The following is a 115,343-nucleotide window of genomic DNA, read 5'->3' on the forward strand; positions in this document are numbered from 1 at the left end:
CAGCTTCTTCACGCTTGCTTTTAATGTAATCAGCGGCCCATGCATCAGCATCAGAAACATGATATTTTTCGCATATTTCCGACGCACTTCCAAGATTTTCAATTATCTCTGTGCTCCTTTTCCCGTTCCTTCTTACATCTTGTATCACATGGTAAGTGGGATTTGAGGATTTCCCCTTCATTATGCGCATCTATGGTACCTCCACAACACTTAGTATTATACTAATATTTTACCACTATATACGCATATACGCAATACACACGATTTAAATTTGCGTAAAAAATAAAGCCATGACTGGCTTCTGAGGATTTTAGGTGTCAAACTTCCGGGTTTTAGGTTGAAATGTTAAGCGGTATATGTAAAAATACCATTCAGGTGTCAAATTTTAAGATATACATATTGTGGTTTATGTATTACAATATACTATATAGTGGTTAGACAAATTTGACATACATAATCTACTTAATGTTGCACTAGTAACTTTACATAGATTCTGAGGGTGGTATCGTTTTTTTCGCTAGAGAGGAGAAGATATTATGAGAGAACAGTGGAGAGGATTTAAAGGAAATAAGTGGACTGATGAAGTTAACTTAAGAGACTTTATCCAGAACAATTATACTATGTACGAGGGAGATGAGAGCTTCCTTGCAGACGCAACAGATGCCACAGACAAGCTTTGGGGCAGATTACAGGAGCTTCAGAAGGAAGAGCGTGCTAACGGCGGCGTACTTGAGTGTGAGACAGAGGTGGTTTCAGGTCTTACAGCTTACGGCCCCGGTTACATAGATGAGTCAATGAAGGACCTTGAGACAGTTGTTGGTCTTCAGACAGATAAGCCTCTTAAGAGAGCATTCATGCCTTACGGCGGAATCAAGATGGCTGAGCAGGCTGCAGAGACATATGGCTTTAAGGTAAATGAGAAGTATCACAAGATTTTTACAGAGTATCATAAGACACACAACCAGGCTGTTTTTGATGCGTATACACCTGAGATGATGGCAGCTCGTCACAGCCACATCGTTACAGGACTTCCGGATACATACGGACGCGGACGTATCGTTGGTGACTACAGAAGAGTAGCTCTTTACGGTATAGATTTCCTTATTGAGCAGAAGAAGGAAGATTTCTCACTTTGCGGATGCGGCGTTATGACTGATGAAGTTATCCGTCAGCGCGAGGAGATCGCAGAGCAGATCCGTGCACTTCGCGGAATGAAGGAGATGGCTTCTGTTTACGGATTTGATATTTCACAGCCTGCAACAAATGCAAGAGAAGCTGTTCAGTGGTTATACTTTGGATATCTTGCAGCTATCAAGACACAGAACGGTGCTGCTATGTCTGTTGGACGTGTTTCCACATTCCTTGATATTTATATTGAGAGAGATCTTAAGGAGGGTACACTTACTGAGTCTGAGGCACAGGAGCTTATCGATCATCTCGTTATGAAGTGCCGTATGGTTAAGTTTGCACGTATCCCCAGCTACAACCAGCTCTTCTCAGGTGATCCGGTATGGGCAACACTTGAGGTTGGCGGACTTGGAATGGATGGTCGTCACATGGTTACAAAGAACGACTACAGATTCCTTCATACACTTGAGAACATGGGACCTTCACCTGAGCCTAACCTTACAGTACTGTATTCTTCAAGACTTCCTCAGAACTTCAAGAAGTATGCAGCTAAGATTTCTGTTACAACATCTTCAATCCAGTATGAGAATGATGATGTTATGAGACCTGTATGGGGTGACGATTACAGCATCTGCTGCTGTGTATCAGCTACACAGACAGGTAAGGAGATGCAGTTCTTCGGAGCAAGAGCAAACCTTGCTAAGTGTCTTCTTTACGCTATCAACGGCGGTAAAGATGAGAAGTTCCTTGATAAGCAGGGCAACCACATGCAGGTAGGTCCTGAGTACGCTCCTATTACTTCTGAATATCTTGATTATGATGAAGTAATGGCTAAGTACGACAAGATGATGGATTGGCTTGCAAGCCTTTATGTAAATATCCTTAACCTCATCCAGTACATGCACGATAAGTACTACTATGAGGCAGCTGAGATGGCTCTTATCGATACAGATGTACGTCGTACATTCGCTACAGGTATCGCAGGCTTCTCACATGTTGTAGATTCACTTTGCGCTATCAAGTATGCAAAGGTTAAGACTGTTCGTGATGAGTCAGGTCTTGTAGTTGATTACAAGATCGAGGGAGACTTCCCTAAGTACGGTAACGATGATGAGAGAGCTGATGAGATCGCAGTATGGCTCCTTAAGACCTTCCTTAAAAAGGTTAAGAAGAACCACACTTACAGAAATTCAGAGCCCACAACATCTATCCTTACTATCACTTCCAACGTGGTTTACGGTAAGGCTACAGGTGCTCTTCCGGACGGAAGACCTGCATTTGCTCCTTTTGCACCCGGTGCAAACCCGGCTTACGGCGCTGAGCAGAATGGACTTCTTGCTTCACTTAACTCAGTAGCTAAGCTTCCTTACGAGTATGCTCTTGATGGTATCTCCAATACACAGACCATCAATCCCGGAGCACTCGGACATGATGATGAAGAGAGAGCAGACAGACTTGTAAACGTAATGGACGGATACTTTGATCAGGGAGCTCACCACCTTAACGTTAACGTATTTGGTGTTGAGAAGCTCAAGGACGCTATGGAGCATCCTGAGAAGCCCGAGTATGCTAACTTTACAATCCGTGTATCAGGTTATGCTGTTAAGTTCATCGATCTTACAAGAGAGCAGCAGCTTGATGTTATTAACAGAACTTGCCACGAGACAATGTAATTTACATATTAGTGTAAAAAGGAAACGGAAGCGAAAATCGCTTCCGTTTTTTATTATAGCCTTCTCCCGTTAGGGGCGCACGACATCCGGGGGATGTCGGTTTTGCGCCGACCGAAGCGGAGCGGAGACAAGGTGGCACGAAGTGCCAGATGAGGGTGTCGCCGAAGGCGACCGATGAGTGTTACTAAAACGAAAAAGGATTTTTATGACAGATAAGAAAGAACTAACACAGTATTCTCAAAAACTAAGGAAAGAGATGACTAAAGAGGAACGGCACCTTTGGTATGATTTCTTAAAAGGCTTGGATATATCGATTAGAAGACAGAAAGTAGTTGGGAATTATATCTTGGACTTTTATTACCCAAAGAAAAAAGTAGCTATTGAATTAGACGGATCACAGCACTTTGAAAAAGAAGGCAGGGATAAAGACATCATAAGGGATAATTTCTTAAAAGAACGAGGAATTACTGTGCTAAGATACTCAAATTATGATATTAACATGAATTTTGAGGCTGTTTGTGAAGATATAGCCAGGAAGTTGGGGGGTGTTGAGTAGAGTGGAGCTTTATAGAGAACCCTCATCCGTCGCCTACGGCGACACCTTCCCCCTAAAAGGGGGAAGGCTTTGTCCAGGTGATCAGTTTTAACTAGCTATCCTTTGGAAGGGGGAAGGTTTTACTTTGGTGATCAGTTTTAACTAGCTATCCTTTGGAAGGGGGAAGGCTTTACTTTGGTGATCATTTTTATACTGCTAAATGCAGCAGCTGAGTTGCAATTGTAAAGTATGCAAGAAGTGAAACCGCATCAACGATGGTGGTGATCATAGGTGATGCCATTACTGCAGGGTCAAAGCCCAGCTTATCAGCACACATAGGCAGCAGGCAACCGATACTCTTTGCAATTATTACTACAAGGAAAAGAGTAAGGCATACAACAGCTGCAACCGGTAGTGCCAGTTTATCGATCACAAGCAGCTTTACAAAATTGGCAAGGGAAAGTGTAAGGCCGCAAAGAACGGCAACCCTTACTTCCTTCCACCAAACCTTGAATATCTCTGAAAACTCGATTTCTCCAAGGGACAGGCTTCGGATAATTGAAACGCTGGCCTGGGATCCTGCATTACCGCCTGTGTCCATCAGCATGGGAATGTAAGCTGTAAGAACCACATAGGCTGACAGGGCATCGGAGAATTTCGTGATAATGGCACCGGTAAAGGTGGCACTTATCATCAAGAACAAAAGCCATGGCATTCTGTTTTTATAGACATCCAGGATTCCGATACGTGAGTAGGGCTTATCGGAAGGAATGATAGCTGCCATCTTCTCGATATCCTCGGTAGCCTCTTCTTCGATGATATCTACAACGTCATCGATGGTGATGATACCGATCATACGGTTCTCGTTATCAACAACAGGCATGGCCGTGAAGTCGTACTTCTGGAACATGTGGGCTGTTTCTTCCTGATCCGTCATGGTATTGATACTGATGACATTGGTATTCATAATGTCACCGATCTTTTCATCGGCATCACGGATAAGCAGGTATCTCAGTGCGACAGTTCCGACCAGTATTCTTTGGTTTGTAACTACATAGCAGATATTGACTGTCTCGGAATCAAGTCCTATCTTCTTTATTCTCTCAATGGCCTGAGCAACTGTCATGTACTCCTTCAGGTCCACATACTCCACTGTCATCAAGGATCCGGCAGAGTCCTCAGGGTACCTTAGAAGATGATTGATGTCGGCTCTGGTATCGGGTCTTGCGTTGGCAAGAATTTTCTTTACGATACTTGCGGGCATCTCTTCCAAAAGGTCAGTTGCATCATCGGCCATCAGGTTATCGATGATATTACCGGCTTCCTTATCGGACAGTGACTGAATAATGTACTGCTGATCATCTATCTCCAGATTGGCAAAAACATCAGCTGCAATATCTTTTGGGAGAATTCGGAACATTTTAAGAGAATCCTCATTCTCCATGTCATCCATGATCGCAGCCACGTCGGCAGTATTCATGTCCTGAAGAGTCTGACGCAGCTTGGTGTACTGCTTGTTTTCCAATAATTCTTTTATAAGATCAAAAATGGTGTTGTCTTCCATAGAGCGCTCCAATATAAGAAAGTATTGATAACTAGAAGTTTAGCATACTTTTGAAAAAATATTTCAAATTTTTATAATTTCTTAATCTTTTTCATAGTAATGTTCGTTGAGGGCGAAAATGGCTGATGGTAGAATAAAAATAGGATAATGCATTATTTTTAGACGTAATTACGTTTAGAGGCTTCTTATGGAGAAAGTCAGGAAATGGCAAAACTGGCTGCTTGTAGCAGTCTGTATTGTTATTAATCTCATAGGAAGAAATATAGCGGCTTTTTTTGGCATGCCTTTTTGGCTTGATACCATTGGGACGCTGATTTCAGCTATAGTGCTAGGCCCGATCGGAGGTTCGATCTGCGGGCTTTTGACTAATGCAATCGTTACGGTTCTTGATTATGAACCCTTTGCTTATGCCATAGTCTCTGTGGGTATAGGTGCATTCGTGGGTTATTTTTTCCCTAAAGCAAAAAAATATACCATGTTTGAGGTGGTGGCATCTTCAATTGCTGCAGGACTGACTGCGGTTATTTTATCTACTCCTCTTAACATGATTTACTATGATGGCCGCACAGGAAACATCTGGGGTGATGCTCTTATAGACATGCTCTCCCAGGATGTTAATGTGCCTGTTATCTGTACGGTTCTTGGGGAAGCCTTTGTTGATATACCTGACAAGGCCTTAAGTGTATTTATAGGTGTATTTCTCATTAAGGTATTTAAGAAATTAGCAGACAGAAGGAAGAATGATAGAAGAGCAGGGCTTTTATTGATGGCACTGGCTTTATTAATGATACCCTGCAAGGCAAAGGCAGCTGATTTTGCATCGGAATATGCGCCGTACATTTATACGACAGATGATGGTCTTGATACGGTTGAAATAAATGCTGTCGCCCAGACAGAAGACGGCTTTTTGTGGGTTGGGACCTATGCCGGTCTTTACAGATTCAACGGTGCAAGATTTGAAGAAATCATTCTGGATGACCAGATCAGTAATGTCATGCAGCTGGAGGTAGATAGCGAGGGCAGACTTTGGATAGGAACCAATGATAAAGGAATAGCATGCTATGATCCTGATACCAATAAAGTAGTATTTTATTCAAAAAATGAGGGGCTGTCTAACAATTCCGTACGCGCAATCTGCGAAGATAAAGAAGGCAATATCTATGTGGGTACGGCAGTTGATCTTTGCAGAATATCCAAGGACGGCAAAGTATATTGCTTAGATCATGCCAAGCTCAACGGTGTAAGAAGCCTTAGCTGTAATGACGATGGCATTATTGCAGGCGTAACCACAGGCGGTGCCCTGTTTTTTATAAGGGATGGAAAAATAGTATACAGAACGATTTATCCCGGCTTTGATGTTTACTATACTGAGGTTGCTGCAGGAAGGGGAAACACCTTTCTTATAGGAACCAGTGATAATTATGTTGCTCTTGCCACATTTAAGGATGATGATGCGGAGTTCGGAAAAAAATTCACGATCAGTAACGGAACGTATTTCAATAAACTGAAGTATTCGGAAAAGGATGGCGGATATTTTTACTGCTGCGAGAACGGTATTGGATTTATCACGAACGAAGGAAGAGAGACAGACCTTTCTTTGAACGAATTCTCCAGCTCAGCATCGGATGTGATCATAGACTATCAGGGTAATATCTGGTTTGTTTCTGCCAAGCAGGGCATCGTCAGATATGCCTGGAATCCTTTTCAGGATATGTTTATAAAGGCCAAGGTTCCGTCAGAAGTTGTTAACTGCGTGCACATTAAAAACGGACTGCTGTATGTCGGTACCAATGAAGGCCTCATCACAATAGATCTGAAGACCTACTATGCCGTTCCCATCGATCATCCGGAGCTTTTTGAGAATGTCAGGATCAGAGATATCCTTGAGGATAAAAATGGAAATTTGTGGATCAGCACTTATGGAAAAAGCGGTCTTATCGAGCTTCGTGATGATGGCACATTCAGGTTTTTTAATGAGAGCACAGAAAACACCGAGGGCGGAAGATTTAGAACAGCTTTGGAATTGTCTGATGGAACAATAGTGGCAGCCACCAGTACAGGACTTAACTATATCAGAAATAACAGGGTTGAAAAGACCATGGGAGAGGCACAGGGAATTCAGGCGCAGATTCTCTGTATGATTGAGATTGCAAACAAGGATATTCTGGCAGGAACCGACGGTGATGGAATATATATCATAAGGGATGGCGAGATAATAAATCATTACAAAGAGGAATCCGGACTTGATTCCCTTGTTGTAATGAAGATTATTCCCTGCGGAGAAGGCGAATATATCTACGTTACAAGTAATTCCCTTTATTATTACAAGGACAATAAAGTAAAAAAGCTAAGCAAATTCCCATACAGAAATAATTACGACGTGTATTTTACAAATGACGGAGATGCCTGGGTCACATCCAGCGCCGGTATTTTCGTGGCAAATAAAGATGACCTTTTGGAAAACGGAGAATACAACTATACACTGCTAAATAAGAGCAAAGGTCTGTATTCATCTCTTGTAGCCAATTCCAGGAATGCTGTCTATGGCGATTTTATGTATCTATGTTGCTCAGACGGAGTTCGCAGAATACCTGCAAAATTGGATCATCTTTTTGATGATAAGTACAATATCAGGGTTGGAAAGGTACTGGCAGGAAGCGAAGAGATAAAGGCGAATGCAAAGGGAGAATATATAATTCCTGCCATCTCCGGAAGGATTCAATTTGATGTTGCGGTTCTTAACTATACGCTTTCAAATCCACTGCTTCACATTTATCTTGACGGAATACAGGATGATGGAATCACCTGCTCGCAAAAGGATATACAGTCACTAAGCTATATGAACCTTCCTTACGGAAATTATGGTCTTCATGTTGAAGTCCTTGATACCACAGGAAGCGAGGTAATACGTGAGGAAGTTTTCAAAGTCAGAAAGGAGTCGCAGCTTTTTGAAAGAGTATATTTCAAGATATACCTGTTTTCTGTCTGCGTGCTGTTCGTCATTTTCATTGTCTGGCTTGCGGGAAATATACGCGTGGGAATAAACAGCATAGAGAGATGGCAGAAGGAAGCCAAGATCGATCCAATGACGGGCTTCTTTAACAAGGGATATTCACAGCAGGAGCTTGAAAAAATAGTTGCTAAAAAGCGCGGAATTCTGATGATGATCGACCTTGATAATTTCAAACTTATAAACGATCTCCATGGACATACTATGGGCGATAAGGTTTTGACCAGGTTTGCAGAGCTTGTACGCTCATGCATACGAGAAGATGATTTTACCGGAAGAATCGGCGGCGATGAGTTTGTGGTTTTCATTCATGGTGCATCGGATGAGGGTGCTGTTGCCGAGAAGGCCAGGTACTTAAACGAAGAAATTGTTGTTTCGTGCAGGGAGCTTATGGGCGAAGATTTTGATATTCCTATAAGCGTTTCAATAGGTGCCGTGCTCATTCCCGATGAGGGTACCGAGTATACAGAGCTTTTCAGAAAAGCAGATAAGGCTCTTTACAGCGTAAAACAAAATGGAAAACATGGATACATGCTTTATAAGAAGGCCGGAGTAAGTGCTATGGAAGGCGAAGAGATAACAGCTGCAGGTCTTGCGGGATTAAGAATGATCCTGGGCGAAAGAGGCGATCAAAAAGGAGCATATCTTGTAGATTTTGAAAAGCTTCAGATGATCTACAGACTGTTTGTGCGCATGTCCAAGAGAACCTTTGTAAATGTGTGGATAGTACAGTTCGCTATTTTCAGAAAGGACGAAGGCTTTGTGGAAGATTCCATAATGGAGAAATTCATAGAGGTATTGTCCCTCAACCTTAGAAGTAATGATGTAGTTGCTGCAAATGGCAAAAATAAAGTCATTATCATAATGACTGATACAAGTTCAAGAGATGGCATGACGCCTGTTGAGCGTATAGTTAACAAGTGGGATCAGATTAAGGGACACGAGGACTATGTGCTAAGTTATGAAACAGAGGATATGTAAATACGCAAAAATTCCTTCCTATGTTTTATAAAAACTTGTATGACAAAATGAAAAGGTATAAAATATTTCAGTGATTTTATTTAGAAGGAGTTTTTGAGATTATGCAGTCACGTACAAATACATGTGGTGAACTAAGACTGTCAGATGTCGGCAAGCACGTAAAGCTTGTGGGCTGGATGGAGAACCTTCGCGAAGTAGGCGCAGAGCTTGGTTTCATCGTTTTAAGAGATTTTTACGGCACAACTCAGATCGTCATCGAGAGCGAAGACATGATGAAGATCGCTAAGGGTATCAACAAGGAATCCACTATTTCTGTAGAGGGAGAGGTAAGGGAGAGAAGCTCCAAGAATCCCAAGCAGGCTACAGGTGAGATAGAGGTTGTTCCCGAGAAAATCGAGGTCCTTGGTCGTTGCCGTTACAACGAGCTTCCTTTTGAGATCAACAGAAGCCGTGAAGCTGACGAGTCAGCAAGACTTAAATATCGTTATCTTGACCTTAGAAATCCTGAGGTCAAAAAGAATATCATTCTTCGTAGCAACGTTATCGCTGCTCTTAGAAGCTCAATGATCGAGCATGATTTCATGGAGATAACTACACCTATCCTTACGGTATCTTCTCCCGAAGGCGCAAGAGATTACCTTGTACCTGCAAGAAAGCACCCCGGTAAGTTCTATGCACTTCCCCAGGCGCCTCAGCAGTTCAAGCAGCTCCTTATGACTTCAGGAATAGATCGTTATTTCCAGATCGCACCCTGCTTCCGTGATGAGGATGCCAGAGGAGACAGATGTCCCGGTGAGTTCTATCAGCTTGATATGGAGATGGCATTTGCAACTCAGGAGGATGTATTCGAGATCTGTGAGGACGTTCTTCCTCCTATTTTTGCAAAATACGGTACCTATGACAGAGCGTCAGGAGCTCCTTTTGCACGTATTCCTTACCGTGAAGCAATGGAGAAATACGGCTCAGATAAGCCGGATCTTCGTATCGACCTGACTGTTCAGGACGCTACAGAGGTTCTTAAGGATTGCGGATTTGGTCCTTTTGCAAGCACTGTTTCTGCTGAGGCAGCAGAGGCAAGTGAAGGTGCACTTAAGGCAGGAGATGCTACAGATGTAAGAATCAAGGCTGTTGTAATCTCTGACTTTAAGGAGAGCCGCAAATTTATCGATAAGACAATCGGTGAAGTAGAGGTTCAGGCAGGCGTTAAGCCTTACTGGTTCAGAATAGATGAGAACGGCGAAGTTGTTGGTGGTATCGCCAAGTTCGTTCAGGAGAATAAGGATGCTGTTATTTCAGCTCTTGGCCTTAAGGCAGGAGATCTTGTAGTTCTCAGCTCAGGCAAGCTCCTTCAGGCTCAGAAGACAGCAGGTGTTGTTGTTAAGACCTTTGGCGCAGCTGTTCCCGGACATATGGACAAAGAGCAGTATTCATTCTGCTGGATAGTAGACTTCCCTATGTACGAGATCGGTGAGGAGTCAGGCGAGCTTGAGTTCTGCCACAATCCTTTCTCAATGCCTACAGGCGGAATGGAGACACTTCTTAAGGCAGAGCGTGGCGAGATCGATCCTCTTGAGATCATGGCTGATCAGTATGACCTTGTATGTAACGGTATCGAGCTTTCTTCAGGTGCTGTCAGAAACCATGATCCTGAGATTATGATCAAGGCATTTGAGCTTGTTCGTCTCGGCGAAGAGGATGTTAAGGCTAAATTCCCTGCTATGTACAATGCATTCTGCTACGGCGCACCGCCGCACGCAGGAATTGCTCCCGGTGTAGACCGTATGATAATGCTTCTTTCAGGCGAGCCTACCATCAGAGAGGTAATACCTTTCCCTATGAACAAGAACGCTCAGGACGTAATGATGGGTGCTCCCGGAGAGGTTACAGAGAAGCAGCTTGAAGAGCTTCATATTAAGACAGTTGTCGAAGAATAATATATAATTCAGACTACTCTATAGGTCCACAACCTGTGGACCTATTTTTGCGGCCTTTTTTAAAAGTAAAATGTTTGTAAAATCGACCATAAAGAATTGTTTTTTCTGACTAATACTTGTATTATTGAAATATATGTTGCGGTATTTCGCACTTTTATTAAAAATGTATTGCACTTTTGGGAAAACTCCCAAATTGTCTATAAGAAAAGGTTCCAATGATTAAGAAAACAACCGATTTATCCAAACTTTTCACACAGTTCGCCATGGTGGGTCAGCTGGGATTGTCACTTGTGACACCGCTTCTCATCTGTATTTTTGCGTGCTACATGCTGACAACCAAGGTAGGAGCACCCGGGTGGATTTATATTATCGGCTTCTTTTTCGGGCTTGGGGGATCTATGACGACGGCATATAAGGTCTATCTTGATATCACCAAAAAAAACGAACCCAAGAAACGTCCGGAGAATGAAGTGTCATTCAATAAACATGTATAAGAAAGAGAGAAAAAAGTTTTGTTATGGTAGTTCAGGACGCAGTTAAGAAGGAGACTACTTTTATTGCTGTGGGGACAGTGGTAGTGAGCCTGCTTGTTATTGTAGTATTTTTTATTTTGCATCAATTGGTGCCGGGTTACGCACCTTTTGACTATACGGTCTTCTTAGGGGCGATCGGTGGCACGATCGTGGCTGTTGGCAACTTCTTCTGGATGGGGCTTACAGTGCAGAAGATCACGGGGATGAGCGAAGAGGAAACAGACAGGGCACGCAGCACAATGGCGGTCAGCCTGCGTTATCGCACGATGCTGCAGCTTTTGTGGGTGGTATTGTCTATCTTCGTACCGGCCATCAATCTGGTTACCGGTGTGGCACCTCTTTTCGTTCCCAGTATTTTAATAAAAATTCGCGGGATTCTATCTGCGAGGAAAGGAAGGTGAAAATAAAGTATGAACTTTGAAGTAGCCGGCAGTAAGATCTTTTACACCATTCACACCGGCATACCGGTTCTCGGCGATTTTACCATCAATGAGACGCTGGTTGTAAGCTGGATTGTAATGGCAATCATAACGCTGCTGTGTATCTTCCTGACGAGAAACCTTCAGGTCGAGAATATTTCAAAGCGCCAGGCGATTGCAGAGATGATTGTTGAAGCAGCGCACAATCTGGTTCGGAGCAATACGGGCGGCACCAAGTTTGACTGGCTGATTCCGTTAGTATCCACGATATTTGCCACAAGTATCGTATCGAACCTCATTTGCCTTGTGGGTCTTCGAAGCCCCACAGCCGATCTTTCCACAGAAGCGGCATGGGCCATTGTCGTGTTTATTATCATCACTGCATGCAAGATCAAAGCGGGAGGATTCCTTGGTTATTTGAAGGGATTCACAACGCCGATTGCTGTAATGACACCGTTCAATATTTTGTCAGAGTTGGCAACACCTGTAAGTATGGCTTGCCGTCACTTTGGTAATATCCTTTCAGGTATAGTTATTGACGGACTTATCTATGCAGCTCTGGCAATTGCTTCATCCGCATTATTCGGACTTATACCCGGTGTAGTGGGTGATGTACTTTCAAATATTCCGATTCTGAGCGTCGGTCTCCCGGCAATCCTGGGCGTATATTTTGACTGGTTTACAGGATGTATGCAGGCGTTTATTTTCTCAATGCTGACGATAATGTATATCGCCAATGCAGCAGAGGGATAATTAAAAAATCAAATAAAATAAATGGCCCCAAGCCTTCTCCCTGGGGAGAAGGTGGCAAGAAGTGCCGGATGAGGGGTATATAAAAAACTAGGAGGATTTAAACATGAGTGATTTTCAGATTTTAGCAAAAGGTATTGCACTTGCAGGATGCGGTATTGGTGCAGGATGTGCACTGATCGCCGGTATCGGACCTGGTATTGGTGAAGGAAATGCCGTTTCTAAGGCTCTTGAAGCTATCGGTCGCCAGCCTGAGTGTAAGGGTGACGTAACAAGTACCATGCTTCTTGGTTGTGCTATCGCAGAGACAACCGGTATCTATGGTTTCGTTACAGGCCTTCTGCTTATCTTCGTAGCACCGGGCACATTCATGAACTATCTGAACTAATTACGGATCAGTAGTTACAGCCCCGAAGTAGAAAGTATGGAGGAACACGAATGGGCACACAGGACTTAGTTACAATCGTTCCGTGGAATTTCATAGCTCAGATCTGCAACCTCTTCATTCAGATGTGGCTTATCAAAAAATTCCTTTTCAAGCCTATAAATGAGGTTCTTGAAAAGAGAAGACAGCTCACAGAGAACGAGCTCAAGCAGGCAAGAGAAGCCAAAGAGAAGGCTGACACAATGAAGAAGGAATATGAGACCAGCTTATCCTCAGCTCAGGCAGAAGCAGCAGAGATAGTTGCCAATGCTACAAAAGAAGCTCAGGGCAAGGCTGACAGCATCGTAAAAGAAGCTGAGCAGCAGGCTAAGGGTATCATGGAAAGAGCAGAAGCTGATATCGAACAGGAAAAGAAGAAAGCCATCAATGAGGCTAAGGACACCATCGGCGGACTTGCAATGGATATTGCAGGCAAAGTCGTGGAGAAGGAAATCAACGAGAACGATCATAAGAAACTTATTGATGAATTCATTAACAATGTAGGGGAGGCGTCATGACCAAGGCTGGAGATTTATACGGACAGAGTCTGTATGATCTGGCGCTTTCGGAAAACCTTACGGATGATATCTTAAGTCAGATGGAATCGGTCAAAGAGATTTTCAAGGAGAATCCGGACTATGTAACTCTTTTATCAGAGCCTTCAGTTCCGAGAAAAGAGAGAATAAAGCTTGTAGATGAAGCTTTTGATGGACAGCTCCAGCCGTATCTGCTGAACTTTATAAAGATCCTTATTGAAAAAGGTCTTTTGAGACAGTTTTCGGCTTGTGTAAAGAGATTCAGAAGCAGCTATAACAAGGATCACGGAATCGCTGAGGCGACAGTGATCAGCGCTATCAAGCTTGACGACAGTCAGGTAAGCGCACTTAAGGCAAAGCTTGAATCCATAAGCGGCAAGAAAATTCTTTTAACCCAGAAAACCGATGAAGCTGTTCTTGGAGGAATCCGGGTGGAGATCGAAGGAAAGCTCTATGACGGAACCGTTCAGGGCCGACTTGATGAACTCCGCAGAAAGGTCGACGAGACAGTCCTATAAGTAAGAATAAAACCCACGGAGGCTTTTATAATGGAATTAAAACCAGAAAAAATATCCGAGGTGATTCGAAGCCAGATCAAAAACTATCAAAATGCGATCATTCAGAATGAGACCGGAACAGTTCTTACCGTTGGTGACGGTATTTCAAGAGTATCAGGACTCCTGAACTGTATGTCGGGAGAACTTCTTGAGTTCGAGAACGGCACATTCGGAATGGCTCAGAACCTCGAAGAGACAGTAGTATCTGCGGTTCTGTTCGGCGAAGATGTTGGTATCAGCGAAGGACAGACCGTTAAGCGTACCGGACGCGTTGTTTCCGTACCGGTAGGCGATGCAATGGTAGGACGTGTTGTAAATGCTATCGGACAGCCTATCGATGGCGCAGGCCCTATCGAATCAGATGATTACAGACCTGTTGAAATTAAGGCACCGGGCATCATCGAGAGACAGCCCGTTAAGGAGCCTTTGCAGACCGGTATCAAGGCTATCGACTCCATGATTCCTATTGGACGTGGACAGCGTGAGCTGATCATCGGTGACCGTCAGACAGGTAAGACCACTATCGCTATAGATACGATCATCAACCAGAAGGGTAAGGATGTTATCTGTATCTACGTAGCTATCGGTCAGAAGAGATCAACAGTTACAGGCCTTGTTGCAGAGTTGCAGAAAGCCGGCGCTATGGAGTATTCCATCGTCGTTGCTGCTACAGCATCAGAGCCCAGCCCGCTGCAGTACATCGCTCCTTACACAGGATGTACAATGGGCGAATACTTTATGAACAAAGGTAAGCATGTACTGGTTATCTATGATGACCTTTCCAAGCACGCAGTAGCATATCGTGCACTGTCACTGCTTATCCGCAGACCTCCGGGACGTGAGGCATATCCCGGTGACGTATTCTATCTGCACTCAAGACTTCTTGAGAGAGCAGCTAAGCTTTCCGATGAAAACGGCGGCGGTTCACTTACAGCCCTTCCTATCATCGAGACACAGGCAGGAGACGTATCTGCTTACATTCCTACAAACGTTATCTCCATCACGGATGGTCAGATATTCCTTGAGACCGAGCTTTTCCACTCAGGTATCATGCCGGCAGTTAACCCCGGTATCTCAGTATCCCGAGTAGGTGGTAACGCTCAGATCAAGGCCATGAAGAAGGTTGCAGGAACCCTGAAGCTTATCTACTCACAGTACAGAGAACTGCAGAGCTTTGCTCAGTTCGGTTCTGACCTTGACGAAGATACCAAGTCACGTCTTGCACAGGGTGAAAGAATCGTTGAAGTATTGAAGCAGGATAAGAGTTCACCTGTTGCCGTAGAGAAGCAGGTAGCCATTCTGTACGCGGTTATCAACAACGTTCTTACAGAAGTTGCTGTTACTGATATAGCTGAGTACGAAGCAGGCCTCTTCGATTTCCTTGATTCAAATCCTGACGGAAGCGATGTTATGAAGACAATCCGCGAGACAGGAAAACTTGAATCAGATACCGAAGAAAAGCTTAAGAACGTACTTAAGGCTTATACCGATAATTTCCTTAGCAGGAAATAACAATCACGGAGGAATGATACATGGCTGCTAATATGAAGGCTGTGAAGCTCCGGATAAAAAGCGTACAGAGCACCATGCAGATCACAAAGGCGATGCAGCTGGTTGCAGCAAGTAAGCTGAGAAAAGCTAAGGAGAAGGCAGATAATTCCAAGCCCTACCTTGGAACCTTGCTGGACACCTTAAGAGACATCGCTGACGGTAACCATGATTTCCAGTCACCTTATACCAAGGTGGGAACCAATGATAAATGGTTATACGTTGTAATCGCAGGTGACAGAGGACTTGCAGGAGGATACAACTCCAACCTGTTTAAGTTCATGGAAAGCGAGATAAAGGGACGCGACATCGAGGTATTTCCCATTGGTAAAAAATCAGTGGAATACTTCAAACACAGAAATGTTCCGATCTTCACTGAGGAATTTTCAGAGGTTGCCAAGGTAACCATTTCTGACTGCTTCTCAGTGGCAAATCTTTTATGTAAAGCATATAAAGAAGAAAAATTCGGACATATTTTCCTGTGCTATACGGATTTCATATCCATGATGTCACAGGTACCAAAGGCCAGTCCGATACTGCCGCTTTCAGACCTTAAGATTGAGGGTGATGAACCTAAAAAGTCGAAATCCCTGATTCTGTACGAACCGGATAGTGAGACTGTTTTCAATACAGTTGTTCCGGAGTATTTGGCGGGAGTGCTTTATTCGAGTATCAATATCTCTGTTGCGAGTGAACTTGCAGCGAGAAGAACTGCGATGGAAGCAGCTACCGACAACGCAGAAGAAATGATAGAAACACTTAGTTTGTACTATAACAGAGCACGACAGGCAAGCATCACGCAGGAAATCACGGAGATCGTTGCCGGTGCCGAAGAGCCGTAAAGGAGAAAACTCACAATGAGTGAAAAACATGTTGGAAAGGTAATACAGGTAACAGGACCTGTCCTTGACATTCGTTTTGGCGAGGGTGAGCTGCCGGATCTGCATAGTGCTATTGAAATTCAGAATGGAGATACAACTCTTGTTGCTGAGGTAGCACAGCAGATAGGTGATGATGTAGTTCGTTGTATTGCAATGAGCTCCACGGACGGACTTGTTCGTGGAACCGACGCTGTTGATACAGCGAATCCTATATCTGTTCCGGTAGGTGATGAATGCCTCGGACGAATTTTCAATCTTCTCGGTGAGCCGGTTGATAATCAACCTGCACCGCAGACTCAGGAGAGATGGCCTATTCACAGACCAGCTCCCTCCTTTGAGGATCAGGTTCCTGCAACTGAGATTTTTGAGACAGGTATCAAAGTAGTAGATTTAATCTGCCCTTATGCTAAGGGTGGTAAGATTGGTCTGTTCGGTGGTGCGGGAGTTGGAAAAACTGTCCTCATCATGGAACTTATCAATAACGTAGCGAAGGCACACGGTGGTATTTCAGTATTCACCGGTGTTGGAGAGCGTACACGTGAAGGTAATGACCTTTACGGAGAAATGAAGGAAAGTGGAGTTATCAACAAGACTGCACTGGTTTACGGACAAATGAACGAGCCTCCGGGAGCACGTATGAGAGTTGCTCTTTCCGGACTGACAATGGCTGAGTATTATCGTGATGTAAAGAATCAGGACGTGCTTCTTTTCATCGATAATATCTTCCGTTTCACACAGGCCGGTTCAGAGGTTTCAGCGCTGCTTGGACGTATGCCTTCAGCCGTTGGTTATCAGCCCACACTGGCAACAGAAATGGGTGCTTTGCAGGAGCGTATCACTTCTACAAAGAAGGGTTCCATCACATCAGTTCAGGCCGTATACGTGCCTGCCGATGACCTTACGGACCCTGCACCTGCAACCACTTTCACACACTTGGACGCTACAACCGTTTTGTCCCGTGATATTGCTTCTAAGGGTATTTACCCTGCAGTTGATCCGCTTGATTCAACCAGCCGTATCCTTTCTCCCGACATAGTTGGAAAAGAACACTATGAGGTAGCAAAGGGTGTGCAGCAGGTTCTTCAGAGATACCGCGAGCTGCAGGATATTATCGCGATCATGGGTATGGATGAGTTGTCTGATGAGGATAAGCAGACAGTATTCAGAGCACGTAAGGTTCAGAACTTCCTGTCACAGAGCTTCTCAGTTGCTGAGCAGTTCACAGGACTTCCGGGCAAATACGTTCCGCTTAAGGAGACTATCCGCGGATTCAAGATGATCCTTGACGGTGAATGTGACGATCTTCCTGAGTCAGCATTCCTGCTTGTTGGAACAATTGACGAAGTGTTCGAAAAAGCTAAGAAGAATTCATAAAATATAGCCTTCTCCATTTAATGGAGAAGATATCTGCAAAGCAGAAGGATACTAATATTCTAGCCTTCTCCTTTTAAGGAGAAGGTGTCTGCGAAGCAGACGGATGAGGTAAAATATGGCTACTTATCATTTACAGGTCGTATCCCTGGATGGAATGGAATATGAGGGCGAGGTTGAGAAGATCATGCTCCGTACTGTAGATGGCGATGTTGAGATTCTTGCAAGACATACCAACTACTGCACAGGAATAGGCATGGGAACAGCTCATGTAACCTTAGCCGATGGCAAAGAACGCAGAGCTGCCTGCATTGGTGGAATGCTTTCTGTCATGGACGGCATGGTCCGCGTACTTCCAACTACATGGGAGTGGAGCGACGAGATAGATGTGGAACGTGCGCGTTCAGCAAAAGCAAGAGCCGAAGAGAGGCTTAAGGATGCGCAGCTCACCAAGGAAGCCAGAGTCCGCGCTGAAGCCAAGCTTTATCGTGCACTTGTGCGCCTTGGTTCCGCACAGTGATGAAATGACGGTCCTGTGATTTTGTTGGTGAAACACCTGACATATCAGTTATGACCGCAACTTTAGACATTATGAGGCGCTGTGGTTTGCCTATACGGCTTGCTGCAGCGCTTTTGTTGTATCAGGCATGAATTAAGAACTAAAGAGAATAAATTAATGATTAAAATAATAAAGGCCAGGAAAGGCTTCTATCACGAGTTATTCGTACTCGTGATTCCGATAGTAATACAGAATCTGATAGCATCTGCTGTAATCATGGCAGATGTAGTTATGCTGGGAAGAGTTGATCAGACCTCAATTTCAGCGTCAAGTCTTGCGGGACAGGTAATGTTCCTTCTAAATGTAGTATTCTTTGGGCTGAATTCTGCGCTGACAATTCTTGCAGCCCAGTATTGGGGAAAAAGAGATACAAAGACTATATCCAAAATCCTTGGAATAGGGCTCATAATCTCGCTTGTGATAACGGTATCACTGGCACTTGCAGCATTTTTCTTCCCTCATTACGTTATAAGGGTTTGGACAAATGTGCCGGAGCTTATAGATGCAGGTGCGGTCTATCTAAGATATGTTGCGCCGTCATATATATTCCTTGGAATAGCGCAGCCTTATCTTACTATTCTGAAAAGCTGCGAGAGAGTAATGTTTTCAACCACACTCTCTGCGTCGACTCTTGTGCTGAATGTTATCCTCAATGCACTTTTGATATTCGGTCTTGGACCGTTTCCTGAGATGGGCATTGCAGGCGCAGCTCTTGCAACGACCATTTGCTGGGCTTACGGAGTAGCCGTATGTATTATTGATTTTTGCAGACAAAAGATACTTCCAAAGAATATCATCGATATGTTCAGGATACCAAGGGAACTGGTTTCCGATTTTGCAAAGTACTCACTTCCTGCATTTATAAATGATGCTATGTGGGGACTTGCCTTTAACATGAATTCAATCATCATGGGACATCTGGGCTCTGACATAGTTGCAGCTAACTCAGTTGTGTCGGTAGCCAGAGATCTGGTGACTGTTGTGGGTTTTGGAATTTCCGCAGCAGCATCCATCATGCTTGGAAAAGAGATTGGAGAAAACAGGCTGGAGGATGCCGTAAAAGATGCTTCATCAATAATGAAAGTAGCAGTCCTGTCAGGAATAATATCAGGATTTGCCTTATTTGCTATTAGCCCCGTTGTTCCGGGACTTGTGAAAATATCCGCAACTGCAGCGCATTATCTTAGAATAATGTTATACATAAATGTCTTTTATCAGATGGGACAGATCGTAAATACTGTGCTTATCGCATCCCTGTTCAGATGCGGCGGCGATTCAAAATATGGAATGGTACTTGATATAGCGTGTATGTGGGGCTTTGCAGTACCTCTTGGACTTATAAGTGCATTTGTACTTAAGCTGCCTCCTATAATAGTTTATGCTCTGATGTGTACAGACGAATTTGCTAAGATGCCCTTTGCTATCCGGCATTATATGAGCAAGAAATGGATCAGAAATATTACAAGAGAAATTAATTAAATCGTATTTCAAGTTGACGATATGGCATTAAGATTTTATGATTAAATAGTCTATGTTGTAGACAAGAAAAGTTTAAGGGGAAACAAATGAAAAAGGGGAAAAGTCTAGTTATTTCTATCACAGCAATGCTGTGTCTGTTTTTTGTGGTTTTTGGCATGAAAACCACTGCTCATGCAAAAACCGGTGATCTGTATGAAGGAAACAAATTCAATGATACTATCAAAGAGTTTAATAACGAGAAAGTTGACTGGTTAACTGAAGATAAAGTCATTACAAAGATAGTATTTGCCAAAACTTCTGCTGTATCAACAAAAAACCTTGCGAGCAAAGTAGTAGGAGACGGCGTAACAGCATATTATAATGCAACCACAAAAACCTTATATATCTGCTCTGACGAGAAAATAAGATTCAACTTTTCTTGTTCTGATATGTTTTTTAATATGCAGGCACTAGAATCTATTGATTTCGGAAAAGACATCATAGATACGTCTAATATGGTAATTGCATATCAGATGTTCAGAGATTGTGTGAGCCTTAAAAAGCTTGACCTAAGAGAATTCAGGACACCAAAGCTCAAAGACATGAGTACGATGTTTCACTGTTGCATAAGCCTTGAAGAATTAAATCTCAGCAGCTTTGACACTTCAAAGGTTACCAATATGCACAGTACTTTCATGACGCTTTCCAGTATAAGGAGATTAGATCTTGGCAATTTTGATACATCAAATGTAACATCGATGACTCAGCTGTTTACATATGACTCTAATCTGGAAAGCCTTGACCTTTCAGGATTTGATACATCCAATGTAGATAATATGTACAGGATGTTCTGTTTATGCAGCAGCTTGAAATCAATAAATTTTGGTGAAAAGTTTAATACCGCAAAAGTCAAAAATTTCAATGAAATGTTCAACGCATGCATGGACTTGGAATACCTGAATCTCAGCACCTTTGATTTTTCATCGGTTGATTATAAGGATGCAAAAGGCTTCATAGTCGGTTGCAGCTCACTTGAGTGTATAGATGCTCCCCATGTATTACCTGCTGATTTTAACTATCGCTCAGAATACTTTTGGGGGTCGCTTTCGGATCTTGGAGAAGTTGCACTTGATAACAATAAGGACGGCGTTCCCGATGACAATAGAAGGTTCAACTGTTTCCTTGCAGCCAATGAAAGTAACAGATATCTTTTTGTAAAGCAGTTAGGAAAGCCCAAAAAGGAAGAGAAAAATACTCCTGAAGAAGATGACAGCAATATGGGCGATGAAAAGCAGCTTCAGGTAAAAAATAAAACTTCGGCAAGCACAGGCAGTAAAAACTCTGCCAAGCTGCCCATGAAAATAACCATCGACAAAATAACCTATAGGATAGGAGTAGATGGTAAGGCAGAAGTAATCAAGATCGGAGCTACGAAAAAAGCAAGGATCAATTTCATTCAAGTGGACGGAGTGGCTTATCCTGTTGTTAAAATTGCAAATAATGCCTGCAAGTCCAATAAAGTCATAAAGGAAGTTTCTCTTGGTAAATGCATAAAGCTTATCGGCAAAAATGCATTTTGGAAATGTAAAAACCTTAAGAAGGTTAACATCTATGCAAATAAGGACCTGAAGGTTCAGAAGAATGCATTCAAGAACCTGCCGAAAAAAGCAAGGATCAAGGTTAAGGGAGTTAAAGGCAAAACCAGAGATAAGATAAAAAAGGCAATTAAAAAGCAGACAAATGCAAATGTAATGTAAATAAATATACGGCAGCACATAGCCCTCGCAACTTTGCGGGGGCTATTGTTATCTTTGTATAAAAAATGCCCCATGATATTTGTAGAATAATGATAATTGAAGAAATGTGGTATTTAACCTATAATGTGTGTACGTTCACGGAAAAGCGAAATGCGCTGTTTTCATGGTGCATTGGCTTTAACATCAGTAACAATCAACATTTCACAAATAAAAAAGTAAAGCGGGGTAGGAAAGATGGTAATTAAAAGCGTTACAGACAAAGAATTCAAAGAATACGGCAGAGTAGTGGAAGGATACAGTGTAGCTGAGATCCTTAAGGCACTTGAGAACGACACACCCTGCCCGGATGACGTTGTTTACGTAGCAGAAGAGCCTAAGCTGATGGCAACTGCTGATACTAAGGATCTTGGCACAAGCCTTTTTGGCGGCATGCCTTTCCAGTTCGGATACTGCAACGGTCACAACACAAAGATGAACTGCATGGAGTATCACAGAGACAGCGAGTTTAACCTTGGTACAGAGGATTTCATCCTTCTTCTTGCAAAGCTCAGCGACATCGAAGACGGCAAGCTTGATTCTTCCAAGGTAGTAGCATTCAAGTGCCCTAAGGGCGTACTCGTTGAGGTTTATGCTTCAACTCTTCACTATGCTCCCTGCCATGCAGATGCTTCTAAGGGCTTCAAGGTACTTATCGCACTTCCTAAGGGAACAAACGTAGGAACCACACAGACAGCAGGCAAGAACCTTGATGACAGAACACTTTTCGCTACAAACAAGTGGCTTCTTGCACACAAGGACGCATCAGAGATCGCAGACGGCGCATACGAAGGCATCACAGGCGAGAACATTGATATTGCAGGTCTTATCTGATCACTGAAAAAATAAAAGCTTCCCGGGTGGGAGGTGTCACGAAGTGACAGATGAGAGGTAATGATGGCAACTATAACAGAAATTGCTGAACTTGCCGGTGTATCAATAGGTACTGTTGACAGGGTTTTGCACAACAGAGGCTACGTGAAGGCTGAGACCAGAGAGCGTGTCGAGAAAGCCTGTGAAGAATTGCAATATGAACCCAACAGGGTGGCACAGGGTCTGGCGGTCAGGAAAAAGAAGCTTAAGTTTCTTTTCATGATTCCCAAGACCCAGTACAGCCCATTTTTTATACCGGTCAGAGAAAGCGCAGAGAAAAAAGCTAAATCTCTTGAGGCATACGCTGCAACCACGGATATCATCGAATATCCCGACAGCACAGCTGAGGAAGCAGAGCTTATAAAGACTCTGAAAAAGAGTATAGGCGAATATGACGGAGTATGCATTACAGGAACGGTTTCGCCAATAAACGATCTTATCATCGCAGAGCAGAAAAAGCGTAATATTCCGCTTGTTTTCTACAACAGCAGACTGGACGGCGTTGAGCATCTTGCTTATGTGGGATGCGACTATATAGCTTCCGGAAGACTGGCAGCAGGACTTACTGCCATGGCTGGAGGCGATGATGCGAAGATCTGCTTTTTCACAGAGTATGACAGCATAAAAGAGAGTGCTACAGAGCGTATCAGAGGCTTCTCAAACGAGATGAGCTCCAGATATCCTGACATGGAGCTTCTTGGAAGATGGAGCATATCCCTGGACAGAGAAGAGAATAAGCGCTCGGTAAAAGAGATGTTTGTTAAGTATCCTGAGACCAATGTGGTCTATGTCATAAATCCCAGAGATTATGACATCTGCAGACTCATAGCCGCAGAGGATACAGATCATAAGATAAGGATAATCACCAATGACCTTGTAGCGGTGCAGTATGAAATGTTCCATAAGGGACTTATAACCGCGACAATCTGCCAGGAACCGGAGAAACAGGGAAAGCTTTCCCTTGAGATACTCTTTAATTATCTGGCGTACGGCACAGTGCCCAAGAAGGTGAATTATACTGAGCTCAGCATACATATAGAACAGAATTTATAGAACCTCATCCGGGGCTTCGCACCACCTTCCCCTAAAAGGGGAAGGCATAAAGCCTTTTTCTATTTTGGGAAAGGCATAAAGGCTTCTTCCCTGTATGGAAAGTCATAAAGCCTTCTCCCCTTTGGGGAGAAGGTGTCAGCGAAGCTGACGGATGAGGGGACATAGTTACCATATTTTGTCTCTTAAATATGTGAAATATGTCGTGTTGACAAAGCAGGCTCCAAAACTTATGATTTAGTAGATGTGTGAACGTACACACATTTTTTGAAAAAGTTACTTTTTCGCAGTTTTTATAAAACTGCAGAGCAATAAAACAATTCAAAAAAGGGTAGGAGGATAAAAGAATGAATAACATGCCCCAGGCTAAAATTGGTATCGTTGCAGTCAGCCGTGACTGTTTCCCGGCATCACTTGCAATCAATCGTAGAAAGGCACTTGTAGAGAGCTACACAAAGCTCTATAACAAGGATGATATTTATGAGTGCCCTGTTTGTATCATCGAGAGCGAGACTCAGACACTTGAGGCTATTGAGGATGTAAAGAAGGCTGGATGTAACGCACTTTGCGTATATCTTGGTAACTTCGGTCCTGAGATTTCAGAGACACTTCTCGCTGAGAAGTTTGGTGGTCCTGTAATGTTCTGCGCAGCTGCAGAGGAGTCACAGAATGACCTTATCGATGGTAGAGGAGATGCTTACTGCGGAATGCTTAACGCAAGCTACAACCTTCACCTTCGTAACGTAAAGGCATATATTCCTGAGTATCCTGTAGGAACAGCTGATGAGTGCGCTAAGATGATCAACGAGTTCGTTCCGATCGCAAGAGCACTTTATGGTCTTTCAGAGCTCAAGGTTATCAGCTTCGGTCCTCGTCCGATGAACTTCCTTGCTTGTAACGCTCCTATTCAGCAGATCTACAACATGGGTGCTGAAATTGAAGAGAACTCAGAGCTTGATCTTTTCGAGAGCTTCAACAAGCATGCCGGTGACGCTAGAATCGCTGACGTTGTTGCAGACATGGAGAAGGATCTTGGCGCAGGCAACAAGAAGCCTGAAATCCTTTCTAAGCTTGCTCAGTATGAGCTTACACTTCTTGACTGGATCGAGGAGCACAGAGGCGGTAAGAAGTATGTATGTATCGCTGGTAAGTGCTGGCCTGCATTCCAGACACAGTTTGGTTTCGTTCCCTGCTATGTAAACAGCCGTCTTACAGGCCGTGGAATTCCGGTATCATGTGAGGTTGATATCTATGGTGCAATCTCAGAGTTCATCGGAACATGCATCTCCGGCGACGCTGTTACACTTCTTGATATCAACAACTCTGTACCTGCTGATATGTACGAAGAGTCCATCAAGGGCAAGTTCGACTACAAGCACACAGATACATTCATGGGCTTCCACTGCGGAAACACATGCACAAGCAAGCTTTCAAGCTGCGAGATGAAGTTCCAGAGAATCATGGCTAGAAACCTTCCTGAGGAAGTTACACAGGGAACACTTGAAGGCGACATCATGCCTGGTGATATCACATTCTACAGACTGCAGAGCACATCTGATAACCACCTTAAGGCATACGTTGCACAGGGTGAGGTTCTTAACGTACCTACAAGATCATTCGGTGGTATCGGTGTATTCGCTATTCCTGAGATGGGAAGATTCTACAGACACATCCTTATCCAGCACAACTTCCCTCATCACGGAGCAGTTGCTTTCGGTCACTTCGGAAAGGCACTCTTCGAGGTATTCAAGTATGTTGGAGCAGAAGTAATCGGCTACAACCAGCCTGCATCACTTCCTTATCCTACAGAGAATCCTTTCGCTTAATTGCAGGGTAAGAATAATCTTTCTATAAAGCTTAATGAAGCACCTCTCGAAACGGTATATCCTTTCGGGAGGTGTTTTTTCTTATGTATAACTTTATAAGTTGTATACAATATAGTTTGCGTTGTGGTAGAATCGAAGGAACATGAAACAGCGGTAGTGTCAAATGATTTATGGAAGGTCGGTCAATCATTAGCTGCTTTTTAGTTTTTTACAGTTGCTGTTTTGAATTACGTGGGTATCGTGAAAAACAATATTTATCCACGTAAGAAAATCAGGAAATGGTGAAGTGGATTACGGGGATGAATGGGAAAATGTGATTTATCCACGTAAGATTGGCGGAAAAACGGCTCAGGATTACGGGGGTGCTTAGAGAAATGAGATTCATCCACGTAAGAATGGCGGAAAAATGGCTAAAAATTACGGGGATGAAAAAAGAAAAACAATATTCTCCCCGTAATAAAACAGTGAGAGGAGCAGATTATGAAAATAGTAGCGGCAGAAATAGACAGCGTCGGAAATGACATTGATTACAGCGAACTGGAAGGCCTTGGGGATGTGACCTTTTATAAGGATAAGATAACACCGGAGAATGCGGCGGAGCGCCTTACTGGGATAGAAATCCTTTGCATCAATAAGTCTAAGATAACCCCTGAGATATTAGATAAAGCGCCGGACTTAAAGCTTATATGCGAGTTTGCTACAGGCTTTGACAATGTGGATATAAAGGCTTGTTCAGAAAGAGGAATAAAGGTTGCTAACGTTGCAGGCTACTCTACAATGTCAGTTGCACAGCATACCTTTGCGCTCCTTTTATATATCATGGAATCCTTGAAAGAATATGATGAGTTTGTAAAAAGCGGAGAGTTTGCAGCTCAGGAACATTTCTGCAAACTGGATGTTCCTTTTCATGAAATCGATGGTCTCACCTGGGGCATCATCGGTATGGGTAACATCGGAAGTAAGGTGGCCCAGATAGCTACTGCATTTGGAGCAAAGGTAATTTTCTATTCCGCATCCGGAAGATGTGAGCACACAGAGAAAGACGCTCAGTATGAGATGGTCAGCTTTGATGAACTGCTTAAGAGAAGCGATATACTTTCTCTTCACTGTCCTCTTACAGACAATACCAGAAATATCATCGACAAGGCTGCCCTTCAAAAAATGAAAAAGTCAGCCATTCTCATAAATGTTGCTAGAGGCCCGGTCGTTAATGAAGAGGATCTTACTGAAGCGCTTCTTACAGGCGAAATCGCTGCTGCAGGTCTTGATGTTCTTACCGTGGAACCCATGAGAAAAGACAGTTCTTTCCTTCAGATTCAGGACAGCAAAAAGCTTTTCATTACTCCTCACATGGCATGGGCCAGCGTAGAAGCCAGAAGCAGATGCGTCAATGAAGTTGCAAAAAATATTGTGGCTTTTAGAAACGGCGAAGAGAGAAATATTGTTAATTAAAATCTTTTGCTTACAGTAAACAAGTATAAAAAAATCTCCTGTAGAGGTCATTTAATATGACATTCTACAGGAGTTTTTCAATGCAAATTTTTATTTAGGGTTATTTGGTTGCCATTTTGGAAGTAATCAGTGCATCAGCTTCTCCCTCTGAATAATCATAATTCTCCATGAGCTCCTCTTTTATGGAATCAGGTGAATCATTATGTTTGACAGCATAGGAAACGAACTTTTCTGCATCTTCTTTTAATACCTTGGCTCTGACTTCTGCCTGCCATTCTCTTTTCATGACAATCTCTCTATCCCAGGCTTTCATATAGTGTGAACTCACCTCCGATCTGCTTTTGACTTCAGATACTATGTTATCAAGTGAAATTACTCTCTCGTTATGATCTGATGGTAGTGTTCCATCTACTATGTATTTTAGCATTTCCTCTAAGGCTTTTCCATAAGTCTGATCCTTGGTTATGACATTGTTGTTACCGTAAGCATAGAGAAAAATGTTAAGTCGTCCATCCTCATATTCTTTGTGGGGATGTGTCTTCAAATGCATTTTGGCAGCATAGTACATATCACCTGCAAGGAATGGATCATAGGACAAAATGGTCACAGAAACATAATCAGGAAGTTCTCTGTAGTCTGTACTTGAAGGAAGAGTGCGTTCATCCGACAAGGCAGAGTAATATCGCTGTCTTCTCGGAAGCGATAATCTATCGCTCTCTCGATCCTCAATTTCGAGATCATAAATTGTGACACTAAGATCGGATGATTCAGGTACAGGTTTTATCTGAGCATCAAATCGTATGCCGTGCAATCCCCAATCAATTCCAAGAAAAGTTTTTTGAGGTGTAACTTCGATGTCGGAAATCTCTTGGCCAAGTACCGTTGACAGTATGATTCCGGCAACGGTTTTAGCTCGTTCATTGTCCTCCATTACACTGTCAAAGAGGAAACCGTTAATGAGATTCATAGATCGAACAGCCTTCTGGGCCTCTTCAAGAGTGATGCGACGCAAGAGCGCCGTTTTGTTGTTTTTCATAGAATTCCTTTCTATACATGCTTCTCCGGGCTTGTAAAAAGGAAAGTGAAATCATATGGAGGATAATTTAGCAGATTAAGAAGGTGCAGTCAATAAAAAAGCGTTTTTACAGGAATGGGATAATCATTCGTGTAAAAACGCATCAATCACAGTGTTGACAGCCTTCTTTTGGGAATCTGTCAGTACAAGATATTTAGAATTTAAGTCGGCCAGTTCTTCAGTAATCTGACCCTTTTCTAGCTGTTCTGAATCGCTGAAAAACTCAGCAAGGGTAATGCCAAAAACATCACACATGAGCTCAATTTTATCAAGACCGGGATATCTGTTATAGGAATACCAGGTAACAAAAGTGGTTTGAGGAATGCCGGTCAATTTGGCGAGTTTGTATACACTCATACCACGTGCTTCTCGAAGTTCCAAAATTCTGCCAAGGGCATCGAACATAGAAAAACCTCCCAATAGGTTTGTTTGCAAATATATTGTGCGATATTAAATATAACAATATCATTTCGCTTTTGCGATAGCATTTTGTATTGTTTACGGGAATTATCACGAATTTAAAAGTTGTGATATTAGAATTTTAATACGCAAATGAGATATGAATAATTCGCAATGAAGTAGATGTACATTTCAGATACGAATCAATCATAAGGATTAGAATTGCTGCAAAATCACTTTACGGAAGGGGCGGACAGATTTGTCCGTCCTTTCTATTTACAAAAGTATATAAAAATATATAATAGTATTCAATAAGTATATAATAATATATAAAAGTATTGCATGATATGGGCGGAGTTGCAGGAACTCAATGCAATACGGGAGGTTTAAATGTCAGCAGTTTGCCGCAGAACAGTCATTGATTATTATGCATTGCCGGGTGAGATCAGGACAGAACTTATCGACGGTGATTTTTATGAGGTTCCAAGGAGAGGAACACTGCATCAGGATATTGCATCATATCTTCATATCATAATAGGAAGATATATTTTCGAGCAGGGACTTGATATGAAATTATACGAGGGATCGGTAAGCGTCATGGTGGCATGTGATGACTACAATATGGTAGAGCCGGACCTGATGATAGTATCCGATAAGAGCATGATAGGCGGCTTGGAGATATATGGTGCACCGGATTTTATAGCAGAGATTGTATCTGATGCTACCAGAAACAGGGATCTTATTTCCAAGGTAAAGTTATATAGGGATTCCGGTGTAAAGGAGTATTGGGCAATAGATCCGGCAGCAGGGAATTTATATAAATATATATTTATGGAAGGGACTGATAAGCCGAGGGTTTGTGACTTTTATAGTTTTATGCCGGTAAGTATATTTGATGACAGGTTTATGGTGGATCTTTCAAAAATAAGGGATATCATTGAAGAACATAACAGGATTCCTGTTTAATGATAGCTTTTATCGGCATCTTTATTATAAAACATGGTGATTAGGGCAAAAATACATATTTTTAAAGACTTTTTTAATTATTCATTTGTTTTTACTTATTCTGTGAGATATCATATAATAGGTTTTCAAATAGAAATAACACTCTACAGATATACTTATATAGATAGGGCATAACCTTAGCCTGTAGACTGTAATAAGTAAAAGGAGAAAAAATATGACTTTAGAAGAAGCAAAAAAGAAGCTGGAAGCGAACGGACAGATGCATGTCCTTAAGTACTATGACGAGCTTTCAGGCTCAGAGCAGGAAGCTCTGCTCCAGCAGATCGATGAGACAGATTTCGAGGTCCTTAAGAATGCCAAGAATCTTGGTAAGGGCTCAGTGAGAGGTAAATTCGAGCCTCTTGCATGCATGCAGCTCTCAGAGATCGAGAAGAGAAAAGATGAGTTTAACGCTATCGGTACAGAGGCTATCAAACAGGGTAAAGTTGCAGCATGCCTTCTTGCCGGCGGTATGGGAACAAGACTTGGTTCTGATGACCCCAAGGGAATGTACAACATCGGACTTACCAAGGAAGTATTCATTTTCCAGCGTATCATCGAGAATCTTAAGGATGTTGTTGATGCAACAGGTACATGGATTCATCTTTTCATCATGACAAGTGAGAAGAACCACGAGAAGACAGTTAAGTTCCTCACTGAGAAGAACTTCTTTGGATATAATGCAGAAAAGGTTACCTTCTTCAAGCAGGATATGGCTCCTGCATCAGATTATGAAGGTAAGGTATATATGGAAGAGAAGGGACGTATCTCCACATCTCCTAACGGAAATGCAGGATGGTTTTCTTCTATGATAAAGGCTGGTCTTGATAAGACTCTTCATGCTGAGGGCATTGAGTGGGTTAATATCTTCGCAGTTGATAACGTACTTCAGAGAATATGCGATCCCTGCTTCGTTGGTGCTACAATCGCACAGAAGGCAGAGGTTGGTGCTAAGGTTGTTAAGAAGAACGCTCCCGATGAGGGTGTTGGTGTTATGTGTCTTGAGGATGGCAGACCTTCCATCGTTGAGTACTATGAGCTTACTCAGGAGATGATGGATGCTAAGGACGAGGCAGGAGAGCCTGCTTACAACTATGGTGTTATCCTTAACTACCTCTTCAACGTACCTGCACTTGAGCGTATTGCCAAGAACGAGCTTCCTCTTCACGTAGTTGAGAAGAAGATTCCTTATATAAATGAGAACGGAGAGCTTATTAAGCCCGAGACTCCTAACGGATGCAAGTTTGAGCAGCTGGTTCTTGATATGATCCACGAGCTTGCAAGCTGTGTTCCTTACGAGGTTGTTCGTGAGTATGAGTTCGCGCCTATCAAGAACAAGACTGGTAAGGATTCAGTTGAGTCTGCAAGAGAGCTCTGCAAGAAGAACGGAATTGAACTTTAATTGAGGGTATTTTGGGAGGACAAAGAATGGCTATTTTAGTAACAGGTGGTGCCGGATACATTGGCAGCCACACAGTAGTAGAACTTCAGAATGCTGGATATGATGTAGTAGTAATGGATAACCTCGCTAACGCAAGTGAGAAGGTTCTTGGCCGTGTTGAGGCTATCACAGGCAAGAAGGTTCCTTTCTACAAGGCAGATATCCGCGACAGAGAAGGCCTTGAGGAGATCTTTACAAAGGAAAAGATTGACAGCGTTATTCATTTTGCAGGCCTTAAGGCTGTTGGTGAGTCAGTTCAGAAGCCTTGGGAGTACTATGATAACAACATCACAGGAACACTTACTCTTGTTGATGTAATGAGAAAGCATGGATGCAAGAATATCATTTTCTCATCATCTGCAACAGTATATGGTAATCCTGCATTTATTCCGATCACTGAGGAGTGCCCTAAGGGACAGTGCACCAATCCTTATGGTTGGACCAAGTCAATGCTTGAGCAGGTTCTTACAGATATTCAGTTTGCTGATAAGGAGTGGAATGTAGTTCTTCTTAGATACTTCAATCCTATCGGAGCTCACAAGAGCGGTACTATAGGTGAGAACCCCAATGGTATCCCCAACAACCTTATGCCTTACATCACACAGGTTGCTGTCGGAAGACTTCCTAAGCTCAACGTATTTGGTAATGACTACGATACACCCGATGGAACAGGTGTCCGCGATTACATTCACGTAGTAGACCTTGCTGTTGGTCACGTTAAGGCTCTTAAGAAGCTTGAGCCCGGGAGCGGACTTAACATCTATAACCTTGGAACAGGCGTAGGCTACAGCGTTCTTGATATCGTTAAGAATTTCGAGGAAGCTAACGGCGTTAAGATTCCTTACGAGATTCAGCCCAGACGTGCAGGAGATATCGCTACATGCTACTCAAATGCAGATAAGGCTGAAAAAGAGCTCGGCTGGAAGGCAGAGAACGGAATCCGTGAGATGTGTGAAGATTCCTGGAGATGGCAGAGCCAGAATCCCAACGGATATGAGGAATAATTGTAACCTATGTTTAGATTATGGATCAGACTGATTAACGACAATCACCTTATAAAGGATATGACTGTCGAAGATAACACCATGGATACACGGACCCATAAAGTGAAAAATGCTTTGGAGAAAGCCTGCTATGAGTTTGACCTTAGTAAGCCCATATGGCTTAAGTCAACTGTGCATGATTTTCAGCTGCACAGCAAATGCAGATTTACAAAGGATGCATTTATTGAAGAAGTACCCTTTGATTACATGGAGATTCAGGTAATAGAGGAAGATGACTTCTATTATTGATATCGCAGAATAACGCATAAATACTGACAAAACACACAAATATTTCCCAGAACTGAGATTGAACATTATGTTTAAATTTAGTTTTGGGAAATATTTTTTTGATACTTTTATCACAATTTAGTCACAATCTCTGCCTATACTGATAACATACAAGAAAAAGAAAGGCAAAACGGATCACATAAAAACAATAATTTATCAAAGAAAAGAGGTAATGAACCATGTTTGATAATGAAAATACTAACGATCAGCAGATGGGCACAAATTCATCTGAGCCTGCAAACAACACAAGTTACGGCCAGAGCAATAATGGCAGTTTCTCAGGAAGTTCCTATAACGGAGCACCTTCCGGAAACTATAATTCAGGAAGCTATAACTCCGGCAACTATAATTCAGGCAGCTACAGCCAAGGAACCATGAACGGAAATTACGGTTCAGCTAATCCCGGAACACCGAATTATACAACAGGCGGTCAGGGAAGCTATAACGGCGGATCCTATGGCACATACCAGTATGGCAGCTATCAGCCCGTAGGCGGAGCACAGCCTCCAAGAAAAGGCGGAAAGGGTAAGAAAGCAGCCATCGTAATCGCAGCAACACTTATTCTTGCACTTGGACTTGGTGCCGGATATTACAGCATGACAAGGATCAGCGATAAGCTCATTGAAGCTAAGGGCGATGAAGATGATGATGAGATCGCTTCAGCAGATGAGACAAACGAAGATGTTATTGAAGATGCTGATGAGGATGCAGCAGATGCTTCTGAGGAAGATGCTGATGTTATAGGTGATTCCGGAGACACAGGAATCGCTTCAACCGGTGTAGTATCAGATTCTGCGATCATTACAACAGATGTTACTCAGGTGGTTGCAAAGGCAATGCCTGCAATGGTATCCATCAATAACAACTACACTCAGTCAATGTCTTATTTTGGACAGAAGTACAGCCAGGAGCTTACAGCATCAGGATCAGGCTTCATAGTTGGTACAAATGATACAGAGCTTCTCATAGCAACAAACTATCATGTAATTGAAGGTGCAGACACACTTGAGGTTCAGTTTGTAAATGAGAAAACTGCAAATGCTGAGGTTAAAGGTACTGATGCAAATATGGATCTTGCTGTAATAGCAGTAAGACTTGAGGATCTTGAAAGTGATACAAAATCTGCTATAGCAATTGCTGAGCTTGGCGATTCAGATTCTCTGGTACTCGGCGAACCCGCTATCGCTATAGGTAATGCACTTGGCTATGGTCAGTCTGTAACTACAGGTGTTATAAGTGCAATTAACCGTGTTATCCAGTTGGATGATTCTAAAGAAGGCACATTTATCCAGACCAATGCCGAGATCAATCCCGGTAACTCAGGCGGAGCACTTCTCAATATCAAAGGTGAGGTAGTAGGAATTAACTCAAACAAGATCGGCGGCGATACTGTAGAGGGTATGGGATATGCTATTCCGATTTCTACAGCAAAGCCTATCATTGAGCAGCTTATGACAGAGAAGACCCGTGCAAAGGTTGATGAGGATTCAAGAGGATACATCGGAATTTCAGGTGTCAGTGTTACATCAGAGGTTTCACAGATGTACGGACTTCCTTTAGGAGTTTATGTTGCAGCAGTTTCTGAGGATGGTGGTGCTAAGGCAGCAGGCATTGCAGAGGGCGATATCATTACCAAGTTTGATGGAAAAGAGATTTCATCAATGGCGGATCTTCAGAACAGACTTGCATATTATGAAGCAGGAGAGGTTGTAACAGTTACAATAGAAAGACAGTCATCCGGCGGATATCAGGAGCAGGAGGTTCAGGTAACTCTCGGAACAAAGCAGACTGTAGAGGATGCTAATCAGAATGGAACTGAGGGTAAGACCTATGACGGAGAGCCCAAAGAGGATGCAATACCTGAGGATGGCCAGAATAATGAAGGTGGCCAGAACGGTGAAGGCGGTCAGAACGGTGAAGATGGCATGAACGGCGGAGATTTCGATATGTTTGAAAATCCCTTCGGCTTCCAGTTTAACTTTGGTAACTAATTGATAATTGAATCCCCAAAATAAGAAAATATCAGAATGCCCCACTACAGTGCATGTAGCGGGGCATTTGACTTAATTAAAATTTAATACACATTGAAGCGCATTTGATGTACACTTAAATTGAATTAATGCGATTAAATCGAAGCGGGAAGTAATTTTGAGATGATAGAAAGTTACGAATACAATAAAGAGCACAACACGATGAATCCGAGAGTTGCTTTTGCAACAGCTGCATTTATCATTAGTTTGATATCGGCAGCACTTTTACTCAGTGTATATTTTGCTATAATTCTGGGCGGAATCGCTATCGTGATGGCACTTCTATCAAGAGACTCTTCCGGAAAGCTCCTTCCTCAGGCCAGAAGGGCGATAATTTTTGGCTCGGTAGGGCTTATAGGCGGGTATTTTTTACTGGTTCAGGCAGTTATTTCCATGTTTGTGGATCCTGAAGTAAGGGCCCTGGTTAACCAGTATTCACTTGCTATCAGTGGCGAGAGTTTCGATGATACTATTCAGGATTTGGAGAATAGTTTAGGAATTAAATTTGATTAAGTTTTGACGGAGATTGGCAGAGTGGGGGACTGCATAGGTACAGCTTTCTAGAGCCGCAGGATATATAGCGGAGGAAGGAGTGCTTATGAGTGGAATAGGTGCAATAGGATTTGGCGGCGGATACGTGCCGGGCTTTGGCTATCCCATGGGAATAGGCGGAGGAACCGGAGCTTCATCAGTGGGGGCTGAATCCAAGATTACTCTAAATCCCGGTGAAAGTGTTGAGAAGAGACCGGGGCTTAGATCTTCACCGGCAGAATGTGAGACCTGTAAAAACCGTAAATATCAGGACGGTTCTGATGAGATGGTCTCATTTAAATCGGCTGCCCATATTTCTCCTGAGGCTGCGCCTTCAAGGGTAAGAGCCCATGAGCAGGAGCATGTTTCCAATGCTTTTAAGAAGGCATCAGAGGGTGACGGTAAAGTCATCCAGGCTTCTGTAAAGCTTACTACTGCTGTGTGTCCTGAGTGTGGCAGGACATACGTTTCAGGCGGTTTGACCACAACACAGATTATGTATAAGAATGAGGACAATCCTTACCAGAAAAATAGGAAAGGTGCAGATGCGGCAGGTCTCGTAGGTGCCAATTTTGATGCAGGTGTTTAAAGCATTGGGATTGTCTGTGGAAAGGAATATATGAGACAACCCAAGAATGCAGACATGGTGAAGGCGACAGCAAGGGAACGTCTTTACGGACAATATGGCACTACGATCGGTGCTGCTATTCTTTTTGCGGCGATTCAGCTGATAATTTCAAACATTGTAGTAGTAATGGTCAGCCCCAGTAATATTCTGACATATATCATTTATTTATTGTCCCTGTTTTTGGTGGACATCTTTTTGGGTGTCTTCTATTCGGGAATGGCATATCTTTACATGAACGTCATTTATGCTCAGCCGGTTTCTGCCAAGGATTTCTGGCACGGCTTTGCAAGTCATCCTGATAAGGCGCTTGTTTTGCAGATACCTTTTTCTGTGGCATATATGCTTCAGTCAGTACCGCTGTCTGTATGGCTTAATTTCTACAGAGAATCCGGAAATGTGATGATGAGAAATATCCTTATCGCCATAGCAGCGGTGGGATTAGTGCTGATGATAGCCTTCAATCTGGTATTTTCACAGGTATTTTACCTGCTTCAGGATTTCCCTGATAAATCCCCTGAGGATATTTTCAGAATCAGTGCAGACCTTATGAATGGCAACAAATTCAGACTCTTTAAGCTTTATTTGAGCTTTATTCCGATGATTATTCTTGGAATATTGACGTTCTTTATCCCGCTTTTGTGGGTTAATGCCTACATGGAGGCTTCACAGGCCGCGTTTTACCAGGACCTTATCGCGGTTTCTTCACAGAACAGCATGGAATAAAAATACGGAGATTGTATTAAAATATGGACTTAATTGATGCTATTAAAGCTATAGATAAAACCCATGAGGATGACGTTTTAAAAAGACTCACAACTGTTTGGGGAGATTCCTTAAAAGAAGACGAGGTTTTGCAGGAATACCCAAGACCCCAGTTTAAAAGAGAAAGCTACATCAACCTCAATGGAATTTGGGAGTATGCTTTTTCAAACAAAGAGATCATGCCTGCTGCAATGGAAGGGAAAATTCTTGTTCCATTTTCACCGGAGGCAATTCTTTCAGGCGTTGAGAGACAGTTACAGCCGGATGAGACTCTCTTATATAAAAAGGAACTTAAAGGAATCCGCATTCCTGATGCAGACTCCAGAGTTCTTCTTCATTTTGGTGCAGTTGATCAAAAAGCCATTGTTTTTGTAAACAACGTACCTGTCGGCGCGCATCTGGGCGGCTATTTACCATTTACAATCGATATCACGGATTCACTTGAGAAATCGGAGGATGATCCCCTTTCTCTTTTTGGCGTGCTTACCGTTTTTGTAACTGATGACAGTGATACTTCATATCACAGCAGAGGTAAGCAGACCTTAAAGCGCGGCGGTATGTATTATACAGCTCAGAGCGGAATCTGGCAGACTGTGTGGATTGAGGTTGTTCCAAAGCTTCATATCACAGCCTACAGAATTATTCCGGACAGGGATCTTGCCCATGTGAATATTAAGATTTTCACAAATGGAGAGACTAAGGTTAAGCTTAGCGTAAAAGCAGCTGACAATGAGACTTTGATAGCTGAAGTTCAGGGGGATACCGTACCTGTAAGAGATGAGGGCAAACGTCATTCTCCTCACGAGCTTGGCAGATATTCACCGGATCTTGAGGATGGACACAGATCATCCCATGTTTACAGCTGCAGGATAAGCATTCCAAAGCCTCATCTGTGGAGCCCCGAGGATCCTTATCTTTATAACCTTGAAATAGAGGCAGAAAGCGATAAGGCAGAGTCATATTTTGCGATGCGCTCCTTTACAAGGCAGTTTGACGAGCAGGGTAATCCCAGATTTTTCCTGAATAATAAGCCTTACTTCTTAAACGGAGTTCTGGATCAGGGCTACTGGCCTGACGGACTTTATACGGCACCTTCTGATGAAGCACTGATTTTTGATATTGTAGAGATGAAGAAGCTTGGTTTTAACATGCTTCGTAAACATATAAAAATTGAGGCTGCCAGATGGTACTACCACTGCGACAGACTTGGCATGGTGGTGTGGCAGGATATGGTCAGCGGAGGCTCATCTTACGCAAAGCCTGTTGTCAGCTACCTTCCGACGCTGTTTCCTGATGTGTTTGGCAGAATGCCGGATGGCCCCGTAAACTACAGGATGTTTTCAAGAGGCTCTGCGGATGGCAGAAAAGAGTGGACCCACGAAATGGAAGAGACCATCAAGACTCTTATAAATGTGCCGAGTATAGCTGTATGGGTGCTTTTTAATGAAGGCTGGGGACAGTTCAATGCATCTGCAGCGACTATAAATGCAAGGCAGTTCGAGGACGGAAGGCTTATAGATCAGGCCAGCGGATGGTTTGATGAAAATGGCGGGGATTTCAGAAGTGTTCACAACTACTTCAGACCCCTTGAGGTTATTAAAGATAAGCATAGACGAGCCTTTGTGATTTCCGAGTATGGCGGATATACCTGCTATATTAAGGGACACAGCAGTGTGGACAGGATTTACGGCTACAAGAAATACGATTCTCCAGGCAGCTTTGCCAGGGCTTACAGAGACCTTATGAAGCTTGTTACAGAGAATCTGAAGGCAAAAGGCCTTGCCGGTGCTGTTTATACCCAGCTTTCCGATGTGGAGGAAGAGGTAAACGGAATTCTGACTTACGACAGAAGGCACAATAAATTAAAGCTTGCCGGAAACCACAAAGCCACAAAGAGATAATATCTATGCTATAATTGACCTATTAAAAAACGCGGAGGAATAAACAGAGTATGGAAAACAAGAAGGCGGTTGTTTCACTTGGACATGAGGCACTTGGATATACCACTAACGAGCAGAAGGAAGCCGTTGGTGTTACAGCTAAAGCCCTTGCAGATCTTGCTCAGGCAGGATATCAGCTTAATATTACACACAGTAACGGACCTCAGGTCAGCATGATTCACAAGGCTATGACAGAGCTTCGTAGAATTTACATCGATTACACACCTGCTCCCATGAGTGTCTGCAGTGCAATGAGCCAGGGCTATGTTGGCTACGACCTTCAGAATTCCCTTAAGAGCGAGTTGACAAGTCGCGGAATATCAACCCCAGTGAGCACAATCCTCACACAGGTTACGGTAGATCCCTATGATGAGGCATTTTATGCACCCACCAAGGTTATCGGAAGATATATGTCCAGAGAGGATGCGGATAACGAGATAAAGAAGGGCAACTTCGTACAGGAGGTTCCGGGAAAAGGCTTCCTTAGAATCGTAGCAGCACCAAAGCCCATAGACATTGTGGAAATTGATACAATCAGAACTTTGTCAGATGCAGGACAGATAGTTATCGCCTGCGGCGGTGGCGGAATTCCTGTAATTCAGCAGGGACATGTGCTTAAGGGTGCATCTGCTGTAATCGAGAAGGATGCAATTGCAGGAAAGCTTGCTACAGACCTTAAGGCGGATAAGCTCTTTATCTTTACTTCAGTTCCATGCGTTTATAAGGATTTTGAAAAGGATACTCAGACTCCTATAGAGAAAATGACCGTAAGCGATGCAGAGAAATACATCAGTGAAGGACAGTTTGGGGAAACAAATATGCTACCCAAGATAGAGGCTGCCATAGAGTTCCTTAAGAGTAATCCGGAAGGAACTGTTCTGATAACATCTCTGTCTGAGGTAGCAAATGCATTAAAGGGTAAGGCAGGAACATGCATTACTGCATGACATCGTGCCTGATCTCGATCTGAGGAACGCCTTTACCTCGGATATAATCTCCGGTAATGGTTACGTGTCCGATGTTTTCATCCTTTGGTATCTCATACATTATATCGAGCATGAATTCTTCAATTATGGCCCGGAGCGCACGCGCTCCGGTGTCTTTTTCTAAAGCCTTTTCGGCAATAGCTTCAAGAGCATCGTCATTAAAATCAAGTTTTACTTCATCCAGGGCAAGGAGCTTTTGATACTGCTTCAATATAGCATTCTTGGGCTCTTTCAGTATCTGGATAAGCATATCCTTGGACAGACCTTTAAGAGTACAGATGATGGGCAGACGGCCAAGGAACTCGGGGATCATTCCGAATTTCTTAAGATCATCGACAGTAACCTTGGTGATAAGGTCAGGGTCTTTATCCCACTTATCCTTAAGATCTGCATCAAAACCTATAGAAGTCTGTTTGTTCAGACGCTGTTTTATGATCTCGTCAAGATCCGGGAAAGCTCCGCCGCAGATAAAGAGGATATTTCTTGTATTAACTGTAGCCATTGGAACCATTGCGTTTTTGCTGCTGGCGCCTACAGGCACTTCTACATCAGCACCTTCAAGAAGTTTAAGCATTCCCTGCTGAACAGATTCACCGCTTACATCTCTTGAAGTGGTGTTCTTTTTCTTGGCAATCTTATCTATCTCATCTATGAAGATGATGCCCTGCTGAGCCTTGTCTATATCGTTGCCCGCAGCAGCAAGGAGCTTACTCACAACGGATTCGATATCATCACCGATGTAGCCTGCCTCTGTAAGGGATGTGGCATCTGTTATTGCCAGTGGCACATCCAGAAGTCTTGCAAGGGTTTTTACAAGATATGTCTTACCACTTCCTGTGGGACCGATCATGAGGATATTGGATTTCTCGATCTCTATGTCGTCCATGGTGCCTGTTGTAACTCTCTTGTAGTGGTTATATACCGCTACAGATATTATCTTCTTTGCCTGTTCCTGCCCGATAACATAATCATCAAGCTTTGCCTTTATTTTGTGAGGAGCAGGGATGTTTTCAATGCTAAGCTCCGGCTTTACTTCCGGCTCTTCTTTTTTCTTCTTGATCTTCTGGGAGTTGGGAATTCCTCCTGTTCCCTGGAAGTTAGAAAAGTCCATGAAATTCAGCCCCGGCATGCCGGTGTGTTTATTAAGTTCGTTCATGAGAGTAGGATTATTCAAAAGATTCTGATAATCGAACTGGCTGACCGTATCCATGGTCTTGTGCATGCAATCATCGCATACGCAGATTCCGTTAGGAAGATGGAACATCTTGCCGGCCTTACTCTCGGGGCGTCTGCACATGAAGCAGACATCTTCGTATTCGGGCTCTTTCTTATCGTTATTTTCTGTATTTGCGTTTCCGTTAATCTCGTCGATGTTGTTATTATTCTGATCGCTCATAGCTATTCTCCGTTTCTGTTTATACCAACTTAGATTATATGCGCAGCTTTCGGTATCTACAAGTGAAGAAAATATAAACTCATGGGTTTAGCTTTTAACATTGAATTGTGCTAAACTTAAACAGAGAAGAAAGAAGGTATTTAGAAATGGCAAAAACTACAACTAAAGACATGACGGAGGGGTCAATCATCAGGCAGATAATAATGTTTTCTCTGCCTCTTATGTTTGGAAACATATTCCAAATGCTCTACAACACGGTGGATTCCATCGTAGTAGGAAATTTCGTAGGAAAGGAAGCACTGGCGGCGGTTGGATCAACCACAATGATCGTGAACATGCTGGTGTTTTTCTTTAACGGCTTTTCAATCGGCGCAGGTGTCGTAATCTCCAGATATTTTGGAGCAAAAGAACATGACAGGCTCCATAAAGCTATTGAGACCACCATGGCGACAACATTTATATTCTGTGTTCTTTTCACAATAATAGGAACTCTCGGAGTCGTACCGATGCTGAAGTTCATGGCTACGCCGGATGACGTAATGAACGATGCTACAATTTACTTAAAGACTTATTTCCTTGGATTTGCGGGACTTCTTATCTATAACATGGGAAGCGGAATTCTACGCGCAGTGGGCGATACTACAAGGCCGCTGATGTTTCTCATTCTGACAAGTATCATGAACATTATCCTGGATCTGTTTTTTGTAATAGGGTTAAAGGCGGGAATAGCAGGCGTTGCCTACGCTACTATAATCTCACAGGCGATATCGGCTATTCTTATTCTTGTTTTGCTGACAAGTGCAAATGATGTGTACAAGTTCGTGTGGAAGGACATTACGCTGGATCCTGCAATACTAAAGATGATCTTTATGGTAGGACTTCCTGCGGGAATTCAGTCTGTCATCACAGCCTTCTCCAATGTTTTCGTGCAGTCCTATGTCAATCATTTCGGCTCAAGCTGCATGGCGGGATGGAGCAGCTACAACAAGCTTGATACATTTATCATGCTTCCAATGAGCAGCATGGCTATGGCGGCTACAACCTTTGTCAGCCAGAATATGGGTGCAGGGAAAAAAGAGAGAGCAGCAAGAGGCACAAGGACGACCGTTCTTCTGGCATCAGTGATAACCGCCATAATAGCACTGTTTTTGTATGTTTTTGCAGAACCTGCCATCAGGCTCTTTTCACAGGACATGTCCGTTGTGGAATACGGCGCGCTTTTCATTCATGCCAATGTATTTTTCCTTATTGCAAACTGTGTAAACCACACCCTTGCAGGAGCACTGAGGGGCAGAGGCGATTCCAAGGGACCTATGGTCATAATGATCCTGTGTTTTGTGGTGATCAGACAGATTTATCTTTTCGTGGTCACAAGATATGTGGCAAATACTGCGCTGCTTGTGGGACTTGGATACCCTGTTGGATGGGTTAGCTGCTGCATAGTTGAGGTATTGTACTACAGAATAAAGTGGGCGAGAAAAATAGAAATGGCAGCCGCTTAAATTTAACCGGAATTTATAGTATAGTAATACAATAGATTACTGTTTTTCTTCAGAAAAACGGGAATGCATTTCAATCTAGATCAAGGAGTACTACATAAATGGATATTTTACAGAAGATCACTGAGGAGCTTGACGTAAAAAAATGGCAGGTTGAGGCAGCCGTTGGACTTATCGACGAGGGCAACACCATACCGTTTATTTCAAGATACCGTAAGGAGGTCACAGGCTCACTGAATGACGAGCAGCTCAGAACTCTCGGTGAGCGCCTTTCATATTTGAGAGGACTTGAGGAGAAAAAGGAGCAGGTACTTGCCAGCATTGAAGAGCAGGGAAAGCTGACAGATGAGCTTAAGGAAAAGATCGTAGCTGCCGAGACAATGGTAGCTGTTGAGGACTTGTACAGACCTTACAGACCAAAGAGAAAGACCCGTGCTTCTGTTGCAAAAGAGAAGGGACTTGACGGACTGGCAGATATTATCCGTGCCCAGGAGACCACTAAGACTATAGTTGAAGAGGCAACTCACTACGTAAATCCCGAGAAAGAGGTTAAGAACATCCAGGAAGCAATCCAGGGTGCTATGGATATCATCGCTGAAGAAATTTCCGATGATGCCGATTATCGTAAATACATTCGTGAAGAAACCTGGAATCAGGGCTTTGTTACATCAACTGCCAAGGATGAGAAGGCAGAGAGTGTATATGAGATGTACTATAGCTTTGAGGAGCCTGTAAATAAGATTCTTGGACACAGAGTACTTGCTCTTAACAGAGGTGAAGCTGAGAAATTCCTTACTGTTAAGATAACAGCTCCCGAGGAGCAGATTTTAAGATACCTCGAGACAAAGACCATAACAAAGGATAATGCCGAGACAACACCTTTACTTAAGGCTGTTTGCAAGGATTCCTATGACAGACTTATCGCTCCCGCAATTGAGAGAGATATCAGAAACGAGCTTACGGAGAAGGCTGAGGACAGCGCCATCACAGTATTTGGCAAGAATCTTGAGCAGCTTCTCATGCAGCCTCCCATCGCAGGAAAAACAGTTCTAGGTTGGGACCCTGCTTTCAGAACAGGCTGTAAGCTTGCAATCGTTGATGCTACGGGAAAGGTTCTTGATACAAAGGTTATCTATCCCACAGCACCTCAGAATAAGGTAGAAGAGGCCAAGGCAGAGCTTAAGAAGCTCATCAAAAAATATGACGTGGATCTTATTTCGGTTGGTAACGGTACTGCTTCAAGAGAATCAGAGCAGGTAATTGTTGAGCTTATAAAGGAACTGGATAAGCCTGTTCAGTACGTTATCGTTAATGAGGCAGGCGCTTCAGTATATTCTGCAAGTAAGCTTGCAACAGAGGAGTTCCCTCAGTTTGATGTGGGACAGAGAAGTGCTGCGTCCATCGCAAGAAGACTTCAGGATCCTCTTGCAGAGCTTGTTAAGATCGATCCTCAGAGCATAGGTGTCGGTCAGTATCAGCATGATATGAACCAGAAAAAGCTTGGCGAAGCCCTTTCAGGTGTGGTAGAGGACTGCGTTAACAAGGTAGGTGTTGATCTTAATACTGCATCAGCACCGCTACTTACATATATTTCCGGAATCAGCAAGGTAATCGCTAAAAATATCGTAGATTACAGAGAAGCTAACGGTAAGTTTGAGAGCAGAGATCAGCTCCTTAAGGTTCCGAAGCTGGGCCCCAAGGCCTATGAGCAGTGCGCAGGATTTTTAAGGATCCATGACGGGAAAAATGCTCTTGATGACACAAGCGTACATCCCGAGTCTTACGAAGCAGCGGAAAAGCTCATGGACAAGCTTGGACTTACCATGGAAGATGTCCGTGAAGCTCAGAAGAAGACCGCTAAGGATATAAATGCTGCAAAGAAAAACGATGGAAAGGCTGACCAGAAGCCTGCTAAGAAGCAGAAAAAAGAGCAGAAGGTTTTCATAAAAAATACAAGCACAGCAATGGGTGCAGCCCTTGCAGCAGCTCTAAACGGAACAAGCCTTGGCTCTGACTCAGCTCAGACATCAAATGAGAAGAGTCAGAATAATGGTGCTGCAAAGGATAATAAGGCAGCAGTTGGCGGAAGCCTCCTTAAGAAGGTTGGAGATAAGAAGAAGCTCGCAGAGGAGCTTGGCGTAGGTGAAATCACACTTACAGATATTCTCTCAGAGCTTGAGAAGCCTTCAAGAGATCCAAGAGAGAGTATGCCTGCGCCTATCCTTAGAAGCGATGTTATGGATATGAAGGACTTAAAGCCCGGAATGATCCTTAAGGGAACTGTGAGAAACATCGTGGACTTTGGCGCCTTTGTTGATATAGGTGTTCATCAGGACGGTCTTGTACACATTTCTCAGATTACAGACCGCTTTATAAAGCATCCTCTTGATGCTGTAAGTGTCGGAGATATAGTAGATGTGCAGGTTATCGAGGTTGATCTCAAGAAACAGAGAATCGGTCTTACTATGAAAATTAACAAAAAGTAAGAAACTTTCTTTATGCCTGATGGATTTATGAATGAGTTTTTCAGAAAAGAGAAATTTATTCAATAACCCTATTGCAAGAATGAGATTTATATAGTATTGTATCTCAAAGATATGAAAATTCCATATTGTAATTTTCTCTTATTCAGAGTGGTGGAGATACATAGGATCTGTGAAGCCACGGCAACCCCGGACATCCGGAAGGTGCCAACCTGAGCGTAGTGAGTAAGTGACCCTGTACCGCATTGCTTTATATTAGCGGTAGGATCTGCGAGCAATAAGAGGATTTGATTATCTGTTATCAGGTCCGCTTGGCTTCGCGCAAAGCGGACTTTACTAATTAATTTTTTCAGAGCGCAAAATGCGCAGAAAGGATTTTCAAATGAGCGAAAAGTTTATTTTCACTTCCGAGTCAGTTACTGAGGGACATCCCGATAAAATCTGTGATAACATCTCTGATGCTATCCTTGATGCATGCCTTGCACAGGATCCCATGAGCCGTGTTGCTTGTGAGACTACAGCCTGCACAGGTTTTGCGCTTATTACAGGTGAGATCACAACAAAGGCTGTTGTTGATTATGCAAAGATCGCAAGAGAGACAATCGTTGAGATCGGTTATGACAGCTCAGAGAAGGGCTTTGATGGTAACACATGCGCAGTTATGGTTGCTCTTGACCAGCAGTCAGCTGATATCGCAATGGGTGTTGATAAGGCTATCGAGGCTAGAGAGAACAAGATGACTGACGAGGAGATCGAGGCAATCGGTGCCGGCGATCAGGGTATGATGTTCGGTTATGCTACAAACGAGACAGAGGAGCTTATGCCTTACGCTATCTCACTTGCTCACAAGCTTACAAGAAAGCTTACAGAGGTTCGTAAGAACGGAACTCTTCCTTATCTTAGAGCAGATGGTAAGAGCCAGGTTTCTGTTGAGTATGATGAGAACGGCAAGCCCGTTAGACTTGAGGCTATCGTTGTTTCTACTCAGCACGATGAGAAGGTTTCTCAGGAGCAGATCCATGAGGATATCAGAAAGTATGTTATCGACGCAGTTGTAGACAGCGCTATGGTTGATGACAATACAAAGATCTATATCAATCCCACAGGCCGTTTTGTAATCGGTGGACCTCAAGGTGATGCAGGTCTCACAGGACGTAAGATCATCGTTGATACTTACGGCGGAGCTGCTCGTCACGGCGGCGGTGCTTTCTCAGGTAAGGACTGCACAAAGGTTGACCGTTCAGGTGCTTACGCAGCTCGTTATGTTGCAAAGAACATCGTTGCAGCAGGTCTTGCTGATAAGTGTGAGGTTCAGCTTTCATACGCTATCGGTGTTGCACAGCCTACATCAGTTCTTGTTGATACATTCGGAACAGGTAAGGTTTCAAACGAGGCTCTTGTAAACGCAGTTCGTGATACATTCGACCTTCGTCCTGCAGGAATCATCAAGATGCTCGACCTTCGTCGTCCTATCTACAAGCAGACAGCTGCATACGGACATTTTGGCCGTAACGACCTTAACCTTCCTTGGGAGAAGACAGATAAGGTTGACGAGCTTAAGAGTAAGGTTAACGCATAAGTCTTTTTGAAAAGGCTTCTATAATATAGTAGTAAGTTGATTTTATGACACCCACTACGCTGAGATATCAGTGCAGTGGGTGTTTTTGTATTGTTTGAAAATCCATAGAAAAATTTTTTGAAAAAATTTTGTAATCCTGAAGATTTTTTGAATCTGCCCTCGTTATATAATATGAGAGATGAAAAAAGCAGAAGGGAGGTGGAAAAAATAGACGCACAGGAAAAGTTAATACTTTGGATGCAGCAGTACAAAAATCTTATTTTTTCCATCTGCCTTAGAATGACCGGAGATTATTTTACTGCTGAAGACATAGCGCAGGAAACCTTCCTATCGGCCTATACCCATATGGATAAGTTCGATGGAACAAATGAGAAGGCCTGGCTATCGAGAATCGCTGCCAATAAATGTACGGACTACTTACGAAGCGCAGCAAACAGGGCAGTTCCCACGGCCGAGGAAGAGATGCCTGAACCCAAAGCAGGAGCCGGAATTACAAGCTCATCTGTCAGCAATAATCCTTCTGATATTTATGAAGCAGAGGATGTGATAAACAGCTTTACAAGATACTGTGAAGACCTTCCGGAGGGCTACAGTGACATTGCAAAGGAGCATTTCATAGGTGGGAGAACAGCAAAAGAGATTGCGGAGGAAAAGGGTTCGAATCTAAAAACAGTACAGACAAGGATTTACAGAGCTCGTGAGATGCTAAAGAAAAACTGTGGAAAGGAGTGGCTTGAAGCATGAATGAAGATTTTAATTATTTAAGTGATGAAGAATTGGAAAAGCTCATATCTTCAACGGAAGAATCAAGCATGGTGCAGGCTCCTCCGGATTTCGAGGAATCGGTGCTGAAGGTTATCTCCTTTCAGGCAAGGAAAAGAGAGTACGCAAGGTTCAGATTTCAGGTATGTATGGCTATGGCTGCTGCGATTCTTTTTATGTTTTTAATACCTGCCATATCAAATAGCAGTGGGGTAGCCACTATCAGAGAAAGGTCGTCACAGGCGGCTGAAGAAAATGATAGTAATACAAAGACAGGCTATGTATCGGAGTTGCTTGGTAAGCATTCGTTTAGCGATGCAGTTTCTTCTTTTGAAATAGGGAATAATTGACATAGGATGGAGGAATAAATATGAGACCAGTACAAAAGAGAGGTTTTTTCAATTTTATATGTGCGTTTTTGCCGGGTGCATCTGAGATGTACATGGGATTTACCAAAATGGGATTTAGCATGATGAGTGTTTTTATGATCAGCTTTGGGCTTATCGCCTTTTTTGATCTTAGTGATCTGTTTCTTGTAGTGCCGCTTCTTATGTGGTTTTACGGATTTTTCCATGCAAGAAATCTGACTTCCTGCAGACCGGAGCTGTTTATAAATATTGAGGATGACTATTTTTGGAACGAGCTTGTGGATGGAAAAGGACTTAAGATAAGCTCCGGAACCGCCCGTACAATAGGTGCATGGGTATTGATACTTGGTGGCATGGCTGTAATTTGGGATCTTGTATGGAATCCTATAAGTGAATACCTGGAGGAAGCACTTTCCATGGCAAATAGTCGCGGTGCTGCGTACATTCTGCATCTTTTATATTCATTCCCTAAGCTGGTTGTCGCAGTTGTCATCGTAATTGTGGGAATAAAGCTGATAATTGGAAAAAAGAAGACCTTATATCTTACAGATAACTCTATGCAGATAAGTCAGCCGATACCACAGGAAGGAGAGAGAAAGGATGCCTGAGAACAGTTATAATGTAAGGGTTCACCGTGTAGGAACTATCACAACAGGGCTGTGCTTTGTGGGCTTTGGTATTCTCTTCATTTTACATACGGCCTTTAATCTTTTCACCTATGAATGGATTCTTACTATGTGGCCCTTAATACTGATTGCTTTAGGAATAGAAATTCTTTTATCAAATAAGTATTATCAAAATTTCGTTTATGATAAAGCCGGGGCTTTTATGATAATCATTATGGGATTATTCTCAATGATGATGGCCTTTGCGGATATGTGCATGAAGGCAGGCTGGGGACAGTTTCATTCAGGCTGAGAGCTGCAAAATGAGAGACAGAGAGATTTTTGAATAAATTGCAGATAAATATTTAGAGAAAACCTTCTGATTTAGGACTGAGGATAAAACGAATTTCAGCCCTTAACGGAAGGTTTCTTATTTTATAAAAGACGTAACAGTTAGTTGGAAAAACATGGTATATTTGATAGGTGACAGTGATTTTTTACAAAATTAAATTTGCTGCGAAGAAGCAGTATCAAACATGGTTTTGACTTGAAAAAGAGGTAATTAACAGCATGGATTTACTTAAAAAATTTGTACCATATTATAAACCCTATATTGGCGTATTTTTGCTTGATCTTGTGGCGGCATCTATTTTGTCCCTTATAGATTTGGTTTTTCCTCAGCTCCTAAGGGTGCTTAGAGAGACGCTTTTCCTTGATACACCGGAGAAAATAGTAGCAGGAGTAATAAAGCTGGCGATCGGACTTCTTATTATGTATACAGTAAGGTCACTTTGTAAGCATTATGTAACCTATCAGGGACACATGATGGGAGCAAGGATGGAGTCCGGCATGAGAAGGGATCTCTTTGATCAGTTTGAGAGATTTTCTTTTTCCTACTACGACAAAAATAATACCGGCGAGATGATGAGTAAGCTGGTGTCTGACCTTTTTGATATCTCGGAGCTGGCACACCACGGCCCTGAAAATATTTTTATATCGGTAGTAAAACTGGCAGGTTCCTTCATTATTTTGATGACAATGAATGTGCAGATGACCCTTATACTTGCGGTTATCGTGGCATGCATGGCGGTCTTTTCCTTTAGACAAAACGGAATCATGAGAAGGACCTTCTTTGATAACAGAAAAAAGATAGCAGGTATCAACTCTTCACTTCAGGATACCCTTGGCGGAATCCGCGTGGTTAAGTCCTTTACGGGAGAGGATATCGAGAAGGCAAAATTCGATGAGAGCAACGAGGCATTCCTTGAGTCAAAGAAAGCTAACTACCTGACAATGGCTCTTTTTCAGTCAGGAAATAATTTCTTTGAAGGACTGATGTATATTGCAGTTATTGTTTTTGGAGGTCTTTTCATTGCAAAGGGAACTCTGTCTGTGGAGGACCTGGCGGTTTATGCTCTTTATATTAATGTATTTATAGCTCCTGTTAATGTGCTCATTGAATTCACCGAGCAGCTTCAGAAGGGGGCAGCAGGCTTCCAGAGATTCAGGGAAGTTATGGATGTTGTGCCTGAGATTCAGGATAAGCCTGATGCAAAGGAAATCACTGAGTGCGACGGAACAGTAGACTATGAGGATGTTTCTTTTTCCTATGATGAGGGCGAGGAGAGAGTTCTCAGTCATATAAATCTTCATGTGGATGCAGGAAAAAAGGTGGCGATTGTGGGCCCTTCAGGCGGCGGAAAGTCCACACTTTGCTCGCTTCTTCCAAGATTTTATGATGTAGATAAGGGAGCTGTAAAAATCGATGGCAATGACGTAAGGGATCTTACACAGAAATCTCTTCGAGGTGTCATTGGTATTGTACAGCAGGACGTGTATCTTTTTAATGGAACAATAAGAGAGAATATCGCCTATGGCAGACAGGGCGCAAGCTTTGAGGAAATAAAAGAAGCTGCAAAGAAGGCCGATCTTGACGAGTTTATCTCATCTCTTCCAAATGGCTATGACACCAGAGTCGGAGAGAGAGGTACAAGGCTTTCCGGCGGTCAGAAGCAGAGAATATCAATTGCCAGAGTTTTCCTTAAGAACCCGCCTATTCTGATACTGGATGAAGCCACAAGTGCGCTGGACAACGAGTCAGAGAAATATATTCAGCAGTCACTTGATAAGCTCTCAGCCGGAAGGACCACAATTACCATAGCTCACAGACTTTCTACTATTAGAAATGCCGACGAGATAATAGTTCTTGATTCTGACGGAATACAGGAAAAAGGCGATCACAAGACTCTTCTTGAAAAGAACGGAATCTATGCAAAGTATTACAGGATGCAGGTAGGAGAGGCGTAACACATGTCATTTGCACATTTGCATGTCCATACAGAGTATTCACTTCTGGATGGATCTAACAAAATTAAGGAATATGTAAAACGAATAAAGGAGCTAGGCATGACGGCCGGAGCCATCACGGACCACGGTGTCATGTACGGCGTTATCGATTTTTATAAAGCTGCGCTGGATGCGGGGATAAAGCCCATCATCGGATGCGAGGTCTATGTGGCTCCCGGTTCACGTTTTGAGAAGGAGACAGGGGTAAGTGAGAACAGATACTACCATCTGGTACTTCTTGCGGAGAACAACAAGGGATATGAGAATCTTTCCCATATTGTCAGCAGAGGCTTTACGGAAGGATATTATTATAAGCCACGCGTGGATCTTGAGGTTTTGCAGGAGTTTCATGAAGGCATTATTTGTCTCTCCGCCTGCCTTGCAGGTGAGATTCCCAAGGCTATATCAAGAGGCGATATAGAGGAGGCGAGGGCAGCAGCCAGAAGGTATGACGAGATTTTTGGTCACGGTAACTTTTTCCTTGAGCTTCAGGACCATGGAATTTCTGAGCAGCAGAGGGTGAACCCTGTCCTTATGGCTCTTAGTAAAGAGTTGGATATCCCCCTTGTTGCAACCAACGACTGCCACTATACCTATGCTGATGATGCAGAGGCACATGATCTTCTTTTGTGTATTCAGACAGGCAAAAAGGTAAGCGATGAGGACAGAATGCGTTACGAAGGCGGTCAGTACTACGTCAAGAGCGAAGACGAGATGCGGCTTCTTTTCCAGTATGCGCAGGATGCGATAGATAATACGCAGAAAATCGCCGACAGATGTAACGTGGAAATTGAGTTTGGCGTAACTAAGCTGCCTCACTATGATGTTCCTGAAGGCTATGATTCCTGGACATATTTAAACAAGCTTTGTATCGACGGATTAAATGAGAGATATCCCGAGGATGACGGTACCATCAGAAAACAGCTCGACTATGAGCTTTCCGTAATTCAGAAGATGGGATATGTGGATTATTTCCTTATTGTATGGGATTATATCAACTACTGCAGAGAGAATGACATAGCAGTTGGTCCGGGTCGTGGATCGGCAGCAGGCTCTGTTGTTTCATACTGCATGCATATTACAAACATTGACCCTGTTAAGTATGATCTTCTATTTGAGAGATTCCTTAACCCTGAGCGTGTGTCCATGCCCGATATAGACGTGGACTTTGAGTACGAGCGCAGACAGGAAGTAATAGATTACGTTACTGAGAAATACGGTGCAGACAAGGTTATTCAGATCATCACCTTCGGTACACTGCAGCCCAAGGGTGTTATCAGGGATGTGGCAAGAGTTCTGGATCTTCCTTATAGTACAGGAGATAATCTTGCAAAGATGGTTCCTGCTGAGCTTGGAATGAATCTTGAAAAGGCACTTTCCATGAATGCTGAGCTTAGAGGGCTTTATGACACAGATCCCCAGGTTCATCATCTGATAGATATGTGTAAGAAGCTTGAAGGACTTCCCAGACATACATCAATCCATGCAGCGGGCGTTGTTATCTGTTCTGCTCCTGCAGAGGATCTGGTGCCTCTTTCAAGATCTGCTGAAGGAAATATCACAACCCAGTTTACAATGACCACTATTGAAGAGCTGGGCCTTCTTAAGATGGACTTCCTTGGACTTAGGACCCTTACTGTAATTAAGGATGCAGCCAGATTTGCCAATGAGACCAACGGTGCAAAGAAGGGTGATCCCAATTACATCGATATAGACAGTCTTGATTATAATGATGCTCAGGTTTTTGATGCCATAGGAAGCGGACACTGTGAAGGTGTGTTCCAGCTTGAAAGTGCGGGAATGACCTCTTTCATGAAGGAGCTTAAGCCCCAGAACTTTGAAGATATTGTAGCGGGAATTTCTTTGTATCGTCCCGGCCCTATGGACTTTATCCCCAAATATATAGCGGGAAAACAAGATGCAAAGAATATTACATATTCAACAGACCTGCTTGAGCCAATTCTTTCTCCTACCTACGGCTGTATCGTATATCAGGAGCAGGTTATGCAGATAGTGCAGAAGCTTGGCGGATATACACTTGGAAGAGCGGACCTTGTTCGAAGAGCCATGAGTAAGAAAAAGCAGCATGTCATGGAGGTAGAGAGGGAAAACTTCGTAAACGGTAATGCCGAGGAAGGCGTTCCCGGTTGCGTTTCCAAGGGAATTGATTCAGCTGTCGCAAACCAGATTTATGATTCCATGATGGATTTTGCAAAGTACGCATTTAACAAGTCTCATGCAGCCTGCTATGCAGTTGTTGCCATGCAGACAGCCTGGCTTAAATACTACTATCCTGTAGAATTTATGGCAGCCCTTATGACCTCTGTCATAGATAACCAGGCAAAGGTATCCTATTACATTATGACCTGCAGAAGTATGGGAATAGATATCCTGCCTCCTGATGTAAACGAGGGCTTTTCCGGATTCTCCGTTGCAAGATATTCAGATGACGATGAGAGCAAGGATGAGCGATACAGGGGCAAGGCCATTAGATACGCTCTCACATCTATAAAGGGTGTCGGAAGACCTATAATTGAAAGCATAGTCAGAGAGCGCGAAGTGGGCGGAAAATTCAGAAATCTGGACGATTTCCTTAAGCGTATGACCGAGTCAGGAGATGTAAATAAGCGTGCTGTTGAGAATTTCATAAAGGCAGGTGCGTTAGACAGCCTTGGAGGAACCAGAAAGCAGTTCATGCATGTATATGCAAGAATGATGGATCAGCTCCACGACCGCAATAAGAACAGCTTTGCAGGACAGATGTCGCTCTTTGATCTGGCGCCGAAGGAGGTTAAGGAGCAGTTTGAGATAAAGCTTCCGGATGTTGGCGAGTATCCAAAGGATATGATACTGGAATTTGAAAAAGAGGTTCTTGGCATCTATGTATCCGGCCATCCACTCGAAGAATACGAGGCTATGTGGAAAAAGCACATTACAGCCACAACCACGGATTTTTATATCGACGAAGATACCGGTATGCCGTCCATTAAGGATGGTCAGACAGTAACCATCGGCGGTTTAATAGCAGATAAAACAACGAAATATACCAAGAATGATCAGCTTATGGCCTTTATTACTCTGGAGGATCTTGTAGGAAGTGTGGAAGTAATCGTATTTCCCAAGACCTATGAGGGTAATGCAGGCAGACTTAGTCAGGACGCCAAGGTTTTCATACAGGGAAGAGTATCGGCAGAGGAGGATAAAGAGGCTAAGCTCATAGCTTCAAAAATCACTATGTTCGATGAAATTCCAAGAACTGTATGGATCCAGTTTGCGGATATGAGTGACTATGAAGCCAAGAAAGGTGCTCTTGACGGGCTTCTTGATGCAAAGAAAAAGGTTCCCGGTGCAAGGGACAGTGTTGCCATATATCTTAAGGATACCAAACAGATTAAAAAGCTGCCTTCTTCGAGCAATATCAAGGCCGATGATGAGACGATTGAGAGCCTAAACGGAATATTTGGTGAAGCAAACGTAAAGATTGTCTAAATTCTTAGGTTTAGAGCCTCACAGATATTGCAGTTGAAAAAAAATTGCGATAATATAATAAACGTAAAAAGAGAATATTTTTTAGGCAAAGAGGTAATACCGATTATGGCAAAAGAGATAAAAACAATTGGAGTTCTTACCAGTGGTGGTGATGCTCCGGGAATGAACGCAGCAATTCGTGCAGTTGTAAGAAAGGCCCTTGCAAACGGTCTTAAGGTAAAGGGTATTAAGAAGGGCTATCAGGGACTTCTTAATGAAGAGATCTATGACATGGACCGCAGAAGCGTAGCTGATATTATTCAGCGAGGCGGTACAATCCTTGGAACTGCTAGATGTATGGAGTTCACAACCGAGGCTGGTCAGAAGAAAGGTGCCGAGATCTGCAGAAAGCATGGTATCGATGGCATGGTAGTTATCGGTGGTGACGGTTCCTACAGAGGTGCTCAGAAGCTTTCAGCGCAGGGAATCAACACAATTGGTATTCCCGGTACTATCGACCTTGATATAGCTTGTACAGATTATACTATCGGTTTTGATACCGCTATAAATACAGCGATGGACGCTATTGATAAGATCAGAGATACATCTTCTTCACACGAGCGTGTAAGTATCGTTGAGGTTATGGGACGTCACGCTGGTTACATCGCACTTTGGTGCGCGATCGCTAACGGTGCTGATGATATCCTTCTTCCTGAGAAGTACGACTTCAATGAGCAGAGAATCATCGACAACATCATTGATAACCGTAAGAAGGGTAAGACACATCACATTATCCTTAACGCAGAGGGTATCGGACACTCAGCTTCCATGGCACGTCGTATCGAGGCTGCTACAGGACTTGAGACCAGAGCTTCTATCCTTGGTTACATGCAGCGTGGTGGTAGCCCGACCTGTAAAGACCGTGTATATGCTTCCATGATGGGATGCTATGCAGCTGATATTCTTACAGCAGGCAAGACAAACCGCGTAGTTGCTTACAGAAACGGTCAGTTTGTTGACTACGATATCGATGAGGCTCTTGCAATGAAGAAGTCTATCAACGAATATCAGTATGAGATCAGTAAGATTCTCTAATCTACATTTGCTTATTGCTCCCTTCGGAATTTTCCGGAGGGAGTTTTCTATATCATAGGTTACACAATTAAGGCAGAAGTAATCCAAGTGCAAAGGGGGAAAGCTAATGGATGAAAAAAGGAGTACGTTAAACGGCAGACTAAGAGCAATTGAAAGTAACGATGATTCTAACATTCTAAAGCTTTACAGAAAAAATTTTCCAAAGGAATTCCAATGGTTCTCTGATGAGAGAATACTTGATAATACAGTGAGAGATGCGGATTATTGCAGCGAAGCTTCTTTTATATATGAAGTAGAAGAAGCCGGTGTAGTTCGTGCTGCGGGAATTATCATAACGAAGCTCTCACAGGATTATGAGAAGGAAGTATTATCTGATACCATGTGGATCACCATGCTGGCAGTTCGCGAAGAATACAGGGGCTGCGGTGTCGGCTCGGTGCTCCTTGATGCTTCTGTTAAAAAGGCGAAGGAGCTTGGCATAAAGGAAGTTGTTCTTGGCATGGAGTTTCGGAATCTGTTTTCAGGAATCCCTGCACCGGATGATGCAAAGAAGGAGTTCTTTAAAAAGGCAGGCTTTATACTTGGGGAAAAGGATCACTATGATATGTCTGCAAATATGCAGGAGAACTTTGTTCCCGATGAATTTGATGCTTCAAAATGCGTTGGCTATCACGTAAAGAGGATGGAGCCTCAGGATGCCGATAAGGTTCTTGGCTTTTTGCTTAGGGAGTTTCCTGACAGATGGCATTTTGAGATCGATCAGTATATTAAAACAGGCGGAGACCTAAAGCAGGTATTTCTTTTGATACAGGAAAGCGACGGTGATGTGGTGGGCTTTTCAATGACCCATGACTATGGGGATGCTGACAGAAGCGGCGGACTTGGGCCAATAGGAATCGGAAGCTCTGTCAGAGGAAAGAAGCTTGGCGGGCTCATCCTCACAAAGGCCCTTATCGGATTAAGAGAGCAGGGCGTCAGAGAAACCTGCATTGATTGGACAGGACTTGTGGATTTTTACGGAAAATATGGTTTTCATAAGGAAAGAGCATTCAGAGCAGGTAGCCTAAGCCTTAAGTAAACAGGGCAGGTTACTGGCGCTGTTGTATGTGCTGCAATGATAGAGGAGTTTAGACGTATGAAAATTGAAGGCGGACTTGTTTTTGACGAAAATTACAGCTTTACGAAAAAGGATATTTTTACGGAGGGTGAGCTTTTCTCTGAAAAATCATCTGACGAAGAGGTAATAGATGCAAGCGGCTGCTATGTGATTCCGGGACTTGTGGATATTCACGTGCATGGCTGCATGGGCAGTGATTTCTGCGATGCTACTGCGGAGTCTATAGAGGATTTCCTTAAATTTGAGGCATCCTGCGGTGTAACGGCTATCTGTCCCACCACCATGACAGTGCCAAAGGAAAAGCTTTTGAGGGTTGCAGATGCCACAAAGCAGTATATGGATATAAGGAAAGCTGCGGCAAAGGATGCAGGACATTTTATCGGAATAAACATGGAGGGCCCCTTTATTTCTCCCGAAAAGAAAGGTTCACAGGAGCTTTCCGATATCTGCGATCCTGATGCGGATTTTGTAAGGCAGATGAATGACAGAAGCGGAGGTATGATAAAGCTTGTGGACATCGCGCCGGAAAGGCCGGGAGCTTTTGAATTTATAAAAGAGCTTAAGGATGAATTCATAATTTCCGTAGCCCACACAGACTGTGACTACGATACCGCACTTGAAGCCATGAGGCTTGGTGCCCATCATGTGACACACCTTTATAATGCCATGAGACCGTATCTGCACAGGGCTCCGGGACCTGTCGGAGCAGCAATCGATGATAAGGAGTGCATGTCAGAGCTTATAACTGACGGAGTGCATCACCATGGCAGCATTGACAGGAACACCTTTACCCTGCTTGGGGCGGAAAGAGTAGTTCTTATAAGCGACAGCATGAGAGCCACAGGACTCCCGGATGGAACCTATGAGCTTGGCGGTCACGAGGTTTTTGTTAAGGGAAAGAAGGCTCTTTTATCTGATGGAACAATAGCAGCCAGTGTTACCAACCTCTTTGACTGCATGATGACTGCGGCAGACGAGATTGGAATTCCTTTTGAGATAGCAGTCAGGTGTGCTACTATTAATCCGGCAAAATCAGTTAAGGCTGATGATATGATAGGAAGCATTGAAACCGGAAAATATGCAGATTTTCTCCTGATCGATAAGAATAGCCATGAGCTTAAGCAAGTTGTCTTAAGGGGCAGGAGATTATAATGGTAGGGATATGATAACAAGTACAAATAATCCAAGAGTTAAGAAAATAGCAGAATACTGCAAGAAATCCAAGGCAAGGAGAGAAGACGGCGTCTTCGTAGTAGAAGGCATCCGCATGGTCAGAGAGGTGCCGGTAGACCTTCTAAGAGAGCTGTATGTCACTCCGGAGTTTATGAAAAATATCTCTGATGAAGACAGATATATTATAGAAGAAATAGGCTCATCTGACAGTGCTGTCATGGAAGAGGTATCACAGGATGTCATGGAAAAAATGGCAGATACCAAGACTCCTCAGGGCGTACTTGCTGTTGTAAAGCAGACCCGTTGGGAATTGACAGATATGCTTGGGGATAATCCCATGCTCCTGATACTTGAAAATATTCAGGATCCCGGGAACCTTGGCACCATGTTCAGAACAGGTGAAGGTGCGGGAGTAACAGGAATAATAATGAGCTCTGATATGGCAGATGTGTATAATCCCAAGGTTGTCAGATCCACAATGGGAGCTATTTTCAGAATGCCCTTTATTTATGCGGATTCTATTCCGGATACAGTTAAAACCCTTGAAAAAGAGCATGGAGTAACCACATATGCAGCTCATCTCAAGGGGACAAAGAATTATGATGAGATAGATTACCATGGCCCATGTGCTTTTATGATAGGTAATGAAGGGAATGGTCTGACAAAAGAGGCAGCAGATGCAGCCTCAGAATACGTGATTATTCCCATGCTTGGCAGAGTTGAATCGATGAATGCTGCTGTATCAGCGGCGGTGCTTACTTTTGAAGCAGCAAGACAAAGGAGGAATTAAGGTATGACAATCGGAGTAATAGGACTTGGAAACATGGCAAAGGCCCTTATTGGCGGAATCATTTCAAAGGGCATCTTTGATCCTCAGGATATCATCGGGGCTGATCCCTTAGAAGCAGCAAGAGAAAAGGCTGAGAAGAAGTTTCAGATTCAGGTTAAGGACAACAATGCTGATGTAGCAAGGGAAGCAGATGTAATTCTACTTGCGGTAAAGCCTCAGTTTCTTAAGGTTGCCATCGCTGACATCATGGATGATATCAATGAGAATAAGCTTATAATCAGTATCGCTGCCGGTAAAACACTGGAGTGGATATCCAAAGAGTTTGAAAAGGATGTAAAGATTATCAGAGTCATGCCAAACACACCTGCACTCGTAGGTGAGGGGTGTGCTGCAATCTGCCCTAACAGTCTTTGTAACGACGCTGATCTAAACCTTGCGCTGGATATTTTCAGAAGCTGCGGCACAGCCAATGTGGTTCCTGAAAACATGATGGATGTTGTTACAGGTGTCAGCGGTTCTTCACCTGCCTATGTATTCCTTTTCATAGAGGCAATGGCAGATGCTGCTGTCCTTGGGGGAATGCCCAGAAAGCAGGCCTATGAGTTCGCTGCTCAGGCAGTACTTGGCAGTGCCAAGATGGTCCTTGAGACAGGCAAGCATCCCGGCGAGCTTAAGGACATGGTATGCTCCCCTGCAGGAACAACCATCGAAGCGGTGAAAGTAATGGAAGAATCTGGCTTTAGAGGCATTGTTATGGACGCTGTGGAGGCAGCAATACTGAGGAGTAAAGAGCTCTAAATTTGACAATATTGCTTCGGCTTGTTACAATATGAAAAGTTTTGCAGTAACAATTGCGTAACAAACTTAAAAAGGAAGCAAAAAATATGAAGAAGTTGGACGCGTTAATGCAGGGAATTTCCGCATTTACACTGGCAATCCTATTATTCGGAACTTCCACCGGCATTACGGCAGAGGCTAGAACATTAAATGCCTTGAATAACAACGATGTGGGTATCGGTAACATATTGAACCCCACCGATGTTACAGAAATCTCGGAAGAGGATGTTGCAAAAGCGCAGGATGTTGCATCCGCAATCAACAGTCAGCCTGAAGAAGCTGATGAAGAGGAAGAGTACGAAGAGGAGGACGACTCCAGACTCGTAATGGCAAACGTATCACAGGTAATGAACATCAGAGTATCGCCTGAAGATGATGCAGAGAAGCTCGGAGTTCTTTACAAGGACTGTGGTGGTAAGATTATAGAACAAAAGGACGGTTGGACCAAGCTTGAATCAGGAGATCTGGTTGGCTGGGCCAAGGACGATTATCTCCTCTTTGGTGAAGAGGCAGAAGAGCTTGCACAGGATGTTGGTGTGCAGCTTGTATCCAGTAAAGAAGATGCTCTCAGAATCCGTAAGGAAGCTGACGAGGATGCAGAGGTTCTGGGTGTTATTACAAATCATGGATTTGTAGAGATGATAGAGGATCTTGGAAACGGTTGGATCAGCGTAGATTATAACGATGAAACTGGTTATGTTCAGGCTGAATATGTAGAGACCGATTTCAGAATCGACGAAGGCGAGACCATGGCTGCGATCAAGGCTCGCGAGGAAGCAGAAGCTAAGCGCAAGGCTGAAGAAGCAGCTAAGAAGGCTAAGCTTACAAAGAATACAGGTGCTGTTGCAGCAGGCGCTGATGAGGCAAGACTTCTTGCAGCACTTATTTACTGCGAAGCAGGTAACCAGCCCTATGAAGGAAAGGTTGCTGTAGGTGCGGTTGTTATGAACCGTGTTAAGAGTGGTGCTTATGCAAACACCATCTCAGGTGTAATTTATGCATCAGGTCAGTTTACTCCTGCACTTAATGGTTCAGTTGACAGAGTTTATGCAGGTAATGTTCCTGATAGTTGTATCCAGGCAGCCAATGCAGCTCTTGCGGGTGAGACCAATGTAGGCGGATGCACACACTTCAGACGTGCCGGCGGACATGACGGAATTGTTATCGGAGCTCATGTATTCTGGTAAGTTTGAAAATAACAAAATAAATTGATACAATAAAGCCTGACCGTGGCAGATTTGCTGCGATCGGGCTTAATCTATTTAATGACATAATGTTTTTTGGCTTGTATACCGAGGGAGGTACATAATGGCAATCAATTTACAGGGAAGAGATTTTTTGAAACTGTTGGATTTTTCACCGGAAGAGATTGAGTACATGCTGGATCTTGCAGCTGAGCTTAAGGAGAAAAAACAAAAGGGGATTCTTCATGATGAGCTCAGAGGCAGAAATGTTGCTCTGATATTTGAGAAAACAAGTACTCGTACCCGCTGTGCATTTGAAGTTGCCGCACATGACCTTGGTATGGGAACCACCTATCTTGATCCTACGGGCTCACAGATTGGTAAGAAGGAGAGCATCGCAGACACAGCCCGCGTGCTTTCAAGCATGTACGACGGAATAGAATACAGAGGCTTTGGACAGGAGATAGTTGACGAGCTTGCGAAGTATTCCAAGGTTCCTGTATGGAACGGACTTACCAACGAGTTCCATCCCACACAGATGCTTGCAGATCTCCTTACTATCAGGGAGCATTTTGGACATCTTAAGGGTATAAAAATGGTATACATGGGTGATGCCAGATATAACACAGGTAATTCACTTATGGTTGCCTGCGCAAAGATGGGAATGCACTTTGTTTCATGTGCTCCAAGGAAATACTGGCAGAGCAGAGAGCTTATCGATACCTGTAAGGATATAGCAAAAGAGACGGGTGCTGTCATTGAGAATACTGAGGATGTTATGGCTGCTACAAAAGGCGCAGATGTAATAGCAACCGATGTATGGGTGTCAATGGGCGAGCCTGCAGATATCTGGAAAGAGAGAATAACTGATCTTAAGCCCTATGCTGTAACCTCAGAGGTTATGGAAAATGCCGGAGATAAGGCAGTATTTATGCATTGTCTTCCTGCATTCCATGATCTTGGTACAGGAATCGGAAGAGAGATAAAGGAACAATTCGGACTTGATGAGATGGAGGTTACAAACGAAGTTTTTGAGTCCGAGCAGTCAATAGTTTTTCAAGAGGCAGAAAATCGTATGCATACCATAAAGGCAGTAATGTATGCAACGGTCGTTAGAAAATGATGGATAAAAGAACAATAGAAGCTGCGCTTAATACGGATTATGTGGGAAGAGACCTGGAGTTTTATCCTGTGATCGATTCCACCAACAATATAGCCAAGGCAGCAGGTGATGAAGGAAGAGCCTCCGGTTTTCTTGCTGTAGCAGACAGGCAGGATGCTGGCAGAGGCAGCAGAGGCAGGAGCTGGATAAGTCCTGCAGGTCACAATATTTTCATGAGCCTAATGGTTAGGCCCAAGATCCCTATGGATAAGGTATCAGGTCTTACGCTTGTTATGGCGCTGTCTGTATCCGAAGCTTTAGATAAAGCTATGACGGCTGCAGGTGTAAGTGATGATGTAAGAACAGGCATCAAATGGCCAAACGACATCGTCTTAAACAAAAGGAAGATCTGCGGTATACTTACAGAGCTTCACATGATGCCGGGTAGCGAAGAGTACTTCGTGGTGATAGGCTGCGGCATAAACGTAAATCAGCCATCTGACCTTTTTGCAGAAGAGATCAGGGATATGGCCGGCTCTGTTTTTTCAGAAACAGGAAAAGAGCTGGACAGATCAAAGCTCATAGCTCTTTGTATGAAATATTTTGAAGAGAATTATGCAAGATATGTAGAGCGATGTGACTTATCACTCCTTAAGGATGAATACGAGAAAAGACTTCTTAACAGAGATAGTAAAGTCAAAATCCTTGATCCAAAGGGAGAATATGAAGCTGTTGCCCTTGGAATAAATAAAGAGGGAGCTCTTTTAATAAAAAATGAAAATGGCGATAGTGAAGAGATAATCGCAGGAGAAGTAAGCGTAAGAGGTCTTTACGGATATGTATAGGAGCTTTTACCAATAGTTTCAGATACGAATAAATTGCAGATGGGAGATAGCTATGTTACTGGCAGTTGATGTTGGAAATACTAATATAGCATTTGGTGTTTTAAAGGGACAAAAGATAGTTGCTTCTTTTCGTATGATGTCACAGACGGCTCATACATCAGATGAGTATGGCAATAACCTTATCGCGATGCTTCGAAATAACGGCATAGACAGGGCGGAGATACAGGGAATAATCGTATCAAGCGTAGTTCCCAATGTGATGCACGCTCTTGTTAACGCCATGGTAAAGTACCTTGGAAAGCAGCCATATATTGTGGGCCCCGGCATCAAAACAGGAATCAAGATTGTGACAAAGAATCCTGCAGAGGTCGGTCCTGACCTTGTGGTGGGTGCTGTTGCTGCTTATGAGATGTATGGCGGACCTGTGATTGTTATAGATTTTGGAACAGCTACTACATACGTTTATATCGATGAAAAGGCTGAGTTTTCAGTAGGTGTAGTAAGTCCCGGAATCAGAATCTCAGCAAAGGCGCTGTGGCAGGATACAGCAAAGCTCCCTGAGATAGAGATCAAAAAGCCTGACAGTATCCTTGCTCAGGAGACCATAAGCTCCATGCAGGCAGGACTTGTGTATGGTCAGATCGGTCAGACCAAGTACATAATTTCCGAAATGAAAAGAGAGCTTGGCAGGGACGATATAAAGGTTGTCGCAACAGGCGGCCTTGGAAGACTGATATCAGAAGAAGTTGAGGAGATAGATATCTATGAACCTAACCTTCTTATACACGGGCTTCGTATTATTTATGAAAAGAACAAGCGCAACAAGCCGCATAATGAAGGGTTTACAGAGGCAGAAGAGTAATGAGTAATAAAAATTTTGAAGAAAAAGAAACAAGAGAAGTTTACAGTGATTCAGAGAGCGTAGGTGATGAGAATAAACCTCATTCAGAGACACTTGACGGTAAAAAGCCTGAGGGCAGAAGACTTATCATAAATAAAGAAACAGGTAAGATCACCAATGCAGAAACAGGCGAAGAGGTATCAGATATCCAGGTGGTGACTGAAGACGGCTCTCTTGGCAGCGTATCAGCAGGAGGAAGGATCATCCTCTGCGGAGCAAATGCGTATGAGATGAAGTATTATTTTAATCCTCTTTTCAAGAAGATTCCTGAAAGTATCCAGAAGGAGCTGCACATTATATCTGTGCTTTTTACTCAGGAAGCAGGTGGTGTTTTCACAATCGAGTTTGAGGATGACGGAACCATTACAATGGAGACCACAAGAGATGAAGATGATATCACCTATGATGAGATAAGCGCAGGACTTCTTATTGGTGAAGTCAGAAGACAGAGACAGGATCTCTTTGAGGCACTTCAGATGTACTACAGAGCCATGATCCTTCATGAGGATGTCAGCGCTATCTTAAGTGAGGATGATGAGTAATGCAAAGACACTTTAATGCTTTTCGGGATAAAAGTGTAAAATATAATGATTATCTTCATCCGCTTTTGATAGGTGATGTGGAACTGAAAAACAATATTATCTTAGGTCCCATGGCAGGAGTATCGGACCTGCCATTCAGGCTTTTGTGCAATGAGATGGGAGCAGGACTTGTCTGCATGGAGATGGTAAGCGGCAAGGCCATAACCTACAATAATAAAAACACCGGTATGATGATGGAGATACATCCGTCAGAGCATCCGGTATCGCTGCAGCTTTTTGGAAGTGAACCTGAGATAATGGCAGAGGCCACAAGAATAATTTCTAACAGACCCTACGACATCCTTGATATAAACATGGGATGTCCCGTGCCAAAGGTTGTATCCAACGGTGAAGGTTCCGCTCTCATGAAAAAACCTGAGCTTATAGAGAAAATTGTAGCGGCAATGGTAAACGAAACAGACAGACCTGTGACCGTTAAAATAAGAAAAGGTTTTACGGAATCAAGCGTCAACGCAGTTGAATGTGCGCTGGCAGCAGAAGAGGGCGGTGCATCCGCAGTGGCTGTCCATGGAAGAACCAGAGAGCAGTATTACAGCGGGAAGGCTGACTGGAACATAATCCGCAGAGTAAAGGAAGCTGTAAGGGTTCCCGTAATCGGTAACGGAGATGTTGCAGACGGACCAAGCGCAAAGGCAATGATAGAAGAAACCGGGTGCGACGGCGTAATGATTGCAAGGGCTGCTGAAGGTAATCCCTGGATTTTCAGAGAGGTCATTTCATATCTGGAGACAGGGGAGGCAGTGCCAAGACCTTCTCTTAAGGAAATGTATGAAACTGTTATCAGGCATGCGGATCTGCAACTTAAGTATAAGGGCGAGTACATAGGAATTCGTGAAATGAGAAAGCATGTAGCCTGGTATACCACAGGGCTTCCGGGGTCAGCAAAGTTCCGCGCAGCAATCAATCAGATGGACGACATGGATTCTCTCAAGAAAGCCTGTGCGGAGATATTTAAAATAGAATCATGAAAATAACTATTGGATCGCACTGCTTAATGTGGTGCGATTCTCATAATTTTAAATAATTTTGACTTTTTATGCATATACATATATAATACTTTGGACTATAAACTCGTATATCACGGACGCAGATGGCGGTCCGATTTTAAGAAGGGAAGTTATAAAAATGGAAGAGAAGAAAAACATTCTTACTTACGAAGGTCTTAAAGCTTATGAAGACGAGCTTCATGAACTCAAGGTAGTAAGACGTTCAGAAGTAGCTGAGAAAATCAAAGAAGCTCGTGAGCAGGGTGACCTTTCCGAGAATGCTGAGTACGATGCAGCTAAAGATGAGCAGCGCGACATCGAGGCTCGTATCGAGGAGCTTGAGAAGATACTCAAGAACGCAGAAGTTGTTATCGATGAAGATGTTGATATCAACAAGGTTAACGTAGGTTGTAAGGTTAGACTTCTTGATATGGAAGTTAACGAAGAGATTGAATACAGCATCGTTGGTTCATCAGAGGCTAACAGCCTTAAGGGCAAGATCAGTAACGAGTCACCTGTTGGTAAGGCTCTTATCGGAGCAAAGGTTGGCGACATCGTTGATGCAGAGACACTTATGGGAGTTTTCCAGTACAAGGTATTAGGAATTGTTCGTAAGTAATCTGAGATGGTATTAGTGTATTGGGGACGATGTAATTTGTCCCCAATACTTTTGTAACTATAGTTTTTTGTTTAGAAGAAGGAAAAAGAAGTGGCAGAGAATCAGCAGAATAATCAAAAGAACCAGAAGACAGAAGATATTAACCAGCTTAAGAAAGTACGTCGTGAGAAGCTTGCTGACCTTCAGGCAGCAGGTAACGATCCTTTCCAGATCGTAAAATATGATCAGACACATCACGCACAGGAGATCAGAGATAACTTCGATAAGCTTGAAGTTGTACCCAAGACAGACGCAGAGGGTAAGCAGATCACTCCTGAGCTTTCAGAGATTCCTGAGGAGAAAATCGTTTCTCTTGCAGGTCGTATGATGAGCAAACGTGTTATGGGTAAGGCATCTTTTGCAAACCTTCAGGATAAGTCAGGCCGTATGCAGCTCTACGTTTCAAGAAACGATCTTGGCGACGATTCCTACGCTGCATTTAAGAAGATGGATATCGGCGATATCATCGGCGTTAAGGGCTTTGCTTTCAGAACTAAGACAGGTGAGATTTCTGTTCATGTTAAGGAGCTGACTCTTTTATCCAAGTCACTGCAGCCCCTTCCGGAGAAATTCCACGGACTTACAGATACAGAGATTCGTTTCAGACAGCGTTATGTTGACCTCATCATGAATGAAGAGGTTAAGGAAACTTTCATCAAGAGATCACAGATCATTCAGGAGATCCGTAACTTCCTTGCTGCAAGAGACTTCATGGAAGTTGAGACACCTATGCTGGTTGAGAATGCCGGCGGTGCAGCTGCAAGACCTTTCCTCACACATTACAATGCACTTGATGAGGAGAGAAAGCTTCGTATCTCACTTGAGCTCTATCTTAAGAGACTTATCGTAGGCGGACTTGAGAGAGTATTCGAGATCGGACGTGTATTCAGAAACGAAGGTACAGATACAAGACACAATCCTGAGTTCACACTTATGGAGCTTTATCAGGCATATACAGATTATGAAGGAATGATGGAGCTCACAGAGAGCATGTTCCGTTACCTTGCTGAGAAGGTTTGCGGCACAACACAGGTTCCTTACGGTGATCATATCATCGACCTGGGTAAGCCCTTCGAGCGCCTTACAATGAACGAAGCCATCAAGAAGTACGCAGGTGTTGACTTCGATGCAGTTAAGACAGACGAAGAAGCTAAGGCTATTGCTAAAGAGCATCACGTTGAATTTGAGGATCGTCACACCAAGGGTGATATCATCAATCTCTTCTTTGAGGAGTTCTGCGAGGAGAAGCTGATCCAGCCTACATTTATCATGGATCATCCTATCGCTATTTCACCTCTTACCAAGAAAAAGCCCTCAGATCCTGAGAAGGTTGAACGTTTCGAGCTCTTCATCAACACATGGGAGATGTGCAATGCATACTCAGAGCTTAACGATCCCATCGACCAGCGTGAGCGTTTCGCAGCACAGGATGCCAATGCGGCAGCAGGCGATGACGAAGCAGAGCACACAGACGAAGACTTCCTAAACGCCCTTGAGATCGGCATGCCCCCCACCGGCGGCATCGGTTATGGTATCGACAGACTTTGTATGCTGTTAACGAATAGCGCTAATATAAGGGAAGTTCTGCTCTTCCCGACACTTAAGTCCATGAAGTGATAAGCCCAGTATTCATGAGGGTTTTTGAGATAAGGAATGGCATTTTGACAAACTCCTGACAAACGGGAGATGAATTTAGAGGTTTGTAGATGCGCTCAGAGGCGCACCGTTAAAAACAGAAAACTTTTTTTCGATAACTTTACAAAAGGTTATAAGAGTTACTTTTTAGAAAACAAAATTCTAAGAAGTAGCTCTTTTTTGTTGGCTAATTCATGGATGGTTCTTCAGCACATAAAAAATAAGGAGGACATCATACATGAAAAGAAAAAAAGAAGACAGACCGTATTTTGATGATAACCGTGATTACGTTGGCGAACTTGAAAATGAGAATGAGAAAAACAGTCCATTTAACCGGGAAGTTATAGTCCAGGAAAAAGTAGTGATGCGTACCTTGAGGAAAAAGTGGCTCAGATATAGGGATGCAGAAATTGTTTACAGCCTTGAGCACAAGAAAATTCTTGAGATGGCAGACCAGGCGGGAGCGATTTACAGGAGAGAAGGAACCGTTCTGATCAACAGAGACATCTTTGATGAGTATCTTGAGAGATTCCACCAGCCTGCAGGAATGTATCAAACAAATGGTAATCGGGAGAAAAAAGTTTTGGAAGAAAGAGAGGGCTGAATATGTTCGGAACAATATGGATGTTCTCTGATCAGATTGATGATGAAGATATTCTGTTTGCCCAGAGAAGTTTTATCACCTACAACATGGCCATTGATTACTACAAGATGAGCTACAGGGCAGTTACTCGTGTGGCAGACAGGTCCGGTGCCTTTTACAAACTTCATAAAAAAGTTCTCATAAACAGGGCAATCTTTGAGGACTACTTAAGAAAAAATGGAAAAGATGGGAGGAAAAAAGTATGTGCAAAGTAATCGCAATCGCTAATCAGAAAGGTGGGGTAGCTAAAACCACAACTGCAATGAATCTTGGAATAGGACTTGCTAACAAGGGGCATAAGGTACTTTTAATTGATAACGATCCACAAGGGAGTCTTTCTATCTGCATGGGATATAAGGATCCGGACAGCCTTGAACTCACTATCGTTGATGTTATCGAGAAGATTGTTAATGAGGAAGATATTCCGGAATGTTTCGCTATCATGCACCACAGCGAGAACGTAGATCTTCTTCCTTCAAATATCGGATTATCCGCTGCAGAGGTATCACTTGTAAACGTAATGAGTAGAGAACTGGTACTTAGGGATTATGTGGAAAAGATAAAGGACCAGTATTCATACATCATCATTGATTGCATGCCATCTCTGGGTGTTATGACCGTAAATGCACTTGCTTGCGCTGACACTTGCCTCATACCCTGTGCCGCAGCATTTCTTCCTGTAAAGGGTCTTCAGGCACTGCTTAAGACCATCTATACAGTAAAGCGCAGACTTAATTCAAAGCTTGAGATTGAAGGAATTCTATTAACTATGGTTGATAAGAGAACCAACTATGCTAAGGAAATTATTGCAGAGGTTAATGAAGTATATGGCAAAAGCCTTCGAGTCCTTCCTACAGAGATTCCGCTATCAATCAGAGCAAGTGAAACATCTGCTATGAGTAAAAGCATATATGAATATGATCCAAAAGGCAAGGTGGCAAGTGCCTATAGTGAACTTACAGATTTTGTCGCAGATAATTCATGAAGGGGGTAATCAGATATGGCTGCTAAAAGAGAAAAGATACATTTTGAATCAGTAGATGAGCTTCTTGGAGCACCGGAATTTAAAGAAGGTACCGAAGAAATACAGATTAAAAAGGTACATCCATTTAAAGATCATCCTTTTAAAGTAGTTGATGATGATAAGATGGCGGAACTTGTAGAGAGTATTAAGGTAAATGGGATTTTGTCTCCAGTACTTGTAAGACCGGACAAACAGGGCGGCTATGAGATGGTTTCAGGACATAGAAGAATGCATGCCGCTAAATTGGCAGGACTTGAGGTTATGCCGGCGATTGTAAAAGAAATGTCCGATGATGAAGCAGTAATAATCATGGTGGATTCAAATGTCCAACGAGAAGAGATTTTACCTAGCGAGAGAGCTTATTCTCTGAAAATGAAGATGGATATTGTCAGAAAGCAGGGAAAGAGAAATGACCTCAATGGAACTTCTGGCACTGAGTGCCAGAAGTTGACCGGCGACAGTGTAGGAGAAGAATTTGGACTAAGAGATAGGCAGGTCAGAAAATATGTAAAGCTCACAGATCTGATTCCTGAACTTATGCAGATGGTTGATGAAAAAGTTATTTCAATAGGAATGGGCTATGATATTTCTTTCTTTGATAAGGAAGTCCAGCAATGGATTTATGAATACCGAAAAGAAAATGGCATTCTCAGACCAGAACAGATAGAAGCACTTAAGGCGCAGAAGAATCTTGAAAATATGCAACAGTACCCAGTTATACAGGTTTTGAACAGTGCGTTGCCTGAGCCTAAAACAAACGGAAAGGTCTCATTGTCAGAAAGAAAATTAAATAAGTATTTCCCTTCCCATATGCCTTCAAGGGAGCGTGAAAAGATTATCCTTGAGCTCCTTGCAAAGTGGAAGGAAGAACAGGAGGAAATGGCAGATGAAACTTGATTATCATTACGGACGACAGGCATTCCAGTATGCCATGGTAGAAATTCCACTGCTTATGTTTATTGATGATGCGTTTGAACCACTGTCTATAGAAGCAAAGGTTGTATATGGAATCCTGCTACAAAGGATAAGGCTGGCAAATAGAAATGGCTGGCGGGATGAAGAAGGTAGGCTTTACGTGGTATATCCACTTGAACAGATGCATAAAGATATAGGACTTTCAACAAGAACAATCAGCACAGCACTGAAGCAATTGGAAGATATCGGGATTATTGATATCTGTATAAGAGGTCAGGGAAAACCTAATCTGTACTACGTGAAGAACTTTATATACAAGGATGAGGAAAACTGTTCCAGAGATGCAAAAATTGCATCTCTGGAATAAGGAAGGGGGAGAAGAAATAAAATGAAATTTGAGTATTTTAATGGGAGGGAACCGATATCAAACAGTTATATGGCACTTCCCAAATGTTTTCACAGTGATCCTGTGCTGAACAAGGTATCGGTCAATGCAAGATATCTGTATGCGTTACTGTTGGACAGAATGAAACTTTCTGCCATCAATAACATGGTTGATAAGGAAGGAAAAACCTATGTTTTCTACGATTGGGAAGATGTTCATGAGGCAACGGGCTTAAGTAAGAATACCGTATATAAGCTTTTTGACGAACTGGATTCTGAAAAAGGGATTGGTTTGATAGAGCGTGTGAAGATGGGGCAGGGCAAACCATCACGAATATATGTCATGAGGATTGTTGAGGCAGAACAAAATGTGGATACAAATGCACCTGAAAACCAAAATTCGGAAAAAGTGCAGAAACTCACAATTTGTGATTCAAGCAAAAAAGAGGATATTTCTGAATACCAAAAACTAAACCAGCAAGGTCAAAATTGGGACTCAGAAGTCACAGATATGGGGGCTCCAGAATACCAAGAATTGGGACGTAATAAGAATAATATTAATAAAAATAATTATAATAATAATCTTATCCGTATCTATCCCAGTAATAATATAGCTCTCAAGATGGATGGGATGAGATCAGATGCTGAAGAAACTGCTACAAGGGCTTATGTCAGAGAGGAGATTGGTACGGATGTACTGTGCGAGAGGTTTCCGGAGGATGAGGGGATTATACGGGGAATAGAGGACCTTTTGGTTGATGTCCTTACTTCTAACCGCCCAAAGATATGGATCGGCAGCGAGGAAAGGGAAATAAACTCGGTAAAGGGGAGATTCATGAAGCTTGACAACATGCTCATCGAGGATGTTGTAGCAAGCTGGAAAAACCTTACTGAGGTGCCAAAGAATCCGAGAGCATATTTGCTGACGATGCTGTATAACGTGTCTACAACACACGTTGCACAGATAACTGCTGAAGTCAATCATGGTATGAGATATGGCTTCGGCGTAACTGAAAATCAAGAATTGATGGAGGGTTGATTATGTTTATCTTAAAGCTTTTACTGAAAATTGCATTGTTTCCGGTATTTTTGATCATGTGCTTTATCAAGAGTTGGGTAGGTGTTCTGTCCAAGATCGGCTGTTTGATTCTTGGTCTGTTTTACTTGCTGATGCTGGGAATAATCGTGATGTACATTAGTATGAAAATGTGGGATGCAGTGTTTATGGGAGTTGCATTCTCTTTTGCGGCATTCCTTGTGACTTTTGGCGCGGTTGCAGTGGGTGTTGCGATTGAGGATATTACAGACAAACTCAGCAATATACTGGCGTCTTGAAGAAGAGGGGGAGATAGCGATGAATTTATGGGATGTTAAGGGAGTACCGCACAAAGGATGGGAGTGTGAAGGAGTAATTGATGTTGGGGATGGAACTTCGTCCAGCGATGAAATCGAATATGAGCAGTGTGAAATGTGCGGAAATGAGAAAATACGCTACGTGCATATCATGAAGCACGCGAACTATTTCAGGGAACTGAGAGTAGGCTGTGTATGCGCAGAGAGGATGTCCGGGGATTATGAGAATCCAAGAAAGGCTGAGAATGCTTTGAAAAACAAGCTTCTTCGAAAGAAGAATTTTCTGAAGAAGCCCTGGAAGTATAATCCGTTAAAGGGCTCATATAGCAAGAAATATAAGGGAACATACATTACTCTTGTGAAAGGGAGATATGATAGTTGGGGGATATATTGTGATAAATACAGGTTATGGCAGGTCAGAGGCCAAAAGATAAAGGACTTCAAAGCTGCAGAAGCTCTGGCATTTGAACTATATGAACTTTGCTATAGGCGACAGGAGACAATGGCTGCATAAAATATGCTCTAAATAAAAAGATTACAATGATAAAGCTATTGGTTGTTTTAGACGTATAAAAGGGTATAAAAAGCGGTCAGCTATGACTGCTTTTTATTTTTTTTGCTTTTTTACTGAAGGACAAAACGTGTCCTTGGTATTTGTTAGCATATAAACATAAACAGAATAGATGGCTCAAATAGTGGGGGATGAACTGATTGTTTTAGTTGTGAAAGGTAGGTAAACACTATGAAGAGACTTATATTTTGGATTAAGAATTGCATTATTAAGGATAATCGCGGCTGCAGATCTTTCTGTGTGAATTGTCCATATTATGAACAGTGTAGTTCTGACGAGAGCGGTGTTTGAACATAGTTTTTTCGTGGAGGTAATTGATCGATGAGCGTTGTAGCAGCAAGAGTTTATGAAGACAGGATAGAAGTCGCTGCGGATACAATCTGTATTCGTGGAGGAGATAAGCTCAAAGATGCAGAAAAATCGCATAAAGAATTTGAGAGTTGCAGAGCAGGAAAATGTTGTAGTTGTCTATAGGTCTGCAACTAAATTGGATGCGGATTATGAATTTGAAAGATATGAAAGGAATGATGATTGATATGAACAGATATGGTGATTATACAGATTTCATATTGGTATTTCCATGCAGTAATAAAGTGAAGATTGCAACTCAGGTAGGCGCATTTCTAATAGGAACCATAGGAGGAAGCTTAATGGCAATTGGAGTAGATAAACTAGCACATAAGTGTTCTTCTAAGAAGATTAGAAAATGAGTATTGTATTCAGGGGAGGAATACGATTATGGATATGATGATTCAGAATTTTGAGCTGATAATGTTTATAATCGCCATGATAATTGCAGCAGAGCTAATTTTGCTTGCTTTTGTCATCTTTCATAAAAAGAAAGGCAGGAAGAAAAAGCATAAAATATATGATAACTACAATGTAAATGAAACAGAAAGGGCATCCAAGAACGAGGATGAATATGGATTTGTTTTTATTGATCTCGATGAAGATGATGATTTACACTTCGATTTTATGTAAGGAACGGAGGTATTAGGATGGGATTGTTTGCAAATGTGTTAGGACAAATGAGTTCTTCGAGCAAGAAGACATTTACCAAAAGCTATAAAACAGCAGTAATTGGTTTTAAATCTATAGAAAAGTCTTATCGAAGGGATTCTGGCAGAAATCCTTTTAAGAATCACGAGCATTTCAGGAGCTGGTATATTCAGAAATATGGCGCGGTTGATTTGGATAAATTATAAAAAATGAAAAAAGTTTATCAAATGGACTTTATATGTCCAGTTGATGTGATATACTGCTAAATGTAACAAAGATATTCAAGTTGCTCGCTATGAGCAGAAAGGAGGACGATCATGAAACACATGACGACTTTTGCAACTATTAACTTAACAAATGACAGAGGCATGATTGTCCGCCGTCTATTTTCCTGATTGTTCAATCAGACTATTCATGGATTATTGATATGGTAGGACAGATGTAAGCCTCTGAGTATTTAGGAGGTGTTTTTTGTGTGCTCAAAAATACGAAGAACACTTCTGCGGAGGTTTTATTTTGTTACCAGTAAAAGGAATTTATACAGAAGCACATATTATGTGCAATCAGGAGCTGGAAGGCTCTAGTGTGGATCAGTATGCCCTTGCACAGGTGCAGATGATCTGTGACAACAAGGCTTCAGAAGACTCAGTAATAAGGGTTATGCCTGACGTTCATCCGGGAAAAGTGGGGCCGATTGGACTTACCATGACAGTGGGAGAGAGGATTCTTCCTTCACTTGTGGGCATCGATATTGGCTGCGGAATGCTTGCAGTGAAGCTTGGAAAGATCCGTGGTGACTTTCAGAAGCTGGACACAGTTATAAGAGATAACGTGCCGGTGGGATTTAAGATAAGAAGCACTGTGCACAGAGCTGCTGATTTTGACTTGGAGTGGCTGCGCTGCTATAAGCACATCCGTAGTGATAAGGCTCTTTTAAGCATAGGTACACTTGGCGGAGGTAATCATTTTATAGAGCTTGACCAGGATGAAAACAAGGAAGTCTATATGATCATCCACTCCGGTAGTAGGCACTTAGGAAAAGAAGTAGCTGAATACTACATTTCTGCAGGTCAGAAGAGTCTTAAAAAGCAGGGAATAACAGATGTTCCCCATGAGATGACATATCTCACAGGAGATTTAATGGAAGACTATCTTCATGATCTAGAGGTAGTTCAGGAATATGCTGGCCTAAACCGCAGAGTTATTGCTTCAGAAATCATAAAAAGTATGAAATGGAAGGAAAAGGATGTGATTTCCTGCATACATAACTATGTTGATTTTTCGGAGGGAGTACCTGTACTCAGAAAAGGGGCTATATCAGCCAAAGAAAACGAGGATGTAATTATACCCATCAACATGAAAGATGGAGTAATCCTAGGAAAAGGTAAGGGTAACGCAGAGTGGAATAATTCAGCGCCACATGGATCAGGAAGAATTGCATCCAGAGAGGTAACTAACAACACGCACACAGTATCTGAGTTTAAGGCGTCAATGAAAGGAGTTTATTCCACATGCATAAGCAAGGATACTTTGGACGAAGCCCCTTTTGCATACAGGGGAGTCGATTACATAAAAGAGACCGTTGAGGATACTGTAGCTATCAGTAAGATCCTTAAGCCTATTTATAACTACAAGGGAGGAAATGCATAAATGATATTACAGATAAGCTCAGGCATGGGACCTGTTGAATGCAGGGCTGCTGTTGGAGGAATATATAAAGCTCTGGAAAAGGAATTTCAGGATATAGAGATGATAACCGCAGTAGAAGGTGAGGTGTATGGAGCTTTTTCATCGATTATCTTTTCTACAGAGCGGGATCTTTCAGAACTTGAAGGAACAATGCAATGGATTTGCAAGAGCAAGTATAGACCGGGGCATAAGCGAAAAAACTGGTTTGTAGATGTAAGTATTATTCCGGAATCAGAAGAAATCAGTGAAACACTGACAGCAGATACATTAAGAATTGAAAAATTTCATAGTGGTGGTCCTGGAGGGCAGAATGTTAACAAGGTTGAAACCGGAGTAAGAATCATTCATCTGCCTACAGGAATCACAGTATCGTCAACAAGGGAACGCTCACAGTTTGCAAACAAGCAGGATGCCATGAAAAAGTTGTCCGCTGTTTTAAGAGAAATGAATGCGACAAGTAGGGACAGACAGAAGAATGATGCTTGGAGTAAACATGCGCAAATTGTGCGCGGAAACCCTATACGTGTATATGAAGGTGAGAACTTTAGACTTACCTACGTTAATGAAGAAGAGGAGAACGATAGTTTATGAATTTACCTATAACAGTAAACCAGGAAGACTTGCTGGAAATACTACTTAACATAGCACCGGCGCGTCCTGTATTTATTTGGGGAGCGCCTGGTATTGGAAAGTCAGCACTTGTGGAAGAGTTTGCAATTGAGGTTGGGCTTGAGTGTGTATCACTTCTCGGAAGCCAGCTGGCTCCTGAGGATATCATCGGAATCCCACAGATAAGAGGAGAGACATCAGAGTTTTTGCCTCCAAAGATGATTGCAAGAAAAGAGCCATATGTGCTTTTCCTTGATGAGCTTAATGCCTGCTCACAGGAGGTACAGAAAGCATTTTACAGCCTTATCTATGAAAGAAGGATTGGAGAATATCATCTTCCGGAGGGAAGTATTGTAATCGGTGCTGGAAACAGAACACAGGATGCGGCTATTGTAAAGACTATGTCCAGCGCACTTATTAACAGAATGTTTCATGTTCAGTTAAAGCCTGATGTTAAGAATTGGCTTACATGGGCCTATGGAAATGGAATCCACACTTGGGTTACTGATTACATCAGCCAGCGCCCTGATCACCTTTTTGCAGAGCCTCCAAAGACAGAGGAACCATTTTCTACACCAAGATCATGGCATATGCTGAGTGATGCACTTAAGGAATTTGGAGCCGGGGAGAAGGACATCCCAATAGAGACAATAAGGATGCTTGCATATGGCAGCATTTCAGCAAGCCATGCAGGAATGTTTGCGGCATTTGTAAAGCAGCTCGATAACAAGTACCTTCTTGAGGATATCATCAAGGGCGAAGCAAGATGGCCTGATAAGCCTGAGGACAGGGATGTTCTTTACTTCCTTGCACAGTCTTTCAGAGCGAGGATCCTTCATGATCTTCCTCAGCAGAAATCTGAGATTGATAAGAAGACACAGTATTTTGCTCACAGGGCAAAGTCTCTTTTGAAAGAACTTGCACAGATCAATTATGAGCTTGCACAGATGGTGGTATCTGACGATGACGGAAAGATCCTTCCCGAGTGGTTCATGATCGAGATTGTAAGGGATCTCCCAAGGCTCGTTGCACAGGAGAAGAACAAGGATGGGAAGACAGCATAAAGAAAGAGAAGATTTTAATTTAGTTCAATTAAACAAGGGGATAGAAATTGTGGAAGGGAATGATGTGTTCCGCCACTTTGTACTTTACAATCTTAGGATTGTAGGAAAGAACGAGCTTGGCAGGAAAACACCGGCCTGTTCAAAGGCTGATGGTACGGTTTTGGTCAATAAAAGCGTTTCCCTCCCACCAAAACACTGGGCTTATGCCATTGCACATTGCATACTTCACAACTGTTTCGGACATTATGATCTCGATAAAGTACCTGGATATATAGAGGAAGATGCTTCAGGAAACAAGGTAAAAAAGGCCAGATTCAATAAAAAGTTGTGGAATGTTGCCTGTGATATATATGTAGACCGGTTCCTTCATGACATCAAGCTTGGAGAAACACTTAACCAGTCTCCTGTTGGAACCATTCCTTTCAGTATTATGGAAGATGAAAATAAGATCTATGAGTATCTTCTGAGAGAACACTGGGATGAGGACAATCATATTTATGGTGTCGGAGCAATGGACTCGATGGACATGGTGGGGCTTGATGTTCCTATCGAATATGGCATAAACAGATGGGGAGAGCAGGAGAAAAACGAGTTTGCAGCAGATTTTGCTTATTATCTTGCAAAGTCAGTTTCGGGAGTTATCAACTATGTAGCAGATCATGAGAATGATGATTCTTTCGGAAGACAGATAGCGGGATGGTTTATCAATGCTTTCCCGTTGTTGGGGGCTATAGCAGCGTCTTTCAAGATTGTTGATGATATCGAAGAATGCAGGAAGTATGACATCAGCATAGCTGCAGTGGATGCTTATGAAGGAATCATCTATATAAACACTTCAAAGAATCTTTCTGAGAATGAATGGAGATTTATCATGGCTCATGAGTTTCTTCACGCTGCACTTCTCCATCATACTCGTTCTGCAGGAAGGGATCCGTATCTCTGGAATATAGCCACTGACTACGTGATAAATGGATGGCTTTTCGAGATGCAGATAGGAGTGATGCCTGAAGGTGTCTTATATGATTCTGCACTTAAGAACAAGTCTGCTGAAGAGATCTATGATGAGATAATCCGCGATATGAGAAAGTACCAGAAGCTGAATACGTTTAGAGGAAATGGTCGTGGGGACATCATGGGAAGAGGTAAGCCCGGAGGTTTTGGAAAGGCAGGGGGCGGTGTTTCACTTGATGAGTTCTATAGAAATGCTCTTTCTCAGGGACTTGAATATGAAACAGCAAGAAGAGGAAGAGGCTTTATCCCTGCAGGGCTTGTAGAAGAAATAAGGGCACTGGCTGTCCCACCTATTCCGTGGGATGTAAAACTCTCTGAATGGTTCAATGCTCATATCAGACCGCTTGAAAAGCACAGAAGCTATGCACATCCAAGCAGAAGACAGAGCTGCACTCCGGATATTCCGAGGGCAAGATATGTGGTTACAGAATCTGCAGATGCATCAAGGACTTTTGGTGTAATCATAGATACTTCCGGTTCTATGGAGCCTTCAGAAATAGGAAAAGCACTTGGAGCAGTAGCAAGCTATGCTGCTTCAAGGGACGTTCCTGCTGCAAGAGTCATCTTCTGCGATGCGAATGCATATGACGCAGGTTACATGACACCAGATGACATAGCTGGAAGAGTAAAAGTGGTCGGAAGAGGCGGAACTAAACTTCAACCGGCAGTTGACCTTCTGCAGAGTGCACAGGATTTTCCAAAAGATGGACCGGTACTCATTATCACTGATGGATGGATTGAAGAACATCTTGATGTTAAGAGGGAACACGCATACATTCTTCCTGCAGGATGCAGATTGCCATTTAAACCGAGAGGAGATGTGTTTTACATGTAGTGGGCACATATGGACAGATGGTGGCCATGTCATATCTTATAATTAATATATAGGGATGGTTGAGCCAACTGCTTTTGCAGAGAAGGGATGACATGTGAGAAAAGAAGAAAGCAATTACCAATATGGATTTAGTTTATCTTCTGCAGATGAAAAGAGAATCGAAACAAAGCTGAATTGGAATCGAACGATTATCCCTGGCAATACATTTACGATTACCAGGGGCTTCGGATCAAGTTTATTTATGATGACATGGGATGAATGGGAACTATTTGAGAATATGCTTGATTCTTTGCCAATGGACGCTTCTGAAAAAAGAATTTTGGTGAGATATTTTATTGCCAGTGCAACGGATACATTTGTTGATAATCAATGGGTAATGATGTTGCCAATGGATTTAATAAGGTTTGCTGAAATAAAAAAAGGGGCAGTCATCAGAGGAAAGGCGGGATTTGCTCAGATCATCAGTTCAGAAAACGCGGAAAGCATTGACTGTATAAGTGGTGTTGAGGAATTAAGGGCAAGACTCATGTATCAGGCTGCATTGATTGATGTTGGAAAGCTAAAGAAGCTATGATGGAGGTGCTATGCAGATAATAACAGGAAAATATAATACAGCGAAGGTTTTCATAGATAATTGCGAAGATACATGTATTGAGCAAATAAGAAGCTTGCTTGATCAGGAGCCTTTTCGCGATGCTAAGGTCAGAATAATGCCTGATTGTCATGCTGGAAAGAGTTGCGTTATAGGGTTCACGGCAGATTTGGGAGATAAGATTATTCCAAATATCGTCGGTGTAGATATTGGCTGTGGAATGCTGACTGTTGAGCTGGGAAAAGTGGATATAGATTTTGTCAGGCTTGATGAAGTAATCAGGACTTATGTGCCTTCCGGTAGAGAAGTCAATGAAGGCAGACTCATGAGATTTCCAAAGATCCAGGAAATGAGATGCTTCAGAGAACTTGAAGATACAAGAAAGATGGAGCGAGCTATAGGGTCCCTTGGCGGAGGGAATCATTTCATAGAGATAGATACTGATGAGGAAGGCAATAAGTACCTTGTAATTCATACTGGGAGCAGGCAGCTTGGTATTCAGGTATGTGATATTTATCAGAAACAGGCTATTGGTATACATACTGGCAAAGAAGCGCTTTGGGACGAAGAAGAGCGAATCAAGAAAGAATATAAGGCTGCTGGTAGGAGAGCAGAAATCCATGATGTTATTATGGAACTTCATAGAAATTTCAGGCAGACATCTCCGGATGTTCCGGTGGACTTATGTTTCCTTACTGGCAAGTATAGTCAGAACTATCTTTATGATATGAAGATATGTCAGGAATTTGCTGATGAGAACAGGCACATGATTGCAAAACAGATAATTGAACATTATGGTTTTAATCCTGTCAGTGAATTCACAACAGTTCATAACTATATTGACCATGAATCCAATATCATACGTAAGGGTGCGGTTTCAGCTAAGGTTGGAGAAAAACTGCTTATTCCAATCAACATGAGGGATGGTTCGTTGATATGTATAGGTAAAGGCAATGATGATTGGAACTGCTCAGCTCCTCACGGCGCAGGAAGACTTTATTCCAGAACAGAAGCTTTCAATAGATTTACTGTTGAAGAGTTTGAGAAAACCATGAAAGACGCAGGTATTTATACTACTTGTGTTAACCATTCCACTCTTGATGAGAGCCCATTTGCATACAAGGGTATGGATGATATTGTTGAAAACATTGAACCTACTGCAGATATTGTAAAGGTAATTAAACCAATTTACAATTTCAAGGCTAACAGTACAACCATTAAAAAGACAGAAAGACAAATACAAAAGGAAGCGCTAGCTGAGGAAGAATAGATATCTGCACGTAGGAGAAAAGGACGAATGTATAGTGAGGAAATTACATGTTAGTTGAAAATATAGTACAAACTATTACTGAGTATCTTGATAAGGAAGAACTGCATTATGAGTATATTGAGGACATCCATCGTTTTGACCTTTGTTTTAAGTTGGACGATTCTGTGACCTGCAAAACTGATATAAGGCTGTTGGTTGATGAAGAGGGTTCTGATTGCTTAATAGTAGGTAGTCCTAATCTTGGAGCTATTTCAAAGAATAAAACAGAATTGATAATGCTGCTGTTTGCAATTAATAGCCAAGCCAGTAGAGGAATTTGGCAAATAGATGAAGATAATGAAGTCCGGTATATACGTACATTGCCGTTGGAAGGTGATGCAGTTTTAACAGATGAAATGCTCGAGACCTTTATTTATAGTGTTCCACAAATAGTGGATAGATATGCTGATTCTATAGCGGCAGTATCGATGGGCCTTTCAACATCAGAAAAAGAATTAGAATCTTTATACAACGAAAGTGAAGATGTTGCAGAGACTTCTTATAATGAATCTTCTGACACTCGGGAATCTGATGCTATGGAAGGGATACTTCTATGGATCAATGATCAGAGAAAGGCTTATACTAACCGAGTCACAGCCGAGACAATTATAAAAAAGGTATGTGATAAGTATGGGATTAGTGAAGAAAAAATCAGATCAAATAATAGAAACTCTGAAACACTTCTTCCCAGACGGCTAATTATGTACTTTTGCAGTGAACTGGCTGATATGTCTTTGGAAGAAATATCGTGCGTTTTAGGAAAAAGAAATCATACTACTGTAATGAATGGAATAAACAGAATAAAAGAACAAAAGAAATCAGATAGCGAATTAAGTAATTCAATTGAAGAAATTGAAAGAGAAATACGCCAAAATTATTAAAAACGCTTGAGATGGACCTATTATGGCCATCTCATTATTTATCATTATCTCTAATAAGGTTCTCTAACAACAACTTAGAACAAATAATATTGAAAGGAACATTGGTAGTGTCTGATAGTTGTTGATTCTAATGGTCGGAATAGGATATCAAAATACCTTATTTAATAGTATCATTGTAACTTTTTTGGCTATTATACCAATAATAAATGGAATTATATAGCACAAGACATAATACCATAAACCAAGTGTATCTTTGACAACGTTATTGGCTATCCCTTCAATTATTCCCCTAAAGAAAACATCTCCAATTGCACCCAGAATGCCATGCTTTGATAGCTCTTTATCGATTCTCCTATCGCGTTCTTTGTTTATAAGACTAATTATTGTGTGTCTAAAAAATACTTATTCCAACAATAATGCTTATTATTTGGATTATCATATTTTTAAAACCTCCAAGTGATTGGTTCTCTATATGTTATAATTTTTATATCAAGATTACGTTATTTATATGATTATAAATAACTACTGTCAATAGCAAATAGCAAAGAGGGTATTAGTTTATTAAGTATGACAGATATTTGATTCTAACTTTTTACGAGGTAAGTGCATATGAATAATAATGTAAACATCAGGAAATATGAGATTACAGATAAGGGTGCTGTAGAAAAACTTATGCAGCAGGATCAGCAATACCACATTAATGGTGATCCCGATTTTTTCGTTCCAGTTCAAAACTACTATGAAGATGATTTTTATGAGGATTTATGTGATGAAAATCCGTGCTTTGCATATGTTGCAGAAGCGGATGAAAATGTTGTGGGCTGCATTATTTGTTTTTATGATGATGTAAATTCTCATGATCAGATATTCCAGAATAATATTATGATAGCTGAGATTTTTGTCGGTGATGATTATAAGCGCCGGGGAATAGCAACAAAATTGTTCGAAGTGGTTAAGGCTAAAGCAGAGGATGAAGGGATGGACTTCATAACATTAGATGTTTATGATTTCAATACGGCTGCAAAAGCGTTTTATGAATCTGTTGGGCTGACTACAAATAGAGAATATATGAAGCTGTCTATAACACCAAAAAAGGATGCAAGAATACTGGATAAACAGCGCTATCATATTGAACATGAATTTTTACGAGATTATTTTTTTGAAGAAGGGCAGAGTTTTATTGCAAACCTAAGTAAGGAATACCTTTATTACACATATTGTCATCATTTTGGAAGACATTATAGTAGCAGTGATTTTAACTGCGAAGAAAAAAGATATGACGGATATAAGCTTTCTATAATAACACTTCCAAAAGAAAAAATTCATATGCTTTGCCGGAGAATTGTCTATTACTACACGGATGACTTCTCGGACTATGCTATGTATACAGTTGAATATGACAATGAACTTAGAGGATATTTCTTGTGTGAGTGGCAAGAATATGAAGGTGGGTTCAATCATATTAATCACGGCGAAATTGCGGACTCTGAAAATGATCAGCTGGCAAAAATTAGAAAACTGATTGGAGCGCGAACCAATGGGAATGCCAGTATGGGCATGGTAAGTACTTCCGTCTCTAAGGATAATGATGAAATATTTTTTGATGTTGCGATAGAAAGTGCTATTGAGGAAGCTTTTGAAGGTCTTGAAATTAGTTATAACAAGGAAAATGATGAGGGAGATACAATATATAAATTCTTTTTCGACTTCGATGGGCAGAATATTCCTTTTATGATAGCTCGATTTGCAGATAGCATTAAGGCACTAGCATATATTGAATGTGACAGTGGAGTGAATAATAATCTGGAGATGCTCAAGTTTTTGAACTATATGAATGGTGCAATAAAATATGTAAAATTTGAAAGCGATGAAGATGGAGTGAGCATTTCTTATGATTATATGGTAGGGAGAAGAGCTGTATCACAAGGAGAGGCAGAAGAAATCATTCAATGTCTAATTACAATATGTAACCTATATCAGGTTTTGATAAGATATGTTGCTGAGGGTAGTATTACTGCTGATGAGGCTATTAAAAAAGTAGAAAATGATAATTATCGGAAGGATGGGCAGCATGTGTCCATCCTTTTTTTATAATTAATATATAGAGTACTTTCAAGACAGGTTATTGGGAAGGAGACTAGCATATGCGAAGAAAATATATTGATATCTACAACCCCATTGATTTAACTGACGGTGTAAGAATGACAACGTTAAAGAATGTCCCACCGCTGATAGTAAAGAGAATTGGGCATATGTTATCGGACCCATTATTGGTTATGATCAAAAGAAATATGGAAAAGGTAACGTCAGACATTATATATCAAGACATAAGAAAAACAAATGTTGAGGGGCAGAAAAACAACTGATAAAGCATGACAATGCGGCACAAAAGCATTAGAAATAACTAAATATGCTAACACCAAAATGAGAGGAGAATGCATATGATAGGAGCTATAATTGGCGATATGGTTGGAAGCCTGTATGAATTTGACAATATAAAGGATAAAAGGTTCTTTTTCCTAACAAAGTACAGCTTACCGACAGATGATAGCATTATGACAATTGCTATTTCTAAAGCATTATATGATTTTGTGGAAATCCCTATTGATAGCGAGGAAAAGGAAAAAGCGCTATATGATGCATGTGAGAAGTATATGGTCTCGTATGGAAAAATGTATCCTGATGTTGGATACGGAGGAAGATTTAGAAAATGGCTAAAGAATCCTAATAGAAAACCTTATGAAAGTTATGGGAATGGCTCCGCTATGAGAGTATCACCGGTTGGATGGTTCTGTGACTCTCTGGAGGAAACTCTTAAGATAGCGAGAATTACTGCCTTACCTTCACATAATCATCCGGAAGGAATAAAAGGTGCGCAGGCTATTGCTGCAGGTATTTATCTTTTGAGAAGTGGAAAAACAAAAGATGATGTAAAACAGTATATATCATCAACCTTTGGATATGATCTTGATAGAACTATTGATGAAATTCGCCCTACATACACATTTCATGTTTCATGCCAGAGATCTGTCCCGGAAGCAATTATCGCATTTCTTGAAGGTACATCCTATGAGGATGTTGTAAGAAATGCTGTATCAATCGGCGGTGATAGTGACACCATAGCATGTATGGCAGGGGCTCTGGCAGAAGTAATATATCCTATTCCAGAGGAGATAAGAAATAGTGCTGCTGAGAACATTGCTAGATATCACATGATAACAAGTGAAGACCTTGTCTATTATAATTCGGTTGTTATGCCCATGAAAAACAAAATTTTTGGAGAACAGGTATTTTCGATTTGAAATTATTGAGAAATAGTCAGCGTAAAAATGATATAAAACGACTACTAATAATTATTGATATGCAGAAAGAGCTGATTGCCTTGAAATCTGAATCCGATCCAGACGAAGCAAATTCAGTAGTTGAGTCAATAAAAAAGAAAATAAAAGAATTTGATAAAGATAACATAATAGCATGCCGGGAAACAAAAGGAGACTATTGTCAAGGTAACCCCGAGTGGGAAATTGAGGACGGTATATCAAAGGCAATATATGGTGCTCGTATCATTGATAAAGGAAATGATTTTTCATATGAACTAGCAAAAATCATTGAAGAGGAAGTGTCACAAACAAAGCTAGAGATTGAAATTGTAGGAGCTCTGCTTGATAGGTGTATTATTTCAAATGCATTTCTATTACGTTTGATGGTTCCTGATGCAAAGATACGTGTGGATTTGAATTGTTGTCTGGCTACTGATATCGTTTGCCAAGATGAAGCCGTCAGAGTAATGGAAAGATGCGGAATTGATGTTTTATAAAACCGCTAATGGACTTACGAAAAGAAAGAAGGGAAAGGATGATTGCTGATAATTCACAGACAAAAGAAGGTATAGAAATTAGATGCATCAAACTACAAGAACTAAATAGCGTGCTGGATATTGAAGAATGCTGCTCACTTCCTAAAGTCCCCAGCGATAGAGAAAGAATATTGAAAACAGTAACGTTGGTCCCTGAAATGACTTTAGTGGCAGTAGAAACAGCAACAGGAAGAGTCGTTGGCTTTGTTCAAGGATTTCCCACATATGAAAGAACGTTTCGAAAAGCATTTTATAAGGATTCTGCTTTTTATAACCCCAATGGAGATACGTTAGTAATTATGGCGGTAAATGTAATTCCAAATTATCGTGGCGCTGGAATAGAGAAGCAACTGGTCTATACTCTTTGCATCAATGAATTTCAGAACGGAAGAAAAAGGGCTGTTCTGCTTTGTCATCCAATGAAAGTCCACATGTTTGAAAAACTTCGCTTTAATGACCTGGGAAAGACAGATATAAGACGCGGCGGTAAGATGTGGCATGAGATGCGTCTTTCGATGGAAAAATGGGGAGTCATGAAATGTGATGCGTGCGGCAATACTTCTCCAATGACACTTTACGATAATGGGTATGATTATTGCTGCGAATTATGTGGAAACAGGACGGATAATGAAACTGGCAAATTACATTCCGTTCTTGATGATTCCGAGGATGACATTATTTTTTGTGAGTAGCCATGGGACAATGATGATTCGGATTTGAAATACTACAGTGGAGGCCCCCTTTAAGAAGGGCAATCACCATAAAAAAGAGAAGAATCCTCAAAAGATTGTTTTAAAATATCGTCAAAAGAAAAAAGAGAAGCATATAAGGAAAAGGAATCGTCGGCAAAAAAACAAAAGCAAATATTTAAGGAATGGCTAAGAAGTTGTTGATGGCTGAGATTATTTAATACATGAGGAAGGGAATTATACTATGTGTCTGGTTGGATTCGCGGAAAGATTACGGAGTGATTATAAGAAAATTAAGAGTATAGTTGAAACAACTGTAGATCCTAAAAAGCCACGTCTTGATTTGAAAGCTATTCGTGAGGAGAGAAATAGGCTGGCGGAAGCCAGCAATAAAATGAGATGACTATCCATGTACTGATAATCGTGGATTTCTCGTTATTGAAAAGCAATATGGGTTGGTAGCTGCCCATGCTGGTTGAAATTGGTGGTGTTACTATTGGGGGATGGGTTGTGATTATAAAGAAGTATGTGGGAAGAACAAATGAGGACGCAGAAAAAAAGGCTAGGGCAGAACTGGGCAAGGATTACTACATATTATATTCTCGTCAGATCAAGAAGCATTTTTGGAGTTTTCTGACACCTCCTCAAATAGAGATTACCGTTGCGATGGAGGATGACAAGACTGCACCAAAACCTCCAAAAAGCGAGCCTGTTTATTCCAATGCGCAGGAAAAAAAGAGAAGAACTTCGCAAATGCTTCAAGACAATGGAAACAGCTCAAATGCAGATAAGGCTGATGAAAATGTTCAGATAAAGCTAATAGAGGCAATTGATAATCTAAATAAGAGTATTGCTTCACGTGGAATACCGAATGAAGCTGATGGTTCAGGCAAGGAGATAGCGTCAGATATTGATGATAAAAAAGCCAAATCTGTTGAGGCTATTGGTTTTCTAAGGGTTTTATACAAAAATTTATTGGCCAGTGAGGTTGATGAGATTTATATAAATGAACTGACAAATATCTTTGAGAGAAGCGAATCTAAAGGTATAGACTCAGTTGATAGGTTCTTGGATATCGTTTATGAAAAGATGGTAATAAAATGCGGTGTGGCAGAACCAATATGCCTTGATGAAAATATGCGAAAACTTAAGGTGTTCTTAGGTCCTACCGGAGTGGGGAAAACAACGACAATAGCTAAATTGGCTGCTGAACTTGTAACAAGCAATAAAAAAGTCGCTATGGCGACCATTGATACCTATAGAATAGGGGCGACTGAGCAGCTTAGAATATATGCCGAACGAATGTATACTCCGTTTAATGTTATTTACTCATCTGATGAATTGTTCCAGACAATACAGCTTTTTCAGGAATATGATTATATTTTTTTAGATACGGCAGGGCACAACTTTAGCAACAATTATTTGAGAAACAGGATGTTTTCAATTATTGAACCGGTATTGGATCAAATAGAAACAGACATATATTTGGTTTTGTCATCTACAACGAGTTACAAAGAACTCATAGAGATAGCTGATGCATATGCGGAATATTTCGACTATAGGATCATCTATACCAAAGTCGATGAAAAGCCCATACTGGGAAACCTATATAATCTTAAGCAACATACAGGCTCTCCTATATCATATTTGACATATGGCCAGACAGTTCCCGGTGACATTTGTGTTTTTGACCCGCAAAAGCTTGTAAGGACTCTTCTAGGAGCACAGAGTTATACAGCCGATATGGATATATATGATAACGATGGACATCAGTAATGATTATTGTAGGATAGATCGCATTATGATGGAACTGGCACTCCTATCATATAAACCACCTTAAGTGATCAGATGATTTCTTTGAAGGATTAATTCGATGTATTACAAACACACCTTCACCTTTGACATCTAATCTGAAAAGTTTTAAGGTCAGGTAGTTTAAAACAAAGTCAGGCGACCTAACAATGATTTTGAGAAAGTTCTAAAAACTATAGTTCTTACGAATAATCATATGGTTGTTTATGCTTTTTTAATAAATAATGTTCGTGATTATATATTAAAAATATTAGATGGTGATATAATTGGAAGTGGGGATTCCTTGTGGGATTCCCGCTTTTTTTATAACAAAATATTTGTGGTAAAGGTCATAATGTGTCCAATGTAATTGCTACTATTAATTCAAAACAAAACAGGTGAGGATATGTTAGAAGAGCGAGAGGGAAAAAGCAGCAGAGCTTTGTCGATTTATTCAAGGCTTATGAATGGCAGAATTATCTATAAGGCTGAGGAAGCTGAACGCTTTGGTGTATCAGAAAAGAGTATTCAGAGAGATATTGAACAGATAAGAATGTTTCTTGATAACCAGGCAGTTACAGATGGTATTCCTAACAATCTTATTTATGATTACTCGATAAAGGGGTACCGGATTGAGCAGGCAGATAATCTCAAGCTCACAAATGATGAAATTCTTGCCATATGTAAGATTATCCTGAGCAGTAGGGCATTTTCAAAAAAAGAGATGGGTAACATCTTAGATCGGTTAATAGAATGTTGTGTTCCAATAAAGAATCAGAAGCTTGTGAATGATTTGATGAGAAATGAGAGATTCCATTATGTTGAATTAACCCATAAGCAGAAAGTGTTGGATAAAATGATGCTTCTCGGGAATGCTATTCACTCTCAGTTATTAATTGAATTTGATTATCAAGGAATACAAGGGCACACACCCAAACATAGGGTGGTTGAACCACTGGCAATTTTGTTTTCAGAGTTTTATTTTTACCTTGCAGGTCGGATCAGGAATATTGACAAAGATACTGCATTTGCGGAGCCAAATGATGCATACCCGACTATTTATCGTATAGATAGAATTAAGAAACTTGAAATGACAGAAGAGCATTTTTCAACTCCGTATCGAGATAAATTCGAAGAAGGTGAGTATCGAAAGAGAATCCAGTTCATGTATGGTGGAAAACTCCGGAAGGTTAAGTTTGAATACACAGGATATTCAGTTGATGCTGTTTTAGATAAGCTTCCCACAGCAAAAGTTTTAAGTGAAGTTGATGGTAAGTATTTGATTGAAGCTGAAGTTTTTGGTGATGGAATAGATATGTGGCTTAGAAGTCAAGGTGAAGCAATAAAACTTGTATAGTCACGAATAGAGATGGAGTTGGTAATGCAGGAAACATCATTTGTGGGCAATTTAAATAAAGATTTTGATATCATTCCGGAGGACAATGTATTTCATAGTATATGGAATGAATATGAAAGAGTTTTAATTCAAAGTCTTATAACAGCATTTGCTTTAGATTTTCTAGTTAAAGATCAACATGGGGGAGATGTTGATACTGTAAACAATGTCAGGAAAATAGGCTCAGACCCTTTGATGAAATACAAAAATGCCACGAATGAAGATAATTATAATGCGCGTGGAGACTACGATTCGATAGCATACCACACACATGAAGGGTTCATGCAAACTAAGAGAAATGCGCGTAATGCTTTTGACAAAGATGGGACAAAGGTGGCGGATGCATATGTTGATGGTAATGTCCTGATCCCAAGAAACAATAAAACGATTCCGAGAAAAAATCAGGGACAACTAGATCATGTATTATCTGCGCATGAAATTCATAATGATAGAGGGCGGGTTTTGGCCGGATTGGATGGTGTGGATCTTGCAAATGACCCTTCGAATCTTAGGTTTACCAATGCTGATTTGAATCTAAATAAGAGGGATATGACTGTTGAAGAATATATAAAATGGTGTGAAGATAATCTCGAAAAGGTAAATCAAGGGGGAAAAAAGGGAGAACCTTTATCTGATGAAGTCAAAGCAAAACTTAGAGAAGAGTATAAAAGAGCGAAGAAGGAATATGATGCAAAAATAGCCAAAAAGTATTATACAAGTCCACAATTCATAAAGGATACTGCTACAGTAGCTGCAAAGCGTGGCGCAGAGATGGGAATACGACAGGCATTAGGATATGTGTTTATGGAGATTTGGTTTTGTGCCAAGGAAGAATTACAGGCAATTCCTGCCGGACGAGATCTGGATGACATTATAAGTGCCATAGGTGTAGGAATTAAGAGGGGACTTGAAAGTGCGAGACGAAAATATAAGGAGATAATTGCAAAAATTGAAGAAGGTTTTGTAGCTGGAGCACTTTCAAGTTTGACTACTACATTGTGTAACTTTTTTTTTACTACAGCCAAGAATATTGTTAGATATATACGTCAAGCTTATGCATCGGTTGTTCAGGCTGGAAAGGTCCTTTTTTTTAATCCTGATGGGTTGTTACTTGGAGATAGAATTAAATCTACAGCTGTTATTCTTTCTACCGGGGCGAGCGTTATAGCTGGTACTGCCGTGGGTGATCTTATTGCAAAAACACCTATAGGTATGTTGCCAGAGGTGGGGCAAATAGTTATAACATTTTGTTCAAGTTTGGTAAGCGGGTTATTATCATGCTCTCTTTTGATATTTATGGATAGAAGTAAATATATAAATTCTGTAGTCAATAAACTTAATGAAATGGGATCAAGAGTAAATAGCTATCGAGAAATGGCTGATGCGCTTGAGACTATTTCAGCTGAGCTTGCTGGTTTTGACATTAAGCAGTTTAGAAAAGATGTATCCACATTTGAGGCTTTTGCTGATGATGTAACTAGAATTAGTGATTATGAAAAACTAAATCAATTATTAGGAGAGTTGTTAAGTAATCTTAAGGTTGAAATACCCTGGGACGGTGACTTTGATAGTTTTATGCAGAATAAGAATAATCGTCTTCGATTTAGTTGAATGTTCAAAATTATTACCAAATCGCATGTTAAAAAAATTAGATGTAAGAATATGATTTGAGATGCTGAAAGGAGTAAACAAAATGGCATCACCGTTATTCTGGGGATTGGATTTAGCTAATAAAGGAAACAAATCGATGGGAGAAGCTAAAGATACATTGAACAATGCGCGATCCATATATGATCGAGCAATGGAAAAGTATCAGCATGACTATAAATACACGGTGGATCTTTTTGATGATATTGGAAAAAAAGAACTTAGGATATTAAGTTCTTTTGAATCTTTTTCAGACTTATTTGAAACGATTCAAACTCGCCCTGAATTTCAAGGCAGTATAAATATCGAAAACCCGCTTACAAGGAAGGATTTTGATAGCATGATTAAGGCATCAAAGGGCGCATCGATGCTACTTGATGATAAGGCAATCGGTTCGGTTGGTGCAACTAGCTGTTTTGCTTTGTGCGGTGTTGTAGAAGCGGCTTTTGCAGCGATAAATTCAGCTATGTGTAGAAATACAACTGGTAGCAAAAAGGAGACATTGACTAGAGAAATACTAGTAAGTATGGCAAAAAATACAATACTGGCAGTTGGCGGAAGTGGAATAATGGCAATTGAGCCAGTAATAATTATCGGTGGAATAATAAATAATGTGATAGGGCTTAAAATGTCTAAACAAGCGAATGAGGCATATCAACAGGCTATAAGAGTAGAGAATGAAGTTGAGGAAATACATGAGTATTTAGGAAGGATTGATATTGCAACGAGGTCATTCAGACGTGATTTAAGCAAGATTGGTACTGTCTATGAGGATTATAAAGGCAGACTGAACTATATTATAAATATTGAAAGAAAACGAGAGTGGGAGCAATTTAATGATGACGAGAAAAGAATAGCTGAGATTACAGCTAAATTAGTTGCTGCTCTATATAAGATGCTTAAAGTACAGATAGTTACAACGTGTAAGAATGATGCGACTAAAAAAGAAGTAAATAAAATGGGGATTAATGAGTTACAATTTGACACTAATGAGGTACTTGGCATAATCGGATAGTTTTATTGCAGAAATTAGGAGTTCAATAAATATGGGATTATTTGATGTATTTAAAAAAAAGAAACCAATTAAATCATCTTCTGGTTCCAAGGCAGTATCTGTTGAAAAGGGAGCTACTAAAGACTCTAAAGGGAGCATAAAGGCAGAAAAGAGCAAAGCGAAATCAAATGGGAATGATACGGCGTCTTCTTTTTTTGATGGAAATGTTGTTAGATCAAATAAAACCAAAGTTATCAGGGAAACAGCACAAGGGCACATGACTGTAAATCATAACAAGAGCACAACACCTTCCGATAGTAAAGTATTAAAAGACGAAAGTCATGGCGGCAATAGAAGAGATATTACTAAAGAAAAGTCCAATATAGAAAAAACAGTTCAAGAGGTGCATGAAGCGGGACCCAACGATTCAAAGAATACAAAGCCCGATGAAGAGAAGGTTTTATATGCTAAATCATATGAAGAAGGCAAAAGAGAAACAATAAGAATTTCGAATAGGTACATTATAGAAAAAGGGCTCCAATTGGATGAAGAAGTGGAGCCGTTTGAAATGTCATTTGGCTGTCCTATATACAATGCTAAAATTTTCTGCCATTCGCTTTTGATAGACAAATTAGGAGATTTAACAAAATTTATAATACTTTCGCTATTTTCAAAATATTCAATAGATGAAATACAAGATCTTACGCAAATGGGTGATACGACCATAAAGGAAGAACTTGATTATTTGATTCGTGGAGGATTGATTAATGAAGATCAAATTACATTGACGGAGTTAGGAAAACAATATGGTTGTCTTTTGCAGATATTTAATGAGTATGCTGATGGTATAGAAGTTATATTTAATGAGTATACTAATCTGTTTGAAAAACCACAAAATTACAATTATGAAATGGAATCACATGCAGATCATTTATTAGAAGGTAATGTAGCATTTGCGCTAACCAGAAATGATAATTATTCTAATTCGCTTGATTATGCACATAAGACCATGTTAAAAGGCATTCCTTTTCAAAAAGAAGTAAACGATACACTATATACTACTGTAAAAATAGAGAAAGAAGTGAAAAGGTATAAGACACTATATATTAAAGACCTAAGCAAAGCTTTTTTATACTCTGAAACACAATGTTTGAAGCTTGCTATTCCTTATGATCGTATTACATGTAGATTGAAATATAAAGAGATAGATCAATATAGGGAAAGGTTATCTCTTATAAGGGATTTGAAGTATGAATATCCGGAATTGCTATCAGATAAGGCAAAAAGACTTATTGACATGGAAGATGAAGAAATTATGGTGGAGCCTTTATCCAAAGATGTAAATTTAGTCACTGGGGATATAGAAGATGTGCGCATTGATTTGGAGAGCACTTTGAATAATGAATCTATTTTTAAGGTGGATAGAAAAGACATGCAACTAAAGTTAAGTGGTGATAGGTGCAAGGGGGTGTATTTAGAGGAAAGTAAAAGAGAGCGGGTATTTCAGGTGATTAATTATCCAGTTGATTTAATGGAGGCATATTACGATGAGGAATAAACAAGCATTTGTGTTTATCCCGGAATTAGTAGGGGATTTCAAACATGTAATCGACTTGTCCCAAAATCCAGGGATACTGTATGTGGAAACAGCGATAAAAACCCTACATATGGCATCGAGCCTTTATAGAGCATATGTAGAGCATACTATTACTAATCAACTTGAAGAAGAAGTAAAGAATCTGCAAGAAAGAATAGATGAAATTGAATTACAGAGGATAAAAGATTATGAGTCAGAAATCTTGAATTTAATTGACATCGATTACCAAAGAATAAGGGCCAAACTTGAGGAAAGAAAATTTAACGACGAACAGGTTATAGGATTTATAAGTTGTATCAAAAAAGAATTGGAAAGACTAAATTCTTTTCTAGCTAAGATATCAGATGATGATATTAATTACAATGATTTGGATTTGGTTGAAGAGATGAGGCGTAGATCTTTACGTGATTATAAGAGGATAATAACAGAATTTGTATAGGAGGATAAAAATGTCAAAATACAGTAAAAACAATCAACAAACTACTTCAAATGTAGGTACAGGAGATGAAAAATACAAAAAAATTCTTGGGATTCTTGATGTGGCATTTAAAAACTTGGATATCATTGCTAATGCGTATAACACAGTTGATTATGCTGTCAACAAAAAAAGTACGGAAAAGCAAGATGCTGAAACTCGAGCTAATGAAGTGAAAAATGAGGCTCAAAGGATACATATGGAAGAACAGCAGGAGATTAATAAGCAGCATCTTGAATTGGAGAAATTAAAAAAAGAAATTGAAGAGGGGAAGGATATTAGAAATACAATCAAAGATAACGTTAGCATGCTAAAGGCGGAGTATGAAAAGTACATAAACATGGATGATGAGCGATTTTTTACTGAACAAGTTAATGCGAGATTGTCTGATTTACGCAATCATATAGTAGAAATAACAAGAATACTGATGGGCGCATGATACTTATGAAAGGAGTGCAACAATGAACCCTATTATTGTTGCTGGCGGGATATATCTATCTGCGAAGATTATAAAATTCATTTCTGATGAAATGTCAGAAACGGATCAGAAGAAACAACAAGAGCTTAAAGATAAAATAGAACAAATGCGTTCTGCGATTAGTCAAGATAACTCATCAGAAGAGCGTTTTTCTGCAAAGGATGTTGGTGGAATTAGAGAAGAAGATATTACTCTATCTGCGGCTAAAGACATTGAGTCAAAACGAGAAAAGAATATTTCTCTTTCTTCTGTGAAGGATAGCGGAGCAATACGTGAAAAACAACATGAGCTATATGATTACTTGAAGTCAGAGATAATGTTGCGCAAACAAGAGTATAACGGTCTCTATGATGAGCTCGAAATGACAATAAATGATGTGATCGCAGAAATATCATCTAAGAATAGTGTTAAGACGCCTTTAAGAATGAGTAGTCTTGAATTATTGTTAAGGCAATTGTTAGAAGCTAAACAAAAGTGCAATAGCTATATTGAATACCTGGTTTTATTTCAGAATGGTATTTCTTTAAACAATATAAATAGCATTGATGCTTATCAGATGAAGCTACCAGAAGAATATCCATATGTTGGAAAGATTATCTGGATTAGTTCTGAAGATGTTGCTAGTCGTTCAGTGACATATACAATCGATCATAATATTTCGATATCAGTTCATTTGGAAGATTGTTATGACGAAATAATTGCCGAAAAACAGTATCCTGTAATGATTACGCGTGGTTTACAAAGTCAGTACTACGCTTCGCTTGAAAAAGGTGCATTTAAGGCATATGAGCTGTTTAATACACATTTAGGTTTCACAGCTACTGTCAAAGAAATCCAACGTAAATATGTGGTATTAACATATCAAAAACAATTGGAATTGTATTTATCAAGAGATAGTCTTATCAAGCCGGATAGATTTCCGCCTATTAGGTCTTCTTTGACGGTTTATCCCGTGAAATGGGAATATGATTTAAGGAGTCCTAAATATGGAATGTACCCGGTATCTGTAAGCGAAAGAAAAGAAGACGCAAGTTCTTCTTTCTCATTTAAATGCTTTCCGATTTGTTTCTCAAAGGATGATTTGACCATTTTTGAGAATTATTATAATAAAAACAAACTTACTGGATATGATAAGGAATTTCTTATTGGCCCGGTAAGTATTAAAGACTGTGTTTTAAGAAAGGGGGCACAATTAAAGCTTCAGCTAGGGGATATACCCTTATTAATAATTGAAGTTGATGAATACGCTGATAGAAATGATAAATTGAGGCATTATTTTAGGTTTTCGCGGTTATGTGATTCTGATGAGAAAACTTTTTCCGCGGATGATATTTTTGTGCCATTTGAGGTAAGCCTTTCTCCATATTATGAAGGAACTTCAATTGAAATAATTGAGCAATATATGGATATAGAGGATATAGATGATGTTGGAGCCTTGATATGGGACATTTTTGAAGAGTTTAGAATCCAAAACCAAATAAGAAAGAATCGTGATGGAATAGGTTACTTTTATAAATGGGAAAACATTACTAGTCAATTAATTGAGGCGCTTGAACAAGGTGATAGTATACAGTTAAACGTTAATTGGATTGAATCTGAAAATTGGAATAGCGTCTTTGCAGATGTATTAAATGTTGATGATTTATGTGCGTTTGTTCAGCGTTTTGCTCAAAAAGCAGATGCGGTGACATTGCATGAATGGAAACCACAATTTTTTATTAAAGATGAGATGGAAAATCGCTTTTATGCAACTATAACTGATGGTGGGAAAAGAATCAGGGTGGTTGGTAAAAACGTTTCAAAGAAGTATAAAGGAAACGGATTATGTATTGAATTATTTGCGGCAAATTATCCCTATGCAGAGTATCAGCAGCAAATTGCATTAAGGCAATTTAGAAATGGACAGGTGGTTAATCCAATTATTCAGGCTGCCTGCTTAAATGGCGAATCAATTATCAGTGAATTTGATACCAATAAAAGAGTCCTCGCATTCTATAACTATGCTCTAACTGAAAACCTTTCACAAAAGCTTTCAGTTGAGAAATCATTTATGGAAAAGAACATTTTTCTTATACAAGGCCCTCCTGGAACTGGGAAAACGACAGTTATTAAGGAACTTGTTGAGCAGACTATTGATGATAATGCTGATTCAAGAATATTGATTGTATCTCAAGCAAATGTGGCTGTAGATAATGTTTTGTCGGGGCTTATAAAAAAATACGAGAATCAGATGGTAAGATGTGGAAATGGAAATAAGATTTCTGAAAATCTAAAGTTGATGCGTATAAATGAAAAATGCCGTGAGTATTTAGATGATTTGGACAGTAGAAAACAGTTTTTTGATGAGAAACTGATGGAGGAATGGAGAGAGATAATTCTAGATGATTTGAATGAATATAGTCCCGCATTATTTGAGCTGATATTGCGAAAGCATCATATTATAGGAGCTACATGCGTAGGTCTGGCAAAACGCAATATAGGCCTTGAACGTATGGAATTTGATCTGGTAATAATTGATGAGGCTGGAAAGGCTTTGCCTGCTGAATTATTGATACCTCTAATAAGAGCAAAGAAAGCAGTTATTATAGGGGATCAACGGCAGTTACCACCGGTTATTAATCCTATTTTATATGATGAGGAAAGAATAGATTTAGAAGAAAGAGCCATTTCGGAAAATGAATTGTTTTGTCATAGTTTTTTTGAAAGATTATATGATAAGGCTCCTGAATCATCTAAGATGATGCTAGATACTCAGTATAGAATGCCTGCTGTGATAGGGGATGCTATCAGCAAACTATTTTATGGAGGACTCCTGAAAAATGGAAGTGGAACGCAGGATAGGATACCCGTATTATTTGATTCAAATTTAACTTTTTTGAATTACGATGGAAACAAACAATATTGTGAAACCAAGGATTATAATAATCAAATTTCTAATTTGATTGAGGCAGAGGCGGCAGTTTCAATAGCCAAGCATGTTAGGGATAAAGATTCAAAATGTATAATTGCAGTAATTACTCCTTATAAGGGGCAAAAAAGGTTAATACGCAATACCTTTTTAAAATACGGTATTCATTATCAGCTTGACAATATTTTTGTTGATACTATTGATTCTTTTCAAGGAAGTGAAGCTGATGTTGTTTTGTTTTGTACAACAAGATCCAAGAAGCCAACAATATTCTTTAAGGATTCAAAGAGGTTAAATGTTGCCTTATCGAGGGCAAAGAAAGAACTAATAATATTGGGAAAGCTTGAGTATTTTTATAAGTATAATCGAAGCGAGAGCTGTTTGGCTGATTTGGCAGATTATATCAGAGATAATGGCTGCATAGTGGATGCATCTAAATGCGATAAGACTCATATTGAAATATCTAATACATACACAAATAGTATAATGCTTAGATTGGATGAGATATCTTTACCAACAACATATTATACGGAAACGCTTAATATGAATTTAGTGCAATCTAAGATAGATGAATATTATCGGAATGGAGATTTTCTAGAGCCATTGAAGATTAAAAAAATAGAGAACAAAGAATACATTTTATGCGATTGCTTTGAACAATACCGGGCTGCGTTGGATTTGGCTATCTCTGAATGTTTATGTGAAATTGTTTGAGTATACGAGGATTTATGTATCTCATATTTGGAGAAGCAATTAAAGAGCATGTTCTATGCCTTGCTGAAATGTGGGAAATAATTATGCCACAATCCCATAAGTTTCAATCAGTCTCCAGAAGTAAGAATCGCTTCGCTTTTCCTCATCAACGCTGATGGTATTCCGGTTTCTCATCTGGTATTCATCATGGCCAACAATATAGAGGATAGTATCGTAGAGGGTGCCAAGATCAGTCTGGTAGTGGTATTCCTCTTCGATATGATGTTTGTGGTAAAAGGTATAGCCGCCATGTTCATAGACAAGCTTCCAGCAGTGACCGGTATTGTTAGACTGAAGTTCCATGCTTCTGCCATTTCTGGATAACACAGTGAAATACTGTTTCTCAGGATCATAATTGATCTTACCGGATTTGAGGTTGTGCTTTGAAAATGGGACAAAAAATGTGTACTGCATCGACTGCAGATCTTCGAATGTAAACATAGATATTCCTTTCGTGAAAATAGTAATAGTACTTGTGTGTTGGTGTGTGGTGTGTGTGGAATGAAGACTATTACGATCGTAATAACCGCGCCTGTGAATTGACGCAGGTAACAATTTATCAAAGTGGAAAAGTAATGTAAAGAGGTTTTGAATAAAAAATTATCGTAATTGAAATTTTATTTCCTGGATTATGGAAGATAGGTGAAAAAAATTTTGAAAAGTTTACCTCAACTTTATCCCGACTTTACCCCTATATTACCCCAAGTTTACCCCTCTCGTCACTTTTCAATCGATTTTAGGCATGATATTATTATAATGCGCCAAGTGATACGGATTACAGAAATGAAGTCCGAACCACGAGGCGTTTTTCTTTTGCAAAAGAATATGTTTTTGTTCCGGCACTGTGTTGTGATGAATGCGTCATGACCGGTGCTTTTTTCGTGTCAATAATTATTTGAAAGAGAGAGGAAAACAACATGGATTTTGAAACATTTAAAGAGAATCTGGTAAGGGACGTTAAGGAAGCACTTGATGCAAGAAACGGTGGAGACACACTGGTAGAGACCAGAACTGTAGATAAGATGAACGAGACCTACGAGGCGATCACTGTAAAGCCGGAGGACAGTATCATCGGGGTAAACATCAATGCAACAGCTCTTTACAAGGAATATGAGGACGGAAAGTCATACGATTCTATTGTAGAGGGAGCTGCAGATGTTGCGGATACTGCACTTAAGTCAAGACCTGAGTTTGATGTTGAAGCATTCACTGATTATGACAAGATGAAGGATTCACTTGCCATGGAGGTTGTTTCCAAAGACAGAAATGCGGACCTGCTTGAGACTGTTCCTCATAAGGACATTGAGGACATGTCAGTAGTTTACCGCTTCGTGATCGGAGATACAGCCCAGGGTACAGGAACAATCCTGGTTACAAATCAGATGATTGATAACTACGGAATCACTGCAGATCAGCTCCATGAAGATGCCGTGAAGAATGCTCCTGAGATCAGACCTCTCGTTATCGAGGGAATGGCAGAAGTACTTGCTAAGCAGATGGGAGTTGAGGACCTTGAGATGCTTGGTCTTAACATTCCACCTGAACAGGAGCAGATGTTTGTTGCATCTGTAGAAGGAAACGTTCACGGAGCCGGAGTTCTGGCTTATGAGGATTTCATGGACAAGGCTTCTGAAAGAGTTGGAGGTCAGAGCTTCTTCATTTTGCCCAGCTCTATCCATGAGCTTTTGATTATCCCTGACAATGGCAACTTTGACCTCAAGAGCCTTGAGAACATGGTAAAAGAGGTAAATGCCACAACTGTGGATCCTGCAGACCAGCTCACAGACAACGTATATCACTACGATGCTCAGGACAAGGTATTTGAGCTTGGTGAGAAGTTTGTAGAGCGTCAGGCTGAAAAGGAGACAAAGATCCACGAAGCTTCTGAGAAAAAGTCACTTCTTGGAGACCTTAAGGCAGCCAAGGATGAGGCGGCAAAGACACCTCACAAGGATGCTGCTGAGATCGGCACTAAGACAAAGGGTGAAGCAGCACTCTGATAAAACCATTCACTAATATGGGAATATGATAACAGCGCCGGGCTGATGTGCACACTAAGCCTGGCGCTGTTTTTAAAGACATTTTCTAAGAACGGGGAGAGAAGAGGATGAGTAAAGGCAGAGAACGTCAGAGAGCCAACAAAAGGAAGGCTCAGGAGCGAAAAGCGCTGAACTGTTCAAGGTTTAGCTGCAGGGATTTGAATCCAATTCCGCAGGGAGGGATCAAGCCGCAGAATTGTAAAACGCCTTGTTCATATGGAACAGGAAAACCATTCTGCTATCCATGCATGGCTAAGATCATGGACGAACACAGAAATTCAAGAAAGGCGGCTTAAAGATGGAAGAGCTAAAAATACAGATAGAGCTGGATCCGGTCAATGACAAGATAATCCAGTTTCCGGGGAACACAAGAAAAATAAAGAGCGATATCAGTAATCCAATGGCTCTTGTGGTAGGAACGGATAGTAATTTTCGTACAGTGAGTACCCGAGAGTTGGATAGGATGCTGGAGGCTCTGGGTGATGATGGATTGGCATATTCGCTTTGTGATGATTATGCAATGGTATTTTCAAGCAAAGCCATAGTATATACGGAGTTTGGGAACTACCTTGTGGGAAGTGCCGTGTTTATGAAGACGGGCAGAGATTCCAGGATAAAGGAACTTTCAGATTTGGACATAAAGGCGATAAGAACTCTGTTTGAGAGGAGTCTTGTAAAGCTGAGCTGCGCATCAGTCAGCTTTAAAGCATTTCCGCTTGAACATGACTATGGCGAAGCTGCATGAGGTAACTGCCTATGAATAATGGTGAGACTTCAAAGGAAGCCATAAGGTTTGTGATAAATGTTGCCAGAGTTTCCGGGAGTGGCCTCATAAAGGGAATAAAGATCTATATGAGGAACCATGAAAAGAGACATAATGCTCCGAAAGAAGGTAAGCAGACGGTAAAGGAACTTATTAAACAGGGGCAGGGTGCTTCAAGCATGGAAGTAAGCGGTGAGAGCATCGGAACCTTCAAGAAAATTGCTAACAAATACGGAGTGGATTTTGCGATTGTAAAAGACAAGACAGCAGATCCGCCTCGTTATATGTGTTTTTTCAAGGCTAAGGACATGGATGCCATTACAGCTGTGGTAAAAGAGTATTCTGCAGAGATTGTGAAAAGAGGACAGAAGAAAGAAAAACCCAGTCTTGTTCAGCAGCTCCGTAAGCTTAAGGAAGAAATCTCAAAGAAGCCTCGCAAAGAAAAGACGAGATATAAGGAGAAAGTCAGATGAACAGAAAGCTGAAGAAGAAAATTATCCTTAATATCCCATATGTTGCTGTGGGACTTTTCTGTACCAACCTTGGTGAAGCATGGAGAATAGCATGGGGAAGCAATATGTCTGAGAAAGTCCAGGGACTTGTCCTGTATGGCGGATTAAGTAAGGCATTTGCAAATATGCTTCCAAGTCTTCATCCGTTTGACCTTTGCGTTGGCATAGCTTTTGGAGCAGGTCTTAGGCTTGCAGTCTATATCAAAAGCAAGAATGCCAAAAACTTTCGTCACGGACAGGAGTATGGATCAGCGAGGTGGGGAAAACAGGAGGACATAGAACCATTTGAGGACCCGGTGTTTGCAAATAATGTGATCCTGTCACAGACAGAACGCATCACCATGAACAACAGGCCAAAGGATCCCAAGCTAGCAAGAAACAAAAATGTCCTTGTGGTAGGTGGTTCCGGTTCTGGTAAGACAAGGTTTTTTATAAAGCCGAATCTCTTACAGTTCCACAGTTCCTACGTTTTGACTGATCCCAAGGGAACCGTCATCAATGAAGTGGGAAATGCTTTTGTGCAGGCTGGATACAGGATAAAGATATTCAACACAGTGAATTTCAAGAAGAGTATGCATTTCAATCCGTTCCAGTATATCCATTCGGAGTCTGACATATTGAAGCTTGTAACAACACTCATGGCAAATACCAAGGGTGAGGGCACTCCCGGAGATCCTTTCTGGGAGAAAGCCGAGAAGCTGCTTTATACAGCACTTATCGGCATGATCTATTATGAGGCTCCTGAGGAAGAGAGGAATTTTAATACACTTGTTGAAATGATCAATTCCATGGAGGTAAGGGAGGATGATGAATCATTCCAGAATGCAGTGGATATCCTGTTTTCAAGGCTTGAGAAAAAGAATCCTGATCACTTCGCAGTAAGGCAGTATAACAAATACAAATTAGCTGCCGGAAAGACTGCGAAATCTATTTTGGTTTCATGCGGTGCAAGGCTTGCCTGCTTTGACATTGAGCAGGTTCGTGAAGTTATGAGTTATGACGAGCTGGAGCTTGATACGCTTGGGGATAAGAAGACTATACTGTTCCTTATCATGTCAGATACGGACAGTACTTTTAATTTCCTTATCAGTATCATCTACAGTCAATTGTTCAACCTTCTTTGTGAAAAGGCTGATGATGTGTATGGGGGCAAGCTTCCGGTACACGTTCGCTGCCTCATTGACGAGGCGGCGAATATCGGCCAGATACCTAACCTGGAAAAGCTCATGGCTACCATACGAAGCCGTGAGATATCAGCAGCGCTGGTGCTCCAGGCTAAGTCACAGCTGAAGGCGATATACAAGGATAATGCAGAGACCATCTGTGCAAACTGCGATTCGCAGATATTCCTTGGTGGATCCGAGCAGTCAACGCTTAAAGATATAAATGCTACTCTCGGAAAAGAGACCATTGATATGTATAACACAGGTGAGTCCAGGGGAAGTCAGCCAAGCTACAACATGAATTATCAGAAGCTTGGTCATGACCTTATGAGCATTGATGAGCTTTCCGTAATGGATGGCTCAAAATGTATTGTGCAGGTAAGGGGCGTAAGACCTTTCCTGTCAGACAAATATGATCTTACGCAGCATCCGAACTACAAGTACACAGCGGATGCAGACCAAAAGAACTGGTTTGATGTGGAGAAGTTCCTTAGCCACAGAGTAGTTCTTAAGCCCGATGACGAGTATGAAGTCATCGAGGTAACTGATGAGGATTAAGATCTATTGCCATGTCGATAAAGGGTATGGCTCTAAAGATCTTTTCCTATAAACGCCTGTAAAAGGGCAGGTGTGGCCACACGCCGGAGATCAGTCGACGGGTTTCCAGCAGCAACTATCAACCGGCATCACGGTAAAACGAGTGGTGTCGCTGACAAACAAAAACTATTTGCAGAAAGGAGATACCGTGCTATAATACCTATAGATATTCATAGGGTTATTATAGTACGGTAGAATAATAGCTACTATGGCATTTTTTCAGAGTTCAATCACAACATTGCAGACAATCGTAATCGCCCTCGGCGCAGGCCTCGGAGTGTGGGGCGGAATCAACCTTCTTGAGGGTTATGGTAACGACAATCCGGGTGCAAAATCACAGGGAATGAAGCAGCTCATGGCTGGCGGTGGTGTTGCTCTTATCGGAACAACAGTCGTACCTCTTCTTTCAGGACTTCTTTGATTTGACTATGCGTATAATTCGTGCTACTATATTAGTGAAAGGCAGGTACTATCATGAATGTAGACACGAAGACGCTTGTTTCAATCACTGATGCGAATCACAACTTTTCCAGAGTTACGAAGATAGTGGAAGAGCATGGATCTGCTCTTATCCTTAAAAATAATGCCCCTAAATATCTGATGCTTGATCTGACCACGGTAGATGAGAAGTCGGTCGAAAGTATAATGAAAAAGGCGAGCGCGGGCAAAAAGTCATCCAAGTAACCTGGAAGAGGCTGCATCCTGAATAATGACAACTGAATATAGTAAATACTTTCATGGACTGGTCGTGTGGGAAATCCCATAGCCAGTCCTTTTTTGATTCAACAGAAAATGAAAAGACCAGCGCTTTGCTGGCATTAGAAACAGGAGGGATATTTTGGAAAGAGTATGGCAGGAACTGGAAGAACATCTCAAAGAGTACATAATCCCTTCCCTTATGACGCTGTTCCAGACAATGTTTGGATATGTGAATGATGAAGTCAGTGGTATTGCTTCTGATGTTGCAATGACTCCATCGGCTTTTTCACCATCGGTCTTTGGCATGGTAAGGAATGTTTCGGAAAATGTGATAATGCCGATTGCAGGCATAATACTGACGTTTGTCGCGTGTTATGAGCTGATACAGCTTATCATCAGCTACAACAATCTGGCGAACTTCGAGACATGGTTTATCTTCAAGTGGATATTCAAGACAGCAATTGCAGTGGAGATCATCACACACACCTTTGATTTTGCAATGGCTGTATTTGATGTGGCAAATCATGTGATATCAAGTGCGGGCGGAGTCATAGCTGCTTCCACAGCAATAGATTCCTCGGCTCTTTCATCACTGCAGTCCACACTTGAAGCCATGAATATTTTTGAACTTTTCGGACTGTATTTTCAGGTATCAATCATCTTCATAACAACGCTGATATTATCCAAGATAATATTTGTGATCATTTATGTGAGGATGATAGAGATCTATATGTACGTTTCCATGGCTCCAATCCCATTTGCAACATTCGGTAACAGGGAGCAAAGTGCTATGGGAATGAACTACGTGAAGAGTCTATTTGCCCTTGGTTTCCAGGGATTTCTCATCATGATTTGTGTAGGCATCTATGCGGTGCTCATACAGTCCATAGCATTTACAGGAGATATAGTCGGATCCCTCTGGGGAGTTGTGGGCTATACGCTTCTGCTTGCATTGTCCCTATTTAAGACAAGCACAGTTGCAAAGTCGGTATTACAGTGTATTTAAGGGAAAGGAGTAACAGATATGGCAGCTTCGTACATAAGCGTGCCAAGAGACTTAACAAAGGTCAAAAGCAAGGTGTTCTTGAATCTGACCAAAAGACAGCTCATCTGCTTTTCAGTGGCGGCACTCATAGGAGTACCGTCATTTTTTCTGATAAAGAGTGTGGCTGCGGTCAATGTGGCAGTAATGGGAATGATGGTGCTTATGATGCCAATATTCTTTTTTGCCATGTATGAAAAGAACGGAAGACCTTTGGAAGTATATCTTGGCCATTTTATACAGGCCGTTTTCATAAGGCCAAAGAAACGTCCGTACAAAACGGATAATTATTATGCAGCACTGGAGAGATGTGCTGCTACACAGAAGGAGGTGGAGAAAATTGTTCGTGCTTCCATGGAAGAAAAAAGATAATTCCAGGGAATTTAAAATGCCCGAAGGATTATCGCGAAAACAGCAGGAAGAAGTAAGAGAAATAATAAAAAATGCAAGGAAGAACGATGGGACCCCAAGATCGGCCCAGCAGACACTTTCTTTTGAGAGAATGTTCCCGGATGGTATCTGCAGGGTAGGTAATGATTATTATACCAAGACGATACAGTTCCAGGATATCAACTACCAGCTTGCACAGCAGGAGGATAAGACGGAGATTTTCGAAGAATGGTGCGGGTTCCTGAACTTCTTTGACAGTTCGGTGCAGTTCCAGCTTTCATTCATGAACTTCGCTACAGAGATAGGAGATTTTGAGAAAAAGATAGCGATTCCCCATCAGGAAGATGAATTCAATGATGTAAGGGATGAGTATTCCGGAATACTCCTAAAGAACATGCAGGCAGGTAATAACGGACTTACCAAAGTAAAGTACATTACTTTTGGTATCCATGCGGATTCAATGAAGTCTGCAAAACCAAGGCTGATCCATATTGAGATGGATATCCTTAATAATTTCAAACGTCTGGGAGTAATAGCTGAGACTCTTAACGGAGCACAGCGCCTTGAACTCATGCACAGACAGACACACATGGGAGATAATGCAAAGTTCCATTTCGACTGGAAGTATCTTGTGAACAGCGGTCTTTCAGTAAAAGACTTTGTGGCTCCAAGTTCATTTGAATTTCCTAATGGAAGATATTTCAAGATGGGAGATACTTGGTGTGCAATGAGCTTTCTTTCAATAGATGCTTCCGATGTCAGTGACAGGATGCTTGCAGATTTTCTTGGAATGGAATCCAGTCAGATCGTCACAATGCATCTTAAGTCAGTAGACCAGAACGAGGCTATTAAGACTGTAAAGCATACAATCACCGAGCTTGACAGAAGCAAGATTGAGGAACAGAAAAAGGCAGTAAGAGCCGGATATGACATGGAGATAATACCAAGTGATCTTGCGACTTATGGCAAGGATGCAAAGGCACTCCTTAAGGAATTGCAGTCACAGAATGAGAGAATGTTCCTTCTGACTTTCCTTATCATGAATACCGGAAAGACAAAGGAAGAGCTGGATAACAACTTATTCCAGGCTTCATCCATTGCTCAGAAACATTCATGTAATCTGATAAGGCTAGATTTTCAACAGGAGCAGGGCTTTGTGAGTACTCTGCCTCTTGCGTACAACGAGGTGGATATACAGCGCGGAATGACAACATCAAGCACTGCGATATTTGTGCCTTTCACTACTCAAGAACTGTTCCAGGAACACAGGGGTGCTCTTTATTATGGACTTAATGCACTTTCAAACAACCTTATCATGGTGGATAGAAAGAAGCTTAAGAACCCCAACGGGCTAATTCTTGGTACACCGGGTTCCGGTAAGTCTTTCGCTGCAAAGAGGGAGATTGTAAATTCTTTCCTTGTAACAGACGATGACATCATCATTTCGGATCCTGAGCAGGAGTACAAAGCGCTTGTGGACTACCTCGGAGGTCAGGTCATAAAGATAGCCCCGACATCCACACAGTATGTAAATCCCATGGATATCAACATGAATTATTCAGATGATGATAACCCTGTCATGCTGAAAGTGGATTTCATCCTTTCTCTCATGGAACTTATCATGGGATCAAGGGATGGTCTGCAGCCTACGGAAAGAACCGTAATAGACAGATGCACAAGAGCGGTCTACAGAAAGTATCTGGAGAATCCTGTGCCAGAGAACATTCCGATACTGGAAGATCTTTACAATGAGCTACTTAAACAGGATGAGCCTGAGGCAAAGTATGTTGCAACTGCTCTTGAAATATATGTAAGTGGTTCGCTCAGCGTATTCAACCACAGGACAAACGTAGATATCAATTCAAGGCTTGTATGTTATGATATCAAGGACCTTGGAAAACAGCTTAAGAAGATAGGTATGCTGATAATTCAGGATCAGGTCTGGGGCAGAGTTTCAGCCAACAGAGAGATGGGAAAATCTACAAGGTACATCATGGATGAGATGCACCTGTTACTTCGTGAGGAACAGACTGCAGCCTATACTGTAGAGATTTGGAAGAGGTTCCGTAAGTGGGGCGGCATACCGACTGGCGTTACGCAGAACGTCAAGGACTTCCTCGCAAGTGCTGAAGTTTCCAACATTTTCGAGAACTCAGACTTCATAATCATGCTTAATCAGGCCATTGGTGACAGACAACTTCTTGCCAAGCAGCTCAACATAAGTCCACACCAGCTTTCGTATGTAACACATTCGGGAGAAGGTGAAGGACTTATTTTTTATGGAAATGTCATTCTGCCATTTATAGACAGGTTCCCGAAGGATACCAAGATCTATAAGGCAATTTCCACCAAGTTCTCAGAATCCACTGAGGATAAAGCTGTATAAACAGACAGGAGATGAGTTATGGAAGAAGGATTATACACAAGGAATCCTCCGGGGGAGGAGGATTCTGCATCTCCGGAGGATAAAGCTCCGAGAGTGCATGGAAACAAATTAAAGAATAAGGATTCTGCCAGAAGATATTACGAGAAAAAACTCCGCACAGGGAAAGCTGATAACAGCATGACACCTGAGGAGAAACAGCACAGGGACAAGATAAAGAAGCAGACACAGAAGAAGGCTGCAGAGGTCGAAAAGACAAGGAAAGCAGAGGAAGCAAAGAAGAAGGACCGAAATGTGAGTAAAAGTTCGGGAAATCTTTCGGATGCTGCTTCGAAAACCGCAGCTGGAGTCGGAGTCATGTCAGATGTTGTGAACTCCACTGATGATGGTAAGAGCGAGAGTGCTGTTGCCGAGGAAGTTTTTGATATTGGAGGGTATGTTGCCAGCGGTGCAGTCAGCTATGTTACCTCAAAGGTCAAGAATGGCAAGTATAGCAAGAAGGTCCACGGAAAAAGAGAGCTATCGGGTGGCAGTACGGATGCGGCTAAAGAAAAAGCCAGAAAAGAACTTCAGAGGAAAATGATACAGAAGCAGGCAAAGGCTGCTGAAGGTGGTGTCAAGGCTGGCGAAAAAGCAGGAGAAAAGGCCGGTGATGTCATAAGTGCCGTTGGTGAATGGATGAAGAACTTTGCAGAAGAACATCCTGTGATCAGCATCATTGTTGTCCTGATACTTCTTGTAGTCCTTGTATGTGCAGGCTTTTTAAATTCCTGTGCAGCTATCGGATCCGGAGTTGGTGATGTGACAGTAGTAACCTCTTATACGGCAAAGGATGAGGACATCCTTGAGGTGGAGAATGATTATAAGGAACTGGAAGCAGGTCTGCAGGATGAGATAGATGAGATTGATACGGATGGATATGACGAAGTCAATTACTACCTTGATGAAGTAGGACACAATCCATATCAGCTTGCAGCGATACTTACTGTGATATTTGAGGCTTATACAAGGGATGAGGTTCAGGAAAAGCTTCAGGAGATATTTGATCTTCAATATGAAATCACAACGGAAGAAGTTGTGGAGACCAGATATACTGAGCCTGAAGATGAGGATGAAGATCCAGAGCCTTATGATTATTACATTCTCAATATCTATCTTGTGAACCACATTCTTGATGAAGTGGTGGAGGAACTTGGTTTTACTGATGATGAGATGGCACGTTATGAAGTGCTCCTTGAGACCTTTGGTAACAAGAAGTATCTCTTTGGCGAGGAGGACTATTACAACATCCCTGAAGATCATCCCGGAGACAGGGACGACTACCATGTGCCGGGGGAATATCTTTCAGATGAACAGTTTGCAAGGATGCTCCATGAAGCTGAAAGCCATCTTGGAACACCTTATGTCTGGGGCGGTTACAGCCCTTCGGGATTTGACTGTTCTGGATTTGTTAGTTGGGTAATCAATCACTGCGGTAATGGGTGGAACTTCGGAAGACTCACTGCAAATGGACTTAGGGCAAGAACAGACTATGTCCCCACATCAGAAGCTAAACCCGGAGACCTTATTTTTTTCCAGGGCACATATGATACTGCTGGGGCCAGTCATGTCGGCATATATGTCGGTAACGGAATGATGATCCATGCGGGTAATCCTGTGAAATACTCATCTATAAACACGCCATACTGGCAGAGCCATTTTCTGGAATTTGGCAGGATTGGCGGTTAAGGGAGGACAGATATGTTTGAGAAACTGAATAAACTAAGAACTGAGCATGAAAAGGCGAAAGCGAGGTTCGAAGAAGCCAAGGCTAAGTATGAGGAAGCGGAAGAAAAGCTTAATGCTGAGCTGGCGGCAAGCATCCTTGATGTAGTCGGAAGGAAGGACTTTACGCCTGAGCAGCTTGCAGAGCATCTTGGTGTAGGTGATAAAGAAAAGCCTGCTTCCAAGAGCAAGAAGAAGGAGACTAAGACTGCGGATGTAAAAGAAGAACCGCTGCCGTTTAGTGATGATAACGATGCTCACGATACTGAAAACGAAGAGATTATGGAGGATATCTTAAATGAAAGCTATTAAGTTAATAACTGCCAAGGCAAAGGTACTTGGCTGTTCAGTGGCTCTTATGGGGTCACTTTTTTGTTTTACACCAGTAACAGCGTTTGCAGGCGGACCGGACTGCATATGTGAAACAAAGTGTACAGAAGACCATATCAATCCGGACTGTCCTATTTGTAAGGAGGATTACCGCAACTGTGAGGGTAAGGATCCTGAGATTGAAGAGAAGTGGGGCCCTCTCACTCCTGATGGAAACATGGAACTTGTTGATGATTATGGAAGCCTTGAAGCTGGAGGCAAGCAGTTTATTACTGTCATGACCAAGAACGGCAACTACTTCTACATTATTATTGACCGTGATGATGATGGCAATGAGAAGGTTCATTTCCTCAATATGGTTGATGAGTCAGATCTTTTATCTCTGATGGATGATGAACAGGTCAGTGAATATATAAAGGTTACTGGCATTGGTAAGGAAGAGGAAAAAGAGCCTGAGGTTGTAACGCCCGAGCCACAGCCTGAACCTGAGCCTGAGCCCGTGGTAGAAGAAAAACCGGAAAAGGAACCTGTGAACGTGACAGGAATCATGGCAATCATTCTTATAATCGCACTTGGTGGTGTAGGCGGATTCATGTATTACACATCGACAAAAAATTCCAAGAAGAAATCCAGCGGCGTGGATCCCGACCAGGATTATACAGATGAGGATTATCTTAGGAGCATGAGTTCTGATGATGACGATGATGAGATCAAGCTTGATACCGAGCCTGATGATTCTTCTGGTGACGGAGGTGATGAGTGATGGCTAGAAAGTCAAGATATGTAGCCTATGCAAAGGTTGCAAGAAAAAATGTGAAGGGAACAAAGAAGCAGGAGCCGGTAAAGGCTCCTGCTGGCGTTAAGGGCGAAAGAAAGTAAGAGGAGAATCTTATGGATGAAAAAAGTGCAAAAAACGGCAATGAATACCAGCGCCCATCCAATGAAGAAAAGCTGAAAGAGCTGACGGACAAGCTGCAGGATGGTGTAAAGGCAGTCCGTGACAGTGCAGAATACAAAAAGCTGCTTGCTACAATGGCAAAGTTTCCACATTATTCCCTGAACAACTGCATGCTCATAGCGATGCAAAAGCCAGATGCAACTTTATGTCAGGGATATAATGCCTGGAAAAAGATGGGGCGTTATGTAAGAAAAGGTGAGAAGGGAATAAAGGTAATAGCACCAAGCCCTTATACAATCCAAAAGGAAGTGGATGTGCTGGATTCAAAAGGTCGCCCGGTTCTTGATCAGGACGGGGAGCCTGTGAAGCAGACTAAGGAACTAAATCTTATGGGATTCAAGGCAGAGACAACCTTTGATATTTCACAGACGGAAGGAAAAGAGCTTCCGAGAGTCGGAGTTGATGAGCTTAAGGGCAGCATTGATAAGTATGAGGTCCTTATGGGAGTTCTTAAGGATATAAGTCCTGTTCCTATTGGATTTGAGGACATCAAGAGTGGTGCTAAGGGATATTATCACACAGAAGATAAGAGAATCGCGGTTCAGCAGGGAATGAGTGAGCTGCAGACTCTTAAGACATGCATCCATGAGATTACTCATGCAATGCTTCATGGAGACAATGCAGCCGATATCAGCAAGAATAGGAAGGAACTTGAAGCGGAAGGTACAGCTAGCATAGTGCTTTCCTTCATGGGATATAACACAGATGATTACAGCTATCCATACCTTTGTGGCTACACATCTGATGCTGATATGAAAGAACTTAAGGCTTCCCTTGGAACTATACGGCAGACTTCATCAAGGATCATCAAGAAAATTGAGGATAAGCTTGGTGAGATCTATAAGGAGAGAAATCCTGAGATTGTGGCGGATAACGAGCCTGTTAAGAATGATGCAAAAGAATCTGTGAGGGTTGGTGATGATAGCCCTTTTAGGGATACAGCAGGCTGCACAGTGATAGGAGCAGATGGTAAAGCTACAAAAGCGGAGTCTGTTGTTGCGGAAAGAAAGATACTTGGAACGGTTCGTATTTTACCGGATGGCTGGGGAGGAATGAAGCAGTCGCTTCTTGATAATCTCAGCATACGGAAGAATCAGATAAAAAATGACACGGCTGCTAAAGTAGTAAAAAAAGATAGGGAGGTGTGTTGATGGGAACAGTAGATGATGGCTGGAAGGATGCTTCTGGTTTTGCAGATGAGCTTCCTTTCGGGAGTTTTGAAGATGGCAGTGGTACAACACAGGCTTATGAAGCTGATGATATTGTCGGCAACTGTCCTGTGTGCGGCACTCATGTTGTAGAACGTGAAAAGGGATTCTTCTGCAATAATATGGACTGCAACTTTGCACTTTGGAAGAATAACAGATTCTTCCAGGCTATTGGCAAAGAAATGACCAGAGAAGTTGCGGATGACCTTGTGAACGGTGGAACAGTCAAGCTCATTGACTGCAAGTCACAGAGAACTGGAAATACATTCAGCTGCTACGTTGACCTTACAACTGACGAGGAGGGAAAAGCTCATTTCGAGATTCGATTTCCCAAAGGCGGGCGCAGAAGGGAGTGATATCGTTATGGAAAGAAGAACAGGAACACCCATTGAAAAGTGGGATGATGTTAATGGTAAGACTACAGATGCAACGGCTGTTTCTGTAAATGACCTGTCACAGGGCGAGAGACTTATTCAGCTCCGTGAGAGTACAGGTATGAACAGAACAGAGTTTGCAGATTATCTCGGTATTCCTTACAGAACAATGCAGGACTGGGAACGTGATGCACGTACCATGCCAAATTATGTTTTTGCTCTTATCGAGTATAAGGTTACTGCTGAGTTTGGTTTAAGAGTTCCCCAGGAACTTGATCCCAACACAATCGGTAATGTCAGACGAGGTCTTGAGGACCAATTGGAGCAGAACGACAATATGATTGGTGATGGTGTGATCAACAATGTTGCTACTCAGAATACTGTAGAGAACATGAAGGATGACAACGCCAATGGCATTCCTGATGAACAGGAAGAACTTGGTGCGGTGGCATCACATGAAAAGAGCAAACCATTTCATGTAAGTGTGGCTGAGAAGGAAGAAAAGACATCTCTCCTGAAGGAGCTGCGCGATTGCATCCCAGAACCTTCAGAACGTCCTCACAGAGCATTACATCCCGAACTGGTACTGTGATATGGCAGTAAGTTATGGCGAGAGCATCCTTATCAAGATGACTCCAGAAGATATCAATGCTATAAAAGTCAAGATGGAACAGGCTGGTATAAAGAATCGTAGTGCTTATATCAGAAAGATGGCAAGGGATGGTTACGTCATCATGCTTGATTTGTCTGACATAAAAGAAGTAATCCGTCTGCTTAGAATAAACAGCGATACCCTCAGCCTTTGCGCAGAAAAGATTAATGATAGCGGTGCTGTTTCTCTGGAGGACATAAAGGAACTCCAATCACAACAGGAAGAAATCTGGGAAGCCGTTAGAGGAATACTTGAAAGATTAGGAAATATAGCTTAGGTTTTGCGGCCATGGGGAAGGTTTATAACTTTTCTTGTGGCCGCTTTTCTGATTCTGTTTGATGGTATAATGTTAGAGAACTTATATTCCAGCATAATTGACGACGGAGCGATTGGGGAAAATGATTGAAAAATCTAAAAAGAATCATTCTTGTAAAAAACAAATCAGTGGTGCTATGGCATTCATAGTCTTGATGGGGATAGTCAGTCTGTTTTCTGATATGACTCATGAAGGTGCTAGGAGTATTTTGGGGGAATACTTGAATCTTGCTGGTGCTTCAGCAGCGACCATAGGATTCGTATCCGGATTTGGTGAATTATGTGGCTATTCTCTGCGTCTATTATCAGGATTTATAGCTGATAAAACCAAAAAGTATTGGACTTTGGTAATTGTCGGTTATACTCTTCAGGTTTTAGCAATTCCGGCTCTGGCGCTGATTCCTGAAAATGGCTGGATCATAGCATGCGGACTGATCATTATGGAGCGGATCGGAAAGGCTGTAAAGAAGCCGGCGAAGAATACACTTGTCAGCTTTGCTGCAAGTGAAGTAGGTACAGGTAAGGGATTTGCATTTCAGGAATTTTTGGATCAGCTTGGAGCTTTTCTTGGTCCGGTTATTCTATTTGTGATAGCTGCGGTGAAGGGCACTGGCAGCTTGTTTTCAACATATAGAGTTTGCTTTGCAATACTTGGAATTCCGGCATTGATTACGATTGCGCTGGTAGTTTTTTCATGGATCAGATATCCGAATCCTGAGATGTTTGAAAAAACGAAGGAAGAGTCAGAGGAGTTCCATCTTAAGAAGTCGTTTCTATATTATATGATTGCTATATGCCTGTTTGCCTTCGGATTTGCCGATTTTACGCTTATAACTCTTCATGCAGCGAATACGCAGGCATTTCCAGACTCGACACTTAGTCTTCTATATGCTGCAGCAATGGCAGTTGATGCTTTTGCCGCACTGTTCTTTGGATGGCTGTTTGATAGGATTGGACTTAAGGCACTAATTGCTTCTACAATCTGCAGCGCATTCTTTTCATGTTTTATATTTATTACAGGAAATCCGATACTTATTGGTATTGGTATCATTCTATGGGGAATAGGAATGGGTGCGCAGGAAAGTATAATGAAAGCGGCTGTCAGCAAGATAATCCCGCGAACAATGAGAAGTACAGGCTTTGGAATATTTGAAACAGGATTTGGAATAGCATGGTTTCTTGGAAGCTGGATGTTGGGAGCCTTGTATGATTTCAAGCCTGTGAGCCTTGTCGCAGTTTCTGTCACGGCCCAGCTTATGGCGGTTTTATTTTATGTGATATGCATAAAACGTCAAAAGAAAGAATAATATTGCAGGATAACTGACTAATAGGAGTGTTGATAAATGACAGTAAAAGAATTATTTGAGAAATATTGCACTAAAGACGAGTGGGGATATTGCTGCCATGGACATGGCATTAAGCTAACTCCGGCTTCAGAGGAAGAAATAAAAGCGTTCAGAGATTTATGCGATAAATATGGTGTAGAGCAGAGGGTAGTCTCTGAATTGGAAGAATACTACAAGCAAACTAATAACTTCTTTGATTACTTTAAGTGTGATGAAGAAGATTTATTTACATGGTGGGAAGATGATGATCAAAGATCCATATGGCTTGGCTGCGTGGATTGTGACAGTTTCATCTATGACGATATCACTCACAAATATGCAATTGGAGCGGCAGGCGACAATTCTATTGGAGAATACGATACATTAATGGAGATGCTTGAATCATATCTTAAAGAAGGCTACGAGAATGGTTGGAACAATTAAGATTATACCGGAATTTAAAGATTCGATAGCATTACAGTTAGTACCATTTTGCATTTGGTAAATTATTGGATTGAAGGTAAGGACAAGTAATATGGCTTTTCGTAGGACCCTTAGTGATCTTATTCGGCTGTATGCTGATGAGATTGCTGATTTGGATATAGATATTTGCCAGTATGATAAAAGATATGATGTGTGGGGATGCTTTTATCATGGCAAGCTAGATAAAGATAAGATACCGGAATGGGCACTCAGACATGAAGTTAAAGATGTCTATGAGTCTAAAGAGAATCATTCTTATACAATCTATCTTCAGCCTCTTGAATAAGATATGATTTTGAAATTAAAGAAATAATGCAAATGAATATTTAAGTGCAACTCTTCGGAGCTGCACTTATTTTTGTGGGGAAAACTATTATGGCAGCTACAAGACTTATTTCATTACACATGAACAAGGGAAGGACTCTTGCCAAGTGTCTGAAGGACAGGACGGATTATGAAATGAACCCGGACAAAACAGAAAAAGGGAAATACGTTTCATCCTATGCCTGTGATCCTAAGACTGTGGTGGAAGAATTTATTTTATCCAAAAGAGAATATGAACGTGTTACGGGCAAACATCCTAAGAACGATGTCATTGCATATCAGATCAGGCAGTCTTTCAAGCCCGGAGAGATCACACCGGAGGATGCAAACCGAATCGGATATGAGACAGCTATGAGATTTACAAAAGGCAATCATGCCTTTGTAGTATCGACTCATACTGACAAGGCCCACGTTCATAATCATATTATTTTCAACTCCACAGCTCTTAGTGGTGACAGGAAGTTCAAGGATTTTCTTTTGTCGGGCATGGCACTTGGGAGACTTTCCAATCTTATCTGCATGGAGAATGGATTATCTGTAATTGCTCCGCAGCCTTATCATAGTAAGACAACTTATATCCATGAAGAGCGAGGTCCTACTTTCAGGGACAGGCTTAGAGAATCAATTGACGTTGCTCTTTCAAAGAAGCCGGGCTCTTTTGAAGATCTTTTGTCTGAACTTTCCAAGCAGGGTTATGAAATAAAACGAGGCAAGCATACTTCCGTTAGAGGAAATGGTCAGCAGAGATTTATCCGATTCCGTTCTCTGGGAGATGGATACACGGAAAAAGATCTGATGAAAAAGTTGGAAGGAGTCGAGAAGGGAACTGCTCCTAAGGAAGAGACTATAAAGGAAGAACAGAAACCATTTTACAGGGATGATAAGTTTGACCTTCTGATAAACATCCAGGACATCATCGCCCAGGGAAAAGGTCCTGGCTATGAGATGTGGGCGAAGAAGTTCAATGTGAAAAATGTCATGAAGGCGATTCTCTTTTTCCAGGAGAAGGGGCTGAGGACATATGCTGAACTGGAAAAAATGGCAGGAGATACTTCTGACAGATTCTCTCAGCTATCCGATGACATAAAAGGATATGAGAGCAAGCTGAAGAAAATCTCAGAACAAAAGAAAGTCATTAAAGATTA

Annotated in this window: 109 protein-coding genes, 1 pseudogene and 1 riboswitch (1 of these 111 running past the window's edge); of the genes and pseudogenes, 104 read left to right on the top strand and 6 right to left on the bottom strand. The window is 41.6% G+C overall.

Features of this window, described 5'->3' with window-relative positions; all coding sequences use genetic code 11:
- Window positions 1-190, bottom strand: a pseudogene (locus tag G608_RS20670) (IS1634 family transposase); the annotation flags it as partial.
- 346 nt (window positions 191-536) lie between these two features.
- Here G608_RS20670 and pflB point away from each other — a divergent pair.
- Together pflB and G608_RS0109360 are read left to right on the top strand one after the other, a co-directional pair.
- A complete protein-coding gene (gene pflB / locus G608_RS0109355) occupies window positions 537-2,801 on the top strand; it encodes a formate C-acetyltransferase (protein ID WP_026495805.1) in 2,265 nt (754 codons plus the stop codon).
- 205 nt (window positions 2,802-3,006) lie between these two features.
- Window positions 3,007-3,357, top strand: coding sequence for an endonuclease domain-containing protein (locus tag G608_RS0109360; RefSeq protein ID WP_026495806.1), 351 nt, complete (start codon window positions 3,007-3,009; stop codon window positions 3,355-3,357).
- A 187-nt stretch (window positions 3,358-3,544) separates the two neighbouring features.
- Here G608_RS0109360 and mgtE read toward each other — a convergent pair whose 3' ends face one another.
- Entirely contained in the window at window positions 3,545-4,900 is a 1,356-nt protein-coding gene (gene mgtE / locus G608_RS0109365; protein WP_026495807.1) for a magnesium transporter, read from the bottom strand.
- Window positions 4,901-5,087: 187 nt separating this feature from the next.
- On the opposite strand from mgtE, the gene G608_RS0109370 reads away from it, so the two are divergent.
- The 18 genes from G608_RS0109370 to G608_RS0109460 all read left to right on the top strand — a co-directional run bounded on the left by G608_RS0109370 (window position 5,088) and on the right by G608_RS0109460 (window position 26,855).
- The gene (locus tag G608_RS0109370) at window positions 5,088-8,891 is read left to right on the top strand and encodes a ligand-binding sensor domain-containing diguanylate cyclase (RefSeq protein ID WP_026495808.1); all 3,804 of its coding nucleotides are present in this window, start codon (window positions 5,088-5,090) and stop codon (window positions 8,889-8,891) included.
- 101 nt (window positions 8,892-8,992) lie between these two features.
- Window positions 8,993-10,825, top strand: coding sequence for an aspartate--tRNA ligase (aspS, locus tag G608_RS0109375; protein ID WP_051209087.1), 1,833 nt, complete (start codon window positions 8,993-8,995; stop codon window positions 10,823-10,825).
- Between the two features lie 215 nt (window positions 10,826-11,040).
- Complete coding sequence (locus G608_RS0109385; protein ID WP_026495810.1) at window positions 11,041-11,319, top strand: AtpZ/AtpI family protein; 279 nt, start codon at window positions 11,041-11,043, stop codon at window positions 11,317-11,319.
- 23 nt (window positions 11,320-11,342) lie between these two features.
- Complete coding sequence (locus G608_RS0109390; RefSeq protein WP_026495811.1) at window positions 11,343-11,759, top strand: ATP synthase subunit I; 417 nt, start codon at window positions 11,343-11,345, stop codon at window positions 11,757-11,759.
- Between the two features lie 9 nt (window positions 11,760-11,768).
- Window positions 11,769-12,530 (top strand): F0F1 ATP synthase subunit A, encoded by a 762-nt coding sequence (locus G608_RS0109395; protein ID WP_026495812.1) that lies wholly within the window; start codon window positions 11,769-11,771, stop codon window positions 12,528-12,530.
- A 103-nt stretch (window positions 12,531-12,633) separates the two neighbouring features.
- Window positions 12,634-12,915, top strand: a complete 282-nt coding sequence (atpE, locus tag G608_RS0109400; RefSeq protein ID WP_026495813.1) for an ATP synthase F0 subunit C — start codon at window positions 12,634-12,636, stop codon at window positions 12,913-12,915.
- 50 nt (window positions 12,916-12,965) lie between these two features.
- Window positions 12,966-13,469 carry a F0F1 ATP synthase subunit B gene (atpF, locus tag G608_RS0109405; RefSeq protein WP_026495814.1) on the top strand — a complete coding sequence of 168 codons (504 nt, stop codon included), beginning with the start codon at window positions 12,966-12,968 and terminating at the stop codon, window positions 13,467-13,469.
- Window positions 13,466-14,005 carry an ATP synthase F1 subunit delta gene (gene atpH, locus G608_RS0109410; RefSeq protein ID WP_026495815.1) on the top strand — a complete coding sequence of 180 codons (540 nt, stop codon included), beginning with the start codon at window positions 13,466-13,468 and terminating at the stop codon, window positions 14,003-14,005. The genes atpF and atpH overlap by 4 nt, the downstream gene beginning before the upstream one ends.
- 30 nt (window positions 14,006-14,035) lie before the next feature.
- On the top strand, window positions 14,036-15,556 hold the full coding sequence (atpA, locus tag G608_RS0109415) for a F0F1 ATP synthase subunit alpha (protein WP_026495816.1): 1,521 nt from the start codon (window positions 14,036-14,038) through the stop codon (window positions 15,554-15,556).
- A gap of 20 nt (window positions 15,557-15,576) precedes the next feature.
- Window positions 15,577-16,434, top strand: a complete 858-nt coding sequence (gene atpG / locus G608_RS0109420; RefSeq protein WP_026495817.1) for an ATP synthase F1 subunit gamma — start codon at window positions 15,577-15,579, stop codon at window positions 16,432-16,434.
- Between the two features lie 15 nt (window positions 16,435-16,449).
- The gene (gene atpD / locus G608_RS0109425) at window positions 16,450-17,847 is read left to right on the top strand and encodes a F0F1 ATP synthase subunit beta (RefSeq protein WP_026495818.1); all 1,398 of its coding nucleotides are present in this window, start codon (window positions 16,450-16,452) and stop codon (window positions 17,845-17,847) included.
- Between the two features lie 115 nt (window positions 17,848-17,962).
- On the top strand, window positions 17,963-18,364 hold the full coding sequence (atpC, locus tag G608_RS0109430; RefSeq protein WP_026495819.1) for an ATP synthase F1 subunit epsilon: 402 nt from the start codon (window positions 17,963-17,965) through the stop codon (window positions 18,362-18,364).
- A gap of 156 nt (window positions 18,365-18,520) precedes the next feature.
- Window positions 18,521-19,882 (top strand): MATE family efflux transporter, encoded by a 1,362-nt coding sequence (locus G608_RS0109435; RefSeq protein WP_051209089.1) that lies wholly within the window; start codon window positions 18,521-18,523, stop codon window positions 19,880-19,882.
- Between the two features lie 86 nt (window positions 19,883-19,968).
- The gene (locus G608_RS22430) at window positions 19,969-21,618 is read left to right on the top strand and encodes a BspA family leucine-rich repeat surface protein (protein ID WP_026495821.1); all 1,650 of its coding nucleotides are present in this window, start codon (window positions 19,969-19,971) and stop codon (window positions 21,616-21,618) included.
- A gap of 234 nt (window positions 21,619-21,852) precedes the next feature.
- Window positions 21,853-22,488 carry a DUF4867 family protein gene (locus G608_RS0109445; RefSeq protein ID WP_026495822.1) on the top strand — a complete coding sequence of 212 codons (636 nt, stop codon included), beginning with the start codon at window positions 21,853-21,855 and terminating at the stop codon, window positions 22,486-22,488.
- Window positions 22,489-22,551: 63 nt separating this feature from the next.
- Window positions 22,552-23,580: a LacI family DNA-binding transcriptional regulator gene (locus G608_RS0109450; protein WP_026495823.1), complete on the top strand. Its 1,029-nt coding sequence runs from the start codon at window positions 22,552-22,554 to the stop codon at window positions 23,578-23,580.
- 344 nt (window positions 23,581-23,924) lie between these two features.
- Window positions 23,925-25,403: an L-fucose/L-arabinose isomerase family protein gene (locus G608_RS0109455; protein ID WP_026495824.1), complete on the top strand. Its 1,479-nt coding sequence runs from the start codon at window positions 23,925-23,927 to the stop codon at window positions 25,401-25,403.
- Between the two features lie 480 nt (window positions 25,404-25,883).
- Window positions 25,884-26,855: an NAD(P)-dependent oxidoreductase gene (locus G608_RS0109460; RefSeq protein ID WP_026495825.1), complete on the top strand. Its 972-nt coding sequence runs from the start codon at window positions 25,884-25,886 to the stop codon at window positions 26,853-26,855.
- Between the two features lie 100 nt (window positions 26,856-26,955).
- Here the strand turns inward: G608_RS0109460 and G608_RS0109465 are convergent, their stop codons facing one another.
- Window positions 26,956-27,891, bottom strand: coding sequence for a hypothetical protein (locus tag G608_RS0109465; RefSeq protein ID WP_155833262.1), 936 nt, complete (start codon window positions 27,889-27,891; stop codon window positions 26,956-26,958).
- Between the two features lie 123 nt (window positions 27,892-28,014).
- Window positions 28,015-28,335, bottom strand: a complete 321-nt coding sequence (locus tag G608_RS0109470) for a helix-turn-helix domain-containing protein (RefSeq protein ID WP_035795232.1) — start codon at window positions 28,333-28,335, stop codon at window positions 28,015-28,017.
- 384 nt (window positions 28,336-28,719) lie between these two features.
- On the opposite strand from G608_RS0109470, the gene G608_RS20680 reads away from it, so the two are divergent.
- From G608_RS20680 to arcC, 10 genes are all read left to right on the top strand, one after another.
- Window positions 28,720-29,295, top strand: a complete 576-nt coding sequence (locus G608_RS20680; protein ID WP_051209091.1) for a Uma2 family endonuclease — start codon at window positions 28,720-28,722, stop codon at window positions 29,293-29,295.
- A 214-nt stretch (window positions 29,296-29,509) separates the two neighbouring features.
- Window positions 29,510-30,736 (top strand): UTP--glucose-1-phosphate uridylyltransferase, encoded by a 1,227-nt coding sequence (locus tag G608_RS0109480; protein WP_026495828.1) that lies wholly within the window; start codon window positions 29,510-29,512, stop codon window positions 30,734-30,736.
- Window positions 30,737-30,762: 26 nt separating this feature from the next.
- On the top strand, window positions 30,763-31,779 hold the full coding sequence (gene galE / locus G608_RS0109485; protein ID WP_026495829.1) for a UDP-glucose 4-epimerase GalE: 1,017 nt from the start codon (window positions 30,763-30,765) through the stop codon (window positions 31,777-31,779).
- 9 nt (window positions 31,780-31,788) lie between these two features.
- A complete protein-coding gene (locus tag G608_RS0109490; RefSeq protein ID WP_026495830.1) occupies window positions 31,789-32,067 on the top strand; it encodes a hypothetical protein in 279 nt (92 codons plus the stop codon).
- Between the two features lie 218 nt (window positions 32,068-32,285).
- Complete coding sequence (locus tag G608_RS20685) at window positions 32,286-34,097, top strand: S1C family serine protease (protein ID WP_051209095.1); 1,812 nt, start codon at window positions 32,286-32,288, stop codon at window positions 34,095-34,097.
- Between the two features lie 162 nt (window positions 34,098-34,259).
- Window positions 34,260-34,649, top strand: coding sequence for a hypothetical protein (locus G608_RS0109500; protein ID WP_026495831.1), 390 nt, complete (start codon window positions 34,260-34,262; stop codon window positions 34,647-34,649).
- 85 nt (window positions 34,650-34,734) lie between these two features.
- Window positions 34,735-35,256: a hypothetical protein gene (locus tag G608_RS0109505; protein WP_026495832.1), complete on the top strand. Its 522-nt coding sequence runs from the start codon at window positions 34,735-34,737 to the stop codon at window positions 35,254-35,256.
- A 30-nt stretch (window positions 35,257-35,286) separates the two neighbouring features.
- Entirely contained in the window at window positions 35,287-36,018 is a 732-nt protein-coding gene (locus G608_RS0109510) for a DUF975 family protein (protein WP_026495833.1), read from the top strand.
- 23 nt (window positions 36,019-36,041) lie between these two features.
- Window positions 36,042-37,958 (top strand): glycoside hydrolase family 2 protein, encoded by a 1,917-nt coding sequence (locus tag G608_RS0109515; RefSeq protein WP_026495834.1) that lies wholly within the window; start codon window positions 36,042-36,044, stop codon window positions 37,956-37,958.
- A 50-nt stretch (window positions 37,959-38,008) separates the two neighbouring features.
- Window positions 38,009-38,944, top strand: coding sequence for a carbamate kinase (gene arcC / locus G608_RS0109520; RefSeq protein WP_026495835.1), 936 nt, complete (start codon window positions 38,009-38,011; stop codon window positions 38,942-38,944).
- Here the strand turns inward: arcC and clpX are convergent.
- On the bottom strand, window positions 38,934-40,379 hold the full coding sequence (clpX, locus tag G608_RS0109525; RefSeq protein WP_026495836.1) for an ATP-dependent Clp protease ATP-binding subunit ClpX: 1,446 nt from the start codon (window positions 40,377-40,379) through the stop codon (window positions 38,934-38,936). The genes arcC and clpX overlap by 11 nt on opposite strands.
- A gap of 146 nt (window positions 40,380-40,525) precedes the next feature.
- Between clpX and G608_RS0109530 the strand changes: the two genes are divergently transcribed.
- The 53 genes from G608_RS0109530 (at window position 40,526) to G608_RS22450 (ending at window position 96,838) form a co-directional block, all read left to right on the top strand.
- Window positions 40,526-41,881: an MATE family efflux transporter gene (locus G608_RS0109530; RefSeq protein ID WP_026495837.1), complete on the top strand. Its 1,356-nt coding sequence runs from the start codon at window positions 40,526-40,528 to the stop codon at window positions 41,879-41,881.
- Between the two features lie 98 nt (window positions 41,882-41,979).
- On the top strand, window positions 41,980-44,364 hold the full coding sequence (locus G608_RS0109535; RefSeq protein ID WP_026495838.1) for a Tex family protein: 2,385 nt from the start codon (window positions 41,980-41,982) through the stop codon (window positions 44,362-44,364).
- A gap of 135 nt (window positions 44,365-44,499) precedes the next feature.
- Window positions 44,500-44,593, top strand: a riboswitch (SAM riboswitch).
- A gap of 150 nt (window positions 44,594-44,743) precedes the next feature.
- The gene (gene metK / locus G608_RS0109540; protein ID WP_026495839.1) at window positions 44,744-45,940 is read left to right on the top strand and encodes a methionine adenosyltransferase; all 1,197 of its coding nucleotides are present in this window, start codon (window positions 44,744-44,746) and stop codon (window positions 45,938-45,940) included.
- A 171-nt stretch (window positions 45,941-46,111) separates the two neighbouring features.
- Window positions 46,112-46,684: an RNA polymerase sigma factor gene (locus G608_RS0109545; RefSeq protein ID WP_051209098.1), complete on the top strand. Its 573-nt coding sequence runs from the start codon at window positions 46,112-46,114 to the stop codon at window positions 46,682-46,684.
- Window positions 46,681-47,052, top strand: coding sequence for a hypothetical protein (locus G608_RS0109550; RefSeq protein ID WP_026495841.1), 372 nt, complete (start codon window positions 46,681-46,683; stop codon window positions 47,050-47,052). The genes G608_RS0109545 and G608_RS0109550 overlap by 4 nt, the downstream gene beginning before the upstream one ends.
- Before the next feature lie 20 nt (window positions 47,053-47,072).
- On the top strand, window positions 47,073-47,678 hold the full coding sequence (locus tag G608_RS0109555; RefSeq protein ID WP_026495842.1) for a hypothetical protein: 606 nt from the start codon (window positions 47,073-47,075) through the stop codon (window positions 47,676-47,678).
- Window positions 47,671-47,988: a LiaF transmembrane domain-containing protein gene (locus G608_RS20690; protein WP_051209101.1), complete on the top strand. Its 318-nt coding sequence runs from the start codon at window positions 47,671-47,673 to the stop codon at window positions 47,986-47,988. Before G608_RS0109555 ends, G608_RS20690 begins: the two co-directional genes overlap by 8 nt.
- Window positions 47,989-48,245: 257 nt before the next feature.
- Window positions 48,246-49,982 carry an ABC transporter ATP-binding protein gene (locus G608_RS0109565; protein ID WP_026495843.1) on the top strand — a complete coding sequence of 579 codons (1,737 nt, stop codon included), beginning with the start codon at window positions 48,246-48,248 and terminating at the stop codon, window positions 49,980-49,982.
- A 3-nt stretch (window positions 49,983-49,985) separates the two neighbouring features.
- On the top strand, window positions 49,986-53,510 hold the full coding sequence (locus G608_RS0109570; protein WP_026495844.1) for a DNA polymerase III subunit alpha: 3,525 nt from the start codon (window positions 49,986-49,988) through the stop codon (window positions 53,508-53,510).
- Between the two features lie 105 nt (window positions 53,511-53,615).
- Window positions 53,616-54,584 (top strand): 6-phosphofructokinase, encoded by a 969-nt coding sequence (pfkA, locus tag G608_RS0109575; protein WP_026495845.1) that lies wholly within the window; start codon window positions 53,616-53,618, stop codon window positions 54,582-54,584.
- Between the two features lie 106 nt (window positions 54,585-54,690).
- Window positions 54,691-55,662, top strand: coding sequence for a GNAT family N-acetyltransferase (locus G608_RS0109580; protein ID WP_026495846.1), 972 nt, complete (start codon window positions 54,691-54,693; stop codon window positions 55,660-55,662).
- A 57-nt stretch (window positions 55,663-55,719) separates the two neighbouring features.
- A complete protein-coding gene (gene nagA, locus G608_RS0109585) occupies window positions 55,720-56,853 on the top strand; it encodes an N-acetylglucosamine-6-phosphate deacetylase (RefSeq protein ID WP_026495847.1) in 1,134 nt (377 codons plus the stop codon).
- 10 nt (window positions 56,854-56,863) lie between these two features.
- Window positions 56,864-57,664, top strand: a complete 801-nt coding sequence (locus tag G608_RS0109590) for a TrmH family RNA methyltransferase (RefSeq protein ID WP_026495848.1) — start codon at window positions 56,864-56,866, stop codon at window positions 57,662-57,664.
- A 3-nt stretch (window positions 57,665-57,667) separates the two neighbouring features.
- Entirely contained in the window at window positions 57,668-58,462 is a 795-nt protein-coding gene (gene proC / locus G608_RS0109595) for a pyrroline-5-carboxylate reductase (protein WP_026495849.1), read from the top strand.
- An 86-nt stretch (window positions 58,463-58,548) separates the two neighbouring features.
- Complete coding sequence (locus G608_RS0109600; protein WP_026495850.1) at window positions 58,549-59,688, top strand: cell wall hydrolase; 1,140 nt, start codon at window positions 58,549-58,551, stop codon at window positions 59,686-59,688.
- Between the two features lie 127 nt (window positions 59,689-59,815).
- Complete coding sequence (argF, locus tag G608_RS0109605) at window positions 59,816-60,808, top strand: ornithine carbamoyltransferase (protein WP_026495851.1); 993 nt, start codon at window positions 59,816-59,818, stop codon at window positions 60,806-60,808.
- On the top strand, window positions 60,805-61,632 hold the full coding sequence (locus G608_RS20695) for a biotin--[acetyl-CoA-carboxylase] ligase (RefSeq protein WP_051209104.1): 828 nt from the start codon (window positions 60,805-60,807) through the stop codon (window positions 61,630-61,632). Before argF ends, G608_RS20695 begins: the two co-directional genes overlap by 4 nt.
- A gap of 52 nt (window positions 61,633-61,684) precedes the next feature.
- Window positions 61,685-62,494: a type III pantothenate kinase gene (locus G608_RS0109615; RefSeq protein WP_026495852.1), complete on the top strand. Its 810-nt coding sequence runs from the start codon at window positions 61,685-61,687 to the stop codon at window positions 62,492-62,494.
- Entirely contained in the window at window positions 62,494-63,075 is a 582-nt protein-coding gene (locus tag G608_RS23890; protein ID WP_242829368.1) for a DUF6145 family protein, read from the top strand. The genes G608_RS0109615 and G608_RS23890 overlap by 1 nt, the downstream gene beginning before the upstream one ends.
- Window positions 63,075-64,103, top strand: coding sequence for a tRNA dihydrouridine synthase DusB (gene dusB, locus G608_RS0109625; protein ID WP_026495854.1), 1,029 nt, complete (start codon window positions 63,075-63,077; stop codon window positions 64,101-64,103). The genes G608_RS23890 and dusB overlap by 1 nt, the downstream gene beginning before the upstream one ends.
- Window positions 64,104-64,260: 157 nt before the next feature.
- Window positions 64,261-64,740: a transcription elongation factor GreA gene (gene greA, locus G608_RS0109630; protein ID WP_026495855.1), complete on the top strand. Its 480-nt coding sequence runs from the start codon at window positions 64,261-64,263 to the stop codon at window positions 64,738-64,740.
- Between the two features lie 90 nt (window positions 64,741-64,830).
- Window positions 64,831-66,396: a lysine--tRNA ligase gene (gene lysS, locus G608_RS0109635; RefSeq protein ID WP_026495856.1), complete on the top strand. Its 1,566-nt coding sequence runs from the start codon at window positions 64,831-64,833 to the stop codon at window positions 66,394-66,396.
- A gap of 256 nt (window positions 66,397-66,652) precedes the next feature.
- The gene (locus G608_RS20705) at window positions 66,653-67,018 is read left to right on the top strand and encodes a DUF6462 family protein (protein WP_022766300.1); all 366 of its coding nucleotides are present in this window, start codon (window positions 66,653-66,655) and stop codon (window positions 67,016-67,018) included.
- A 2-nt stretch (window positions 67,019-67,020) separates the two neighbouring features.
- A complete protein-coding gene (locus G608_RS0109645; RefSeq protein ID WP_022762244.1) occupies window positions 67,021-67,272 on the top strand; it encodes a DUF6462 family protein in 252 nt (83 codons plus the stop codon).
- Entirely contained in the window at window positions 67,260-68,042 is a 783-nt protein-coding gene (locus G608_RS0109650; RefSeq protein WP_026495857.1) for a ParA family protein, read from the top strand. The genes G608_RS0109645 and G608_RS0109650 overlap by 13 nt, the downstream gene beginning before the upstream one ends.
- Window positions 68,043-68,057: 15 nt before the next feature.
- Entirely contained in the window at window positions 68,058-68,978 is a 921-nt protein-coding gene (locus G608_RS0109655; RefSeq protein ID WP_026495858.1) for a ParB/RepB/Spo0J family partition protein, read from the top strand.
- Window positions 68,968-69,363, top strand: a complete 396-nt coding sequence (locus tag G608_RS20710; protein ID WP_035795279.1) for a replication initiator protein A — start codon at window positions 68,968-68,970, stop codon at window positions 69,361-69,363. The genes G608_RS0109655 and G608_RS20710 overlap by 11 nt, the downstream gene beginning before the upstream one ends.
- 21 nt (window positions 69,364-69,384) lie before the next feature.
- Window positions 69,385-70,419, top strand: a complete 1,035-nt coding sequence (locus tag G608_RS0109665; protein WP_026495859.1) for a replication initiator protein A — start codon at window positions 69,385-69,387, stop codon at window positions 70,417-70,419.
- Between the two features lie 2 nt (window positions 70,420-70,421).
- A complete protein-coding gene (locus tag G608_RS0109670; RefSeq protein WP_026495860.1) occupies window positions 70,422-70,715 on the top strand; it encodes a hypothetical protein in 294 nt (97 codons plus the stop codon).
- 19 nt (window positions 70,716-70,734) lie between these two features.
- Complete coding sequence (locus G608_RS22435; RefSeq protein WP_051209107.1) at window positions 70,735-71,247, top strand: hypothetical protein; 513 nt, start codon at window positions 70,735-70,737, stop codon at window positions 71,245-71,247.
- Window positions 71,248-71,625: 378 nt separating this feature from the next.
- Window positions 71,626-71,778 carry a hypothetical protein gene (locus G608_RS23230; protein WP_155833263.1) on the top strand — a complete coding sequence of 51 codons (153 nt, stop codon included), beginning with the start codon at window positions 71,626-71,628 and terminating at the stop codon, window positions 71,776-71,778.
- Window positions 71,779-71,804: 26 nt separating this feature from the next.
- Window positions 71,805-72,014 carry a hypothetical protein gene (locus G608_RS0109685; RefSeq protein ID WP_155833264.1) on the top strand — a complete coding sequence of 70 codons (210 nt, stop codon included), beginning with the start codon at window positions 71,805-71,807 and terminating at the stop codon, window positions 72,012-72,014.
- A 28-nt stretch (window positions 72,015-72,042) separates the two neighbouring features.
- Window positions 72,043-72,285, top strand: coding sequence for a hypothetical protein (locus G608_RS0109690; protein WP_026495862.1), 243 nt, complete (start codon window positions 72,043-72,045; stop codon window positions 72,283-72,285).
- Window positions 72,286-72,858: 573 nt separating this feature from the next.
- Window positions 72,859-73,953: an RNA-splicing ligase RtcB gene (locus tag G608_RS0109700; protein ID WP_051209165.1), complete on the top strand. Its 1,095-nt coding sequence runs from the start codon at window positions 72,859-72,861 to the stop codon at window positions 73,951-73,953.
- On the top strand, window positions 73,954-74,583 hold the full coding sequence (gene prfH, locus G608_RS0109705) for a peptide chain release factor H (RefSeq protein WP_026495865.1): 630 nt from the start codon (window positions 73,954-73,956) through the stop codon (window positions 74,581-74,583).
- Window positions 74,580-75,665 carry an AAA family ATPase gene (locus G608_RS0109710; RefSeq protein WP_026495866.1) on the top strand — a complete coding sequence of 362 codons (1,086 nt, stop codon included), beginning with the start codon at window positions 74,580-74,582 and terminating at the stop codon, window positions 75,663-75,665. The genes prfH and G608_RS0109710 overlap by 4 nt, the downstream gene beginning before the upstream one ends.
- Window positions 75,666-75,714: 49 nt before the next feature.
- The gene (locus G608_RS0109715; RefSeq protein ID WP_196810173.1) at window positions 75,715-77,511 is read left to right on the top strand and encodes a vWA domain-containing protein; all 1,797 of its coding nucleotides are present in this window, start codon (window positions 75,715-75,717) and stop codon (window positions 77,509-77,511) included.
- Window positions 77,512-77,605: 94 nt separating this feature from the next.
- A complete protein-coding gene (locus G608_RS22440) occupies window positions 77,606-78,085 on the top strand; it encodes an MraZ N-terminal domain containing protein (protein WP_051209110.1) in 480 nt (159 codons plus the stop codon).
- Between the two features lie 10 nt (window positions 78,086-78,095).
- The gene (locus G608_RS20725) at window positions 78,096-79,373 is read left to right on the top strand and encodes an RNA-splicing ligase RtcB (RefSeq protein ID WP_051209113.1); all 1,278 of its coding nucleotides are present in this window, start codon (window positions 78,096-78,098) and stop codon (window positions 79,371-79,373) included.
- A 47-nt stretch (window positions 79,374-79,420) separates the two neighbouring features.
- Window positions 79,421-80,293, top strand: coding sequence for a helix-turn-helix domain-containing protein (locus tag G608_RS0109730; protein ID WP_026495868.1), 873 nt, complete (start codon window positions 79,421-79,423; stop codon window positions 80,291-80,293).
- A gap of 609 nt (window positions 80,294-80,902) precedes the next feature.
- Window positions 80,903-82,387 (top strand): GNAT family N-acetyltransferase, encoded by a 1,485-nt coding sequence (locus tag G608_RS0109735; protein WP_026495869.1) that lies wholly within the window; start codon window positions 80,903-80,905, stop codon window positions 82,385-82,387.
- Window positions 82,388-82,437: 50 nt separating this feature from the next.
- On the top strand, window positions 82,438-82,659 hold the full coding sequence (locus G608_RS0109740) for a hypothetical protein (RefSeq protein ID WP_026495870.1): 222 nt from the start codon (window positions 82,438-82,440) through the stop codon (window positions 82,657-82,659).
- 75 nt (window positions 82,660-82,734) lie between these two features.
- Window positions 82,735-83,595, top strand: a complete 861-nt coding sequence (locus tag G608_RS20730; protein WP_051209115.1) for an ADP-ribosylglycohydrolase family protein — start codon at window positions 82,735-82,737, stop codon at window positions 83,593-83,595.
- On the top strand, window positions 83,592-84,110 hold the full coding sequence (locus G608_RS0109750; RefSeq protein WP_026495871.1) for an isochorismatase family protein: 519 nt from the start codon (window positions 83,592-83,594) through the stop codon (window positions 84,108-84,110). The genes G608_RS20730 and G608_RS0109750 overlap by 4 nt, the downstream gene beginning before the upstream one ends.
- Before the next feature lie 8 nt (window positions 84,111-84,118).
- The gene (locus G608_RS22445; protein WP_081677380.1) at window positions 84,119-84,841 is read left to right on the top strand and encodes a GNAT family N-acetyltransferase; all 723 of its coding nucleotides are present in this window, start codon (window positions 84,119-84,121) and stop codon (window positions 84,839-84,841) included.
- 465 nt (window positions 84,842-85,306) lie between these two features.
- The gene (gene flhF / locus G608_RS20740) at window positions 85,307-86,614 is read left to right on the top strand and encodes a flagellar biosynthesis protein FlhF (protein ID WP_051209120.1); all 1,308 of its coding nucleotides are present in this window, start codon (window positions 85,307-85,309) and stop codon (window positions 86,612-86,614) included.
- A gap of 478 nt (window positions 86,615-87,092) precedes the next feature.
- Entirely contained in the window at window positions 87,093-87,986 is an 894-nt protein-coding gene (locus G608_RS0109770) for a helix-turn-helix transcriptional regulator (protein ID WP_242829369.1), read from the top strand.
- A 24-nt stretch (window positions 87,987-88,010) separates the two neighbouring features.
- A complete protein-coding gene (locus tag G608_RS0109775) occupies window positions 88,011-89,636 on the top strand; it encodes a hypothetical protein (protein ID WP_051209123.1) in 1,626 nt (541 codons plus the stop codon).
- A gap of 82 nt (window positions 89,637-89,718) precedes the next feature.
- Window positions 89,719-90,687, top strand: coding sequence for a hypothetical protein (locus G608_RS0109780; protein WP_026495874.1), 969 nt, complete (start codon window positions 89,719-89,721; stop codon window positions 90,685-90,687).
- Between the two features lie 31 nt (window positions 90,688-90,718).
- Complete coding sequence (locus G608_RS0109785; protein WP_026495875.1) at window positions 90,719-92,224, top strand: hypothetical protein; 1,506 nt, start codon at window positions 90,719-90,721, stop codon at window positions 92,222-92,224.
- Window positions 92,214-92,702, top strand: coding sequence for a hypothetical protein (locus tag G608_RS0109790; protein ID WP_026495876.1), 489 nt, complete (start codon window positions 92,214-92,216; stop codon window positions 92,700-92,702). The genes G608_RS0109785 and G608_RS0109790 overlap by 11 nt, the downstream gene beginning before the upstream one ends.
- Before the next feature lie 10 nt (window positions 92,703-92,712).
- Window positions 92,713-93,177: a hypothetical protein gene (locus G608_RS0109795; RefSeq protein ID WP_026495877.1), complete on the top strand. Its 465-nt coding sequence runs from the start codon at window positions 92,713-92,715 to the stop codon at window positions 93,175-93,177.
- A gap of 22 nt (window positions 93,178-93,199) precedes the next feature.
- Window positions 93,200-96,838 (top strand): AAA domain-containing protein, encoded by a 3,639-nt coding sequence (locus G608_RS22450; RefSeq protein ID WP_051209126.1) that lies wholly within the window; start codon window positions 93,200-93,202, stop codon window positions 96,836-96,838.
- Window positions 96,839-96,919: 81 nt separating this feature from the next.
- On the opposite strand, the gene G608_RS0109805 is transcribed toward G608_RS22450, so the two are convergent.
- Window positions 96,920-97,318: a hypothetical protein gene (locus G608_RS0109805; protein ID WP_026495878.1), complete on the bottom strand. Its 399-nt coding sequence runs from the start codon at window positions 97,316-97,318 to the stop codon at window positions 96,920-96,922.
- 476 nt (window positions 97,319-97,794) lie between these two features.
- Between G608_RS0109805 and G608_RS0109810 the strand changes: the two genes are divergently transcribed.
- From G608_RS0109810 to G608_RS0109915, 21 genes are all read left to right on the top strand, one after another.
- Window positions 97,795-98,877, top strand: a complete 1,083-nt coding sequence (locus G608_RS0109810; protein WP_026495879.1) for a DUF5688 family protein — start codon at window positions 97,795-97,797, stop codon at window positions 98,875-98,877.
- Window positions 98,878-98,984: 107 nt separating this feature from the next.
- Entirely contained in the window at window positions 98,985-99,212 is a 228-nt protein-coding gene (locus G608_RS0109815) for a hypothetical protein (RefSeq protein ID WP_022766320.1), read from the top strand.
- A gap of 2 nt (window positions 99,213-99,214) precedes the next feature.
- A complete protein-coding gene (locus G608_RS0109820) occupies window positions 99,215-99,661 on the top strand; it encodes a hypothetical protein (RefSeq protein WP_022762215.1) in 447 nt (148 codons plus the stop codon).
- 11 nt (window positions 99,662-99,672) lie between these two features.
- Window positions 99,673-100,152 (top strand): PcfB family protein, encoded by a 480-nt coding sequence (locus G608_RS0109825; protein ID WP_022762214.1) that lies wholly within the window; start codon window positions 99,673-99,675, stop codon window positions 100,150-100,152.
- Complete coding sequence (locus G608_RS0109830) at window positions 100,149-101,912, top strand: VirD4-like conjugal transfer protein, CD1115 family (protein ID WP_026495880.1); 1,764 nt, start codon at window positions 100,149-100,151, stop codon at window positions 101,910-101,912. Before G608_RS0109825 ends, G608_RS0109830 begins: the two co-directional genes overlap by 4 nt.
- Before the next feature lie 247 nt (window positions 101,913-102,159).
- Window positions 102,160-102,372, top strand: a complete 213-nt coding sequence (locus G608_RS0109835; protein ID WP_022762212.1) for a Maff2 family mobile element protein — start codon at window positions 102,160-102,162, stop codon at window positions 102,370-102,372.
- Window positions 102,373-102,425: 53 nt separating this feature from the next.
- Entirely contained in the window at window positions 102,426-102,635 is a 210-nt protein-coding gene (locus G608_RS0109840) for a hypothetical protein (RefSeq protein ID WP_026495881.1), read from the top strand.
- A gap of 154 nt (window positions 102,636-102,789) precedes the next feature.
- On the top strand, window positions 102,790-103,656 hold the full coding sequence (locus G608_RS0109845) for a VirB6/TrbL-like conjugal transfer protein, CD1112 family (RefSeq protein WP_022766324.1): 867 nt from the start codon (window positions 102,790-102,792) through the stop codon (window positions 103,654-103,656).
- An 18-nt stretch (window positions 103,657-103,674) separates the two neighbouring features.
- Window positions 103,675-104,064 (top strand): PrgI family protein, encoded by a 390-nt coding sequence (locus G608_RS0109850; protein WP_026495882.1) that lies wholly within the window; start codon window positions 103,675-103,677, stop codon window positions 104,062-104,064.
- A gap of 16 nt (window positions 104,065-104,080) precedes the next feature.
- A complete protein-coding gene (locus G608_RS0109855; protein ID WP_026495883.1) occupies window positions 104,081-106,468 on the top strand; it encodes a VirB4-like conjugal transfer ATPase, CD1110 family in 2,388 nt (795 codons plus the stop codon).
- Window positions 106,469-106,486: 18 nt separating this feature from the next.
- Window positions 106,487-108,193, top strand: a complete 1,707-nt coding sequence (locus tag G608_RS20750) for a C40 family peptidase (protein WP_051209128.1) — start codon at window positions 106,487-106,489, stop codon at window positions 108,191-108,193.
- Between the two features lie 12 nt (window positions 108,194-108,205).
- On the top strand, window positions 108,206-108,541 hold the full coding sequence (locus tag G608_RS0109865) for a DUF4315 family protein (RefSeq protein WP_026495884.1): 336 nt from the start codon (window positions 108,206-108,208) through the stop codon (window positions 108,539-108,541).
- Entirely contained in the window at window positions 108,528-109,322 is a 795-nt protein-coding gene (locus tag G608_RS0109870; protein WP_051209130.1) for a DUF4366 domain-containing protein, read from the top strand. The genes G608_RS0109865 and G608_RS0109870 overlap by 14 nt, the downstream gene beginning before the upstream one ends.
- 128 nt (window positions 109,323-109,450) lie before the next feature.
- Window positions 109,451-110,668: an ArdC-like ssDNA-binding domain-containing protein gene (locus G608_RS20755; RefSeq protein WP_051209134.1), complete on the top strand. Its 1,218-nt coding sequence runs from the start codon at window positions 109,451-109,453 to the stop codon at window positions 110,666-110,668.
- The gene (locus G608_RS20760; RefSeq protein WP_035795239.1) at window positions 110,668-111,081 is read left to right on the top strand and encodes a hypothetical protein; all 414 of its coding nucleotides are present in this window, start codon (window positions 110,668-110,670) and stop codon (window positions 111,079-111,081) included. Before G608_RS20755 ends, G608_RS20760 begins: the two co-directional genes overlap by 1 nt.
- 7 nt (window positions 111,082-111,088) lie before the next feature.
- On the top strand, window positions 111,089-111,691 hold the full coding sequence (locus G608_RS24290) for a helix-turn-helix domain-containing protein (RefSeq protein ID WP_035795241.1): 603 nt from the start codon (window positions 111,089-111,091) through the stop codon (window positions 111,689-111,691).
- A 1-nt stretch (window position 111,692) separates the two neighbouring features.
- Entirely contained in the window at window positions 111,693-112,028 is a 336-nt protein-coding gene (locus tag G608_RS0109895) for a plasmid mobilization protein (RefSeq protein ID WP_035795244.1), read from the top strand.
- 121 nt (window positions 112,029-112,149) lie between these two features.
- On the top strand, window positions 112,150-113,373 hold the full coding sequence (locus G608_RS0109900) for an MFS transporter (RefSeq protein ID WP_022762199.1): 1,224 nt from the start codon (window positions 112,150-112,152) through the stop codon (window positions 113,371-113,373).
- A 36-nt stretch (window positions 113,374-113,409) separates the two neighbouring features.
- Entirely contained in the window at window positions 113,410-113,835 is a 426-nt protein-coding gene (locus G608_RS0109905; protein WP_022762198.1) for a hypothetical protein, read from the top strand.
- A gap of 91 nt (window positions 113,836-113,926) precedes the next feature.
- On the top strand, window positions 113,927-114,160 hold the full coding sequence (locus G608_RS0109910) for a hypothetical protein (RefSeq protein ID WP_022762197.1): 234 nt from the start codon (window positions 113,927-113,929) through the stop codon (window positions 114,158-114,160).
- Window positions 114,161-114,249: 89 nt separating this feature from the next.
- On the top strand, window positions 114,250-115,343 hold the 5' portion of the coding sequence (locus G608_RS0109915) for a relaxase/mobilization nuclease domain-containing protein (protein ID WP_026495888.1). The gene runs 319 nt beyond the window's last position; only the first 1,094 of its 1,413 coding nucleotides appear in the window; its start codon is at window positions 114,250-114,252; its stop codon lies beyond the right edge, outside the window.

It is taken from the genome of Butyrivibrio sp. WCD3002 (assembly GCF_000424265.1).
Lineage (GTDB): Bacteria > Bacillota > Clostridia > Lachnospirales > Lachnospiraceae > Butyrivibrio.

What these genes read in the sequence shown, in the direction of transcription:
- G608_RS0109835 (WP_022762212.1), top strand. Translation starts at nt 102,160, where the DNA reads ATGGCATTTTTTCAGAGTTCAATCACAACATTGCAGACAATCGTAATC.
- aspS (WP_051209087.1), top strand. Translation starts at nt 8,993, where the DNA reads ATGCAGTCACGTACAAATACATGTGGTGAACTAAGACTGTCAGATGTC.
- pflB (WP_026495805.1), top strand. Translation starts at nt 537, where the DNA reads ATGAGAGAACAGTGGAGAGGATTTAAAGGAAATAAGTGGACTGATGAA.
- galE (WP_026495829.1), top strand. Translation starts at nt 30,763, where the DNA reads ATGGCTATTTTAGTAACAGGTGGTGCCGGATACATTGGCAGCCACACA.
- G608_RS20755 (WP_051209134.1), top strand. Translation starts at nt 109,451, where the DNA reads ATGGATGAAAAAAGTGCAAAAAACGGCAATGAATACCAGCGCCCATCC.
- G608_RS0109685 (WP_155833264.1), top strand. Translation starts at nt 71,805, where the DNA reads ATGAATTTGAAAGATATGAAAGGAATGATGATTGATATGAACAGATAT.
- G608_RS0109580 (WP_026495846.1), top strand. Translation starts at nt 54,691, where the DNA reads ATGGATGAAAAAAGGAGTACGTTAAACGGCAGACTAAGAGCAATTGAA.
- G608_RS0109770 (WP_242829369.1), top strand. Translation starts at nt 87,093, where the DNA reads ATGAATGGCAGAATTATCTATAAGGCTGAGGAAGCTGAACGCTTTGGT.
- G608_RS0109820 (WP_022762215.1), top strand. Translation starts at nt 99,215, where the DNA reads ATGGAAGAGCTAAAAATACAGATAGAGCTGGATCCGGTCAATGACAAG.
- G608_RS20730 (WP_051209115.1), top strand. Translation starts at nt 82,735, where the DNA reads ATGATAGGAGCTATAATTGGCGATATGGTTGGAAGCCTGTATGAATTT.
- G608_RS0109665 (WP_026495859.1), top strand. Translation starts at nt 69,385, where the DNA reads ATGAAATTTGAGTATTTTAATGGGAGGGAACCGATATCAAACAGTTAT.
- nagA (WP_026495847.1), top strand. Translation starts at nt 55,720, where the DNA reads ATGAAAATTGAAGGCGGACTTGTTTTTGACGAAAATTACAGCTTTACG.
- G608_RS0109435 (WP_051209089.1), top strand. Translation starts at nt 18,521, where the DNA reads ATGATTAAAATAATAAAGGCCAGGAAAGGCTTCTATCACGAGTTATTC.
- G608_RS0109480 (WP_026495828.1), top strand. Translation starts at nt 29,510, where the DNA reads ATGACTTTAGAAGAAGCAAAAAAGAAGCTGGAAGCGAACGGACAGATG.
- G608_RS0109535 (WP_026495838.1), top strand. Translation starts at nt 41,980, where the DNA reads ATGGATATTTTACAGAAGATCACTGAGGAGCTTGACGTAAAAAAATGG.
- G608_RS0109460 (WP_026495825.1), top strand. Translation starts at nt 25,884, where the DNA reads ATGAAAATAGTAGCGGCAGAAATAGACAGCGTCGGAAATGACATTGAT.
- G608_RS0109565 (WP_026495843.1), top strand. Translation starts at nt 48,246, where the DNA reads ATGGATTTACTTAAAAAATTTGTACCATATTATAAACCCTATATTGGC.
- atpH (WP_026495815.1), top strand. Translation starts at nt 13,466, where the DNA reads ATGACCAAGGCTGGAGATTTATACGGACAGAGTCTGTATGATCTGGCG.
- flhF (WP_051209120.1), top strand. Translation starts at nt 85,307, where the DNA reads ATGCTGGTTGAAATTGGTGGTGTTACTATTGGGGGATGGGTTGTGATT.
- G608_RS0109855 (WP_026495883.1), top strand. Translation starts at nt 104,081, where the DNA reads ATGCCCGAAGGATTATCGCGAAAACAGCAGGAAGAAGTAAGAGAAATA.
- G608_RS0109895 (WP_035795244.1), top strand. Translation starts at nt 111,693, where the DNA reads ATGGCAGTAAGTTATGGCGAGAGCATCCTTATCAAGATGACTCCAGAA.
- G608_RS0109370 (WP_026495808.1), top strand. Translation starts at nt 5,088, where the DNA reads ATGGAGAAAGTCAGGAAATGGCAAAACTGGCTGCTTGTAGCAGTCTGT.
- G608_RS23890 (WP_242829368.1), top strand. Translation starts at nt 62,494, where the DNA reads ATGAGTAATAAAAATTTTGAAGAAAAAGAAACAAGAGAAGTTTACAGT.
- G608_RS0109455 (WP_026495824.1), top strand. Translation starts at nt 23,925, where the DNA reads ATGAATAACATGCCCCAGGCTAAAATTGGTATCGTTGCAGTCAGCCGT.
- clpX (WP_026495836.1), bottom strand. Translation starts at nt 40,379, where the DNA reads ATGAGCGATCAGAATAATAACAACATCGACGAGATTAACGGAAACGCA.
- mgtE (WP_026495807.1), bottom strand. Translation starts at nt 4,900, where the DNA reads ATGGAAGACAACACCATTTTTGATCTTATAAAAGAATTATTGGAAAAC.
- G608_RS0109655 (WP_026495858.1), top strand. Translation starts at nt 68,058, where the DNA reads ATGGCTGCTAAAAGAGAAAAGATACATTTTGAATCAGTAGATGAGCTT.
- G608_RS0109510 (WP_026495833.1), top strand. Translation starts at nt 35,287, where the DNA reads ATGAGACAACCCAAGAATGCAGACATGGTGAAGGCGACAGCAAGGGAA.
- G608_RS0109690 (WP_026495862.1), top strand. Translation starts at nt 72,043, where the DNA reads ATGGATATGATGATTCAGAATTTTGAGCTGATAATGTTTATAATCGCC.
- G608_RS20695 (WP_051209104.1), top strand. Translation starts at nt 60,805, where the DNA reads ATGATGGATAAAAGAACAATAGAAGCTGCGCTTAATACGGATTATGTG.
- G608_RS0109700 (WP_051209165.1), top strand. Translation starts at nt 72,859, where the DNA reads ATGTGCAATCAGGAGCTGGAAGGCTCTAGTGTGGATCAGTATGCCCTT.
- G608_RS20710 (WP_035795279.1), top strand. Translation starts at nt 68,968, where the DNA reads ATGAAACTTGATTATCATTACGGACGACAGGCATTCCAGTATGCCATG.
- proC (WP_026495849.1), top strand. Translation starts at nt 57,668, where the DNA reads ATGACAATCGGAGTAATAGGACTTGGAAACATGGCAAAGGCCCTTATT.
- G608_RS0109505 (WP_026495832.1), top strand. Translation starts at nt 34,735, where the DNA reads ATGAGTGGAATAGGTGCAATAGGATTTGGCGGCGGATACGTGCCGGGC.
- G608_RS0109870 (WP_051209130.1), top strand. Translation starts at nt 108,528, where the DNA reads ATGAAAGCTATTAAGTTAATAACTGCCAAGGCAAAGGTACTTGGCTGT.
- G608_RS0109905 (WP_022762198.1), top strand. Translation starts at nt 113,410, where the DNA reads ATGACAGTAAAAGAATTATTTGAGAAATATTGCACTAAAGACGAGTGG.
- G608_RS22435 (WP_051209107.1), top strand. Translation starts at nt 70,735, where the DNA reads ATGAATTTATGGGATGTTAAGGGAGTACCGCACAAAGGATGGGAGTGT.
- atpD (WP_026495818.1), top strand. Translation starts at nt 16,450, where the DNA reads ATGAGTGAAAAACATGTTGGAAAGGTAATACAGGTAACAGGACCTGTC.
- G608_RS0109590 (WP_026495848.1), top strand. Translation starts at nt 56,864, where the DNA reads ATGATAACAAGTACAAATAATCCAAGAGTTAAGAAAATAGCAGAATAC.
- atpA (WP_026495816.1), top strand. Translation starts at nt 14,036, where the DNA reads ATGGAATTAAAACCAGAAAAAATATCCGAGGTGATTCGAAGCCAGATC.
- G608_RS20690 (WP_051209101.1), top strand. Translation starts at nt 47,671, where the DNA reads ATGCCTGAGAACAGTTATAATGTAAGGGTTCACCGTGTAGGAACTATC.
- G608_RS0109445 (WP_026495822.1), top strand. Translation starts at nt 21,853, where the DNA reads ATGGTAATTAAAAGCGTTACAGACAAAGAATTCAAAGAATACGGCAGA.
- atpF (WP_026495814.1), top strand. Translation starts at nt 12,966, where the DNA reads ATGGGCACACAGGACTTAGTTACAATCGTTCCGTGGAATTTCATAGCT.
- G608_RS0109740 (WP_026495870.1), top strand. Translation starts at nt 82,438, where the DNA reads ATGCGAAGAAAATATATTGATATCTACAACCCCATTGATTTAACTGAC.
- G608_RS20760 (WP_035795239.1), top strand. Translation starts at nt 110,668, where the DNA reads ATGGGAACAGTAGATGATGGCTGGAAGGATGCTTCTGGTTTTGCAGAT.
- G608_RS0109650 (WP_026495857.1), top strand. Translation starts at nt 67,260, where the DNA reads ATGTGCAAAGTAATCGCAATCGCTAATCAGAAAGGTGGGGTAGCTAAA.
- G608_RS0109775 (WP_051209123.1), top strand. Translation starts at nt 88,011, where the DNA reads ATGCAGGAAACATCATTTGTGGGCAATTTAAATAAAGATTTTGATATC.
- G608_RS0109910 (WP_022762197.1), top strand. Translation starts at nt 113,927, where the DNA reads ATGGCTTTTCGTAGGACCCTTAGTGATCTTATTCGGCTGTATGCTGAT.
- G608_RS0109545 (WP_051209098.1), top strand. Translation starts at nt 46,112, where the DNA reads ATGAGAGATGAAAAAAGCAGAAGGGAGGTGGAAAAAATAGACGCACAG.
- arcC (WP_026495835.1), top strand. Translation starts at nt 38,009, where the DNA reads ATGGAAAACAAGAAGGCGGTTGTTTCACTTGGACATGAGGCACTTGGA.
- G608_RS0109615 (WP_026495852.1), top strand. Translation starts at nt 61,685, where the DNA reads ATGTTACTGGCAGTTGATGTTGGAAATACTAATATAGCATTTGGTGTT.
- G608_RS20685 (WP_051209095.1), top strand. Translation starts at nt 32,286, where the DNA reads ATGTTTGATAATGAAAATACTAACGATCAGCAGATGGGCACAAATTCA.
- G608_RS0109465 (WP_155833262.1), bottom strand. Translation starts at nt 27,891, where the DNA reads ATGAAAAACAACAAAACGGCGCTCTTGCGTCGCATCACTCTTGAAGAG.
- atpG (WP_026495817.1), top strand. Translation starts at nt 15,577, where the DNA reads ATGGCTGCTAATATGAAGGCTGTGAAGCTCCGGATAAAAAGCGTACAG.
- G608_RS0109730 (WP_026495868.1), top strand. Translation starts at nt 79,421, where the DNA reads ATGTTAGTTGAAAATATAGTACAAACTATTACTGAGTATCTTGATAAG.
- G608_RS0109530 (WP_026495837.1), top strand. Translation starts at nt 40,526, where the DNA reads ATGGCAAAAACTACAACTAAAGACATGACGGAGGGGTCAATCATCAGG.
- atpE (WP_026495813.1), top strand. Translation starts at nt 12,634, where the DNA reads ATGAGTGATTTTCAGATTTTAGCAAAAGGTATTGCACTTGCAGGATGC.
- G608_RS0109825 (WP_022762214.1), top strand. Translation starts at nt 99,673, where the DNA reads ATGAATAATGGTGAGACTTCAAAGGAAGCCATAAGGTTTGTGATAAAT.
- G608_RS20725 (WP_051209113.1), top strand. Translation starts at nt 78,096, where the DNA reads ATGCAGATAATAACAGGAAAATATAATACAGCGAAGGTTTTCATAGAT.
- G608_RS0109805 (WP_026495878.1), bottom strand. Translation starts at nt 97,318, where the DNA reads ATGTTTACATTCGAAGATCTGCAGTCGATGCAGTACACATTTTTTGTC.
- G608_RS20680 (WP_051209091.1), top strand. Translation starts at nt 28,720, where the DNA reads ATGTCAGCAGTTTGCCGCAGAACAGTCATTGATTATTATGCATTGCCG.
- G608_RS0109735 (WP_026495869.1), top strand. Translation starts at nt 80,903, where the DNA reads ATGAATAATAATGTAAACATCAGGAAATATGAGATTACAGATAAGGGT.
- G608_RS0109710 (WP_026495866.1), top strand. Translation starts at nt 74,580, where the DNA reads ATGAATTTACCTATAACAGTAAACCAGGAAGACTTGCTGGAAATACTA.
- G608_RS0109670 (WP_026495860.1), top strand. Translation starts at nt 70,422, where the DNA reads ATGTTTATCTTAAAGCTTTTACTGAAAATTGCATTGTTTCCGGTATTT.
- G608_RS0109815 (WP_022766320.1), top strand. Translation starts at nt 98,985, where the DNA reads ATGAGTAAAGGCAGAGAACGTCAGAGAGCCAACAAAAGGAAGGCTCAG.
- pfkA (WP_026495845.1), top strand. Translation starts at nt 53,616, where the DNA reads ATGGCAAAAGAGATAAAAACAATTGGAGTTCTTACCAGTGGTGGTGAT.
- G608_RS0109490 (WP_026495830.1), top strand. Translation starts at nt 31,789, where the DNA reads ATGTTTAGATTATGGATCAGACTGATTAACGACAATCACCTTATAAAG.
- G608_RS0109390 (WP_026495811.1), top strand. Translation starts at nt 11,343, where the DNA reads ATGGTAGTTCAGGACGCAGTTAAGAAGGAGACTACTTTTATTGCTGTG.
- G608_RS0109785 (WP_026495875.1), top strand. Translation starts at nt 90,719, where the DNA reads ATGGGATTATTTGATGTATTTAAAAAAAAGAAACCAATTAAATCATCT.
- G608_RS24290 (WP_035795241.1), top strand. Translation starts at nt 111,089, where the DNA reads ATGGAAAGAAGAACAGGAACACCCATTGAAAAGTGGGATGATGTTAAT.
- G608_RS0109810 (WP_026495879.1), top strand. Translation starts at nt 97,795, where the DNA reads ATGGATTTTGAAACATTTAAAGAGAATCTGGTAAGGGACGTTAAGGAA.
- G608_RS22450 (WP_051209126.1), top strand. Translation starts at nt 93,200, where the DNA reads ATGAACCCTATTATTGTTGCTGGCGGGATATATCTATCTGCGAAGATT.
- G608_RS0109645 (WP_022762244.1), top strand. Translation starts at nt 67,021, where the DNA reads ATGTTCGGAACAATATGGATGTTCTCTGATCAGATTGATGATGAAGAT.
- G608_RS0109515 (WP_026495834.1), top strand. Translation starts at nt 36,042, where the DNA reads ATGGACTTAATTGATGCTATTAAAGCTATAGATAAAACCCATGAGGAT.
- G608_RS0109555 (WP_026495842.1), top strand. Translation starts at nt 47,073, where the DNA reads ATGAGACCAGTACAAAAGAGAGGTTTTTTCAATTTTATATGTGCGTTT.
- G608_RS0109385 (WP_026495810.1), top strand. Translation starts at nt 11,041, where the DNA reads ATGATTAAGAAAACAACCGATTTATCCAAACTTTTCACACAGTTCGCC.
- G608_RS0109900 (WP_022762199.1), top strand. Translation starts at nt 112,150, where the DNA reads ATGATTGAAAAATCTAAAAAGAATCATTCTTGTAAAAAACAAATCAGT.
- G608_RS0109450 (WP_026495823.1), top strand. Translation starts at nt 22,552, where the DNA reads ATGGCAACTATAACAGAAATTGCTGAACTTGCCGGTGTATCAATAGGT.
- G608_RS0109500 (WP_026495831.1), top strand. Translation starts at nt 34,260, where the DNA reads ATGATAGAAAGTTACGAATACAATAAAGAGCACAACACGATGAATCCG.
- G608_RS0109360 (WP_026495806.1), top strand. Translation starts at nt 3,007, where the DNA reads ATGACAGATAAGAAAGAACTAACACAGTATTCTCAAAAACTAAGGAAA.
- G608_RS22430 (WP_026495821.1), top strand. Translation starts at nt 19,969, where the DNA reads ATGAAAAAGGGGAAAAGTCTAGTTATTTCTATCACAGCAATGCTGTGT.
- G608_RS0109780 (WP_026495874.1), top strand. Translation starts at nt 89,719, where the DNA reads ATGGCATCACCGTTATTCTGGGGATTGGATTTAGCTAATAAAGGAAAC.
- G608_RS0109600 (WP_026495850.1), top strand. Translation starts at nt 58,549, where the DNA reads ATGAAGAAGTTGGACGCGTTAATGCAGGGAATTTCCGCATTTACACTG.
- G608_RS0109840 (WP_026495881.1), top strand. Translation starts at nt 102,426, where the DNA reads ATGAATGTAGACACGAAGACGCTTGTTTCAATCACTGATGCGAATCAC.
- G608_RS0109850 (WP_026495882.1), top strand. Translation starts at nt 103,675, where the DNA reads ATGGCAGCTTCGTACATAAGCGTGCCAAGAGACTTAACAAAGGTCAAA.
- G608_RS0109830 (WP_026495880.1), top strand. Translation starts at nt 100,149, where the DNA reads ATGAACAGAAAGCTGAAGAAGAAAATTATCCTTAATATCCCATATGTT.
- dusB (WP_026495854.1), top strand. Translation starts at nt 63,075, where the DNA reads ATGCAAAGACACTTTAATGCTTTTCGGGATAAAAGTGTAAAATATAAT.
- G608_RS0109795 (WP_026495877.1), top strand. Translation starts at nt 92,713, where the DNA reads ATGTCAAAATACAGTAAAAACAATCAACAAACTACTTCAAATGTAGGT.
- prfH (WP_026495865.1), top strand. Translation starts at nt 73,954, where the DNA reads ATGATATTACAGATAAGCTCAGGCATGGGACCTGTTGAATGCAGGGCT.
- metK (WP_026495839.1), top strand. Translation starts at nt 44,744, where the DNA reads ATGAGCGAAAAGTTTATTTTCACTTCCGAGTCAGTTACTGAGGGACAT.
- greA (WP_026495855.1), top strand. Translation starts at nt 64,261, where the DNA reads ATGGAAGAGAAGAAAAACATTCTTACTTACGAAGGTCTTAAAGCTTAT.
- G608_RS20750 (WP_051209128.1), top strand. Translation starts at nt 106,487, where the DNA reads ATGGAAGAAGGATTATACACAAGGAATCCTCCGGGGGAGGAGGATTCT.
- G608_RS22445 (WP_081677380.1), top strand. Translation starts at nt 84,119, where the DNA reads ATGGACTTACGAAAAGAAAGAAGGGAAAGGATGATTGCTGATAATTCA.
- atpC (WP_026495819.1), top strand. Translation starts at nt 17,963, where the DNA reads ATGGCTACTTATCATTTACAGGTCGTATCCCTGGATGGAATGGAATAT.
- G608_RS0109865 (WP_026495884.1), top strand. Translation starts at nt 108,206, where the DNA reads ATGTTTGAGAAACTGAATAAACTAAGAACTGAGCATGAAAAGGCGAAA.
- G608_RS0109570 (WP_026495844.1), top strand. Translation starts at nt 49,986, where the DNA reads ATGTCATTTGCACATTTGCATGTCCATACAGAGTATTCACTTCTGGAT.
- G608_RS23230 (WP_155833263.1), top strand. Translation starts at nt 71,626, where the DNA reads ATGAGCGTTGTAGCAGCAAGAGTTTATGAAGACAGGATAGAAGTCGCT.
- G608_RS0109550 (WP_026495841.1), top strand. Translation starts at nt 46,681, where the DNA reads ATGAATGAAGATTTTAATTATTTAAGTGATGAAGAATTGGAAAAGCTC.
- G608_RS20705 (WP_022766300.1), top strand. Translation starts at nt 66,653, where the DNA reads ATGAAAAGAAAAAAAGAAGACAGACCGTATTTTGATGATAACCGTGAT.
- G608_RS0109790 (WP_026495876.1), top strand. Translation starts at nt 92,214, where the DNA reads ATGAGGAATAAACAAGCATTTGTGTTTATCCCGGAATTAGTAGGGGAT.
- G608_RS0109395 (WP_026495812.1), top strand. Translation starts at nt 11,769, where the DNA reads ATGAACTTTGAAGTAGCCGGCAGTAAGATCTTTTACACCATTCACACC.
- G608_RS0109470 (WP_035795232.1), bottom strand. Translation starts at nt 28,335, where the DNA reads ATGTTCGATGCCCTTGGCAGAATTTTGGAACTTCGAGAAGCACGTGGT.